Origin of the sequence: Runella limosa DSM 17973, assembly GCF_000482465.1 — a bacterium.
GTDB classification, from domain to species: domain Bacteria; phylum Bacteroidota; class Bacteroidia; order Cytophagales; family Spirosomataceae; genus Runella; species Runella limosa.
This window is the reverse complement of sequence record NZ_KI519421.1, coordinates 1-115,343: the sequence shown is the minus strand read 5'-3', so window position 1 is coordinate 115,343 and position 115,343 is coordinate 1. Positions and strand designations below refer to the sequence as shown.

The window sequence follows — 115,343 nt, the reverse complement described above, 5'->3', positions numbered from 1 at the left end:
TGGCGAAGGTATAGTTTTTTGAGTCGTTTCAATTTGGGCATTTGCGACGGTAGCTCACTTAAATTATTATAGCTTACGTCGATTTCTTCTACCACGCGCAACGTGCCAATAAAGTTGGGCAAGGTACTAAACTGATTATGATTGATGTCAAGAATGGTCAACCGCCGCAATCTTTTGAGATTAGGAAGACTCGACAATTTATTGTGATGCGCATAGATGGCTTGTAAGCGTCTCAGCTTCCGAAGGTTTGTGGGAAGTTGATTCAGTTGGTTATTAGAAAGGGCTAGCTGCTGTAATCGACGCATTTGCCCGATTGACGAAGGTAGTTCGGAAAGATTGTTATGATAGAGGTCAATCACTTCTAATTTTCTTAATTTTTTGACTCCTTGGGGTAAGGTGCTGAGGTCACACGAATATAAATTGATGTCGCGTAGTCGTCTTAAACCCTGAAAACTATCATCGTTTAGTTGGGTAAGTTTGTTGTAACCGAGCCATAAGCTGGAGAGCCGTTTGCAGGCTTGAACCGCCGCTGGAACGTCTGTAAAACGATTGTTTTGGATATTTAAAATTCGGAGATTTTTGTTCTCAGTAAACGTTAAGCTGTTGTTGGTGAGTTGGTTATTGTTGAGCCACACGTGTTTAAGTTTAGGTAAACGTGTCAAATCTAGGTTGACATTTTTAAGTTCGTTTCCCCCTAGGTTTAGCTCTTTCATCTCCGTAAATTTATAAATGACATCAGGCACTTCCTTCAATTCCAGCTGATTGAGGGCAAGAACCTTGACCGTATCGGGTCGAGTGGTGGCGACAGCCTCTTCGAGGGTGCTAATGACGTGGCGCCCTTTGGGAAGCTGACGTATCACCCCAATGTTGATAAATTGGTGGAAGGAGTGGGCGGCCGTAATCTTAACGGGAAAGCGATAGTTGTCTAAGTAATTACGGAGAGAATCCAAGATTCTTGTTTTTGATTCTTCCGAAACTTTACCTTCAAAACTGTAAAGGAAATAGTCAAACCGCCCTTCTTTACTTACATAAAAACGGCTCCACAAAGTACCGTTATCTTTTTTGTTGCTGTGTTTCCTTGCCTGACTGTTCACATTGAGCAAAAACGCTTGCTCAGATTTAAAATAGGTGTTGGCTGAACCATCAAAAAACTTTTTAGAGCCAGGGTACAGGCTGTCTAATGTTTTAATACTCAGTCGCTTGCTTTCTGCTTCTGAGAATGTCATTATTTTCACTTGCGAATACGCCAATGAGCTAACGAAGAAGATAGATGATAAAAAAAATAGTTTCATAGTTGTAGGAGGTTTACTCTTCTAACTACGAAACTAAAGATAATATTGTTTAAAACAATATATATAGTAAAATTTTATATAAAAATTTTACTATCGAGAAAGTTTCCCTGAGCTATCACCCGAAGATAGCCGCTCAACTTCCTCGACAGACACTAAATTAAAATCGCCTTCCACGGTATGTTTGAGGGCTGCCGCCGAGGTAGCAAACTCAAGGGCGTGCTGCACACTTTGGTCAAAATAGTCATAGCCATACAAAAAGCCAGCGATAAAAGCATCACCGCTCCCTATGCGATCCACGATGTGATGAATGTCGTAGGTGGTGGTTTTGTAAAACTTCTCGCCGTTCCAAGCTTTTCCCTTCAATTGGTTGTGGGAAGCACTGATGGAGTCACGTTTGGTGTCAAGGATCAGCTTAATGTTGGGATACCTTTCCATGATTTGTTTTGAGGTAGATACCCACTTGTTTTTATCTTCGGGCAGCGGCTTGATGCCAAACAAATCGTCGGCATTGCTATTGCCGCAGACGATGAGGTCGCAGTAAGACACCAATTCGGGTATAATTTCCTGTGGTGTTTTTCCCCAATTCCATAGACCTTTACGGTAGTTTACGTCTGCCGAGATTTTAACGCCCAACTTTCGGGCGGTTTGTACAGCTTCTAAACAGGCTTGGGCGGCACTTTCCGACAGGGCAGGGGTGATGCCCGTGAAGTGAAACCAATCGGCCCCCGTCAGAATTCGTTCCCAATCAAAACTATCAGCCTCAAGGGTACAAAACGAGTCATTGAGGCGGTCATAAATTACTTGGCTTGCACGGGCGTTGGCGCCATTTTCTACGAAATAAATCCCCATGCGGTCGCCGCCTAACTGAATTTCGGAGGTGTCGAGGCCGTATTTACGCAGGTACATGATGGCAGCTTTCCCAATGTCGTTGTTGGGAAAACGGGTCACGTGGACGGCTTGAACGTCCCATTGGGCAGTCGCAATCGCTACGTTTGCTTCTCCACCAGCATAAGTAATGTCAAAACGATGGGCTTGGCTAAAACGAGCAAAAGCAGGCGGTGATAACCGCATCATGATCTGACCGAAAGTAACAATTTTTTTCATACCTTGTAAAGCTAAGTTTTGGGCTATTTACTCCGTTTTTCTTGGCGTTTTTTAATCGTTTTTTTAGCCCATTGATACGAATCTGTGAAAGCTTCACTTTCAAGCGTAAAGCCTAAACTGTAATAGGGGCCATTGTAATTGGTCGGGAGGTTTTGTTGGTAAAGGGCATAACGATAGCCGCCTTGTGTACTAAAACCAACCCATCGAGTTGCTTTCCATTTGAGGTAAAAACCCGCTTGAGCTGGCATAAAGAAATCATTTCTTCGCCAAATCATCAGGTCATTTAAGAGTTTATTGCCTGAGCTTTGAGTTGCCCCAATGCCTAATTCAACAGGAAGGCTAAATCTCCAACGCTTGTTTTCAATTATTTTCGGAACATACATCAGACTGAAAAAATATAAATCTGTTTTTGTATAATAACCCAAATTAACCAACCTAGAAGCATTTTTACGGAAATCAATGAGCCTTAGAAATGAGTTAAAAGTGAGCCAATAATACCCAAAAGTAAGTTCATGGCGCTTCCGCCCAAATTTTATGCCCGTATTTACCCCCCAAATATTGACAAATTTTTTGTCAATAAACGAACTTCTAGCGTCCCAGTTGAGGGTGTACATTAGGTTGGGGCCGCGCCTCATGCTGTCTTGGCTACTGGAAAATATTTCTTTGAGAAATTTGAGCGATTTAGGGGTACGGGTAGAGTCACTGGTTTTGACAGAGGTGGAGTCAACGTCAGCTGCCCACATTCGAGTAGGAATGGTTAATGTGGTTAAAAATAGATAGATGAGGTGTTTACGAAACATGCTGTACTTCACGCTAAAACAATTATTTTCAATAACGTTTTTCTCAGAAGGTTTAGTTTTATTTTTTGTTAATTGGAACAATTTTTAACGTACGTTTGTACTACATTTGTCAAGCCTCCCAAGAAAGAGGCTTTCAATTATCGGATAAACCATATAAAGCCGATAGTCTATAAGTAAAAATATTCTTTCCACAAAAACTCTTATTTATCATGTCACTTAGATTAGGCGATATTGCCCCAGATTTTCAAGCGGATACTACGCAAGGCCCTATCAGTTTCCACGAATGGTTAGGTGATTCTTGGGGATTGTTATTTTCTCACCCTGCCGATTTTACCCCAGTTTGTACCACGGAATTGGGCAAAACGGCGTTATTGAAGGGCGAATTTGCAAAAAGAAACGTAAAAGTAATAGCGGTGAGCGTGGATGATTTGGATTCGCACGCGCGTTGGGTGCCAGATATAAACGAAGTAAATGGGACGGAAGTTAATTTCCCAATCATTGCGGATGAAAACCGTAACGTGGCAACGTTGTACGATATGATTCACCCCAACGCCAGTGAGAAAGCAACGGTTCGTTCGGTGTTTGTGATTGGCCCCGACAAGAAAATCAAACTTACGTTGACTTACCCTGCTTCAACAGGTCGTAACTTCAACGAGCTTATTCGCGTGATTGATTCGCTTCAACTAACGGCTTATAACCAAGTCGCTACGCCAGCAGACTGGAAACCAGGCGAAGATGTGATTGTGGTACCTGCTGTTTCAACGGAAGATGCCCAGAAAAAATACAGCGATTTGAGAATCGTCAAGCCATATTTGCGTTATACAGCGCAACCAAATAAGTAAAGGGAACACTTGGTCAGACGATAGCCAGACCGAATATTCCCTTTTTTGCCTTTGTTTGGGTCTGACTATCGTCTGACCCCTCTGGTCTTTTTGCTCGGTCTGACTATCGTCTGACCGAGCAAAAAGCCAAATTTTAACCTAGTAGCGGTACAATTCTGATTTGAATGGCCCTGCTACCGTAACGCCGATGTAAGCTGCTTGCTCTTCATCAAGAGTTTCAAGCTTCACCCCAATATGTGATAAGTGCAATTTAGCTACTTTCTCGTCGAGGTGCTTAGGCAAGATATATACTTGTTTTTCGTATTTGCCTGGGTTGGTGTATAACTCAATTTGTGCCAATGTTTGGTTACAGAATGAGTTTGACATCACAAAAGATGGGTGACCCATCGCACAACCCAAGTTCACCAAACGACCTTCTGCCAAGACGATGATTTCTTTGCCATCTACTGTATAAAGATCAACTTGTGGTTTGATTTGCTCTTTCGTTGCGCCGTAGTTTTCGTTCAACCAAGCCATGTCGATTTCGTTATCGAAGTGACCAATGTTACAAACGACTGCTTTGTCTTTCATTGATTTGAAATGGCGGCCTTTGATGATGTTGATGTTACCTGTCGCCGTTACAAAGATATTGGCACGAGTCGCAGCTTCATCCATCGTAACTACTTCAAAGCCATCCATCGCTGCTTGCAATGCACAGATTGGGTCGATTTCGGTAACCAACACGCGGCAACCAGCACCACGAAGTGATTCTGCCGAGCCTTTACCTACGTCACCGTAACCTGCTACAACGGCCACTTTACCAGCCAACATCAAGTCAGTAGCACGACGGATAGCGTCCACCAATGACTCTTTGCAACCGTATTTGTTATCAAATTTCGACTTAGTAACCGAATCGTTTACGTTGATAGCTGGAAGGTGCAATGTGCCGTTTTTCATACGCTCGTACAAACGGTGTACACCTGTTGTTGTTTCTTCCGACAAACCACCGATTCCTGCAATGAGCTCGGGATAGTTGTCAAACACCATGTTTGTCAAGTCACCACCATCGTCAAGGATCATATTCAATGGCTGACGCTCTTCTCCGAAGAAAAGTGTTTGTTCGATACACCAATCAAATTCTTCAGCTGTCATACCTTTCCAAGCATAAACCGAGATACCTGCGGCAGCAATAGCAGCAGCAGCGTGATCTTGCGTTGAGAAGATGTTACATGAAGACCAAGTCACTTCAGCACCCAATTCAACCAACGTTTCAATCAAAACGGCAGTTTGGATAGTCATGTGTAAGCATCCTGCGATACGAGAGCCTTTCAATGGCTTCGTAGCGCCATATTCAGCACGAAGTGCCATCAAACCAGGCATTTCGGCTTCAGCCAAACGAATTTCCTTACGGCCCCAATCGGCCAATGTGATGTCTTTAACTTTGTACGGTACGTACGTTCCTGTTGCTACTGACATTTTATTATTAAAATTAAATGTGATTGCTTATTTGCTAAGTGTTTATCAAAACAAATGCAAAATTAGTAGGTATTAGCTGGAGAATGATTGTTTAAACAATTGAAAATATGCCTCTATCCAAAAAAAAGATATTTTATAAGGTAAGAATAGGGGAAAACGTTACATTGTTAGATATAAACAGTGTTATAAAATATTTTGGCAGATAAAATGTCTAATCAAGATTTTTAACGAAACACACGATTCTCGCCGCTTCGGTAAAACCTGCTTTTTCATGGAAGAGAATACTGAGTTGATTTTCCATTTCAACATCGGAGCAGAGTTGTTTAAATCCGTGTTGGACAGCCCATTGTTCAGCGCGTGTGACAAGCATTTGCCCCAGACCTTTCTGTCGGTAATCGCTATCGACGTAGAGCCCTTCAATGTAGGCAACGGGTAGTTCTTCGGCACCTTCTACGTAATCGTTCCGAATGCTAAGTTCAATAAAACCAATGAATTGACTGGAGGTTCGTAAAAGAAAACAAGTCCCTTGATTCTGTTTCAAAAGGTCTGAGTAGTGGGTTTGCATTTCTACCAACTCAGTATCAGGCCACAGTTGAGTAGCCAACTGGGCGAGGGCAGCGACGGTGGAGGGTTGTAGTGCTTCGATGAATGGCATTTTTGCTACTAAGATGTAGCTCCTCTGGAGCAGCTTTTTGTTTTAATGCGTTCAACTTGAAACCCAAGCTTCATTCAATGAATTGCGAAATATGCTATTGAGTAATTGGCTGGAAGGAGGGTCAATTTTTTCTATACTTTTGACTAAATTTGTATAAAACGCTATTTTGTCTTCTAAAAAAAGGTTGAGAGCTGGGATAGGGTCTGCTTCATTTAACTCTTCACCCGCTTTTTTTCGTATTAATAATTCTTGAATAATGGCTTTTATACTTGGGTTATCAACCTGACTTTCAAGGAGTACGTCAAATTCTACAGGAGCCATACTGTTAGTTTTTAGTATCCAGTCGCAGGCAAGTAGCGGGCGTAGAACGTAAAAGTATTTCTTTAAGCGGACTTGTTCTTTCAACAAATAATCTCGGTAGTTGCCTTCTGCCATGTGTAAGTAGTGGTGAAGGCAGGCCCTTGGATTAAAAACCTCCTGTGTCAGTGTTTGAAGTTGTTGGGCTGTAGAAGTTTGCTCTAAGTAAACAATAGGACTTTGTAGCCACTCTAGCAAGGGAGGGTTTGATTTTCTAAAAAGTCTCAAGGCTTTTTTAAGCTCCCATCCTGATAAATCAAGCTCATTGGGCAACATTTCCTCGATATTGTCTCGTTTCTCGTCGATTGTTAAATACCAATCTATCGTATGAATATATACAAATCGGACATCCCAATCACTATTGGTAGAAGCGAATCCCCAAGCACGACTGCCACTCTCAACTGCAAACAAAATTTTGATGTTGTGTTGTTTTTCTAAGCGTAAAAGCTCTTTTTGAATTTCCTTTTTCATCGCATTTTTAGGATTTTGACGGTAAAATACTCTTCTACATTTTCAACAAAAAATGCGCGATTAAAAAATAGGTGCCGATGCCTACCAAATCGTTGGCGGTGGTGATGAAAGGCCCCGAAGCAACGGCAGGGTTAATGCCAAAGCGGTCGAGGATGAGGGGGGTAATGGTGCCCATAAAAGACGCCAATAATACCACCGCCATTAGGGAAAGACTTACCACCCACACCAATTGGGTTTCGCTAAAAACAAGTACGTATAGCCCAGCTAAAAGCCCAATAATGAGGCCGTTGAGGGAGGCAATGACAATAATTTTGAGTAAACGTTCTTTCCAGCTTATTTCTAACCCCGACTTGTCGGCCAAGGCTTGTACAATCAACGACGCCGTTTGAATGCCGACATTTCCCCCTGTCGAACCCATGATGGGAATAAACATGGCAAGGGCGGCGATTTTGCTCAGTTCGCCCTCAAAAACCCGAATCACAGTAGCCGCCATTAAGCTTCCGATTACGCCCACAATCAGCCATGGCAGACGCCCCTTCACTTGTTGCCAAAGGTTATCGTCTTCTTCTACTTCGCCTGTGATACCCGAAATCGCTTGAATATCTTCTTCGGCTTTTTCGATAATAACGTCCAAAACATCGTCGATGGTGATGCGGCCAAGTAAGCGTTTTTGCACGTTTACGACTGGAATGGCCTCCAAATCGTACCGTTGCATGATTTCGGATACTTCCTCAACGGGGCGGTAAGTTTCGACGTAGTGAATGTCTTCGTCGTATATGTTGCCGATTTTGGTATTTTTTCGGGCCAAAACCAAGTTCTTGAGCGAAATAAGCCCTAGCAAGGTCTGATTGTCGTCAACTACATAAACGGCATAGACTTTTTCAACGTCTTCGGCCTGTTTACGAATCTCTTCAATGCACTCATTTACCGTCCAATTGACGTTGGCTTTCACCAATTCTTTTTGCATCAAACCACCCGCCACATCTTCGTCGTAGGGGAGGAGGTCGATGATAAAGCGGGCTTGCTCACGGTCTTCCAGCAATCCAATGACTTCTTCCCGTACCTGAATGGGCTGCTCTTGGAGCAAATCCACGGCATCGTCCGAATCAAAAACTTCGATGTAACGGGCAATTTCGGCGGACGAAAAATTCTCCAAAAAACGTTTGCGGTCTTCGGGTTCTATTTCTGCCAAAATTTCGGCACCTATCTCTGTATTGAGCAAACTGAAAAGATAATGGGCGGGTTCGGTCTCCAGCTCATACAACAACATGGTGATGTCGGCGGGGTACAATTCATCCATTTCTGCCCGAAGCAAGGTGTCGTCCCGCCCAGTGATGGCCGTTTCAATTTTTTCGAGAAACTCTTTGGTTAATTCAAACGTCATGCCTTTAGTGCGTCTTACTGGGCTATTCGCCGCTGGCAGGTTGATTTTCTACAAGTTGGGTTAACATCACAAAATCAGCTACGCTAAGTTGTTCGGCCCGCTTGTCCAGTATTGGGTGGTTGAAGGTGATACCGAGTGGTTTGAGCGCATTTCGAAGCGTTTTACGTCGTTGATTAAAACCCGCTTTTACTACTTGGGTAAACCGTTTTTCATCACAATCTAGTTTGTGAACGTTGTTGCGCTTGAGTCGAACCACGCCAGATTGGACTTTTGGAGGCGGTTCAAAGGCTTCGGGCGGAACACTAAAGGAATACTCGATGTCATAAAAGGCTTGAAGCAAAACGCTTAAAATACCGTAGTCTTTTTTCCCTGGAGGCGCGGCAATTCGGAGCGCTACTTCTTTTTGAAACATTCCAACGATTTCGGGAATGAGGTCGCGGTAATCGAGGGCTTTAAAAAGAATTTGGGACGAAATATTGTAAGGATAATTGCCAATCAGGGCAAACCGCCCCGTCCCAGTTGAAGTACCATTTTGAATAGACTGATACCATTCGTTGAGGTTCATTCGGAGAAAGTCGCCACCGATGATTTTACCTTCGAGTTTGGGAAAATTTACTTTTAGATAGGCGACTGATTCACGGTCTATTTCAACCACATAGGTATTGTATTGTTCCTTGGGTAAAATAAACTGCGTCAATACCCCCATTCCAGGGCCTATTTCGAGCACAGTGTCGTATCCTCCGTGTCCAGAGAGAAGGTCAGCGATGCGGTTGGAAGCATCCAAATCGCGTAAAAAGTGCTGTCCTAAGTGTTTTTTTGCTTTAACTTTCATGCCTTGGAGGCTTTTGTGGGGCTATGTTTGGGCAATTGCGGCACGAAAGTACGAAATAACCCTTTGGGGAGGGCTATCGAGGAGTAGGAAATGTTAGAGCAGTGGTCGGGCTGAAAGTAGCCCGACACACGCTCGGAAGCATTGTTTATTCAAAACCCAACTTGGTTTTGGAAGTTTGGACTTCGGGGCACGACATAAAAAGTTTCCACAATAATCCTGTACGGTGGTTTTCAATCATGCAAATAATGGGGCCTTGGTCGATGGCCAAAAATGAATTTGCCCACCAAAGGTTGGTTAAGTTAAAACCGTCCACAAAACCGTAGTCATTCCAAATCTTATCGCCCAATTTGTAATAGAAAAACCGCAATGCCCGCATCGACTCTTGTGGGGTGTAAGGCATGGCCGAAATCGCTGCGGTAGGGCTAATGACCCCCAAATCTTCGGTGGGAGAGTGGGCGGCGTAGCCTGTGTTTGTATCGCTGGCGGTAAGTCCCCAACAATCAGCACTGTAGCCCGAATAATTTTTAGGATTGGCCAAGCAGTACTTATAGTTGATTTGGGTATGTGCCAAATTTTGTTGCCAATAATCGGCGTATTGGTCTTTTAATCCTTTCGGATTGAGTCCTAAAAACGAATAATGAGAAAAGAACAATGGCCCGCCTAAGTCAAATCCAAGCGGTAGGGTTACGCCATAAAACTGCTTGCCATTTTTCATTTTGCCATTTTCTGCCCAGCCATTGGTATATACATCTTTGTTGATGCTATGGGTAGGAGAGCCAGCGGCGAGGAAGTACGTAATCAAGCACTCGTTCCAGCCGTGAATTTGATGGTTCATGCGCCATTCATAGTTGGGAGACCAATGCCAGTACAAGACTTTTTCGCCGTTTTTGGTGTGCCAATCCCATTCTACGGCATTACAAATGTCGTTGATGATTTGTCGAAGCGCGGTTTCCTCGGTTGTTTTTTTGTCAAAATACTGCCGAGCGGTCATTAATCCTTGAATCAAATAGGCAGTTTCTACCAAATCGCCGCCGTTATCGTAGGTACTGAAAGGAACGGTCGCGCCCGTGGTGCCATTCAACCAGTGTGGAAAAACGCCGTGGTGGGTTTTGGTTTTGTTTTTTAAAAAATCGGTCATTTTGGCCAAACGCTCAACCGCTTGTTGACGGGTGATAAAACCGCGCTCAACTGCCACTACCATGGCCATGATGCCAAAACCCGTTCCGCCCGAAGTACACACATCGCCTGAGGTATTTCGCTCGCGGGCAAGTCCAGAGACAGGGTGACCAAACTCCCAGAAATAACGAAATGTCTGCTTTTGTACCAAGGTCAACAGCTCATCGTCGCTAATGCGCGGAAATTTATCAGCGGTATCGAGAGCAGTTGTTAGTCCAAAATTAATGTTGGTATTCAGGAGAGTAGTTTTGCGAGATTGTAGCTCAGGTCCTACCAAAATACTGTACTGAGTAATGCTTTTCAAGGGCTGTTGCGGAACAAGTCGAACCGCGCTGTCGGCCTTAAAAAAAGTATAATTGAGGGGGATTTTTGCCGACGATTGGCGCTCCACCAACGAAATTGCGGCAGGCGCTGAGGTCGTATTGAGTGGTGCCGAAAAACTGATTTCTATTTTGGGCAAAAGGTTGGTATTGTTGGCATAAAACCCGCCAGACTGCTGGTCGTTGACGGTCACTAGCTTATAATAAAATTGCTCAGGGGTAGCAACGTTTTGGGTTTTACAGGAAAAAAAGCTCGTTGAAACAATAAGCGTAGATACGCTGGCAAAGTAAAGGAGTGGTTTTAGGGTAACCATAATGAATGTGATTTTAGGATGCGCCAATGACTTGAGTGCCTAAAGTAAGAGCACCCCTCGGAGGAGATGGTGCTCTTGTTATCATAAAAAGTAGGGTAAAAATAAAAGCTAACAACTAGCGTCCAGCAGTTTCAAGCTGGAAAAGGGAGCTAATATCGCCTTCCGAAAGGGCTTTGTTCCAAATCCGAACTTCGTCAATCATACCTGTCAAAGGTACTTGCCATGCGTCAGGCGTTCCCGAAATGTTGGTTCCCCATGCGCCAATGATTGGCTTGGTTGGGGTTGTGAAGTTGAGCGTACCTGTTGTTCCTCTCAATTCCCACTCTGGGTTCGATACTTTGACACCGTTTGCGTAAATTTTGAAGGTAGAAGTAGCACCGTCCCAAGTCATGACCAAGTGTGTCCAAGTACCACCAAATTTTGCGGCTTGTACTCCACCTTTGGCAGGTTCGTTGCGCGAGTCTTGCCAAGAATCGTTTCCGTTTACTTTCGTAACCACCAATCCTTTTACTACTAAGGTATCTGAAGTGGCTTTTCTCCAACCTGTTTCGGCCATCAAATTGATGTTCCCTGCCCATTCGTTGGGGCGAGTGAGTGTGAAAAATACCGATGGATTTGAACCATTGTTTTTCACGTTAGCCCAAAGGCTGATGGTCGCATTTGGCAAGCTGTTTAATGACGCAATGGCATCGTACGCCAAATAACCTGCGGCAAAGTTAGCCGCTTGTCCTTTGATACCTGTTGAATAAGATACGTTTTGAGACTTGGTAGGAGCGCTTCCAGATTTTGCTTCTTTAGGGTCGCCATTAAGTCCCCAATACGCTACTAAGTTTGAGCTTGCTACTTCGTCGGCGTTGTTGTAACCACCGATTGGAGGTAAAGATTCTTCTTTGCTGCAAGATGTCAACATGCTTCCTGTGATGATGGCACTTGCCAATGCGCCTAAAAGGATTTTGCTAGTTTTCATGTGATTTTTAGATGTGTTAAAAAAAAGTTGAAACAATGAATAAGAAAAATTGAAAGTAAAATGCTTGATGTGTTTTTGGGGGCTTAGTAGCCGCTGTTTTGAATTAACTTTCCGCCACTTAGCGCGATTTGAAGCGCAGGAATTGGCAATAGCTCATGCGTTCCTTTGACAAATTTTTTGCCTGTTTTTTGCAATGTTTCAGCAGCACGGCCTTGGCGAACTAGGTCAAAAAAACGGTCGTGCTCCATGGCCAATTCGACGTGGCGTTCTTGCCAAATAGCTTCGCGAAGGGCCGTTTGACCGGTAGAGGTAGCAGCTTTTAGCCCTGCCCTTTGGCGAACCCGATTCAGCGGAGTAAGTGCTTCGCCGCTTCTGCCTAGCTCGTTGGCCGCTTCGGCGTTGATAAGTAACACCTCGGCAAAACGTAGCAAGTGGACATTTTTTTGCTTGCGGTCGCGGTTGCCTAGCCAGCTTTCTACGTTTTTGTTTTCGCTGTGGTACGCTTTGTAGTTGTATCTGAGGTTTTCAACGGAGTCGGCACTTGGGACACGGAAACCATCAAATAAAACGGTGCCTTTGTACGTCCCACTGTTGTCGATAAAAATAATGGTGGCATTTTTCCTCAAATCACCTGCTTCGTACGCATTGGCCAAGGTGGTGGTGGGGTTACAAAAGCCCCAACCCAAATCAGTCCAGCCGCCTTTGCCACCCACGCGTGGTCCTTGGAACATCGAATAGTTGCTGATTCCAAAGTCTGAATTATTGAATTGACCCGTTTGAACTTCCAAAATAGCCTCTCTGCTGTTGTCGCCCACTTGTCGCCAGATGGTCGAATAATCGGCCAGCAAGTCATATTGACCTGAATTGATTACTTCTTTGGATAAATCATACGCCTTTTGCCACTCTTTGCGGTACATATATACTTTTGCCAAAAGGGCTTGCGCTGTTCCTTTTGAGATACGTCCAGCTTGGGTTTGACTGCGAAGAGGAAGGGTGTTGACGCTATTTTGCAAATCGTCGATAATCACTTGATAAATCTCTTCCGCAGACGCGCGGGTTTGGAAAACGGGGTCATTGTTGGCGTCGGCGGCGTCTTTAGGCACCCGAAGAATTTTGGGTACTCCTCCAAACCAACGTACGAGGTTGAAATAATAATAGCCTCGAATAAAACGTACTTCGGCGCTTAAACGGGCTTTGGTGGCCTCGTCGAGGGTAGAATTACTAATGGCAACGAGCGATTGGTTCACTTTGGCGATTCCGTTGTAATAACCACTCCAGAGTGCTTGGACGAACAAATTGGTAGGTGTGTGGGTAAATTCATCTAAAACGCCTACGGTTCCAGCTTGGTCGCTGGCAGTGCTGCCTTTGTCGGCGTCGTCGGAAAGGATATTGGTTGCCGAAACGAACGCGATACCGTGTACATCGCCTTCTGCGCCAAAAGCTTCTCCTAACATCAGGCTGTTGTAAACCCCAACTACGAGGTTTTGGGCAAAATTTGGATCCGTATCAGCCGTCGGTTTGCCTTGTAATGGAACATCCAAAAAACTGCTGTTGCAGGCCGTAAGGCTCAATAACAAACTCAATATGCCTACCGAAATATGATGCTTTTTCATGTCTTTTCTTGTTTGGAATATCACTGATTTAGAACCCTACATTGATACCTACTGCCAACGTTTTTGTGGTGGGGTAGGCGTTTAGCTCAATCCCCGCTCGGGTGGGATCACCTGGGAGCTCGGGCGTAAAACCAGTGTATTTTTTTAAAGTGAAGATATTTTGGGCAGTAATAAACACCCTCGCCGTGCCGATATGGGCTTTTTGGAGGGTAGCTGCTGGGAGTGAATAACTCAGGGTAACGTTGTTGAGACGAATGAAATTTCCTGATTCAATAAAGTAAGTGGATGCAGGAAGGTTGCCAGCATTGGCCGCAGGTTCGGTTTGGATGCCACTTCCGCGCGTCCAACGGCCATAAGCCATGGAGCGTTCAACATTGTCGAGCAGTGCCTGACGGAAGGCTTTTTTTCCGTTGTAAACCACATTCCCGAGGTTTCCAATGGCATCGGCGCTGAAATCAAAACTTTTGTAGGTAAAGCCAAGGTTGATTCCAAAAAATACTTTGGGTTGATACGAACCTGCAAACACGCGGTCGGCGTCGTCGATGCGTCCGTCGTCGTTGGTATCTTGGTACTTAAAGTCTCCTGCCGAGGCCCCTGGTTGAATCACTTGTCCTTTGGAGTTTTTATAGGCCGATATTTCATCATCAGTTTGGAAAACGCCCAATACTTGAAGTACATAAAAACTTCCGACGGGTTGGCCATTATCGGTTTTGGTGGTGTATTGTTGAGCTGCCCCGATGCCCCCGTCAAGAATTGGTTGTCCGCCGTTAAGGCCAATCACGCTGTTTTTGTTGAAAGTGGCATTTGCTCCAATGCGGTACGAAATGGTCGAACTGATTTTGTCTCTCCAGTTGAGCATTGCTTCTAAACCCGTGTTACGAATCGAAGCGGCATTGGTCAAAACAACCCCGTCTTTATCGCCCGTCACTGATGGCACTTTGACGTTGATGAGAAGATTACGGGATTTTTTGTCGTAAAACCCAAATTCCCCCTGCAAACGTCCGTTCATGGCGCTAAACTCTAGCCCCAAGTCCATTTCTTCGGTGGTTTCCCATTTCAAATTTGGGTCTTTGATTTGGGTAATGGCCGAGCCCAATGTGGCAGTTCCTCCGCCAAAAGCGTAAGCAAGGTTTGGCTCTACGGTCACAAGGTAGCCGTCCGAATCAATGCGGTCGTTGCCTACGCGCCCCCAACTTGCCCTAATTTTGAGGGTTTCAAACAGGTGCTGACCTTGCATAAACGATTCTTCTGAAAGCACCCAGCCAAGCCCCACCGAGGGGAAATACCCCCAACGGTTTTGGATGGGAAAACGAGAGCTGCCGTCGGCACGTAAAGTGGCTGTTAATAAGTATTTGTCTTTGAAATTGTAATTAGCACGGCTGATGTAGGAATTGCGTGCCCATTTGTCCCCGTCGCCTGAGTTGGTTGAGGTGTTGGCATTTCCCGTGTTGATATACCAAAGGTTGGAAGCCGCAGGGACGTCTCTTCGGTAGGCACTGAAGGTATTCATCGAATAAGCTTCGGCAGTGGTTCCTACCATTACGCCAAAGGTGTGGTCGTTCCATTGTTTATTAAACGACACCGTATTGTCCCAAACCCAGCGAAATAAGTTCGTTTGACGACTGGTTAGGTTGCTGTTCGGGTTTCGTTGATTTCCACCAGGTTGAATAAACGTCGTACCGTCGTTGTTGAACTGATAGTTATAAACACGCTGGTTAGAAAAAATCAAATCGCCTCCCATACTGCTGCGAAATGTCAAAAAAGTAAGCGGTTTAAACTCCACATATCCCGCTCCTTGTAAACGGTTGTTGAGGGTTAAATCATCGTTGTTTTTGATGTCCAAAACGGCATTTCCTACGTTTTGATAGAGCGATGTGTTTCCGTACAGCCCATTTTCAACGGCAGGAATAATAGGAGCAGCCCGATAGGCATTGTTGTAGGCCGCTCCTAAGTTAACGTTCTGATCTCGACTGTTGGCGTACGAGGTCATTAAGCCGATTTTTAGTTTGGGATGAAGTGTAAAGTCGTTGTTGAGGCGAGCGGTAAAGCGCTTAAAAATGTTGTTAATCACAATGCCTTCGTCGGTCAAATACCCTAGGCTCAAATAATGAGTCGCTTTTTCGGAACCACCCGAAATCGACAAGTTATGGTTCTGCATCATGGCAGTTCGCAGAATTTGCCCATACCAATCGGTCGAGGTAGTTCCTGCCTGAATTGGCCGCCCGCTGGCTGCGCTCAAGTAGTTGGCATATTCGGTGGCATTGGCCATTTTGACAAGATTTGCCGCCTGACGCGCCCCAATTTGGTTGTTGTAATTGACTGATAATTTGCCAGATACTCCTTTCTTGGTTGTGATAATGACGACCCCATTGGCTCCACGAGAGCCGTAAATGGCTGTGGAGGAGGCATCTTTCAAAATATCGACATTGGTGATGTCGGCGGTGTTTATGTTGCTAATGTCATCGGTCAAAACCCCATCAACTACAAACAACGTGGCGGTGCCTGCCAAAGCCGTGCCTGTTCCACGGATACGGATGTTGGGAGAGCTTCCTGGGCGGCCGCTGCTGATGATTTGAACCCCCGCCACTTTTCCCTGAATGGCTTGGGTAGGCGTCATCACAGGCTGCTTGGCAAGGTCTTCACCTTTGATGCTCGATGTAGCCCCCGTAATATCGACTTTGCGTTGGGTACCATAGCCTACTACCACTACTTGCGCCAGTTCGTTGGCGGCCTCCGAAAGGCTAATGTTTAGGGTTGCTTGTCCAGTGTAAGCGACTTCTTTGGTTTCGTACCCGACACTCGAAATTACCAGGGTAGCGTTTGAAGAAACAGCCAACGTAAATTGCCCATTCATGTCGGTGGTTGCCCCTTGACTTGTTCCTTTGATGGCGATTGATACCCCTGGGATTCCTTCTTTGGTTTTTTCGTCCGAAACTTTCCCCGTGAGTTTGTTTTGGGCTACTGTCACAAACCCTACCAATAGCAGCAGAAGCGTACTTGTAAGTGTTTTCATGGTTAGCTGTTGTAATGTCTTCATCATAGTTTAGTATAGGCTAAATAAAAATGATAATTGTAATAAAATAAGATATAATGGTGTAATACGAAGGCAAAGGTAAGGCTGTTTGCAAATTGAATCCTAATTATTGGATACATCAATACCACATCATATCTTAGAAATTTTCAAATAAATGCGTATTTTGCCACATCATTGTCGTTTTTTTGATGTGAATCACCCTCTTTTTTATGAGTAAAAGGTTTTTGCGTAGTGTGTACTGGCTTGGGTTTTGGGGATGCTTTTTTTTGATTAAAACAGCGCTTTCTCAAACGGTAGAATCACTCTGTTTGCCTGCGCTTTATAACCATAGCCACCTGACTTATAAGGCCGATAGACAAAACTGGAAGATTACCCAAAGCCCTACAACCCAGTTTATGTACTTTGCCAATTCAAAGGGGCTGTTGGAGTTTGATGGGGCGCGCTGGCGGGTATATGAGTTGCCCAATAAGCAAATTGTACGCTCGGTTTGGGCGGATGCAAATGGACTGATTTATACGGGAGCGCTGGGTGAGTTTGGCTATTGGAAAGAAAGCGCAAAAGGCGTTTTGCAGTATCATTCTTTGAAGAAATTGGTGAATGACCAAGCGTTTCAAAACGAAGAAATTTGGCATATTCTACCCACTCCGTCGGGCGTTCTTTTCCAATCTTTTGCTTTTATGTACTTGTACCAAGGGGGCAAAGTAAAGAAACTCAAAACTCCTGGCAACATCTTGTTTACGTTTCAGGCTGGAAAGTCTTTTTACCTTGAAGTTATCGACAAGGGTTTGTTTGAATTAAAAGGGGAGCGCTTTCAGAAAATAGCAGCTAGCGATTTTTTGGGAAAAGAAGCCATTTATACCGTTGCTACTACTGCTATTCCTAAGGAACTGCTGATTGGTACAAACAAGGGCCTGTATCGTTTTGATGGGAAACAATTTTCGGTATTTAACCAAGAATTACACGATTTTATCCGAACCAACCAGTTGAATGCAGCTACCCGACTTCGTAATGGCAATTATGTGTTTGGAACCATCCGACAAGGCTTGGTCTTGACCAACCAGCGAGGAGAGATTTTGTATAAGATTAACCAAAAAAATGGCCTTCAAAACAACACGGTTCTTTCGCTTTTTGAGGATGAAAAAGGCAATGTGTGGGTTGGTTTAGATAATGGTATTTCGATGCTTGCGTTGAGTTCGCCCTTCAAATATTTTGAAGACCTTGAGGGAAAAATTGGCACAGTGTATGACATCATAACGTTTCAGAACACGCTTTATTTGGCCACGAATCACGGGGTTTTTGCCAAGGCACTGACGTCAAAAGCCGAATTTCAACTCATTCGGGGGCTACAGGGGCAAGCGTGGGATTTGGAGGTGTTTGACAATCAGCTATTGTGTGGACACAACAACGGAACGTATCGGATTGAGGGAGATAAGGCCATTCAGTTGTCTGATATAACGGGTGGGTGGCAGCTAAAACGCGCGCTCAATAAACCGTCGATGCTGATTCAAAGTACTTACACCAAGCTCTGTTTGTATGAAAAAGATGCGCAGGGAAAGTGGGTGTTCAAACATACGATGGAGGGTTTTTCAAATCCAACGGCGCAATGGGAGGAGCTGCCCGACGGTCGATTGATTCTTAATACTAAAAATGCGGGTTTGGTGTTGCTGCAACCTGCAAGTGATTATAAAACGACCAAAAAGGTAACAAACCTGGGGCTAAGGGCCATTAACTTACTGAAACAGGACAAAATCTACATTACTTCGGAGAAAGGTGTGCAAGAGTTTGACCAAAAGCAGTCGAAATTTATCCCATCTGCTCGTTTTGAGGAAAGTAAAGCACAAAAGCTTTTTGCCTTTTCGGATAAAAGTTGGTGGGAATTGACGGTTTCAGGAGGGTTGCGTTTATTGAAAGAGCCCAACCAATGGCAAGTGGTGCCGCTGCAAAACAATTTTTTGGTGGATGATTATGAGACCATTGTCTCACATGATTCGGTGGCGAGAATTTTTGGGCGAGAAAACGGATTCGCTTTTTTGGCTTCCACCGACTTGTTGACCCAAAATAACGTTAGCCCATTGATTCGAGGTTTGGAAGTAGAACAGTTTCCAGAACTAACGCAGTATTACTCTAAAAATGGCCGCTCGGGCGAAATAGCGCTGAAATACAACCAAAACAATCTTAGGTTTAAGTTTAGCTCTACTGATTTTGCCTCTAGTGTCAAATACAGTTATTGGTTAGAAAATGCGTCGAAAGACTGGTCAGATTTTTCTGACAATTCGGTGAAAGAGTTCAATAATTTGATGCCAGGGAATTATACTTTGCACCTCAAAACGAACACAGGCTTGCAAGAAGCAACCCTGAATTTTAGTATTTTGCCACCTTGGTACTGGAATTTATGGAGCAAATTGGTTTATTGTCTATTTTTCTGCTTGATTTGTTTTTTCTTGTACCAATGGCATAAAAGACGTTTGGCGGCAGAAAACGAACGTTTGCAGCAGCAAAAAGCCCTTGAATTGAAAGAACAAAAGGAAAAAAATCGACAAGAAATTATTAGAATTAGGAATGAACAGTTGGAGCAAGATTTGGTGAGGAAGTCGGAGGAGTTGGCCAATTCTACCATGGAATTGATTAAGAAAAACGAGCTTTTTCAAGAAATTCAGACCAAGGTAAGTGAGATGCAGGTTCATTCTAAACCCAATGATTTTCAGCAACTTTCCAAATGGATTGAAACCCATATTTCAACTGGAAAAGATTGGCAGGTTTTTGAACAAAATTTCAACCAAGTACACGAACAGTTTTTTAAAAAATTGATGGAAAACTATCCAGATTTGTCCAAAGGTGATTTGAAACTTGCGGCTTATTTGCGTATGAATCTTTCATCAAAAGAAATTTCCCAGTTGTTGAATATCACCTATCGAAGTGTTGAGCTTAAACGCTATCGACTGCGGAAAAAAATGAACCTTGGGCAAGACGAGAACCTTGCCGAATTTATGATGAGTTTTTAGAGCCTTTAATTACTTTTTTTGTGGAAATCACCTTGAAAATCGAACCTAGCTCCTTTATTGACCAACTTAATTTGTTTGGACTGACGGTACTGCCAACGGGTAGAATTCGTTTCGCCAATGCCTACACCACCCGTATGCTGGGCTGGAGTGTGGAGGAGTTGCAACGCTTCAATTTTTTTGAAGATTTGCTGACCGCCGAACACCGTAGCGCAATCCAAACCTTTATCAACGAATCCATTGAGCGGGGGAGGGTGGCCGAATTTCGAGAAATACCGCTGGTTTCTAAAAATAAACACCTGCGAACAATTCAGCTTAACTCGCTGATTTTGAATAAAAATGAGGGAGAGCTTATCGATTTTACCCTGATTGGGGACGACGTGACGAATAAACTACGCGTCGCCAATGCCCTTGATAAATCGAACGCTCAGTTGCAGGATTTGGTGGATAATACCAGTGACTTGATTCAGTTGGTGTCGTTGGAGGGAAAGTTTTTGTTTGTCAATCGAGTCTGGCGCGAACGCCTTGGCTACGATTTGGAGGATTTGGCAACGCTCCAACTGAAAGATATTCTGTGGCCTGAAGCCGCCGATGCAACCCTCCAACTCCTCAAACGCATCCAAGAAGGAGAGCAAGTGCCTGATTTTGAGACCGTTTTTTGGGATAAGCAACACAAAAAAATATACCTAACGGGCAGTGTTACTTGTCGGTATGAAAACGGAAAACCAACCGCCTTTCGTTGTATTCTTCACGATGCTACCAGCCGCGTTCGAGCCGAGCGCTCACAGAGTTTGTATTACAGCATCGCCAATTGGATGATTAAAACGCAAGACTTGGATGAGTTTTATGAACGCGTACACGAGGAATTGGGGAAGGTGATTGATGCCAAAAACTTTTTTATTGCGCTCTACGACCCTACAAAGAGCTATATGTACTTTCCGTACTACGTCGATGAATACTTCAAAGGCAATGTGCGGTTTACAAAACGAAAAATCGGGAATGGCCTGACGGAATATGCCATTCGCGCTAACAAATCGTTGTTTTTATACGAAAAAGACATTGAAGAGCTGGCTGAAAAGCAGGGGCTTTATATGTACGGAAAAATACCAAAAGTGCTGTTGTGTGTTCCACTCCGTATTGGCGATCGGGTGACGGGTATCATTGGGGTAAAATCATATACAAACGCCAATCAATACCGCCATCGTAACCTCGAAATGCTGGAATTTATTTCGGGACAAGTTGCTTTAGCCATCGCTCGTAAGCAAAACGAAGCTGAACTCAATCGCCAAACGGCACGCTTGAACGCCATCTTTGACAGTAGTTCGTACCTGATTTGGTCGGTCAACAAAGCGTTGCAGTTGACTTCATTCAACAAAAACTACGTGGCGTTTTTGCAACAGCACCTACGGACAACCCCCGCAATTAATACCACAACCGAGCGATTGGGATGGCAGCTAATGACGATTGACAACCGCCGTTTGATAGAAGAACGTTATCGTCAGGCATTTAGAGGGACACCGCAAGGATTTGAAATGAAAATGGAGTCCCGAAATGGAGACATGGACATGTGGCTTGAGTTTAGTTTGAGCCCCATTCGTACCAATGGAAGCGCTATCGAAGAAGTATCGGGGATTGCCCGCGACATTACGCCAAGAAAACTGGCCGAGCTTTCGATGCAGCAAAGCGAGGAGAAATTTCGGGGTATTTTTGTCAACCTGCAAGATATTTACGTGAGAGCCGACCGTTCGGGGCGAATTACCATGATTAGTCCGTCGGTGCTTAAACGTACTGGATATACCATTGAAGAAGCCCTAAATACCAAAGTCGCCGATTATTTTGTAAACAAAAAGGATGTTCACAAAGCCTTGGTTCGCTTGTCTCGGGATAAAAGTTTACGAAATTTTGAGGCCGAGCTGCGAATAAAAGATGGCACCGCGCGCCAGTTTATGTTTAATATGCTTTTGTTAAATGACGAGGACGGCGCACCGATTTTTGCTGCTTTGGCACGAGATATTACTGAACTTAAACGCAATCAAGCCGAATTGGTCAAAGCCAAAGAGGAGGCAGAACGGTCGCTGAAAGTGAAAGAAAGGTTCTTGGCCAACATGAGTCACGAGATTCGTACGCCCATGAACGGCGTAATTGGAATGCTAGATCTTTTGAACGGAACGCAACTGGATGTGGAACAAAAAGACTACGTCCAAACGATGCGGCGTTCGTCGGAAACGTTATTGAATATTTTGAATGATATTCTGGACCTTTCTAAAATTGAAGCAGGAAAAATGGCGCTCAATGAAGCCCCTGTTTCGTTGGAAGAAATTTTTGAAAAATTAACGGCACTTTTCTCGCAAGTTGCTAAAAATAAGAACAATACGCTTGTTTGTAAGTTTGACGAAGGGCTGCCCCAATACATCATTGCGGATCAAACGCGCCTGCTTCAAATTTTGTCAAACCTGACTTCCAATGCCCTCAAGTTTACCGAAAATGGTGAGGTAAAAGTGGACGTGTCGCTGGTGTGGTCAAAAGGTAAGTTTCACAAAATTAAAGTTGAAGTGCGAGATTCTGGAATCGGAATCACGCCCGAAAACCTTAAACTGTTGTTCAATGCCTTTACGCAAGTTGATAATTCGTCCCGAAAAACATTTGGTGGAACGGGGCTGGGTTTGGTGATTTCCAAGGAGTTAACTCGTTTGATGAAGGGAGAAATTGGGGTGGAGTCTGAGCTTGGCCATGGAAGCATGTTTTGGTTTACGTTTGAGACCAAAGAGACAGTTATTAGTCCGATTCAGCAGCAAAAATCGTTGTCGGAAGAAATTAAGCTTGAGAACTATTTCCACGAGTACCGCCCGACTATTTTGTTGGTCGATGACAATTTTGTAAACCGCAAAGTGGCCAGTGAAATCTTGAAAAAAGCGGGTTGCATTGTCGATACGGCTGATAGTGGTAAGAAAGCAATTGAACTCGTTGCGGCTACATTTTCACCCGAAAAACAGCATTATGATGTCATTTTTATGGACATCCAAATGCCTGATATGGACGGCATCGAAACCACCCAAAATTTGCGGAATCAGTTTGGGAAAACCTTACCAACCGTAGTGGCCATGACGGCCTACTCAATGAAAGAAGATAGGGAGCGTTTTTTGAGCCAAGGAATGGACGATTATGTGCCAAAACCTATTCGTGCTCAGGTGCTTATCCAAAAGGTGAAGGAGATTGTGGACGCAGGAAAATCGCTGAAAGATACAATCGCCCTTAGCCAAAAACAAAAGGAAATTGCCCAAGAAATCAAGCTACCTATCATTGATTTAGACATTGTGGCGCAATTGCGTGATTTGGGGGGAATGGAGCTAATTAGTTCCATTTTTGAAGATTTCGTCATTGAGTCCACCGAGTTGGTAAACGAAGCCGTAGCGGCTTTTGCTGAAAACGATATACCAGTTGTCAAAAGCAATATGCACACGCTTAAAGGAAGTGCGGGTACAATTGGGGTATCGCGGGTGGCCGAAATTGCCAGAATAGGAGAGAGCAAACTCAAAACAAACGATACCAGTACATTGGCAGTAGATTTGGCCAACCTCGAACGAGAGTTTAACGTGTTTTTAAAAGAATATCAACAGATTTTAGAAGAATTTGCTCAAAGTTAGCATTTAGATACCATGTCGCACCGCACTTTTTCTTACAGCCTTTTGAGGGCTTACGTTCGTTTTTGGCACAATACTATTTTTTACCGTCAAGTAGAAATTAAGAATTTTCCTTCGCATTTACCACCAGATGCGCCGTTGTTGATTATTTCTAACCACCAAAATACCTTAATGGATGCTTTGGCGATTGTGCTCAACGTCGGCAAACGCCAACCTTACTTTTTGACCCGAGCCGATTTGTTCAAAAAAGATACCGTTCGAAAATTATTGATGTCTCTAAAAATGCTGCCTGTGTATCGTTTGCGAGATGGGGTAGATGAAATGCAGCAAAACGATGAAATTTTTCAAACTTGCGTCAATATTTTGAGTACGGGAGGGACGTTGGCGGCATTTCCTGAAGGAAATCATGGGGTGCAGTACCACCTCCGTCCGTTTAAGAAAGGACTGGCACGTATTGCTTTTCGGGCAGAAACAGAGCACGATTGGCAGGTGAATTTGCAAATTCTTCCCTGCGGATTGTACTATTCGCATTGCCAAAAAATGGGGGAAAGATTGGTGTTAAACTTTGGAGAACCGTTTAAAGTAAGCGATTATCGGGCTGATTATGAGCAAAATCAGCCACGTACGTTAACCCAAATCACCCGCCGAATGTCGGACGAAATTAAGTCGTTGATGTTACATATTGATGATTTGCCCCACCACGATACAATAAAATGGCTAACCGACAAAGAAAGCCGTAAAGCGGGGGACATGCTGACGCATATTCTACAAAAATCGGAAGAACTTTCGAGTCTAAAAGCCAATGAACCAGAGGTATATGCCAAAAAAATAGAAGAAGCTTCGGCAGAGCGGAAGCGGCTTTCGAGCCAAGGAATTGAGGCTGAGATTGCGGGGCAACCCCAGCCTTCCTTGATTGCTTTGCTGTTGAAAACCTTGGGAATGATTGGCACGTTGCCTATTTGGCTTTACGGCACTATCAACAGTGGTATTGCTTACGGGATTCCTTTTTTGATGACAAAAAAATTAAAAGACCCGCAGTTTTCGAGCGCATTTAGGATTGTACTTTTTGCCCTTGTTACGTTTCCTTTGATATGGTTACTCCAAACAGGAATTGTATGGGCAATCACTGATTTGAAAACTGCCGCAATTTATGCCCTTTTGTTGGCACCCACGGGATCCTTTGCCCACCGTTGGGCGCGTTGGTGGAGCGAGACGATGCAGCAGTGGAAACTTCGCTAAAAGTCGGTAGATGACTTGTTGATGTCCATTTTTTGAATCCAAATATTACGATAAAGCACATCGTGGCCTTCGGCTTGTAGCTTGAGGCCACCAGGCGTATCGGTAATGCCTTTTCCGCCGTCGTTACCTCCGTCAATTCCTGAGTTAGGTCCACCCCATACTTGGTTAATGTGCTGATTTTTATGGACTTTCTTGCCGTTGAAATACATCGTTACGAGGGCTTTTTCGATCAGTTTACCATCTTTAAAACGAGCGGCTCTAAACACAATGTCGTACGCATTCCATTTTCCAACGCCATTGTAGGCATAATAAGGTGAAGGCGTTTCGTTGATGACCGCTGCCATTCCGTGCGAAGTAGTGTCACCGTCAAGCACCTGAATTTCGTAGCGATTTTGAAGGTAAACCCCGCTGTTTCCCCCAGGTTTTTGAATCAAAAACTCGATGTGCAGTCGAAAATCACGAAATTTCTCCTTCGTGACAATGTCTGCCGAGCCATACTTTCCACCAGCCGCTGCGGGGTCATTGGTATTTAGGGCCGTTCCTTTATCCACGGGGTCATTGACGATAAACCATTTGATGGGCAGGGTAGCTGCTAGGCGTGGGCCGTCCCAATACGTCCATTTCTCATCCAACATTTGGCGAGAACCATCAAAATAAACTTCCGCTTTTTTGGGCGCTTTAACGCCAACCCCTACTTGGGCAGCTGATTGGTAGGAAGTAAAAGCAGCCAGTGCTGCGATGACGATAGGTTTAGAAAATTTAAAATTCATGTTGAGAGGTAGTTGAATTACTTTCAAAAGCGTCAAATCGTGCATTCTACTTCAAAACAGTCTCATAGACAAATAAGGTAGAGGTGGCATCGTCGTCGGGGACAAAATAAGCCCGCAAACCTTGGGCGGTGGATTCGATGAAAAAAGGATTGTTGGTCATGGGTGCCCCCGTAGGCGACCAAAGTAAAAGTGGAACCTGAAAAACGGGCCGATTGTCGGTCAAGTTGACAATTTCTAACCCGCCCAAACTAAGCGTTGTTCCGTCGTTTTTTTTGAATTTTTGCAAACCACCGCAGAGCATAAGGTTTGGGCTTATCGAGTGACAATCTTGGTAATCGATGTAAAATGAAGGGTTGGTGATGCGTAGTTTTTCAGGGGTATTTATTGTTTTGGTTACTGCGCCAGTTTTATCTAAATTCCAGTGGTAGAAATTCCGCGAGCCCCAGCTTGCTCCCGACAGTGTTTGGGAAGAAGTAGGATGTACAATAGCGCCAATGTGGTCATCAAACCGCATTACTTCTTGGGCGGCTAGTGACTCGGGTTCTACTTTATAAATGATGGAGCGGCTGTTGGGTCGGTATTCGGCCACGGGTACCCAAATGTACTTTCCGTCAAAATCAATACCACCAGGATGATACATTGAACCTTCACCGAGGGTGATTTTGGCCAATAATTTGCCCGTTATGTCAAACTTAAAAAGGTGTCCAACTCCTTCGCCACCATCACTTGAATCGCGGCGTTTTCGGGTTACTTCGACCGAGCTCATGTAAAAAAAATCCCCAATTTTGACCATTCCTTGGGGGTGAAAACTAGGAAATTGGAGCCGAATAGCGGCGGTTTGCGACCATTCGGTGGCTGGGCGCAATTGCTTGATTTTTTCGACAAGGGAATGTTGGGCAAAAAGCGGGCTCGTTATAAGTAAAAAGGGAAGTAGATATTTCATTTCCGTTTAGCGATGTGTGATTTTATGAGAAGAGGCTAGCTAGATAAAGTAAGAAGCAGCACGAATCTTCCTTATATGTTGAAAAAAGTATCATTCAATTAATCGAAATATAAAGAAAAAATGATTCCAGAAACGACCCTAGCACTTGCCCAGCAACTTTGGGACTATCACCATGTTAATCAGAATCTACAAAAATCAGACTGTATTTTGGTATTAGGAAGTCACGATTTGCGCGTGGCCGAGCGGGGAGCGGAGTTGTATCTGCAAGGTTGGGCACCTTTGCTTATCATGTCAGGTGGTCTTGGGAGACTTACCCAAGAAATGTGGTCGGAGCCTGAAGCCGATAAATTTGCAAAAATTGCCCTCGAAATGGGTGTTCCTGAGGAAGCGATTTTGATTGAAAACAAGTCAACCAACACGGGAGAGAATATTTTATTTACCCAGCAATTACTACAAAAAGAGAACCTTGCCCCAGAGCGGTTTATTGTCGTCCAAAAACCCTACATGGAGCGGCGAAGTTTTGCTACTTTTAAGAAACACTGGCCAGAAAAAGAGTTGATTGTTACCTCACCCCAACTTTCGATGCAAGCATATCCCACTGCCGAAATTACGCTGGAAGAAATGATTCATATCATGGTAGGAGATCTTCAACGCATCAAAGTTTACCCAGAAAAAGGGTTTCAGATTGAACAAGAAATTCCCAAAGAGGTGTGGGAGGCGTTTGAAAAACTGGTTTCGTTAGGCTTCAACAGCCACCTTATTGGCGGATGATTTACGATTTTTCCACTTCTTTTTTATCCGTTCTACCCAAATGATATAAATGTCTTTATCAAACAATCGGGAATCTTTGAGGGCGCGGTCGGCAAAGTACATACCTACAAAAAATAGAATGGTGTTTGAAAACCAAGCCCCCACAGGTACCCAAACCAGGCCATCCTTGGCCCATTTGTCGCCTTGTAGGGTAAGTACGTAGGATAAAATAAACAACAAAACCGACACTAAAACGGGAATACCAAAGCCTCCTTTTTTGATGATAGCGCCAAGTGGAGCACCGAGCAAAAACATGATGAAACACGACACCGCTTGGGTGTATTTGTGGTGCATTTCTAGGTCATAGCGGTACCATGCTTTCCCTTTTTCGGTAATGTAGGTTTTGTTACTTTCGGCGTAAGAGCGGATGTTTTGGGCTTGACTCAGGGCGGTCGCTACCACTTGTTCTTTCTCCGCAGGAAGTACAATGGCTTTTTTCTTTAACAAAGAGTCCACCCATTTGCCAAATTTAGGCGTGGTATTTTTCGCCATGGTTTCGGCACGGAAAGCGTAGCTAAAATATTGTTTTGACTGAGGCAGTAGGCCATCCCTGCTTTTGCGGTATTCTTTTTTGAGCGAATCGGCTACTTTGCGCAGTTCTTTGGCATCTTTCATGTACTCGTGGTACTGAAATTGATTCTCGTCGGTACGTTTGAGGCCAAACGATTCCAAGCTGACAACCATTTTGTAGTGCCCAAAATGCGAGCGGGTAAATTGGCCTCCACTATTGGGAGATGAAAAAGAGTTGGCAGTTTGGGCTGCCTCCGAGTATTGGGTGCCGTTGAAAAGCTCAAAAACCAAATAACTTTTATCGTTGATGGTGTACATCAAGCCCGAATCGGCTAAAATCACTTCACGGTTGCCTGCGTTGTAATCATTGACGTTGTGACGATACACGACCAGTCCTTTGAGGCTTCGCTCGTTGGGCGCGGGGAATTTTTTGTCCACCTTAATATTATGTCCTGGAAGGTCATTGTAGAAAATACCTTCTTTAATATTAAGTGTAGCTTTGGCTGTTTTGATATCATAGAGCAGACTGTACCCTTTCAAATTGGCCCAAGGTGCTACCTTATTGTTGTACCAAAATGAAAAAAGAGTGATGGCAATCACCATGACCATGACCGAGCGCATGGCACGCCAAGTAGAGATACCCGCACTTTTGATGGCTGTTAGCTCAAAAAATTCACCCAAGTTTCCGAAAGTCATGAGTGAAGAAAGGAGCACTGCCAAAGGAAGGGCGATAGGGATGGTTATGAGGCTAAAAAAGACGATGAGTTTAACATAGTTTAACAAATCAATGTCTTTGCCGACGAGTTCATTGAGGTATTGGGAAATGAGGCGCATCAAAAAAATGAAGACCACAATGCACAACGTCAACGCAAACGGCCCTAGAAATGACCGTAAAACTAGCTTATCAATCTTTTTCATGCACTTTTAACTGAACCTCGGCTACAGATACCTAGCTTCCTACAATTTCTTTGAGACTATCGATTAAACCATCCCAAAGGTCTTTTAGTTCTTCGCTGTCGGTGTTTGTAGAGTAGTCGGTAATGCGCAAATAGGTCGAGCCTGTCAGGTCGCTTACCTCTACTTTAAATTCGATATAATTGTTATCGCGGTTATTATCGCTTGTGTTCAAGAACTCAAATTTGGCACTTTTATTGAGCCGAAGCGAGGTTTGTTCGGCAATGTGGCTTTCTTTATCCCAGATAAAATCGAAGCTATGGTTAGGTTTCACATTTACTTTTTCACAAAACCATTCAGAAAGTCCCGATGCTGTACTCAAGTACGGGAACAACATTTTAGGCGAGGCGCGGAGCTCGTATTCGTTTGAGTATTTGAATTTTTGCATAGCATTTTCTTTTGTTCGGTCTTAAAGGTAAGAAAAGTCTTTTACTTAGGTAATTACCTTCCCCAACAAAGGGGCAAAATAGAAACTTCTTACAATTATTCAAAATGTGTTTGCGTATTTAAAATATTTATTCTACTTTTGCACCACCAAAACGATGGCGGGGTAGCTCAGATGGTTAGAGCGTAGGATTCATAACCCTAAGGTCGGCAGTTCGATCCTGCTCCCCGCTACACTGATTATGAGGCCGTTACGATGAAAATTCGTGACGGCTTTTTTCTTTGGTACAACATAGGTACAACATTCTGTAATTCCACTAGCTTCCTCAATATTTGTAGAAAAAGATTAGAACATATGAGTGCTATGTCTAAAAGTTTGTAAATTTAAGACTAGTACTTAATTATAATCAGAATGTCAAAGACTTCAGCATCTGGAGATCGTATAGATTTTGGAGGGAAAGTTCCTCAATTTGAACTGTTTGCGCATAAAATCTATGTAGAGCTAACACACCGAAATTTAGTATGGATAAAAATAGGAGATCCTGATGCCGGGAATGCTGATGATATTCAGTATGCAACAAACACTGAAATCCGTGCTTATCAAGTCAAATGGTCACAACAATCACAAAAGCCACCTTTTAGATATTTAGAGTTTTTAGAACTATTTCCAAGATTAAGAGAAAGTTGGCTGAATCTGAAAAAGGCTAATAAAGACATGGAGGTGCCGATTTACGTACATTTACTGACCAATCGCATACCTTCCACTCATGATCAGTTGTCAATAGATCGCCCTACGAATACGAAAAGATTAATCGGAAGTTTTTCTGATTTTTTAAAACATGCCTGGTTAATTATTCATTCAGGTAATAAGCCCGATGGTGATTGGGGTATCTTTTTAGATCAGGTATGTAAAACATTAAATCTATCACAAACTGATTTTTTAACGTTCGCACAGCATCTGAGACTTGAGTTTGACGTAAAACTTCCTCAGGCAATAGATCATAAATACCATGAAATCTATAAGAATGATACCACTAAATTATATAAATTTTTTCATGATACTCTTGCTCATCCGAGTGGACCTGTAAAATTCACTGCCGATGATCTTATTAAACAAATGCAATGGGAGGGTCGCATTAAAACTATTTTTTCGCACGACTTTTTTATCGACCCTACTATCTATCAACCAAATACTTCAACAATTAATCAACTTTCCGAAGCAATCGAGTTATTGCCTGGTAAGTATATATTCCTTGAAGGAAGCCCGGGGTCGGGCAAATCCTCGCTTTTAACTCAGTGGGCTATAGGTCGTACAGAAAAAGTGATTAAATATTTTGCATTCCTCAATCAAAGTCATGGTAACCAGCCTATTAGAGGCGAAGCTGTCAACTTGTATCATGATTTATCTATTCAACTTACGGAAAGCGGGTTTTTCGGCAGTACAATTTTTGGGATACAAGGCAATTTAACAGAAACTCAGCAGGTTTTTCAGAACCAACTGCAACAAGTTGGTGATTTATATAAAGCACAAAACCTAAAGACAATTATTATTATAGATGGCTTAGACCATATTCCCAGAGAATACTCCAAACAAGGTACATTGCTTGAACAACTTCCAAATCCCAATGATATACCAGATGGTGTGTATATAATTTTAGGCAGTCAGTCTTTTGATTTGGCCGGCTTACCAATTTCAGTAAAACAAACGATTAATCAGTCTGGTAGAAAAATCAAAGTGCTACCACTCTTTTCATCAGCCGTGAGCCTTATTGCAGATAGCGTATTAGATAATCCTCTTACCCAAGCCCAACATGAATTATTATTTTTAGCGTCAGAAGGCCATCCTTTATTTTTACAATATATGTTGCGGGCATTGAAAAATGAAGATACTTCTACTTCTATTGAGGAAATATTGGCGCACCTTCCTCCATTCCGTGGAGATATTGAAGATTATTACGAACGAATATGGCAGGAATTTGAGGCTGATGACGATATTGCTGATTTCTTAGGGTTAGTTAGTCGACTTCGTTTCGGTTTCCACTTAAATATGGAACCCGAATGGTCTATCTCACGCGCAGCCGCCTTAAAATTACGTCGATGGTTCAATCAGTTTTTTGATGACTCATATGGATATAAAACATTTTTTCACAACAGTTTTAGACAATTCTTGCTTAGAAAGACGGCTGAAAGTCCCCTAAGCGGGACATACAGTTATCAAACGCATCTTAATTACCATGCTCGCTTAGCTAATTTATCGGTTACCTCATCAAGTAGACTATTCCGCCATGAGCATTTATATCATGTATATCATGCAGAACAGTTTGACCGATTTCACGAAACTCTAACTCCTGAATATGTCGATCGGCAACGTCATGCCTGTCGACCATTTGATTTAATTCGTGAAGATTTGATTCTTGGACTACAGTTAGCAGCAGAGAGCCAAGACTTACAATATATGTTGCGCTATGGCTTCCTGATGGGTGAGTTACATCGGCGAGAGTGGAATATCAATCAGGTTCATTTTCTAAATTATTTCCCTAACCTGTTCAACTTCGAATCGGTGGTTGAATATGCGTTATTACCTATTAATTCATCGGAACGACGCAGTCGAGCACTGGAAATTGCCAGACTTCTTTATCAAAACAATTATGAAGCAGAAGCACGCCGGCTATTCATTCTGGCGGAGCCAAATGCTTATATTGGAACTAACCTGATTATTGATACTTATAAATCACATTGGCAAGAGCAGGCAAAACCACTGGAAGCCTGGGTAAGGATAAAATGCTTTTGGGTTGACCCTATTGAACTACTTAAGAAAATTGTGCACGTCAAGATAAAAGAGGATAGTAATGAACATGATAATCAGGAATTGCAGGTACGATTACTTGATGCCTTGATCCAATCACTTTCTGATTCTCCCTTTCATCGACCGAAGTTATTGAACATTTTCAGCTCTTTCGACTATAGTCATGAAAATAATATAAATTTTTTCTTACCCCGACTCCATAAAGTCATAACTGTTTGTCTTCAAGATGGTGATACTGATTTATGCGAGTCTTTGATGAGTATCTTCTTGAGAGACATGAAGCCGACTGATTTTCCAATTGATAAGAGAATTGAGATTGCACAACTGTTATACAATATAGGTAAGTATTCAAAAGAGTATCAAAACTGGGTTCATAATATTGATTTAAAGCCACTAATTGAAATACCTGTCGATAGTATCTCGGAAGGTAGACTCGACTACTACCTACCCTACTTCTGGTATATTACGCTACAAACTATAAACTATAAATCAATAAACTTATTAAAACTGTTTCCAGATGTCTTAGGTGCAAAGCACTATGACCCTGTAGTTACCGAGTGGTTTAGAATGCTGGCTCGAATTGCTATTCTGAGAGGAGAAGGACTCAGAGGTGAACGGTTTAACGGACACAATTTTTTACCCATTATTCGATTTTATTATCGTCCTGAACCACATATATCCAAATCTACACAATACCGCATGCATATGATGCGGGATACATACTATAAGCATATGGTTGAAGCAATCGCTACGTATGGGTCTGATTCTCTTATAAAAGCCTCTGTCTTGTTCGAAAATGAGATAACCCAATACCCAACTTACTGGTCGGCAGAATCTCAAATCAATATATGGTATGCCTTCCATTCGTGTAGCCTGAATAAAGATCGAGTAAAACCATTTATCGACAGTATAGCCGAGGCAGTAATTGCTGAACAGGGAGATCTGGATGGCCGTATAAATGTATCCTTAGAACTAAGTGAAAAGTACTTAGAAATAGGCGAGACCGAAACGGCTCAATTTTGGCTGTTACGCACAATGGATGAATCATTAGGTATAGGCTATCGTAAAGACTATCAATTCAATGATTGGATTTCGTGGATGCGAAAAGCCAATTCCATTGAGCCTGAGAAAGCTCAAAACCGAATTTGTCAGCTTGTATCTTATTTAGATCATGTTGATCGGACAACAGATGGTGGGGGAGCTTCAGGTCGAGCAGCCTATGCTTTGCTGAAAGCATGCATGGATTGGAACAAAGTTGCAGCTATTGAGCTGTTTGAGTGGATGTTGAAAAAAAAGTATATTACTATTGATGATGGTACTGAGCTTCTGATTGATAAAATGTTGGAAGGAGAAATAACTACTTCTCTCTTGGCTGGTATTACTGATTTATTTGGGAAAGTGCTTTTGTTTTCATCAGAGTCACTTTCAAAGAAAACATTTTCCAATCTTGTCAGATGTCTGCAGAAACATAATCAAAATGAACTTTTAACAGAACTAATTGAAGACATTGAGAGGTATGCATTACCGGAACTGCGGACTGACTACCATCAACTACTTAGAAACGAGAGTGTCTCGTTTTCTCCGGTAAAAGGTTTGCCGATAAATAAACGTGAACAAGAGCATGAGGGTCTCCCAACTGTATATTTAGATAATTCGCGAATTACACAATCGGAATTTATTGATCAATATGAAACAGCCTCTGAATTGCAAAAATTACTACTGAAAGTTCATGAATCATCCGGTTATTTCAATTGGCCCGGTTGTTTAGGAAAGGTTCAGCATGAAATTGATGAGTCTTGGATCGTTGATACAGTTCAAGCCATTACAAATAAACGTGACGATTTATTCCGATTGATTTTAGCATTAGGTGAACTGGCTTATAAAAAGAAATATACTAAAACAGCAAAGGCTATTGCATCAAACCTGTTATCTGAAAAAGGAGACTCGTGGTCGCCCTTTTATGACGGAGGACGCAGGCTACGTGCATTTGAATTTGCTATTAAATCAGAAGGAGAACCGGCACTTAAGGCCGCTTGGTTCGATTTTGTTAATCAACTTGAACGGGGATCTCCGATTGAATTATTTCGTGAGCTTGATGAAATTATTCCCGTTTTGGCCCCTGAGGCTGATATACGATTGATTTGGGAAGAGATTGAAACTTATTTAAATCGAATGTTTTCTCAAATTAAACCGACTAGTGATGCGCCCATATCTGATCTTTTGCCTATTGACCCCGAATTTTTAATAGCCAGATTAGCACTTAAATTTTGTCTCGTGGGTGAGCGCGGACTACGAGAGTCTGCGTTGGGGCACGTAGCCAGAATGGCAGCCGTAAGTGAAAATTATATCGTTGAAATCCGCCGTTTTGTTAATGAAATAAATACAGATATTGATCTGGAACTTTTTGCAAAGATAGCTTTGTATTTGAGTAGAACGAACCCTCTCATTTTAAGCGAATTGCCTAGGGAATTAAGTAAACTATCGGAATCCTCCCTGTTTAGTAGCCAGGTAACTGCTTATGAATTAGTACAAAAACACAATTTGCCTAACGTTTCTATAAATCGAATACGTCGCCAATTGGTTTGGCTAAAACCATCCGTTGGAAAAAAGGGTGATGAATCGGAGCTTCATAGACTTGAAAAGTTACTCAGTAATATATGGAAAAATACGCAACTGACGCTAAAGAATTTACTTGATTCACTTAAATGGAATTTAAGTGAACTGGCGAATAGTAGCAGACTTGATATAGTAATTTTACTTCAACAAGCGATTACTTTGTTGGAAGATGAATGGCATCAGAAAAGTGGTAGATTTCGAGTATTGGTACAAGGTGGCGAGCTGGGCTTAGAAAGTACTTTTTATCCATATGCAATTATCATCCCTTTTCTGAAAGATCGTTTATTAAACGAACTATGGGAGGGGGGAAAAATACCACATTGGAAGCAAGCCTCCTGGTTAAATCCGATTTATGACTCTGTTACCCTTCAATTTAGGCAACATCGCCGTCCAGAAAAGGTGCCTGGTCTTATAGGATTTGAAGCGTATGATTGGTTACCTTCTAATTGGGTAGAAAAAATTGATTCAGGAACAAGGCATTTTATTGAACAAATTGGAGATTTCACCGTGGTAGCTGAGAAGAACATTTTTAGGGGGCTAGGCTGGGAGCTTGCTACTGAAGTGCGTGAGTCATGCTGGGCAATACGTGAGGAAAAGTCCTCAACTAATTTTTCAACAGGTGCATTTAATCGAATAGTAAACCTTTCAGTCGACGATTATATAGATATAAGTAATGGAAAGAATTTAATAAACACCTCTTCGCTATTCATTGCAACTTATGCAGAACATTGGCTTAATACCCCTTCTTATTTGGGCGAATGGATTGCCTTAAATCCGATTTTTGCTCGGCAATTGGGGTGGCGATTGGTTGATCCACTTCGTTTTCGCTGGGTTGATAAAAATAATAATATGATGATAGAGTCATTCTTTTGGGTGGATGGTAATATCCGCATGAGTCCACCTCATTTGAGAAGCCAATCGGGGTCCGGATGGATTGTAATAGCTTCTCAAGAAGCGATAAAAGCTTTAAAAAATCAGTTTAATTTACTTCACAAATATTATCTTAATCGTTATAGAGAAAATCCGCATAAAAATCAAAAATTACATTACACCAAATTAGTGGAATAAATAATTTTATAAACCCAGGTCCATTTGAAAAAGTTGAAAATATTTCTAATTTGGCGATAATTATCATTGACTGGTTTGCAAATTATTGTTTTCGCCTCTTATGCAAGTCATCTGCTTAGAAGAAGCCGCCTTTTATGCACTCGTTGAACAGGTCGTTGCCCGTTTGAAAGAAACCCATGGCGAAGAAAAAGAAAAGTGGATTTCTGACCAGCAGGCCATGCAGTTACTTAATATCAAGTCAAAGACCACACTGCAAAAACTGCGGGACGAAGGAAAAATCCGTTTCTCGCAACCCCAAAAGAAAATTATCCTCTACGACCGCGATTCCATTGACACCTATTTACAGCAAAACGCCCGTAACACTTTTTAATCATGGAAGATAACACCACTGTTTCGCCCGAGTACCAAAAACGTTTTAATGAAGGCTATACCATCGCTAAATACATGCCCGAACTGGCACAGCAACTCACGGAGGCGCTGAAAGACCGTGAAAGTAACGGTTTTCAGGACGGCCGTCAGCAGTTTTTGAGCGAACAAGTCAACGACAAACGCCCTGCTTGGCTCAGCGGTAATCGTTTGGCCAAAGCACCCCAATCACCCGCCAAAAACAAAGACCGTGACATTGAACCCGAACGCGATTAATCTTTGTCGGGTGACTTATCCTCTTTCCCTTTTGTCGGCGTGGGTTTCTCCGCTGATTTTTCCAATGCTTTGGTGTAGCTGAGCGATTGCGAAAACTTTGCCGACATCGACAGCCTTGGTTGCTCTTTCGCTTCCTCTTTGGGAGGCTCCTGCGAGGGCTTATCTGCATTACGCTCTTTGAAAGCTTGGATTTGTCGCTGCATAAACTCCTGCGAATTGCCTAGCTCCTTTTCGGTCTGGTCTGACTCTTTTTGAATATCTTCGGGGGACTTGGGGTCTTTGGGCGTCCCTTCCCTGAAATTCTTTAATTGAACGCGCATGTAATCCTGCGAGCTGTTGATGTCTTTTTCGACCTTCCCCACCCGCTGTAATTCCTTTTCCCCCTTTCCTTCAAAAGGGTTAGGGTACATTTTATCCATCAGCGTCTGACGAATTTGGGCGGCCGTCTCGGGGTCGGTCTCCAAAACGCTCATTTGTAGTTCAACACTTTCGTTAATATCCGCCTCAATCTGCGTTTTTTCGGCTTTCCATTGTTCCATCTGCCGTTCTTTGTTGCCCGAAGGCCCCGTGGTAAAACCAGGTGGGGAATACTTGAGGGTGTGGTGGTTGGGCTTTGATGCATCTTTCGAAGCTGCTTGCAACTGCTTATCAATTTCCGCCCGACGGTTCAGCTTTCCTTTGATTAAATCATCCAAGTACTCATACCCTTCGGGAAAGGTGGGCTCCTTCTTTTTGCCTTGGTCGTCATTATCCCCTTTGTCGCTCATGTTATTGGTGATTTAAGACTTGATTTATGGATGGATTATGCTAAAATGATGAATCTCTTTTTGTTAGCGGAGGCTTCTCATGGAGTGGCGAGAAAAAACCATTCAAAACGTTTTTGGGGGAGATGAAAAACGCTTTGAACAGGCCTATCAAGAAGCCGTCAAAGAAGCCATTAGTGAAGCCATCTCGTGGAAAGACTTAGCCCTGAATGCCACCGTACTCCCTGATTGGGAAAGCGCGACCAAAGACCTCATCGAACGACGATTAGGGTACTTACCTCATCCCGCTGTTAGTCTGCCCTTTGAGCCTTACCTGCGGGCTTTATTGCAACAATACCGCCAAGGAATATTATCGTCGGAAGCATTCACCCACGAAGCCGAAGCACACATTCAGCTCATTCGCAATGCCGACATGGCGCATTACGCTTTCACCGAAGCGGCACCTCACTTTGTACAAAGTTATCAAAAAATGGTCGAAATTTTTGGGCTAAAAGCCAAAGAACGATTAACGCGTTTCTTGGGCTATGAACCGCGTTTGGAACACTCACTGATGGCTGAACTTTGGCTGTACGACCTGATGATAAGAGATACTATTCGTTTGCCAGCGCATCTGACCGCGGTTGACTTCAAAGCCCTGACCATTGTTCGTTACCGTGAACATTTACTTACTCAAGGTCAGGCCGCCGCTGAAGCCTCTCCCTTGTTAGGTACCTTTTCCGCCGTTTGATAAATAAAATCTACGTTTTTGGGTAAATTGTTTGGTAGTCAGGCAAAAATAAATAAATTTGAGTACCATTTCTATGCCTTTTATTACCTATGGAGTTGTTCAATTTAGACCGCCCCATTATTGAACTAGCTTCCTCGCAAGAGCGCGGAAGTTGGAACGTGCGTCATGCCTTGGAAGGCGTACAAATCTTCGGTGGCATCGGTTCGGGAAAAACCTCAGGTTCGGGCCGAATGCTGGCGCTAAAATACCTCGCTCAAGGTTTCGGGGGCTTGGTACTGACGGTCAAACCCGACGAAAAACAGGCTTGGCAGGAATACTGCCGCCTAACGGGGCGCGAGCGGGATTTATTGGTGCTTGAACCCAACGGAGCCCATCGCTTTAACTTCCTGCAATACGAATCCCAGCAATCCCAGCATTCCATCACGGAAAATATCGTGGAGGTGTTGAAAACGGTCATACGCGCGGGAGAAGCCAAAGACAGTGGTAAAAGCGATGATGCCTTTTGGGAGACGGCCCTGGACATGCTCATCTTTAACGTCATTGACCTGTGCCAACTGGCCTACGGCAAACTCTCGCTGCAACAGATGTACGACATAGTGCAAACCATTCCCAAAAGTCACGAACAGCTGCAAACCTCAGCGAAAGAAGGAGAAGCGAAAGCATTTCAACAGGCTTTTGAAGCGGCGCGTAAGCGCGTTACCGAAAACATGGACGAGTGGTTTAACCGCCTGCCTGCCCACAAGCAGGCAGCCTTACAAAATGAACCCGACTTTGAGGCCGAACTGCTCCAAGCATTACCCGAAGCGCGACTGCTGAAATTCCTCGACCAATTCTTCTTTGACAGCTTCATCAGTCTTTCCGAGAAAACCCGTTCTATCATCGATTTTACCTTCTCGGGCTTTTTATTTCGGTTGCTGCGCGAACCCGTCTATTCCCTGTTCTGCCGCCAAGACTCAACCCTGACTCCCGAAGACTGCTGGCATGGCAAAATCATCCTGCTTAACCTACCCGTCAAGCTTTATCATAAAGTCGGGCGAGATTGCCAAATTTTATTCAAATACATTTGGCAACGAGCAATGGAAAAACGCCCCATCACGGCCAGTTCCCGCCCCGTGTTTTTGTGGGCGGACGAAGCGCAAAACTTCCTGCACGAACACGATGCCGACTACCAAGCCACCGCCCGTAGTAGCCGCATTGCCACGGTGTATATTTCCCAGAACCTACCCAACTACTACGCCTGCATGGGCGGACAAAAGGCGGAGTACCGCGTTAAAAGCTTTTTAGGTACGTTAGGTACCAAAATCTTTCACGCCAACGCCGATATTGAAACCAATAAATACGCCTCCGAGCTATTCGGAGACGCCTATTTTGAAGAAGAGTCCCACAGCGTGACGGTTTCCCAAAACTTTGGGCAAACCAAGTCCAAATCACTGAAACTGGAACGGATGGTGCGGGCCGAAGAATTTGTTCGCCTGCGAACGGGAGGCCCCCTGAATAATTTTCGCGTGGAAGGTTACGTACACCGCCAAGGCGACCCGCTATTGAAGGGACTGAACCACACCAAAATGGTCTTTAACCAGCAGTATTGCACTTAAACGGGAATTACTCACTTATAAATTTAATGCTTTACGTCTATGAAAAAGAATATTTACTACCGCACAGTCTTTATGCGTACCAATGCCATGAAAGAACTAATTTTAGTGTTTTTTCTAGCTATTTGTTCTTGGCCTCGCTTGTTGCTTGAAGTATTTCTTCGAAAGAACATGGGAGAGCGCTACTTTTCATTTTCTACAGCGATTATTATGAGTGGTTTACTGGCCATTTTTCCATTGATTTATGCTGGAATAATGGAACGTCTTACGGGTCAATCTTATTCCGTTCACCTTATTGGCTACTATACGACCTGGTATGTTTTTCTGGCGCTATTTCTGTACACCTGCTGGGAGCGCTGGCAAGAGATTCAACGACTGCCGTCGGTGTTTGATTTTGGTCGTTTCAGTTTATCGTCTGGCGTTATTTCTTCTCGTTTTACTAGTCTTAAATTCAAAGGTAAACCTGTTGATGTACGAACAATTGAAACAGTTTTAGAACCAGGATTTTTTTTCATAGTGGGTTTTGTTTTATGGATGGCAGCTCAGCCTATTGGCCTTCTATTGGCAGTATCGGCTTTATGTTATTCCTTTAGCTATGTCGGGGCTTACCACCAAGGTGACCACTTTATCATGGATAAAATCGACGAAATGATTTGTAATGAAGAGATGGTTAATTCTTTTGTCGAGGGACGGGATGCGTCCCAAACCAGAGGGGTTAGCTTCTACGGAAGGCGTCCCGCCGACCCCGAAATCCGCCGTAAATTGGTGGACAATTTTATCGATGACGATACGGTCGAAGCCCTGTAAAAATGCCACTTCAAAACCACCTAAGCTGTGCTTAGGGAAGATGTCTGATGGAAAAAGTTTAACCGTCCCCCCTTGCTCGCTCTGCACAGCTTGGGCACTGCCGAGCTTACCCGTGATGTACCCGCAGTAACCAAACGCAAAAGTGCCCCCAAGGCGCTCCAAACCCCCGTACACTTGGTGTCATGATCCGCATGATTCAAAGCAGCAGCGCTGCCCACGCCAAAGCCTATTTTTCCGAAGCCCTCGCCAAGGCTGATTACTACATCAACGACCAAGAACTTAGCGGTCGTATTGAGGGAAAATTAGCCGAGCGGTTAGGGGTGACAGGAAAGGCCACCAAGGAGGCCTTCTTTGCCCTGTGCGAGAATATCCACCCCCTGACGGGTGAGCCGTTGACGGCTCGTACCAAAGACGAACGCACGACGGGATACGACATCAACTTTCACTGCCCTAAATCGGTGTCGATTCTTCACGCCCTGTCGCAGGATGACCACCTGTTGGAAGCCTTTCGGCAGAGCGTGCAGGCGACCATGCTCGACATCGAAGCCGACGCTAAAACCAGGGTGCGTAAAAATAATACCTACGATGACCGCGCCACGGGGGAGCTGGTGTGGGCTGATTTTATCCACCAAACCGCCCGCCCCGTAGAAGGTCATGCCCCCGACCCCCACCTGCACGCGCATTGTTTTGTGTTTAATGCCACTTGGGACGAAACCGAACGGCAAATCAAAGCCGCCCAATTCCGCGACATCAAACGCGACATGCCCTACTACCAAGCCCGCTTTCACAAACGGCTCTCCGACCAACTGATGGCATTGGGCTACGAAATTCGACGGACAGAAAAGTCCTTTGAAGTGGAAGGCGTACCGCAGCGCGTCATTGACCTGTTCTCCAAACGCACCGATGAGATTGGGCGGGTCGCTCAGGAAAAGGGCATTACGGATGCCAAAGAACTGAGCGAGCTGGGCGCAAGGACCCGCGCCAAAAAACAGGTGGGACTCAGCATGGCCGAATTAAAGTCGGATTGGAAACGTCAAATTCACTCCTCAGATACCCGTGAGCAAAACGAAGGCCAACGGGTGGTTCGCTACCCATCAGGGGACAAACGGCCTATCAAAGAAAAAGTACTTAACCCGCAGCAGTGCCTTGACCACGCCCTGCAACATGGTTTTGAACGGGCCTCAGTACTGCAAGACCGTCGTTTGTTGGAAACCGCCTACCGCCAAGGCATTGGTCATCCATCGGTTTCCTTGGCGCAGATTACCGATTGTTTCCAAACGGATGAGCGGCTGATTCACGTCAAAGAAGCGGGGCAAACCCTGTGCACGACCCGAGAGGTACTTTCCCAAGAACAGCGTATGGTACAATTGGCGCGGGCGGGTCAGGGCAAATTAGTTCCCCTGTACGCCCAATCGCCCGAGCTTGCCCTGAGTGGTCAACAGGCCGAAGCCGTCCGTCACGTACTGACAACGACCAACCGCGTGTGCATCATTCGCGGAGCGGCAGGGTCAGGTAAAACCACCTTGATGCAAGAGGCCGTCAAACACATGGAAGCAGCGGGCAAAAAAGTAACGGTGGTGGCTCCCACGGCCCAAGCCTCACGGGGGGTATTAAAAGACGAAGGCTTTGAGCAAGCCGACACGGTGGCCAAACTGTTGGTGGACAAAGAAATGCAACACCAGCTCACGGGGCAAGTGCTGTGGGTGGACGAAGCGGGACTACTCGGTACCCAAGACATGAGTGCCCTGCTTGAGTTGGCAAGCCAAAAGAACGCTCGCCTGATTTTGGGCGGGGACACTCGCCAACACGCCGCCGTCGTGCGCGGGGATGCTTTGCGTATTTTGAACACGGTAGGCGGCATCAAATCGGCAGAAGTGAGTAAAATTTACCGCCAGCGGAATGAGCACTACCGTTCGGCGGTGGAGGATTTGGCACAGGGAGAAGTCAAGAATGCGTTTTCAACCTTGAATGCGATGGGCGCTATTCACCAAGTTGATGTCCTCAACCCCCACGAGCAATTGGTTAACGCTTATACGGCAGCCCTCAAAGCGGGAAAGTCCGCGCTGGTGGTTTCTCCCACTCACCAGCAGGGCGAGGAAGTCACCCAAGCCATTCGGGAGAAACTGCGGGCATCCAAGCAGTTGGGCAAGAAAGAAATCACCCTTCCCCGCCTGATGAACCTCAATTTGACGGAAGCCGAAAAAAGTGATTGGCAGAATTTTAAGCCAGGGATGCGGGTTCAGTTGAACCAAAACCGCCCAGGGTTCAAACGGGGTAGCGTGTGGCAGGTGGAAAGCAGCAGCGAGAGCGGGGTTCGACTCAAAGACGAAAACGGAGAGACAGCGCTACTGCCCCTGCACCGCAGCGGAGATTTTGAACTCTACAAACAAAGCGAGATTGCGCTCTCCAAAGGAGATTGGGTACGACTGACCCGTAACGGTTTTGACCAGCAGAAAAAGCGGCTCAACAACGGCGAGTTACTCACGGTAAGTTCGGTGAACAAAAAGGGCGAGTTGGTGCTACAAAATCCCGTGAGCCGGGCCAAGTTTCATCTGGACAAGGACTACGGGCATTTGGCCCACGCCTATTGCATCACCTCGCACGCTTCGCAGGGAAAAACGGTGGATGAGGTGTTTATTGCCCAACCTGCTGCGACGTTTCCCGCCACGGACGCCAAGCAGTTTTACGTTTCGGTGTCACGGGGGCGGAGTGGAGTGCATATTTATACCGACAACAAAGAAGAATTAATGCAGCACGCCCAGCGGCTTGGTGACCGACAATCGGCCATGGAGCTGGTGGGCAAAAAGAACCGCACGCACGAACTGGCAGAGCAACAGCTGCGAAACCAGCGCAGCAAGTCACCTGCAATTGTTAAAAATAAAGCCCCCATGAAGGACAAGCCCTCGCCGCACAAATCCAAAGACCGACACTATGAACCCGAACTTTAAGCTGCGTTTTGACCAGATGAAAGAAAGCAGCCCCGCAGATACTGCTTCCGAAAAGGAGATGGGGGTTGCTTCCAACGAGTACACCTTGGCTCGCCCGCTGAATTTGTGTTTGGTATGGCCCGACGGCAAACGCTTTTTTCTGAATTATTCTTATCTGATTGCGGGTGAGTTTAATCCTGAGGGCGAAACCAACCGCATCCAATTGTACTTTACAACCTACCAGGTTTCGTTGAAAGGCTACGGACTGGAAGCTCTGTTCATGGCGCTGCTCGAACAGTTACCGCACCAACTTATAGCCATTGAACCCAGATACGTCGTCAGCGAAGAAGCCCCGGATGGAACTGTCATTGAAATTACTGTCGAAAAAACGGGAGAATAACCAAAGGCTATTTTCTATTCCGAGATAGTATACCAAGCTCCTTTTTGAATAAAGGCTTCGTCACTATAACGGATTTTTTCAAAAAGGGATTATTCGTGAACTAACTTTTCTCGGTAGCTGTTCACCTTGTATCTTTATTGGCATGATATTTTATCGCGCGCGCGATTTTCAATATATTTTTTACATTAATAAGGCATCCGTTTAGCCCGACTAAAGCTCATTCCAAAAAGACTTTTTTCCCTTATTTTTTTAATATGAAACGAATATTTATACTATGGATTTGAGACAGACCCAATTTCTACTAAAGAGTACGCGAAGAGTACTTCTGCAATTTTCTATCTCCCGTTTTTTAAAGGTTTGATTTCTAAATTCAATTCTTAAACTATGGGAAGGAATGTTATTGCTCGTCAAGATGGTGATGATTACCAAGCTAAGTTTTTTTGGCTAAAGGCTTCTTACCTAAATCAATCTCATACACAGGTTAAAAAAGTAGCTTGGGAATTGGACAGTAATTTTGGCTTTGATGATGTTGTGGTTTACTATGAACCGGCTATTAAGGATTTGAGCTCAGGCACAAGTATTGATGAAGAATACTTTCAGGTGAAGTTCCATGTAGATCATGACAGGGGTTTTACATGGGAAGCATTTATGGAGCCGGACTTCATCGGTGCAAAGCAAGAGTCTCTATTGCAAAGGCTTTACAAGATTTACCTTAAAGATCCGATTAAATTTGCCAACTGCCGATATTATATTATCAACACTTGGGGCGTAGATCACAGCAATGATTTCAAAAATCTGCTGAGCAATAATGGAGGCATTCGCCCGCTGGTCTTATTTAGTGGAGGAGATAGATCAAAATTTGGTAAAATCCGCAAAGCTTGGAAGGAACATCTTAATATACAAGATGATGATGAGTTAAAAGATGTTCTGGCTTCACTACGTATTAAACACAGCTTTGATGATGAACAACGCTTAAGAGAAAATCTAAATACCAATCTTTTGTTGGCTGGGTTAAAGCCTATTCCTGCTGATCAGCTCTCTGGTAAATACGGAGATTTAATTCAAAAGCTTCACAAAACTGGTAGGAATATTTTTACAAAAGATGAAATTTTAGAAATCTGCAGGCAGGAAGAGCTTCTGGCCGAAGTGCAGGAAGCACGACAGGAAGACGCTTTTGTTATCGGTGTACGAAGTTTTCAAAAAGGGGCCGAGACGCTGGAATTGGAAGTCCATACAATAGCTTGCTTCCTTCACTGCTTTTCGGGCCGGTTCTTATTGGAAGAGTACGCTGAAATGGAATACATTAAATTGGAATTGGAACGTATTGCTCAGGAAGCTATTTCATCTAAAAAGCGGATATTCGTACATTTGGATACACATCTGTCTATTGCTTTACTACTTGGTTATCATATGGACAGTAAATACGGCGGACTGGACATAACGGTAGTACAAAAGACGTTTTCGGGTAAGCTTCAATGGCGTGCAGAGGCAGAAAAGATTCGCGAGTATCAGGAACCGTTGTGGATTGTTGAAGAACAGGCATTTTCAAATGAGGTTTCAGATATTGCCCTTACGATTAGTGCTACACACGATATACGAACGCAGGTAAATGCTTATTTACAAGAAATGCTGCCGAATGTAAGCCGCAGCATTGACTTCACGATTAGCCCAAAGCCAGGATCGGTCTCAATTAAAGATGCCAATCACATTATGGCAGCCATCGGAGAATTGATTGGTACTGTACGATCCAGAAGGTACGAGTTAGCTGCGAAAGGGCAGCTTCACCTGTTTATCGCTGCACCTAATGCGTTAGCCTTTTATTTGGGGCAACGTATTAAGCCTTTAGGTAAGGTAACATTATATGAATTTGATTTGGAGAACGAAAGAAAGGGGGGTTATCATCCCATCATTACTATACCTTAAATTTATTTCTAATGAAAATTGATTCTTACTTTAGTGACTTTTTATCCGATATCAGGCTTACTTCCTCACAGAAGGAAGATTTGAAGAGAGGCCATGAAACGCTTCGTAGACGACTGAATGAGTATGATGATTTAAAATCAATCATCGTATCTACCTTCCTTCAAGGAAGTTACCGCAGAGCGACCGCCGTTCGGCCTCTGAATGGCAAAAGGGCTGATGTTGACATTATTGTTGTGACAAATCTGGACCGCTATAACCTGACACCGCAGGAAGCTATTAATAAATTTATTCCGTTTTGTGAGAAATATTATAAGGGGAAATATGAACTACAAGGTCGCTCTATCGGTATAGAACTTTCTTATGTAGATTTGGATATTGTGGTAACTGCAGCTCCATCGGAGGTGGATTTAGCAGCCCTGAAATCACGAAGCGTTACCACCGACCTGATGTTGGAGGATTTCGGCGGTAATTATGAATGGAGACTATCAAAAGGTTGGTCTGAACCAGACTTTCAAAAAGGGTATGTTTATCTTTCAGAATCAGTCCGTTCGGAGCCTGAATGGAAGATCAACCCACTTTGGATACCCGATCGCGATGCTGAAGAATGGGTCGAAACCCATCCGCTGGAGCAAATCCGTTGGACCAGAGACAAAAATAAAAACACAAACGGACACTACGTGAATGTGGTAAAAGCAATTAAATGGTGGCGTACATTGAGGCTAACGAATTTAAAATATCCAAAGGGATACCCAATTGAACATATGATCGGTGATTGCTGCCCAGACAATATTACGTCGGTAGCCGAGGGCGTTTGTAAAACTATGGAAGTAATCATTGCCAAATATCAAATTCAGCAATTGCTTGGGACCACTCCTGTATTGCCTGACCGGGGAGTACCGACACATAACGTTTGGAAACGGGTATCACCTCATGATTTTGCCGAATTTTATGAATCCGTACAAGAATATTCAAAAATAGCCCGTGAAGCCTTTGATGCCGAGAAACTCAAAACCCAAGTAACTAAGTGGCGAGAGCTGTTTGGTGAAAAATTCCCTCCTTATAAGGGGAATGAAGAGGAAGAGAGTAAGAGCCGGAATCTTACTGCGCCGCTTGGCGGATTTACTCCAAGAAAAGAAAGTTCAGACGTTACCCCGAAACGATTTGCTTGACAGAGAGCCTACGAAAGAATTGAGAGCTGCTCGGCGTCTTTTGGAAGATATGCCGGGTTATGAGCGATTGGGTGATTTTTATTGGGAGGAGCGTTTAGAAAAGTGGGTATTGCACATACGAATGACTATTGATGTTCTGGAATCGGAATATATGCCAACCGTTACTGAGTGGCGAGTCATCCTTGATCCGCAATACCCGCTTGGTCAAATCTGTTTTATGCCTGATGAGAATAAAGGCATAAAACATACTTTTCAGCATCAAAATAATAATCGGCTGCTCAATTATTCTAAGTGGCGTTCGGGAAAGATATGCTTAGACACCGGACAGGGCACCTGGGGAAGAAAGAAATATTCACTGGAACCTGTTGATGCTATTAATCGTCTGAAATGGCATGTTGAACGCTGTCTTATTTGGCTTGAAGCTGCTGCAACAGATACCCTTATAGAGAACGGTGATCCTTTTGAGTTACCCGACTTTCCAACATCTACCGATTACCGGATTGTCTTCAATGAAGATAATGACTCTTTTGTTCGGTGGCAAAGCGAACAACGCAGTAGCGGTTTTTTTAATTATAACCCGCTGGACCAACAGCCGGAAACATATCCTATTAGTCGCTTTGACATTTTTTCAGAAGAAGTCGCTGCAAAAGTATGGGGATCATACATTAATGATCGAAAAAAGTACGCCAAGAATCGAAATAAAGAAAAAGCAGGACTATGGTTAATGCTGAAACGCATTCCTGTAATGAAGCCCTGGCAAATTCCTGCTACTTTTAAAGAGCTTGACGCTGTATGCCAAGCTCAAGGAATCAATCTGTTACAAATCCTGCTCAAAACCTATTCGAGAAGTAAACGTGAAAAAATAAAGTTGGACCTGATTGCGCTGGGATTTCCTGTCCCCGTTCGAATTGGTTCTCCTGAGGAGTTGATTCATTGGTTTGCTTTCAAATTGATCTTACCTAAATTAAATGGATTTCGGGATAATGAGGTACTGTGGAAGCAACAATTTACTGAACTTATTTCCGGCACTGCCAAAATTCAATGGATTAAAACGGAAAACTGGAATTCTATGCAATTAACCAACAGAGGGAGAATTTCTGAGGATCTTACCAATAGTCGAATTCTATTTATTGGAGCCGGTGCGCTTGGAGCCACTTTTGCGGAGCTATTCGGCCGTCTTGGGTGCAGTAATCTTACTTTTGTGGATTATGATAAAGTCCATGCAGGAAATCTTTCTCGTCATACATTGACATTAAATGATGTAGGGAAAAATAAAGCGGAGGCATTAAGCGCCCATATAAATTCAGTGTTTCCTTTTCATCGATGTACATTCAGAAAAAACGGTTTGGAGGACACTCTTAGCAAAGAAGCAGCATTTCTTGATGGTTTTGACGTTGTTATTGATGCCACCGGTGAAGATGATGTAATTCAACTTCTCAGCAATCATTTATCAAGTAAGTCTACACATTTTATTTCTGTTTCTACAGGTTACAATGCTGATCGCCTCTATTGTTATCTGGCTACTAATTCTAAATTTGCCAATCTTAAAAATAGCTTTAAAGAAAGAATAGAACCGTTTTTACAGCAGGATATCACTATAATGCAAAAAACTTCAGAAATTATAGAAGGTATAGGCTGTTGGCATCCGTTATTTCCGGCTCGAATTGACGATATCCAAATGTTGGCAGGTGCAGCCTTCAAGATAATTGAACAACAACTTTCTCGACCAAAAGAGGAACGCCTTGTTGTCATTGAAAAGCAATATGCTGACGGAGAATTTACCGGTGTGATGATTAAAAATATATAATGATGATTTTTAAATCTAAAGATGGAAGATTTGCTGTCGAGGTTTCTCAAAGTATACAGAAGAACATTGAAAGTTATTCTGCCATTTCCGGCAAAAACGAAACAGGCGGAATTTTGATTGGCAATTACAAATGGAATCAAACTCTTGCTGTCATTAGTGAAATCACAGGTCCGCCATCCGATTCTAAAATGGGTCTCACTTGGTTTAAACGCGGTATAAGAGGATTAAAACAACTTATTGAAAGAAGCTGGATAAAGGGACATTATTATATTGGGGAATGGCATTTCCATCCTTATGCTTCCCCAAACCCCAGTAGACAGGATATACAGGAAATGAAGAATATTGCAACATCGAAAATATATAACTGTCCTGAGCCAATACTCTTAATTATTGGCGGATGTGTTGATAATTTTAAATTGAGAGTTTTTGTATCCTTAGGCAAAAATCAATTAATTGAGCTATATTCATGATGAGAAATGTAAAAATTTTTAAGCATTTTTATTTCTTTCTAAAGGTCGTATTTATACTCAGTCGGACAGAGCTGAACTCGGTCCGACTGAGAGAAAAATTTAATTATTTTTTATTTTTACGACGAATCACGATAGCAATTGATTGACCAAGAATTGTCAGAGACAGGTTAAATCCGTCTTTATCGCCGTGTTCCCAAGCTACCCCAGTAATAATCCAATCTTGTTTTTCACTCCCTTCTTTGGCTTTCAGGTAGTAAGCCGTATGCGTAGGTGATTTTTTCGTAGTTTGGTTTTCAGTAGTCATCATCCATTCTCCTTTGTTGTGTGGTAGATAATGGAAGCAAAACGGGCTCAAAAAGAACCAGATAGCTCCCCGAAGTAACACGAAGTCAGCGATGTTTTTTACAAAGTAAAAAGCAGGGATAAGCGCCAGCTGGGTCTTTGAGCTAGGCTGACTATTCATCAACACCTCAACAAAGTGGGTATGGTATGAATACTATGCGACATGAAAATGCGTATCTCATCTGGCTACCCCCTACGGAGCTGGGAGGGTGTGAATGTACTCCACGGCTTTTTGGGCATGGGAAGCGGCGGAGAAAATAAAACGCTTGTCGTTTTGCAGTACTTGCAACCACGATTGAATGTAAGCAGAATGCTCTTGCTCGGGAATAGGTTCAAAACCTAAATCGGCCGCTAAGAAACACGCCCCTAATTCGGCCACCAATTCTTCTTTGGCGTAGCCTTCATCGCCGTACTGTTTGCGGCCTAAATCACGGTTTAGGCGAGATAGATGCTTGGTCCAGTGGGTCAATTCGTGCGCCAATGTTCCGTAGTAGGCCACGGCACTTTCAAAACTCTCCAGCGGCGGCATCTGAATGCGGTCGGTCAATGGATGGTAAGCGGCCTTCGTACCCGTGTAGATGTCCGCTTTGGTTTGGGCAAAAAAATCTTCCAACATTTGTATGCGCTGCGGCGCGTTGTCAGGCATGATGGTTTCAGGAACTGCATAGTAAGAAGCGGGTAGCCCTTCAATTTGGGCGGCGTTGAACACCGTATAAGTTTTGAGGAAAGGAATTTGACGGAAATTGGTTTCGCCATCGGGTGTTTCTTCATCCCGAACTATTTTATCGGCATACACTACTTGCTCGCCCTTCTCACCCTTGCGGACGTTGGCTTTGAGTTCAATGGCCTGATTAAACGTCATCCAATGAGGTAATTGATAGCCTTTTTCGGCGGCGGTTCCCCACAGCACCAAGGTGTTGATACCCGTGTAAGGAATGTTGTTCCAACGCAGCGGGCGAATGACCTGCCCCGCCATTTGCTGAGAATTCCACGGCTTGCGCCAGGTCAGGTGTCCCTTTTCCAAATCGGCGAGGATTTTATTGGTGACGCGGGCGTAAATATCAGGTTGTGATGTCGTTGCTGGTTTCAAGGAAGCCTCCGTAAAAGTTGGGTAAAAAGAGCGGGTTGGTTGTTAGTTTTCAGGAGTTGATTTCCTTTCTTTTTCTGAGAATGACGGGGATTGCCTTCCCGACGTAAAAGCGAAGAAGCCCACTTGAATTTTGGTTGGGCGGGGAATGCGTCAGCAGGCGAAAATTATGGTTGGCGGACTGAGTGGCGTCGGGTACATCCCCTTGTTGCATTCAGAGGAATAGAAAGGCGATAAAACGAAAAAACAAATGGAGCGTTTCCAACGTCAACTGGGCATCAAACCATCATCTGCCAACGAACAATAACGGTGTGGCGTAACAATCAGGTGGTCGATGACGGAGATTTCCAGCAGCTTGCCCCCTTGCATTAATTTGCGCGTCAGGTCTAAGTCGGCTTCGCTCGGCTTGAGGGTTCCTGAAGGATGATTGTGGGCCAAAATGAGGCTACTCGCTCGGGTCTTTAGGGCGGTGGCAAAGATAATTCTGGGGTCAACCAGACAGCCCGTAATGCCCCCCGTGGCAATATCAGACACCCCTAAACAAGTATGTCGGCGGTCGAGCAACAAAATTTTAAACTGTTCGACGAGTTCAATGCGATTGTCGTCCCAACTTTGGCGCAAAATGTCATAGGCCGTCGAGGAACTGGTAATTTGAATACGCTCTTCGAAAGGAATCTTGTTTTTATAAACAATCTCGACTTCGTTGACACGGTAAAGCGCTCGAATATCTTCTTGCGGCATGACAAACCCTCCTTACATGGACAAATTAAGTTGGTGCATGTGCCAAGCATTGACGTCTTTGTGTGGCGCATAAACGGCATTCATGGGTTGGTGGGTGAGTCCCTGCTGCGTTTTACAAAAGTCGGCCAAGGTGGCCGTTGCTTTTTCACCCGCAGGGTCGTTGTCCATCCAGCTGTAGGCCAGTTGATACCCGTAGTTGTGGAGGTAAGGCAGGGCTTGCTTGAGGCAGGCTAACGAATTGAGGACAATGGCATCGCCATTCAGTCGGTGGTGATTGGTCTGGGCAAGGGCCGACAAATAATCCATAAACCCCTCAAAGAGGTGGATACTGTTGGGTTTGGGAGTTGTCCCCCGAATAAAACTAATCGCCTTGGGGCGCAGGCAGCCTTTGAAAAAAGGGTTTCTGAGCTCAAAACCACCCTCTTCGTTTTCAAAACCTAAGGCAAAAAAACTTTTTTGGGTCTGTGGATTACGAAGGTGAAGCTCTTTGAGGTGTTGGCGGGCGAGTGCCAGCGCTATCCCGCGTTTTTTGAGGTAATTAATGAGCCCCAAATGTTGAATGGGTTTCTTGGTTTTTAGCAGCAGGGCAGGATCGGGTGGGTTTTCTTCTGGAAAGACAATGGGAGTGATTTGGTAGGCGGCTCCCACCATGTTTTTAATCCAGCGCAGGGCATCGGAAACGGTATGGTCTTGGCGGTGGGATTTGAGGTAGAGGCACACAAAATGCACCAAGTCGCCGCCCATTCCCTCGCCGAAGTCGTACCAAAGGTTAGATTTTAAATCGACCTGAAAACTGGCCGTTTTTTCTTGGCGCAAAGGCGAAAGATACCACGCTTTGAGTTGCGTGACGCGTTGGGGAGGTGTTCCAAGCCTGTCCAGAATTTCAGTCATAGGAATGGTTTTGGCATCGGCTATGTTCATAGCGGTGCTCCGTTCAATTGGGGATGGTGGGGAGAAGAAGAAAAGTAAGCGCGGTCAGCTACTGAGGCGTTGCTCAATGAATTTGTCCAAGTCGGAGCGGCGGTAACGTACGGCGCGTCCGATTTTGATGGGCTTGAGGTCGTAACGTTTGGTACAATCCCAAACGGCCAATGTACCAGGGGATACCCGAAGGTACCGAGCTGCACTTTTTCGATCCAGTAACGGTTCGTTCGTATTCTGCATACACCCTCCTCGTGGTTCAAAACCAATTACCTGCCTGACGCGATTTCCGTCACAGGAATATAGTCATCTTACGATAGGAAGATATTCACAGTCAATGGATAAAGGATTCCATTAATGATAAATAAGAAGGGAAGCGTGGCGATGATAATAAGATTGCTAATTCGGGCAATGCTGTCCTATCGTACTTTATCAATGTAATCCGCGTATTCTTGCATCATTTGGATACGTTGGGGCAAAAACTGGGCTCGGTCGTAGGCTCGGTCAACACTGCTTTTGGGGACGTGTGCCAGTTGCCTGTCCGCAATTGCGTGCGAATAGCCCAGTTTTTCTTTTAATATCCCCAACGCCAAGGCGCGGAATCCATGCCCCGTCATTTTGCCATTGTACCCCATTCGTTTGATGGCAACGAGCATGGTGTTTTTGGACATGGGTTTTCTCGGGTTGTAATACCCAGTAAATATAAATTCTCGACCAGCATTGATTTCTTTTAGCTCCTGAAAGAGGGCCAGTGCCTGCCGTGATAACGGCACAACGTGGGGGAGGTTCATCTTCATGCGTTGGGCAGGAATAACCCACATGGCTTTTTCAAAATTTATTTCTTCCCATCGTGCTTCCACCAGTTCGCAGGTGCGAACAAACGTTAAAAGCAGTAAGTGGAGGGCTAAAAAGGTTTGCCGATGAATATGGCGTTGATAATCGTTGAGGCACGTCAGAAATTCGGGAAACTCATCGACCGAAATAGAAGCATAGTGCCCTCGTTTAAATTTTTTAAGGGCGGCTTCTAACCCATACGTAGGGTCATTCTCGGCCCTGCCCGTCGCAATGGCATATTTAAAGACGTGGCTACAGGCGGCCTTCATCCTGCGGGTTAAGTCAGGCGCTGTTTTCTCCATCTTTTGTAGGCAGTTCAGCATCTGCAAAGGTTTTATCTCTGTCAGCGGAAAGTGCCCTAAAAACGGAAATACGTATTTTTCAAAGCGGTGTTTGATGATTGTTGCGTGTTTTGGTTTCCACAAGGGAATTTGTTTCCAGTACCATTCCATCGCCATCGACTTAAAGTCGAGCTGTTGGTTCAACGCATTTATTTGAGCCGCTTGCTGGCGTTTTAAGACGGGATCAATACCCGCCTTGATTTCTTTTTTTATTTCTTCTTTGGCCTGACGAGCCCCCACAATGGAGACATCGGGGTAGGCACCAATCGAAATTCGTTTTTCTTTGCCATAAAGTCGGTATTTGAGCCGCCAGAGTTTGGTGCCCGCTGGGGTGACTTCAAGGTACAAGCCTTCCCCGTCTGCCATTTTATAGGATTTGATTTTGGGTTTGGCGGCCTGACAGGCCCTGTTCGATAAAGCCACTTTAAACCTCCTGATTCTTGATACTGAGGCTGCAAACAGCCGCCACGACCAGCCATTGCATGCCCCCAATCATGCCCCCACTTTTGGTTACTGTGGGTGCATGACAGGTAGTAAGGGTTAAACCAAGGATAGCTTTAACGTACTGCGAACATTGAGAAATTTTCGCAGCAGTAATGAGAAATAATGTCAGTAAAAAAAAGAATGGTGCCGGATGTCGCATCGCCATTTTCCTCCGAAGTGCTTGAATTGAGTGTAATTATGATGGGCATTTCGGTGGGATGCCCCCAATCATGCCCCCAACGGCTATTAATGCCCGTCTAACATAGATTATCATTGCCCCACTGCTTGTGCAACTAAAGCTTGCGATTTGGATGCTGTTGTTGATTCGTTTGAAAATCTGTCGCCTTACAGAGGTAATCTTTAAACATTTATTTGTCCAGTTTTTTTACTAATAAACTGGACAAATCTAGTATGTTTGTGATAATATATTCTTATGAAAACATCTGATTACATAGTGTCTGCAATAGACAGATTGCCCAAGGGCTATGTTTTTACCTATGCTGATTTTATGACTGAGGTAAGTCAAAAGGAAGCGGTGATAAAAGCCCTCAACCGTATGGTGCAGGCAGGCAAAATCGCTAAACTCTCAAAAGGCAAATACTATAAGCCCGAAAATACTGTTTTTGGCCCGCTGCTTCCCAACCAAAGTCAGATAGTCAAAGACCTGCTCGAAGAGGATGGAAAGATTACGGGATACCTGACGGGTTACAGCATTTATAACCAATTGGGTTTAACTACCCAAATCAGTAATACCATCCAAATCGGCAAAAGAGATGTTCGTCCCGCCTTTCAAAGGGAACGTTATACGATTTCGTTTATGAAGCAAAAGAATACCATTACCAAAGAAAATATTCCTCTACTGCAAATTTTGGATGCCATTCGCACGATCAAAAAAATTCCTGATGCCAGTTTGCAATCCTCGGCAAAGCGCCTACTCGCTATCTTGAAAGGACTGTCAGACAATCAATTAAACACCCTAGTTCGTCTGGCGTTGAAATACCCGCCTGCGACCAGGGCCTTATTGGGAGCACTTTTGGATGAATTAAAGAAGGAATCACTGACCCTTTCTCTGTACAAAACATTGAATCCCATTACTAAATATAAATTACCTGGCTTGAATAAGTTCCTAAGTACCACCGAAAAATGGAATATCGTATGAGATTGCACGAAAATAAAATTCTTTTCAGACAGGCGGTGCAGTTCACGGCTGACCAAATGCAAATAGCAGCGATTTATGTCGAAAAAGACTATTGGGTGACCTATGCGTTATATGTTATTTTTCAACACCCCATTGGCGAAGATACCATTTTTAAAGGTGGCACCGCCTTGTCCAAATGCTTTAGCATGATAGACCGCTTTTCTGAAGATATTGATTTAGTCGTGTTGAGAAGAGAGGGAGAAACGGATAACAGACTTACTACCAAGCTTAAAAAAATTGGATCGGTCGTCAACGAAATCCTACCTGAAACAGAAATTGAGGGACTCACTCACAAAAGAGGGATGAACAGAAAAACAGCCCATGCTTTTCAGAAAGAATTTAAAGGGATTTATGGACAAATAAGAGACGTCATTGTTTTAGAAGCTACTTGGCTAGGCTATTTTGAGCCCTATACATCCAAAAAGCTGAATTCATTTATCGGTAAAATGATGCTTGACAACCGCCAAGAGAATATTGCCGAAGAATACGGGTTGCTTCCCTTTGAAGTGAAGGTGATGGAACCTATCCGGACGCTCTGTGAAAAAATAATGAGCCTTGTCCGTTTCTCCTACGCAGAGAACCCCATCAGCGACTTGAAAAAGAAAATTAGACACACCTACGATTTACATCAGCTACTGCAACAGGAAGAGTACGCTGCGTTCTTCTACTCACCTTCATTTGATGGAATGCTTTTAAAAGTAGGGCAAGATGATGTCACCAGCTTCAAAAATAATAATCAATGGCTGGCCTTTCACCCGAAAGATGCCTTGATTTTTTCAGACACGGAAAATGTCTGGAATGAGCTGAAAGGAGTCTATAATGGCGAATTTAAAAATTTGGTGTACGGAGCTTTGCCAAAAGACACGCTGGTAGCAGAAACCTTAAAAAAGATTGCTAAAAGACTTTCGGAAGTTGATTGGAGTATTGAGTTGCCCCCAGTTGTCCACTGAAGTCTGTATTATTAATGATAATTCATTCTTGTGACAAAGCGACAGCATGGGTATGCCTCACAAACCACCGAAAGTCCCTGGCAACTTTGATGTTATGTTGATAAATATCCTTGGCTTTTACTTGTAATCGCAACGTAGCTAGTTCTGCCCTCACTTGGACTTGAGCGGTTTCCTCGTGTGGCTCAAACATCATCACCTGATTTTTTATCAACTATTATGGTTAATTACCAATGTCGCTTCCAAAGTGATGAGGCTAAGAAAGAAATGGACTACCTTTTCAGTCCTGCATATACATGTCTAACAGCGTTAGATAACACATTGGTTGGACATTTTCTTCATATTATTACCACAATAGTGCAAAAGCTTCCATTGCTAAAAGTCATATTAAATATCTGAGTTAAGACATTTTTTGCCGCTTAATAACTTTTTTGCAAGGTTCCCTTTAAATACTTGGCAGCTACATTATTTGTTTCTAAGATTGTAAATCAAATACTTCATTATAAATTTTTATTGCAAAACAGCATAACACACCATGATCCTCAGTGATAACGAAACAAAAGTCGATCTACTTAACAGTGAGGCAATTGCCCAAACCATTGTCAAATTAATCAGAGAACGTCCAGAGCGTCCGGTAACCATTGGAGTTCACGGGGATTGGGGAGCAGGAAAATCAAGCGTTCTTGAAATGATTGAAGCAGGTTTGGAAAATGATAAGAAGGTTCTGTGCATTAAGTTTAACGGCTGGCGTTTCCAAGGTTTTGAAGATGCTAAAATTGCATTAATTGAAGGAATTGTTACTGAACTTGTCGATAAAAAATCATTATACAGCAAGGCAAAGGATGAAGTTAAAGACATTTTTAAACGGATTGATTGGTTAAAGGCTGCAAAAAAAACAAGCGGTTTGCTACTTACCGCATTTACGGGAATTCCTTCCCCTGAACTTGTTGAGACGTTAGTGACAGGAGTACAAAGTATCGCATCGGACCCAATGCAATACGCTACAAAAGAAAACCTGGATGCTTTGACTGAACAGGCGGGCGCACTGCTTAAAGAGAAAGAAGATGGGAAAAATATCCCAAAAGAAATTAATAAATTTCGAAAATCGTTCGATAAGCTTCTGGAAGCCGCAGGTATTGAGCAGTTGGTAGTACTTGTTGATGATCTTGACCGATGTTTACCGGATACTGCCATTGAAACATTGGAAGCCATTCGATTATTCATTTTTACGGATAAAACAGCCTTTGTAGTAGCAGCAGATGAAGGAATGATTGAATATGCTGTCCGCAAACATTTCCCTGATTTTCCTGATACATCCCTGCATCAGGCATATACAAGAAATTACTTGGAAAAATTGATTCAAATTCCTTTCAAAATACCTATTTTGGGAGAGATTGAGACAAAAATTTATGTGACATTACTTTTAGTCGGCTCAGAAATCGGTGAATGCTCTGAGTTTGATAACTTGATTAAAATAGCACGTGAACGCCTTAAAAAACCATGGGAAAGCCTGCCGCTGAATTCTGAAATTATAAGAAGCACTCTCGGAGATAAAGCATCAAAGGTTCAAAATGCTTTATTGCTTAGTGATCAGGTAGGACCAATTTTAGCCAGCGGAACCAAAGGTAATCCCCGACAAATCAAGCGGTTTTTGAATACTTTACTATTGAGATACCTTACGGCAGAAGCCCGAGGATTTGGCCAATCCATAAGCTTACCAATTTTGGCAAAATTGATGATTGCTGAGCGTTTCATACCACGCTTGTTTGAACAAATTGCATCAATCGCAGCGGTTGCTCCAGAAGGAATTTGTAAAGAGCTTAAATTTTTAGAAAACATTACCCAGGAAGTAACGCCAAAGTCTAACTCTAAACCTGCTTCTGAACCAGATAAAACTTCTGAGCCAGATAAAACGCAACCTGTCCAAAAGAAAAAAGACAAATCAACGGAAGTCGTCGAAAAACTGCATTCCGCTAACCCTTTTATTGCAGAATGGTCAACTTCTGATAATATTAAAGAATGGTCTAAAATTCCACCATCTCTGGTAGAAGTGGACTTACGCCCTTATTTGTTTGTATCTAAAGATCGAAAAGACTTTTTCGGAACGTCAACCCCTTTAGGACATCTTACTCTATTAGTTGATAAATTGTTTGGGAGCAAGTTTTCCGTACAAACGTTAGAAGCAGAAATTAAAGCTCTTCCTAAAACTGATGCCCAACGCATCTTTGATGAAATACGCTCCCGAATTATCAGCAATTCGAATTTCGACACAGAACCAGATGGAATCGCTGGCCTTACCTTAGTCGTGAAATCACATCAGGAACTTCAGGATAAATTGGTTGATTTCTTAGAAGGGTTACCAAAACAAAATTTAGGGCCTTGGGTTGTTAAAGGCTGGGATGGGGTCATTGATGGAGAGGCTAAGCAACGATTTGATTTATTAGTTCAGACATGGGCAAAGAGTGGCAGCGATATTCTAAAAGCCGTGGCCATTAATGTTCAAAAAATAAATAAAGCAAAATAATGGGCACATCAAATTCATATGGCGGCCCCGGAAGAAATACCCCTCTCGTTCCATCATGGCTCGGGGGAGCTCCAGAAACTATTCCGTCAGATGAGAATTCTGATAAAGAGAATCAACCTAATAAACCAGACAAGACTCCGATTTCTCCTGTTGATACGGTTCACTCTCCGAATTCACTACCTCCTCTTCCCTCACCTGACCGTTACAGGCAGCCCCGAATAAATTTTAACCGATTTGCAAAATCAGGTAGCAAATCTGGCGGTTTCTTGGGAAGGGCTATTTCCAGCTACGTATCCAAATCCTCTGGTGGCCCGCGAACGGCAGCAAAAAAAATGGGGTCTTCCCAGCATACAACCGCTGGATTGGTTGATTTCCTCAATACAGTTAGAACTCAGGGCGCAGAAGTAGCCCTAACCAGTTACAATTTAGGAAATCTGGTTGGGCAATCGATAGAAGATATTTTTCTGGGTCTAATGGACTATATATGTCCTGCGGGAGGAAACGTTGACGAAGGTATTGCACGAAACGCTTTTATTGAAACCATAGCTGACCTTGCTGTAGAAGGCGTTATGGATTTAAATGGACTCACCGAAGAACAACTACGGTTAATTGTTGAAATATATGCAACGCATGCCATTGAAGCTCGGCTTTGCAACGATATCGGAACTAAAATTTGTATCGCACCTGATAATATAGCCTTGGTAGAACGCGCTCAAGAACAATTACATGATTTTATTCGTCGCGGAGTAGCTGATGCTTTAAATACTATGCAGAGTAATTTCACTAATTTGACCGCAACTGACACGGCAAAATTTGTGGATGAGATTTATATTGAGTCATTTACAATGTTACAAACGTTAGGGGAAATTGAAAGCGACGCAGAATGAAAAAACACATCGTCATTGGTATCTTCGGGCAAAAAGATAATTTTATAATTTCTCCGACCTTCGGAGAGTCCATTACCCTATTTCCGCTGATTGTAGGGGAAAATACACTAAACTTCGGTATTTCAGAGGCACTAAAAGACTTAATAGACTTAGGAGTTTTCCCTGAAGAAATTGGCCTTGATCTGCTTATTGTGGCCGCCCATGTTTATGCGGCTGATACCCGTATTTCAAGGAAAACAGAATCGCAGGACACTTGGACGCGGGAAATACGCCTGATCATTCCGGTTAGCGATATTTCGATTTGGAATAAAGTTTTTACATTGCTCGTCGAGTTGTTAAACTTTTTAACCGGAGATATCTGGGAAATTGAATTCAGGCAAAGACCCGAAACGTTTGTCTCAATCATTCCTCAAAGACAGGAAGATCAACCCAAACCGCCTTTCACTAAACTACAACTTTTTTCAGGAGGTCTGGATAGTTTAATCGGAGCCATCAATAATCTTGAAGAAAAAAACACAGTTCCTTTACTAATCAGTCATGCCGGTGAAGGGGCAACAAGTTCCGCACAGAAATTCTGTTATGAAGCACTGAAAACACATTATTCTTCGAAGCCTTTTCAGCGACTGAGACTATGGATGAATATTGCCAAGGAGTCGTTTAAAGGCATTGAATCAGAAGATACCACTCGTGGGCGGTCGTTTTTATTTTTCGCATTGGGTATATTTGCAGGAACCGGATTAAAGCGCCCATTTGTGTTAGAGACACCCGAGAACGGACTCATTGCGCTGAATGTGCCGCTTGATATGCTGAGATTAGGCTCACTAAGTACCCATACTACTCATCCTTATTATATGGGTTTGTGGAATAGTATTCTTAGAGAATTAGGTATAGACGGCCAGATTTTAAACCCTTATGAACAAGAGACAAAAGGAGAAATGATTGCTCATTGTACTAATCCTAAGTTACTTGAAAATATTTTGCCGCATTCATTATCCTGTTCTTCCCCTTCAAAAGGCAGATGGAAAGGACTTAGTATAGGTCACTGCGGCTATTGTCTGCCGTGCCTGATCAGAAGAGCCTCTGTCAAAGGTGCTGCTTTATTTGAGGATAATACCGTATACGCGTTAGCGGACCTTACGGCACAGAATTTAGATCCTTCTCAATCGGAGGGACGTCAAATAAGATCATTTCAATTAGCCATTCGAAGAATTAAAAGAAACCCGGGAATTGTAAAATTACTGATTCACAAGTCAGGGCCATTACCTCAGGATGCCTCCACCCTTATAAAACTTAGTGAAGTTTATCGAAAAGGGATGATGGAAGTTGATGCATTGCTGACTGGGGTAGTAACTCAGCCGAAAGAATAACCAATGAATATACCTTTAGTCGATTATCACTGTCATTTAGATCTGTATCCTGATTTTGAACAGATAATAACAGAGTGTGAAAATAAGCAAATTCATACTTTAACCGTTACAACTGTTCCTGCAGCCTGGCCAAGGAATTTCGCACTTACAAAAAGCTTGAGTTTTGTTCGCGCAGCTCTTGGTTTACATCCTCAGTTAGTAGAACAGTATGGACAACAATTATCCTTATGGGAGCAATACTTGCCTCAGGCAAAATTTATTGGAGAAATCGGTTTGGATGCTGGGCCAGGATATTATAAATCTTTGGAAAGACAAATTGCAATCTTTGAGCAAATAATTAGACAATGTGCTAAGCAAGGCGGAAAGGTTTTAACGATACATAGTATAAGATCCGCGTCTCAAGTCCTGAATATAATTGAGAAGAACAAATTGCTTGAAAATAATAATGCAGTTCTTCACTGGTTTAGCGGAAGCATAAGAGAGGCAAAACGGGCGATTGATATGGGATGTTACTTCTCCATCAACTTAGAGATGCTTTCTAACCCTAGAAATGTAGAGTTATTGAAAATGATACCTCGTCACCGTATCCTGACCGAAACAGATGGCCCTTTTACAACCATAAATGGGCACGTTCAAAGACCAGAAAATGTTTCATTATGTATCGAAAAGATTGCTTCATTTTGGAATTGTTCAACCAATGAAGCTAAAGTTTTTATTGTTAATAATTTAATTGTTGTAGAAAGTATTTAGGCGGAGACATTTAGTGAATGTCACTACCCTTAGAAATTGAATTGCTCTAAATTTTCCCATCCGTCATATACCTAGAAAACCAATCCAAGCTTCTCTCCAAAGTGAATTGGTTATCGTAGATATCACGATAGTACACCCGCAATGTGACAGGCGCCAATTCTCTACGAACTGTCTCCAGTTGGGACTCTTCCTCAAGCGGAGCTAACTCGGCAGCAAATACGTCAAGTGATGCGTTGGGGAGAATTACCTTTTGTAGCGTTTCGTTGACGGGAATCCGTTGGTAGGAACGCGAATCCAACGTCAGGCAATCTTCAATGTTTGTATAGGAATTCCCTTCCTTAAAAAAGGTCAAGCGATTGATAATCATCGGCCCACACCATTATTGACTACTCGGACCGAAACCTGATTGTTGATATCGATTAAGTCAATCTGCCCTAACGGTCGGAGTGATTTTTCGTTGTGAACACGTTGAAGATATAATTGATAAAATGTTGCCAAGAGCGCCAGCACTGAAATTGTAATTGCCAAGGGTCACCTGCCATTATCAAAGTATTCAAAGGCAGAATGCCTTCACCTGATTACATCATTCCGTAATCCCGTAGCAATTTCAACCGTTCCCTCGCCTGAAGCTCATAAATTCGAGGAATAAAAGTATGATACAGGCTGCATTGCGGGTCTTTGCCATTCACTCGGTAAATCGGGCAACCGCTTGTACACACGGATTTATATTTGCATAATGAGCAATCTTTAGACTTTATATCCTCATAGTGACTGCCCTGCTGAATCATATCGACCAAATCCAAGTCATCTTCAAATATAGAGTGAGCGGGTTGAGAGGCGTCTCCTGCATGGACGTGACAGTAATTTAGCGTGCCATCGATATAGATAGCCCCGCCCGAGAATCCCGACGCACAGGTCTGAAACCCCAATTCATTCAGTTTAAGGTCACAAAATTGATGGCGACTTGAAAACGACCAGCCTGTTTGAATAGCCTTTTCCATGATTGTGTAAGACTCCGATAAGTATTTTTCCAGTTTCTCTGCGTCAATGGCTTCCCCTTTGACAATGGAATAACGAAACGGTACATCCAACGCAACCAAGTAACGGGTCAAATCAGGTAAGCCTTCCAGATTTAGGTTATTCACCACAGTATTAACCGACAAAGGAAGTCCATGGCTTACTAATGCCCGAATATTTTGATGAACTTTTTCAAAGGAACCGCCACCATTTCGAAGTTTTCGGGAGGCGTCATTCGTTTGCCCTAACCCGTCCAACGAAACCCCGTAGCTGATGTTATGCTCCTTGGAGAAAGCAATGATTTCATCCGTCAGGATGGTCAGATTGGTGATAAAGGCAATGTCTAACTTACACCCCAATGCCTTTAGTGCTTCCTTCGCCTGAGGAATAAAACTCTTCCAGGATTTGAATTGGGTTAAGGGTTCGCCACCTGCCAACCGAAACTTGATGTAACGAATGCCTCTCTTTGTGACCGTTTCTATCAGTTTTCTCAGCAATTGCTGCTTTGTTTCTTTTGACATGCCGCCAGGCGTATGCAATGTCGATATGTAGCAATAACTGCACGAGAGATTACACCGATTGGTGGTATGAATCCAAAAATTCAGTGACTTAGGAACCTCTGGTTTTTGGGGAAGACTAAAATCGGTATCAAACCGAACGATTTCTGTAGCACTCAACATTTTCAAATACGCATCTAACCTATCAGGCCGAACGGAAAGCCTGTTAGAAATCTCAGTGGTATCGGTTTGTCCGTCTATTGCGCTGAGAATATTATATTGGGGTTTTGTCAAAATTCTCAGCGAATTCGGATAAGCGCAATTAACAACATAAAAGTGCTCTTCATCAAGAGGTCGTAAGAGCAAGTGGGGTGATTGGATTGGGGTCATAGTCTTCATCGTTGGATGGTGAAACGTAAGAAGTACAATCGCAATTAGTATTAACAGAAGAGATGTTGAGTGCACCTGCTCCGAGCCTATTTTCTAACAGGGCAATGTCATCAAAAAGAAGGTCATTTTCAGTTGCGTAAATCATGATAATGAAGGTTAAGTCATTGTATATTTTAATCGATTCATTAGAATCCCCACTGTGCTCGGATGCCAACGACCATCTCCGCGAAAAGTAGGGATATGCCTTTTATTAAGTTCTCGGCAAACGGCTCTTACAGAAGTGATTCCCTTATTTTTTAATCTTGTAATCATCGGGGATAATTTTAGGGCAAACTCTTCGGCTGCTTTTTTATTGGCAACGGCAAGCACAGTGCCATTTTTACCCAAGATTACCCCTCGCCTTTTGGCTGCACTCAAAGCCTCTTTCGTATTTTCACTGATGCGTTGTCGTTGATCTTCTGCTACGGCTGCTAAAATGTGAATGGTAAATCGGTTAGCGTGCGGATTATCGGTTACAACAATTTCTACGTTCGATTTAACGATTCCAGCAATTTGCTCTACGTCCCGCCCCAATCGATCAAGCCTTGCTACTACCAGCATCGCATTCGTCTCTCGGCACATGTCAAGTGCCTGCAATAAACCGATTCTGCCTTTACGGGTTGATTTTACCTCTATAATTTCATGAATAACCTCATACCCGCTAAGCTTACAGTAATTCAGCACAGCCATTTGTTGCGCTTCCAGCCCAAGACCACTTTTGCCCTGTCTGTGAGTAGAAACTCGATAGTATGCAATGACCTGTTTCATAGACTTTTCCCCCTCATCTCGTCCAGCGGTTAACCATCGTATATATTTGAACAGATTCAGCTTAAAATCCCGTTACGCGGTCAAAACAAAAGACTGTAATACAAGGACTTCTAAGGGCTATAATTTTTGAAAAGAATAGTTTTTGTCCATGGGCAGACGATGGTTTACTCCTAAACAAATTTTACAGCAAGAATATTTTTGACGTACTTTATCGACCCAGATTTTATTCAAAAAGCTTTCCTTGAGGAATCGGTTTACCATGAATCCAAAAATCAACTAGGTCTTTTTCTCGGTCGTATAGCTTGCTTAATCGGCGAGGCATACCGTAATAGGTATCATTGATATTGTAAGTTGACCATTTGGAGCTTGGCTGCCATTGGCCTTTCTCATTCCATTGGTATTCAGTACAAAGACGTTTTTGACCTTCCACAAATTCGCCATGTATCACATACTCTTTTATCACCAATCGCCACAGCGTTTTTCCGATTTTCATTGGGGAGCTTATGTAGTGGATTTTAGGATAGGCTGTATTCATTACGTTTTCCTTTTGGCTGTGGGTTGCACCTATGCAACTCTGGCTCCCGCCGAGGGTGGGGGTAGCAAACGCAAGGGCGGCCAAGACTGAGGGGAATCACCCAACCTGCACAAAACACGGTGAAGGAAGGTAGGGGACACGGTCAGTGCCGTTCATCGAAGACCCTTGTGGCGAGAGGGGAAAGCCCCCTTAGACGAGTTTATTTCTCATTAATCAAACACCTCTGGCCCCCTTCTGTTTTGCAGAGCTGGTTTATGCTGAAAGTCGGTTCTTTTTTTGATAAAGGTAATTACCTCATGTCCCGACTTATTCCCCAAGAACTCCGTAAAAAGATGATTGAAAATGCACGGGACGTGCTCAAAGGACGAGCAGAAGACCATCCACCCGTTGTTAAATTATTTTCTGTAGCTGGCAGTGCTACTTGGCTTTTAAGCGAATTAAATCCTTTTGAACCTACTATTGCCTTTGGTTTGTGTGATTTGGGAATGGGCTTTCCTGAATTAGGTTATGTGTCGTTGGAAGAGCTTGAAGGTATTCAGCACCCTTCTCTTCCTATCCCACTGATTGTACGAGACGAGCATTTTGACGCAGAGTACCTGATGAGTGTGTATGCAGAAGCGGCGCGTCAGCATCAGGGTATCACTGAGAATCCAGTGCATTTGCAACAGACGCATCAAAAGTTGGTCAGTCAGCAAGCAAAATCTAAATATTTACCTTCCTGATGGATAAGGTCCTTTGGTTGCAGCGTTTAATGGGCTAATCAGTTTGTGCCAATTCCCGCTTTATACGGTGAGACCGACCAGCGATTTGAATATCGGCTGGTATCTGGGTGGTCAACCCCAGTTCATTATAGAGCCTTATGCCCGTGATGTAGGCCATGCATTGTCCATTTTGGTACAGATAAGTTTAAGTAACTCCGCCTAATTAAGTCGTTTTTGACCAAAAACGGTCATTTTATGCTTATAAAAGCGCCCTTTAGAGGCCCTGCTAACTAAGCCCCACTTCTGCAACCGTTCCAGTATCTTGGCTACCGATTCTAAACTCTTCCTGGCCAATGGATAACCAAAAATTACCCTTTCGGGCATGTTCTTTATCGTTTTGGCTATTTTTTGAGCGACACTTATCATTCTGCAAATGTAGCAATTTGTCAATTTTTGTGTTTTGTTTACTTGACAACATAGAATATGTTAACACTTATCCCTTTCGACCACTTACCGCTCGATAAATATAGGACGATTTATTTGCTGGCTTACTGAAACTCCATTACTTTCAAACTAAAATAATTTTGATTGGTTTTACACCAGAGTTTTATCCATTCTCACAAAAGAGTTGATCGAGCTACTCAGTGGCTGTTTGTAAATCATCAAATAAATAAGTTGTCTAGCGGTAGAATTTGGCAACGATATAAAGTTGAAAGTATTTAATCAAACAATATAATGAAATTAATGCTGTTTTGATGATTGTTCATTGGCTCATATTATGGTATATTTTTCAGATTATTTCAATATTGATCCCGAAGTTTTAGAAACTTACGGTGCTTTTGATATATCGCTAATTAATGACCTTCCACTTTTTATTGACCCTTTTTTGTTATATGGAAGTGACAAACCTGAGTATAAAATTTTACATGATGGAATACTTAGATACCTTTCATTTCTTCAATCTAAATCCCAAAGAGGCTCTATTACAGACATAGAGATAGAGTCTTGGTATAAATTTTCTGAAGTCAAGCAAAATTGGTTAGGTTTTAGCCTTCTTGGCAATAGCGGAAGTGGCTTGGGGAAAAAATTTGGTCGTGCCATGTCTTCATATATGCACGTTATATTTGATGATATTTATAAAGAACCAATTTCCCAAACTTCCCATTTAGAAAAAGCTGCTCTATTTCAAATAGGTGTTGGCAAAGATAATATCAGCGATTTCACTTGCAATCTAATAAAATCATTTTTACTTGAATACACGGAATCATTTGCAAAACAATTCCTGCAAGCTAATCAAGTCAAACTATGTACAGTTGAAAAAGCCTACTTCAATTACGAGATTGAAAAGTGGATGGCTAAAACGTATCTTTTACCTGTATTTGATAGAGACTATGTTATTCTTACGCCAAAAGATTTATTAACCAAGGATGAAAACTGGATAAATAGCAATGATCTTCAGGGGGATTTTACAGGGATTTGCAATTCTATTCCTAATAGCCAGCTCAGAGAGGAAATTTTCAATTTTTACAGAACGAAGTTACCTCCGCCAGTATATGTTGGAAAAGGAAGAAGACGCAGAGAAAAACCTATTCCTCAAAAAGATTTGGCGACAGCAATTAATGAAACTATTTTAAAGTTTCCTGAAATTATTGATTATTATATAAAAATAAAAGAAGAAAACTCTGAAAATGCTATCAGCATTTCAGATCAGAAAGTCCAGGAAGTCGAAACCATTTTTAGTGAGAATGTAAAAATTCTAATTAAAATCCTGAGTAAAGAAACAACATTTTACGAATACAAACAAAAGAATTCTTATGATGAAGCATTAGACAGAATTAAATTTTTAAAGGATGTAATCGAGAATAAAGATGGCTATAAACTATTTTATTATAAGGGCAATCCAATTAAACGTGAGGCAGATTTACAGGTAATTTATCGCCTTACCTGGTATTCATCGCCTTATGACGTTAATCGTGAAGTAAATAATGGGCGCGGTCCTGTAGACTATGCCATTTCCTATGGAGCAAATAATAAAGTCCTCGTGGAATTCAAATTAGCTTCTAACTCGAAGTTAAAAATGAATTTACAAAATCAAACTAAAATTTATGAAAGTGCTTCTAACACTAAAAAAAGCATAAAAGTTATTCTATACTTTGATGAAACTGAATATATAAAAATAAAGAACGTTTTAAAAGAATTAGAATTAGAAAATGAAAAAAGCATAGTTTTGATTGATGCTGGAGGGAATAAACTATCGGCTTCCAATGTTCGATGAACTTAAAAGACAAATACTTTCAACATATGCAATATCTATCCATTTTCTACAAGTAAACCAAGGGCCTTTTTCATGGATTGCAATTCCAGATTCAACTCAACTTTCCTATTAAACTGCTTAGACTTAGAAATTGTAGTTTCAAGCTTATGAATTGCAGAGGTCAGCTGCTTTATTTTTTGCTCATGCTCGCATAGTTCTGCTAAACTCTTTATTTTTTCTGACTTACGTGCTAACTGCCTGCATAAATCGAAATACACAAAATCCAAATTTTTCTTTAAACGCAACTCAAATGGGCTATTATTGAACGCTATCCAATCGCTTTTAAAAACCCAGTCAATAATCGTGTTATCTTCATTTAATGGATGAGGATGTTTTCGACAGGCAGAGATTAAAAACTGCTCTTTGTATTCGACAAAGAATATGATTGGGTATGGAATTGCCTTATTAATGATGTCTAAAATCTCGTCAAAACCATCCCTTGCACGCAATTCAAGAGTAAAAACCTGAATTTCCTGAATTTCCTCTCCACTCAGATTTATTGTTTCAAAGCTAAGTTTATTCGCCCAGCGGATACGCTCTATCAAATCGACAAATTTTTTCTTTTGTTTTGCATTTATATATGCATCGAAAGAATTTTTGGGAATGATCCTTTCAACTTTAGTAGTTTCGGGCAACTTGAAATAGCTCATTACTTCACAACGATAAAAGTGACGAGGTTGAAATCTTCCGCTCCTTTGATTGAGGCTCCTAAAGCAGTTGTTCCCCCTGCCTTAAACAAACTTAAAACATCCTTTTCTTCTTCTGTTTTCAGTATTGAGCCAATACTTTTCTGCAATAAATGGGTGTACGCCTGCATATTTCTATAGTCTCGGGTTTCCTGACTGAGCTGTACACAAAGCATTTCAAGGGGTTCTGTTTTACCTTTGCAAAGCACACGAATCATATCCAATGTTTTTTTTGCATCTAAATGGCCGTGCAGAATCTGACCATTATCTAGTACATACACCAAGTAATAGGGAGCTAATCGGTTAAGCTTATCTATATTAATCGAATTATTTGTATTTCTCAGAACATAAATAACACCTTTTTTTTCGTCATCTAACGATTGAGTTACGGCGTGCAGGCCATTAGGGAGCGACTTTAAATCGCCATAAATTTTAATAAAGTGAGATAAGTCAACTCTGAAATCATTAAGCCCTAAATCAGTAATACTGACCCCTTCGCGCAAATCTTCAAGATCTACCACCTCTTCCTGAAGTTTACGTAGCTGTATTTTGCGATACTCTAGGTCTTTCTCATCGGTATTTAAAATATTGTCATCACCCGTACTGGCCAGGTTACTGATCAACATTTTGTTTTCTACGCGCTGTTTGAGATTAATATAGGCGTCTAAAGTGACATCCGGCCAGAAATTAACCATGGTGATATTACTGTTAATGGAGCCGATACGGTCTACACGGCCAAAACGCTGGATGATACGAACTGGATTCCAGTGAATATCATAATTTACAAGGTAGTCGCAGTCCTGCAAGTTTTGCCCTTCTGAAATACAATCGGTGGCAATAAGTACATCAATTTCTTCTTTAATAGAAGGGAATATAATGCCTTTTCCTTTTGATACCGGTGAAAAACAAGTCAACAAGGCATTCAAATCAGACGGTATTTCTTTTGATGAAGATAGGCGTTTGGAACCAGTAATGAGTGCTGTATTTACGCCATGATTTGTTTTCAAATACTCTTTTAAATGCGTGTAAAGGTAATTGGCAGTATCTGCAAAGGCGGTAAAAACGATGACTTTTTTATTTCCAGGGTTAATCGGATTTTGAATTTTATCCGAAATCAGCTCTTTGAGTTTTTTTAATTTCAGATCTTCCTGCCCTCTTAACGTGGTAATTTCGGCGAGCAAATCATCAATAACCTGTAAGTCTGCTGATAAATCCTCACTCCATCTAATAACATCCATATCAGCGATATGCACTTTAACTTTATTACCAAATATGTTTTCTTCTTCTCCCCATTCGGTTTCCCAATCAAAGTCCTCGGATGATAAATCTGCATGAATGCCAGAAACGGTTTCCGCGTTTTCTTTAGAAACAGCCGTAATTGCCTCTACTATAAGTTTTTTAATATTTTGTAGCGTTAGAATAAAAGAATCTACCGAGCTTTCTATACGTTTGAGCAGGTTGATCCTCATCAAAAGCTGTAAGCTTTTCTCGCGATCCTGTTGGGTAAAAGTTCCTGACTTTACCTTCTTATCATAGCGTTCGGCATAAGCAGGTATTTTGCTTTGCATTATATAATTTAACGGAGAGTAAACTGATAGGTTTAAGAACTCCAACGCATCAGCAATCTTTTTATAATTAATACCTTCTCCTTCTTTCAAGCCGCTATGAATAGAGATAGGCTTATTGCGTACCGGAAATTTACCGATAGCCGTGGTATCGTAATAGGTAGTAATATGTTTGCGGGAACGGGCAATGGTTAAACTGTCCAGTATCTCAAAAAAATCAAAGTCAAGCATTTCCAATAGACGCTCAGAAGTTCTTTTTTCCGTAGGATACTTCGACCAGGTATTAAAGGCCTGCTGTGCTCTTCGGAATACCAACTCTATTCCCTGCTCGGTATCCAGCTTTTCATCTATGGTATCTGATACTCCTTCGTAGGCCAACGCCAACTGATTTCTTAAATCATTGAAACGGTTATTCACCGGAGTTGCTGATAGCATCAGCACCTTTGTTTCAATGCCTTCCTGAATAACCTTCCTGAGCAGTTTCTGATAACGATTTTCTTTACCTACAATAGTGTTATTGTTTCTGAAATTATGAGATTCATCAATAACGACCAAACCATAATTTCCCCAATTGACACTTTCAAGGTTACGACCGTTGCTTATACCTTTATCGCGCGATAAATCGGTATGGAAGAGAACGTCGTAGCTAAATTTATCCTTAGCAAGGACATTATTCTTATCATTGTGACGATACGTATTCCAGTTGGCTTCCAGTTTCTTCGGACAAAGCACCAAAACATCTTTGTTTCGCTTCTCATAGTATTTAATAACGCCCAAAGCTGTAAAAGTCTTTCCTAAACCCACGCTGTCCGCGATAATGCACCCGTTATATTTTTCAAGCTTATTGATCGCGCCAATCACCGCGTCCTGTTGAAAATTATAAAGCTTATTCCAAATAACAGTATCTTTAAAACCAATACTTTCATTAGGTAAATTTCCTAAAGAAAGGTCATTGAGAAAATCCTGAAACAGATTGTATAAGGTAACAAAATAGATAAACTCAGGACTGTTTTCTTTGTAAGCACTTTCAAAATACCGCTGAACAGACTGTGTGACATCTTTTAGGTTCTCTTGATTTTCCCAAACTTCATTAAACCATTCAAGATACGCGTTGCTTTGAGGATATTCCGTTTTTTGAATAAGCGTTGGAAAGCCCTTTTTAGGCGTAAATCCTAGATCTGCCGTGGTAAAACCTGTCAAATTCACATAGGCTGCCCCATCATTATTTTGATTTTGGACATGAATAAGCCCGTTTAATGGTATGCTTACCTGCTTATTTGATTTGAAAATAACCTTTTCCTTTACCCATTGTGCACATTCTCTTGCGATGGCTCTTTGGTTCATCTCGTTCTTGAGACGTACTTCAAATTCGCCTCCGCAAAGATTCGCTTCGTTTAGAATATGGGGAATGTAAAACTCTCTGGATTCCTTCTGTAATTTTTCCTGAATAAAAGTTGGCGAAGTAAATATGAACTCCAAAGATTCAATACTTTTTAGTTCTTTTTTAAGCGCCTCAAACGCGTAAATGGAGAAACTGGAGGCTGCAATGGATAATTTGCTCCCTTTTCTTATTTCGCTTCTAAGGTCATCGCCTAAACGATTATTAATGTTATCAAAGAGTTTCATTTATTATTACCGCTTATCAAGAGATAGAGTTTTTTCTCACTTCACCTGTACAATTTCCAACATCTGCTCATAACTGTTCACTTTTGAGAACTGCACCTCTTGGCCGCTGATAGCTTTGAAGTGCTCGCCAGCGCAATGAATTTTGAGGGTTTCGATTTCCCTTAACTCTAAATTTGAATCAGAACCTTTGGTTTCAGCCACAAAATAAATATGCCGAACAGAGTCCTTATCAAACACAATGGCCCAATCTGGACTATAATTAGCGACTGGCGTCGTGATGTAAAAGCTCTTCGGCAATTTGGCATACACAAACACATGATTGCTGTTTTCAAGCGCTTCTGCAAACCGAGCCTCCGTTTTGGAGTCGGTTGTTAAATAATCATAAATATGCTTTTTCAGAAATTCCGATTGGCGAATGGCTGATTTATCATTAGTGAAGACCGTTTTGGCGTCATGTCGCTCTTCAGTCCTATGATAGACAATGTTATTGATAATCAGGCTTGCTTTCACTTCATTGATTAACTTCGCCGACTTAGCAATAAACTCTTCGGGGTTTTTGCGTACCAAAAGAAACTTACCTGGGTTAATTGCTTTAAGAATCTCTACGACGGTACGGCGGGTCAAATTCGTGATCTTCACAATTTCACCCACGATGTCATAAACTGTGTTGGTGTAAATGTCGGATTTTAACTTTTTATTTTCACGGGCTGTTTCTTTAAAACCTTCTCTTTGTACTAACTCTTCCTTGTTGGTTTCTTTGAGCTCGCCGCTTCTGACTTCATAGGTTCGTTCTGCAATGTGCAAATCTGCATTGATACGGTTTTTAGCATCCTTTATCAATTTCTCAGAATCAAACTGAACTTCATAAATCGACTTCAAATTAATTTTATTCCAAAGTTCTTGAAATTCCTTTTTATAAAAATTAGAGTTAATGCTGAGCGTAATGTTATCTCGGTCATTTTCAGGAATCAGTACCTCACCGGTATATACCGACTTCAATAAGCGGGTTAAGCTATCACGGAACGGCTCAAGATTAGCAGGAACCGGGACTGTATTCTGTTCAATAAGCAGACGGCCTTCTGTGGTAATTTTATCATCATCATCAAGCACGTCATGCTTGTATAAAAACTTGTTCAGCTTTTTAGCTTCGTCTGCCGTGATACGAAGCTGATTCCCGTTCCCATCCGTCAATAGGCGGCCAGAAAGAAACTCTGCGGTGGCTTTTTGTGGGCGATCTTTCAACGTTTCCGCAATTTCACTTTGCAGCCCCTTCGCAAATACCTCATAACTTTCGGAGGCTACAATCGTCAACTTATTAATATCGTGGACCTGCTCACCTACGGTTTCATAATCCTGACGGATACCATGACTGTTTACGCACAGACGCATTCCCCGTCCTACTTCCTGACGACGGCGAATAGTGGCATCAGAATGTTTCAGCGTACAAATCTGGAACACGTTGGGGTTATCCCAGCCTTCCTTTAAAGCAGAGTGTGAAAATAGAAACCGTGTGGGTTCATCGAAACTCAACAGCCGCTCTTTGTCCTTCATAATCAGGTCATAAGCATTAATATCGTCAGTTTCTTCTTTTCCCCGCTTTAAAGTCGGGTCAATAAGTTTCTTATTTTTATCAATCGAAAAATAGCCGTTGTGAATACGCTCAACGTCATCGCGTTGCAAATACTGTACATAGCCCTCGGGCATGTAACCCTTGTGAATATGACCGGGATCTGTTTCGTATATATATTGATTATAGTCCTGATGAAACAGATCTATATAATCATTACGTAAGAGGTTATATTCTTCTTCAAAAATCTGAGCGTACTCTCCCAGCTTTTGTTCGCCGTTCTCATCATAGATCCGATATTTTTCAACGGAGTCAATAAAGAAGAGTGATAAGACTTTAATACCCTTTTCAAAAAGATCGCGCTCTTTGCTGAAATGTGAAATAATGGTTTCACGTATTTGAATGCGCCGAAAAGCTTTCTCATCCAGGTCGCCAATGGCCTCACCAGCTATAATTTCCTGCCCATTGACAATAATTTTGTTAAAATACCCATCTATTTCCTGAATAGTCCAGTTCTTATATTGAGGCATTTCGCCAGAAAGCTCAAAGAGATTGGCCCCTTTTTCCAGCTTTTGGCGGATACGCTTTACCGTCGTTCCGCTTCGCTTTTCGTATTCAATAACGGCAACGGGCGGTTTACCGGTGGATAAATAAATCTGTTCCAGATACAGATACCCAGCGGTACCTGTACCGCCTTTTAAGTTGATTCCTTTAACCTGAATTTTTTTGACTAGCTTTTTATTATAAGCATCAAGGGCGTCCAGCCTATATACTTTGTTATACTCATTTTTATGGGTAGCCGAATAGCGTAAGGTAAACAGCGGACGAAAATCCTGCATACTTTCCAATGTCCGATCACCATCTACTGACTGTGGCTCATCAATAATCAGGATTGGGTTGGTCTGAGCAATGATTTCAATTGGACGCCTGGATGCAAACTGATCCAGTTCCATATAAATTCGCCGGGCATCTTTGCCTTTTGCATTAAATGCCTGCGTATTGATAATCATTACGCTGATACGGCTGTCAGATGCAAAGTTTTCAATATCCTGCGGGCGGCCTGAATTATAAATAAACGGACTGATACGGTGCCCATATAATTCCTGAAAATGGTCCTGTGTAACTTCAAAGGATTTATACACCCCTTCACGGATGGCTATGCTGGGCACAATAATGATAAACTTGCTCCAACCATATTGCCGGTGCAGTTCGTACATGGTGCGGATATAGGTATAGGTTTTACCCGTACCCGTTTCCATTTCAATGGTTAGGTTATAGCCAAGCTTTAGCCCTTTGGGTCGCTCCAGCTTATCGCTTTCCTGTATATCGTTTTTGCCCTGTACCAGTTTTATATTTTCCAGCAGTTGCTCTTCTGTAATCTGAATGGGACGGTTACGGTACCCAATCGTCTCCATTACTGCCATATCCAGATCTATTTGACCGATGCTGGCGGCTTTAGCTTTACGGATAAGCTCTCGGCTCTTTTCAAGGGTAAAGCGATTGGTTTCTCTGGGCTGTCCCGCGAAGCAATCCGTCACCGCCCTGACGGCCTGAATCTGAAAATCCTGTTCTTTAAATTGTAATTTCATAGCTTAAATCACGCGCATTTCAGTGTCAGGACTCAGTTGTTTTAATAACTGCCGTACATTTTCTTTGGCAGTGTCATCTTTAAATCCTTTATCCCGGAATACGATACGCATGGGTGTGTATGCTGCAATTTCTTTTGCGAATGCTTCGTCGATATTATTATCAAAACAAGCGATTAAGGAGTTTTGCGCCACCTGAAATACCTGTTTCCCAGCAACGGTGAGCGGTTCAATTTTATAAGAAAGGGGCAAACCCCAGTCCAGCATTACCTGAGCTAATAAATCATCAGCGGTACGATCTGACTTAATGTTATCCGCAAAGATATCCAGCTGTGCCTGATTATAGTCTTGGGGACGATAATATACATCCTGCATATTGCTTTCATCCAGACGATATACACGGAAACCTGTATCCAAATTTCTTGGCTCTTCTGCCTCAAAATTTAGTTGTCCTGATTTCTTATTAAGAATTTCTTCTTTGATTTTCTTGCCTGCTCTGCGAATTCGCTCTTTTCCTATTTCACAAATGTTTTCAAATCCAGATTTGTATGAATCACTTTTTTCATCTATACTTTCTGGTAGCTGAACCATTATAAATTTACGGCTGCCTCCATCTTCTGCATTAATCTGCATTGCAGCATGTGCAGTGGTAGCGGAGCCAGAGAAAAAGTCTAAGATAATGTCATTACTATCATTACGGGTTGATAGCTTAACAATCCTATTAATTAAACGGGTTGGTTTTGGTGTGTCAAATGGAACAGCTTCCGGAAATAAAGTTTTTATTTCTTTTTTTCCTTCTTGATTGTGTCCTACATCTTCATACTTCCAAATTGTTTGACAAGCTACCCCTTGTTTTACCTCAGTTAAAAATCGCTTTATAGCGGGAGCGCTTTTCCCCTCGCTGCCAAACCAAACACGATTATCTGCAATCATTTCTTGCATCCTATCATTAGTATAAACCCAACAACGTCCTGTGGGTGGCTGAAATGTTTGCCCATTGGGTGCGATTAATTCATAAAACTGCGAGGCTGTCCCATGGCCTGCCTGTGCTGTTGCATCTGTGGGTTTCCAATCTCCTCGCGGATCATTATCGAGATTTCTATATCGTGCATTCATTTCATCAGAACGCTCTAAGAGATTTGGGTGCCATATTTCTTTCATTTTAGCATATACTAAAATAAAATCATGGGCTTCTGAAAACCATTGAACGGCGTTTTGAGGGCTGTACCTTTTTTCCCAAGTAATTGTGCTGATAAAATTCCCTTCCCCAAAAATTTCATCACAAAATTTACGCAGATTGTGTACTTCGTTATCATCAATTGAAATAAAAATTACTCCATCATCAGTCAATAGATTTCTGGCTAATTTCAAGCGTGGATACATCATGGTCAACCAATCAGAATGATAGCGCCCAGAAGTTTCAGGATTCACTACCAAACGTTGGTTAAGCTCATTCACTAAACCGCTTTCCTCTTTAAATTCATCGCTATCCTGTGTAAAATTATCCTTATATACAAAGTCATTGCCTGTATTATAGGGAGGGTCAATATAGATCATCTTGATCTTTCCAAAGTAACTTTCCTGCAGCAACTTTAGTACTTCTAAGTTATCACCTTCAATATAGAGGTTCTCGGTATTGTCAAAATCAACTGAATCTTCCCGTACTGGGCGTAGGGTTTTAGTCGTAGGAAGGTTAGCTGTTACAATTGCTTCGCGCTTACCTGGCCACTCCAAGCGGTAACGCTCTTTATTCCCTTCAATAATTTGATGATTGAGCTCCTGCTTAAGCAAGTCAAAATCAACGGCTTTGCCTTCGGCGGTTTCGGTAACGCAATTAGGAAACAGTGCTGCCAGAGCGTCTATATTATGCTTCACCATGTCGGTGCTTGCCATATCGAGGCGATCAGGGTGGGTATTTTCGGGCATAAGAGGCAATTCCAGTAATTAATGTATTGTTTTTGATTATTACCTAAGTAATCAGGCTTGCAAAGTCTGCATTTGCATCAAATCACAATAGGTTAAACCCCAAAGTAAGCAAATTTGGTTAAGTAAAACCTCTAAAATTTAAAACTTTATGATTGATAATCCTTCCTGCTATTACGGAGCCCGCAATCCATTTATACCATAATGCAGCGAACAGCTAATGCATTTGATACAAATACAGTGTATTAAGGTCATATTTAAAGGAGGCGCGCCCAAGCTATAAGCGGGCGTTGCAAAAGAAGTAAATTTGAAGGTTAAGCCTACATATTCAATACTTTATCCAAAGGACCACCCGTCTAATTAGATTAATACTGCGTCGTCGTCAGGGTGCTGCTTTGGTAGTTTCAGTCAAGTGATCCATTCAACACTTTATCCAAAGCCTCATCCGTCTGTTGCGTTGTAAAATTAGATTGGTACTGCATTGTCGTTATAATGCTGCTGTGACGGTATTGAAACTTGGGTGTTCAATCGTATCTATGGGTGTTGGAATAGATAATTTGGAGGCTCAAATAACACCCTTTAACGGGTAAGGGTAATTTCTTAAATTCTTCTTTAACTTCCAATTACAGCTTCCAAGGCATCGTCAGCGGTTTTATTGATAAAGTTGGCTTGGTATCCAATGGTGGTTATTACACTGGAATGACGATACAGTTTTTGCAGCATCTGCACTGGAATTTTTTCGCCTGATATATTCCCAAAGGTGTGACGGGAAATATGCATGGTGAGCGGTTTGGTGATATTTGCTTGCTTTGCCACATGCAGCAAAGCTTTATTTAAGCGTTTAACGGCGTATGATATTTTACGTTGCACATTGTAAGTATCATTCAAGTCATTCAAGACTTTGAGTTCAGGAAAAATTAAATCGTTTTTCTTTTCATCCATTCGATACTGGTTAATAATCCGCAGCGCCTTCTCGGGTACTTTAAGTGACCCAGCTTTGAGGTTTTTACCCATCGCGTAGTAAAGTCGATCATTCTGCAAATCAGACCATTTCATACGTAATACATCGGATATACGAACGCCAGCAAAATAAAATGAGAATAGCCAAATATTACGCGCGTGATGAAAGTAGTCGTTTTCGGATAGGTCTAGTTCTTCAATTATCTTTACCTCTTCGGGCGAAAGACCAATTTTTACTGACTCAGGAAATTTGATGGCTATTTTTCCTTTGCCAAAAGGGTAAGCTTTGTTATCGACTAAACCGCCTTTAATGGCCTGATTGTAAATTGTACGAATGATTAGAAGGTGGTTGACAATAGTTCGCTCAGAAATGCCTCTGCTCCCTTTAAGAAATGCTTGATAGCGGTTAAGTAGTGGAACTGTAATCTCTGAAAAGGGAATATCTTTGCCTTTGAGAAAGTCCCGAAAATGATTTATGCGTGTTTGGTCTGTTTTTACTCGATTGTACTTACCTGCTTTGTGCATATTATCTATGAAAAGAGTAGCTTGTTCAAAAAAGCTGGCTTCCGTGGTAGGTGCCATCGTTTTACGCACTGTACTTAAAACGACTTCCTTTGTCTGACTTTTTACCGTTAGTAAATTGTCACTAATTTCAGTTTTCTTTTGTAGAATGAAATGATTTAAACGAACTGCATTAGGGTAAGATTTTTTCACTTTTTGATTTACTGCATCCCAATCAGATTCTTTCAAGTTATGCCCTAAATAAATATAGGTGGTTTTGCGATTAACCGTAACGCGTAGAGCCAACGGATAGGTGCCGTCATTGTTCTTCTTTTTGCGAAGCACAATTTTTAATGAAGATGCCATAAAAAAATAGAAATTTTGTTCGCAGGTTCTAAACTCAGTAAACAAAGATACAAAAAATTTGGTACAACATAGGTACAACAAATGGCATTTTTTTATGGATTCATCTAATATGATAGTTTTGTAAATTACTGATAATCAGCACATATTGAAGTGTATGAATCCATATTAAACCATAATTTGTAGGATTCATAACCCTAAGGTCGGCAGTTCGATCCTGCTCCCCGCTACACTGATTATCAAGCCGTTACGATGAAAATTCGTAGCGGCTTTTTTGTTATTGTGACATAATTACAACATCGTACGATTCCAATTTGTACAAATTTTACTCAGAATAAATTTATCTAAATGCTGCAAGTGAGTGCAACGGGGTCAAATTTTTTCAATTATTTTAACATTTCTAGCGTTAAATCATCAAAATAAGCGGTTCCTTCACAATCACCTGAAGTAAAACCCAAACGACAAGTGATTTTTATGTATCCATCACCCGAGTTGAAAGGAAGCTGTATCAATGTCCAGTCGTTGGTGCCTTTTAAGTCTTTACTGCGAGGGGGGAAACTAGGATTACTCGTGCTTGTAACTACACTCAAATTAGCTCCCACTCCATTCGAATTCGTTTGAATAGTGATGTCCTGGGTTTTGATCCAACCTTTTAAAATATAATTAGTATAGGGTATTACTCTAATGGTCTGATACACTTGTAGGTCATTGCTTTGTACTGAGCCATAGGCGGGGCCTGTATATATTTTGATGCAATTTGAGCCATTTCTCCCTTGCCCTCTGAGCCATGAAAATACGCCTTGGCTAAGTTTCCAACCTGTTTTTAACCAAGGCAGGGTTAAAGTACTACTCACAAAGCTTACGGAGTCTTCAAAGCTGCTATTGGAAAGTGGAGAAAAGTAGGGTTGTAAATTGACTGTTACTTGCGCTTCTGAGCAGGAAGAGAGATTGCTTCGATTGCAAATGGAATAAACAAAGCTATCGGTTCCACTTTTTTCGTTGGAAAAGTAATTGAGGCTGCCATTCGGATTGACCGTTACTGTACCTTTGGTAGGCGTAGTGACAAGGGTAGGTAACGAAATTTGAGTTAGATTCGTTACTGCTGTACCATCGGGGTTTTGATCATTATTCAAAACTGAAATAGTTTGAGTTGCCCCGCCCCCCGCATAAATATTGTCAATGTGGGCTATTGGCTCACTGCATCCTTTTAGGAGGGCTCTAAATGTACTTCCTCTTTGTGCCTGAAAGCCTGGCAACAACGTAACGCTATTATTGGCTATATATAATCCATTTGTTTTATTAGGTATATTTTGCGTGGAAATAAGCGTACCAGCTGTCCGTTCAATTCCTGATGTGTTCGTACCTGTAAGTGAAACAGTATTGGTAATGATTGACACTGTAAAAGGCGCACTTGTCAGACTGTTACAGCCATACGTGCATGCGACGGAGTAGTTTGTGTTAGCATGAGGTGCGACTATAATGGAAGAGCTAGTCTCACCCGTAGTCCATAAATAGGTACCATAACAACCATACGCAGTTAATGTGACCGACGAACCTGGACAAACCTCAGGGATGCCGCTGATTGTAGGTGCATCTACGCCGCAGGTATTTCCATAATTTCCGCTAATCGGACTTGAAATGGCCGAAGCACCGTGCGCATCAGTTACCCGAATACGAGAAAGATAAGGGCCTTGCTGAGGGATTATATAATCGAAATAGTGAGCGTTCAGAGGAGGTGTATCAAAAATGCCATCATTGTTGACGTCAAATTCAACCGTGAAGGAGTCGCTGTTGGGGTCTGTAGTTGTTGTTGCGTCAAATCGAGTAAATTGTTCTGTGTTTGCAGTTGTAGGGTACAGAAGTTTTAAAAAGGGCTTGGGAGCCTGATTTCCCTCAGTTACATTGAGGGTAAAGGCAGAAGAGACCTTCCGATTTCCTTGCCGATCACACACTGAAATATAAAAAGAATTGTTCTGCCCTGCCGTATAATAAGGGGTTTTAAACGTGGCCATTACCGAGGTAGGATTCGAGGTCGATTTTTTAAATACCAACTCATCAATAGTATTGCCTTGGTAGTCAAATAATTGAGCGTACGAAACGCTGTCAGTATCTTCTGCGTTGAAACTTATATTGAGTAATCCATCAACAGGCGACAGGATGTTGGAAGTTAGTATAGTGAGACTTGGGGCAGAATTTACGGTTTTGATTCGGTTGAAGTAATGGCTTTCGTTCAGCTGAACCGATGAACCATATTCCAATCTGGTGTAATCTTTAGGGTAAAGTGTTGGAAAAAAACTCCCACGTATTCCCCTTAATCCGTTATACATTAATCCCCCAAAGGCATTATTGTCGTGGCGCGCATCGTGATTGAGCCCGAAAGCATGTCCCATCTCGTGGCACAAGGCCCCTAAATAGGACGATGCGACCGAACTGAAGGTTTCCCCTTCAAACCACATAAAAGAGGTACTTTGCACCAAGGGATAAGGCCCCCATTCGGGTACCGTTTGGCCAGCATAAGGGGTGTTATCCAGTAGTCGTTGAGGGTTAAATAATTGTATAACGGTACTTCCTAGCTGCATTAATCCCGAATTTTTCCCACTTCCTCCTCCACCTCCCAAAGCCAAACCGCCGTAAAAACTGCCATCGGGGTTTTGTACGTGCGTTTCGGGAATTAATATCCATAACTCTCCCTCAAAATCTACGGTTAATCCTACATTTTTGGCAGCGACCTTTGTTCGTTCAAAAAGCACATTCCCATTTCCTCCCCATAAGTAATCATCGGTTTCTGGGACATTGACTAAGTGAATTTTGGGCCTTGGAGACTCTTCTTCGGTTTCATAAATAAACGTTTTTGACCCGAAGCCGTTTTGGAGCATGTTGTTACGGTACCACATTTGCGCCATTTCAATCGCGAATTGAAGATTTTCCTTATAGTGGGGTTGAGGTGTGCGGTTGGAGGGAACGACATACCCTATTCTTACTTTTGCAGGTGGTAGGGCTGGCACCCCAGTTCCGAAGGTTTTATAAACTGAATCACTCAGCAGGGGGTGTTGAGCCATGATTACAGTTGTATTGTAAAGAGTAAGTAGAACTACGAGCCAAACGGCTATTTTAAGAGCCCAATACTTTTTCATAAGCACAGAATGTTTTTGAAACGGCGTGATACACCCTACGTTTTGTAAGATATTCTAATCTAAGAGAAAGTAACCCATCATGGTATGATGCAGGTCATATAGGGGTAAATACTTTTTGGATTGTCTTTGCATTAAAATTCGTTGGAAAACGTTAATTTAGTGGAAACAAATTAATCTAATAAGCTATGAAAACCCGATTCACACTTTTAGCCACCTTTTTGGTGCTTACTACCGTTTTAAGTAGCTGTTTTTATTCAGGAGGATACCGTTCGCGGTATTATGATCCTTATTATGCACCCCGCCCTTACGTTCGGGTAGTGCCGCCGCCGCCTGCGTATCGCCCTCGGGTTTACGTAGCCCCACCACGATACCGCCCGCCGCATCGTTACGAAAGTCGTGGACGTTATCAATACCATAGAGGCAGTCGCAGACGTTGGTAAATAGAAGACTGATTATAAATTTTTGACATGAAAAAGATATTTTTATTGATGCTTTTTGGGTTAATTCTTGAATTGCCAACCGCCCAAGCAAAAACAGCTTCGATGGCCAAAATGACGACCATTGAAGCTGCTTCTGATGCGAAAACGCTGCGTAAGAAGAAACGAAACCGCCAACGTAAAGGCTTTATGTGGGGGCTATTTCGTAAACGCAATGCCTGCGATTGCCCTAAACATTGATTGCTAACTCACTTTTTTTAGCCAAAATGTCGTGGTAGGCTCCTTCCCAAAGCGCGAGTCTTTGTTCTAAAGAGGCTACCACGGCTTCTTCGGCCTCTTGCCAAAAGGCAGCATTGGTGCTACACAAGTTTTCGGTCATTTGAATCGCTAAATGACTATGATGGTCGCCATCTACTTCAATGTGACGTTCGAGGTAATATTTAAAAATCGAGATATTATCGGGAGATGTTTGGTTTAAATGATTGACTATCGAAACAAATTCGATTGCCTTCAAGGTCTATATCAGATGCTATTGCTGATTTCTTGAAATGGACGGAAATGTCTAAAATTTTCAGAAAAAAGTTATATATTTGAAAAGACTAAAACCAACCTTTTTTGATTTATGAGAACCATTGATTCTTGGCTAAATGAGTACGGAGAAAGCCACCAAAACCCTACCAACAAGCTTGTACATTGGATATGTGTTCCTGCCATCTTTTTTAGTATCGTAGGTTTATTGTACAGCGTAAAGCTACCTTTTGCCATTACCGAAACGCTCCAGCTAAACCTTGCGATTTTGATTTTAGCTTTTGTAAGTATTTACTATTTCCGCCTGTCGGTAACCCTCGCCATTGGGCTTTTGTTCTTTTCTGGGTTTTGTTTGTACTTGGCACAACAAATAGAAAATCAAGGCTTTACACTTTGGAAGGTATCGGTTGCGATTTTTGTTATAGCGTGGATAGGGCAATTTTGGGGGCATAAAGTGGAGGGAAAAAAGCCCTCGTTTTTCAAAGATTTACAATTTTTAATGATTGGTCCCGCGTGGCTTATGCACTTCATTTATAAGAAAATAGGCATTCCCTACTGAGCAAATGAATGGATTTGAGCGTCAAAAAAAGATATACCTCGACGGTGCATCGGGTTTGGTTTCGGCGATTCCTGTTGATAATGCCCTTCTAGAAAAAAAAGCCCTTGGTGCTATGTCGCCCAAAGCGGCTGCGTATATTGGGGGAGGAGCAGGCCACGGTAGTACCATAGCCCAAAACCGTGCGGCTTTTGAACGATGGCGGGTACTGCCTCGAATGCTCCGCGATGTGTCGGTACGAGATACCAGTATTAACTTGTTTGGTCGAAAACTCCCTTACCCACTTTTGCTCTCGCCCATTGGTGTACTGGAAATGGTTCATCCTGAGGCCGATTTGGGGGTCGCTAAGGCAGCAGCAGCGCTAGGAATTCCCTATATTTTTTCCAATCAAGCGTCGGTGCCGATGGAGCAATGCGCGGAGGCGATGGGTTCGCAACCACACTGGTTTCAGTTGTATTGGAGTAAGTCGGATGAGCTTGTGGCGAGTTTTGTAGAGCGGGCTGAAAAATCAGGCTGCGAAGCAATTGTTGTTACCCTCGACACGACCCTTTTGGGATGGAGAACCCAAGATTTAGAATTGGCTTATTTGCCTTTTATACACGGGCTTGGTATTGCGCAATATACTTCTGACCCCGTGTTTAGAAAGTTGTTAGACGAGCCAGACGCCGCACCTACGCCTAAACCAACCATCACTTTTGACGCCATTCGTACCCTTTTTAGCGCGATTAGCCATTATCCAGGTAATTTTTGGCAAAACGCTACATCGGGTTATCCCCGCAAAGCCGTCAAAAAGTTTATAGATATTTATACACGGCCATCGTTGACGTGGGAAAACTTGGGTTATTTACGGAAACGCACAAAACTGCCCATTTTATTGAAAGGAATTCTTCATCCCGATGATGCACTGAAAGCCCTAGATTATGGCTTAGATGGGATTGTGGTATCCAACCATGGTGGTCGGCAAGTAGATGGTGCCGTTGCGACGATGGACGTGCTGCCGCTGATTGCTGAGGCACTGCAAGGGCGTATGCCTATTCTTATCGACAGCGGTGTACGTGGCGGCGCTGATATATTCAAAGCGCTGGCATTGGGAGCAACGGCGGTGTGCTTGGGGCGTCCGTATGTATATGGGCTTACATTGGGCGGAAGTGCAGGGGTAAAAGAAGTTGTGTCGAATTATCTAGCAGATTTTGATCTTACTATGGCTTTGGCAGGTTGTCGCTCGGTGAAAGAAATTGGGCGAGAGTCTATTTTGAAGGTATAATCTTTTAGGAACCAGGGTTAAAAACTTTCCCCCTGATTCCTAAACGTGTCTAAAGTTGAAGGTAAACTAGAGGCTACCCAAAAGCGACTGTTTTCCCAGACTGGCTACTTTCGAGGGCTAGTTCCATCACTCGGGTGGTATTTCGAGCTTGTTGAGGCGTCACCTCTAATGGCACTTTATTGACAATGGCTTGATATACATTTTCGTAAAAAGGGGCATAATGCCCAGCTTGGCTTGGGATTATTTCAGCACCTGCCTCGGTATAAAGTGTTCCCCAAAGCTTTTCTGGTTCGCTTCCCCAATCTTCAGTAGTAGGTAGCGCATTTTTGCGAAGCGTTTCTTCCTGTACATCCAACCCTGACTTAAAAAAGCTGCCTTTGCTGCCATGAATAATGTAGCGAAGGTCGTTTTGGAATACCATCAGACTGGCTTTCAAAATGACGCGTTTATCTGCATAATTCATTTGAATGTCAAAATAATCGTCGGTCTCTCCGTCGGGACGAATGATTTTGATTGTGGCCGTCACGCTTTTGGGGGCGCCAAAAAGTACCAGTGCTTGGTCAATCAAATGAGGCCCTAAATTATAGAGATTGCCTGCGCCCGCCGAAGCCACTTCTTTCCAGGTGCCTTTGGCTACTTCGGGGCGAAAACGGTCAAAATGAGCTTCGTACTCTACGATATCACCCAATTTATTTTCCCGTAATAACGTCTGTATTGTCAGGAAGTCGGAGTCCCAACGGCGGTTTTGATAAGCCGTAATCGTAAGTCCTTTTTCTGCCGCCAATGCAATTAAAATATCAGCTTCGGCAGTTGTGTTGGTAAAGGGTTTTTCGATAACAACGTGTTTGCCAGCTTCCAAAGCTGCTTTTGCGTAAGGGAAGTGGAGGTCGTTGGGGGTACAAATAAACACTAAGTCGATTTCTGAATCGGCCAAAAGCGCTTCTGCGCTGCCAACAACGGCAATATTTGGGTCAAAATCGTGGACCGAAGTGGTGTTGCGGGTAACAACTTTTGAAAGTTTAAAATGCGGATTTGTGGCTAAAAAAGGAGCGTGGAAGTACCGTCCCGAAAGGCCAAATCCAATTAATCCAACATTTACAACGGGGTCAAGTGGTGAGTTCATGCGACTAAAAATGCGTTTTCTTTCTTACCGAAGCGTTTTTTACGACAAAGTTACTGTAAAGTTGGGGATAAAATACGTGTGAGTAGGACTGCGGGCGTAGGATTAATTTGTACCTTTGTGGGCTCATTTTGAACAGCTTTTTACGAATGCAATTTTTTGAAAAGAATAAGACATTACTTGCCCGCTTGGGGGTTTTTATATCGCTAGTGACGCTGTTGTTAGTGGTGCTTATTGGGGTTGAGTTTTTTGTGGGAAACGGCGACGGCGTTTGGTTTGACTACGATTTGCGTCTGATTGGCTTTCGCGTAGCTGCTTGGGCGGTATCGTTGGTGGCGTTGTCGCTACTCATCAGAAATTCATCACCTCTTTTGCAAAATATCCTTCTTTCGGTGGTATCAGTCGTACTGGTGATTTTGGGTGTGGAAACGACTGTTGGATGGATTCATGATGCGGGTCAAAATCAACCTACCACACAAACGGGGCCTCAGTATGCTGGGCCTGCGTATGATTCGAGCTATGCGTTTGACGAATTTTTAGGACGCAAGCCCATTCCAAACCATACTTTTGTTTGGGCCAAAACGCTGGATGGAAAGCCTTTTATTCAGATTCCGATGAAGGTTGATTCGTTCTCGCGGCGTATTACGCCTTTTGCCGATTCTGCACAGATTGTGCGAAATAAATATGCGTTATTTTTTGGGTGCTCATTTACCTACGGAGATGCCGTGCGGGACAATGAAACCATTCCCTTTTATTTCCAAAAAGACAACGCTGACGTTCAGGCGTATAATTATGGCTTCTTTGGTTATTCTCCGCGACATGCACTGGCGCGTTTGCAGCACCAAAATGTTGCACAACAAGTGGCTCAAAAAGACGGTATTGGTATTTATACCTACATCGAAGACCACGTCAACCGAGCTATTCCGTCAGTAGGTTGGATCGGTATGTACGATGGCTATTTCCCCGATATTGATGAAAAAACCATGCAAACGCAAGGAGTTTATCGGTTTGCCCACCCTTTGAAATACCGTTTTGGAATGATGTTGTTTAAAAGTAAAGTTCGTCAGCATTTTGCGATGGATTTTCCTTTTGTATATCGCCCGAAAGATTACGAATTGACGGCTAATTTGATCAAAGCAACGGAAGACGAGTATAAAAAGCAGTTTAAAAACGATAAGTTTTACGTGATTTTGTACCCCGATGCCTTGAAAAAGGATTCACCTATGCCTGCATTGTTGAAAGAGCGGGGTATAAAGGTGCTAGATTATCGTAAGTTATTTCCTTATCCAGCAAAACAATACCAGCTTACGTACGATGGACACCCCAATCCTGAGGCACATCGGTTGTTGATGGAGCAATTGACCAAAGATCTTAAAAAACAAGGCGTACTTTAAAATGAGATTGTTGAGTATCGAACGTTTTGGGTTAGAAGACACCGAACAGGTGGCTGCCAAAGTCCTGCAAGCTTGTGGAAACGAAACCATTTGGCTATTGGACGGGGCCATGGGAGCAGGAAAAACAACGTTTGTGAAGGCGCTAGGAAAGGTCATGGGGGTACTGAATAACGTTCAAAGTCCGACGTTTTCGATTGTGAATGAATATATCACCGCCGATGGGGAAACGATTTACCATTTTGATTGTTATAGACTAAAAAATACGGCTGAGGCGTACGATATTGGGGTTGAAGAATACCTCGATTCTGGCTATATTTGTTTGATTGAATGGCCCGACCGAATCGAAGAACTTTTACCAGAAAGTTACGTAGAAGTCCATATTTCGAGCCTGCCAGACGGGTTTCGGAAGCTGGAAGTTCTCAAAAAAGCATAAATCAACAAACGTAAATCGACTAATTTGGACATGATGGGTTTTGGCGAATTGGCGCAACAAACAGCTTTGTATCCGCAAGAAGCGCTTGCCCCGCTCAAAACAAGCCAACAAAGCTTGTTGATTGGGCTTCCAAAAGAAATATCTCTGCAAGAAAATCGCATTGCACTGACGCCCGAAGCAGTGGCGATTTTGGTACGGAATGGTCACCGAGTCGTTGTGGAAAAGGGAGCGGGAGAAGGAGCACAGTTTCCCGATAATGAATACAGCGAAGCAGGAGCTCAGATTGTGTTTTCGCCCCAAGAGGTTTTTACGAGCGATTTAATCCTAAAAATTGAACCCCTCGTAGAGCAGGAGTTTGGAATCCTGAAAAATGGCCAAACCATTATTTCGGCGCTTAATCTTCCCACCCGCGACCGTTCGTATTTTGAACACCTCAATCAGAAAAATATTACGGCGCTTGGCTACGAATACATCGAAGATCCTGCTGGTGGTCAGCCTGTTATACGTTCTTTGAGCGAAATAGCAGGAAGTACCGTCATGCTCATTGCCGCCGAGTATTTGAGTAGTGCCAACAAGGGTAGAGGAATAATTTTGGGCGGAATTACGGGAGTTCCACCCACCAAAGTGGTAATCATCGGTGCGGGAACTGTGGCCGAATACGCCGCCCGTACAGCGCTGGGACTTGGGGCAGAAATCAAAATTTTTGACCAACACATTTACCGCCTTCAACGGCTGAAATACGCCATCGGCCAGCACATTTATACGTCGATTATTGAGTCAGATACGCTTTCGGAAGCTGTGCAGCGGGCCGATGTTGTTATTGGCGCCCTGCGCCCCGAAGACGGTCAAAATATTTACGTTGTTACCGAAGAAATGGTTTCAAAAATGAAACCCAACTCGGTGATTATCGACGTGTCTATCGACCAAGGAGGCTGCATCGAAACCTCGCGTATTACCACCCACAAAGACCCGATTTACCGACATTACGACGTCATTCATTATTGTGTGCCCAACATTGCATCGCGGGTGGCACACACGGCAAGTGTTACGTTGAGCAATGTTTTTTTGCCTATGTTGTTGAAAATGGGCTCGTTAGGGGGCGTTGAGGAAATGATGTACGCACGTCGTTGGTTTAGTAAAGGAGTTTATACGCACCGTGGCACATTGACAAATCCTTTTATCGCAAAGAAGTTTTCGATGCGTCATAAAGACCTTAGCTTGTTATTGGCAGCACGGCTCTAGTCAGATTTTGTTCAATAATCTGAAATTTTACTTTCGACATTCAAAAAATCATGATTAATCACAGCAACGAAAATACCTTAATGGATGATGCTAATTCACCCGAAGTGAACAAACAGCTTTTGGGGATAGTATCACAAGATTTTGTCAAGGTTTCTGACCAGCTAAAAGAAGCTTCCTATCAAATTCGGAAGCGAGGCTTTTCCACACACCCTATTTTTGTGGCGGTACAAAAAGAGATAGAACTTGGCGTATTGCTGATTGGAAAAACCGAACTAGAAAACGAATGGTCGTACCGAGCTTCTATGTTAGACGAATTTATTCAACGTAATCTCGTAGGTCTTGAATCCATCGAATTGTTCAAAGAAAACTATAAAAACCCTGACGAATACTGCTGTCTATTCGTCATTCAAGGCGATTTTGCAGGCTTTATTTTTATCCCTTATCCTGAAGATTAACAATGAAAGCGAACCCAACCATTCTTACTTTATCGGTAGTTGTCAGTTTATTTTTCGTGAGTTTTATAGCTAAAAACGACGAAGGAGCCTACCAAAATGAAATAAATCAGTGGCATCAAAAGCGGATTGAAAGTCTCAAAAGTGCAGAAGGTTGGTTGAACTTAGCGGGCTTGTTTTGGCTAAAAGAGGGAGAAAATAGCTTTGGTAGCGATGAAAAAAATGACATTGTTTTTCCCAAAAAAGCATCAAAACAAGTGGGAGTTTTGACCTTAAAAGACGGAAAAGTAGCGTTTAAAGCTGACCCAAGTGCGCAAGTAAAATTGTTAGAAGTAGGCACCTCGCCCGAATTTGTGTTTGAAGACGGGAAAACTACCACGATGGAACAAGGCGCTTTACGCTGGTTTATCATAAAAAGAGGTCCTAAATATGGTATTCGTTTACGTGACTTAGAACATCCAGTTTTGGGTCATTTTCAAGGAGTTGACCGTTTTGCAATTAACGATTCCTGGAAAATCGCGGCTAAATTGGAAAAACCTACTACACCGCGCACCATTGCCATAACAGACGTATTGGGTTTAGTAAGCCAGCAGCCCTTGGTAGGCCATGCTGTGTTTGAGTGGAAAGGCAAAACGTACCGCCTAGCTGCGACAGATGCTGGAGGTGGGCGTTTGTTTATCATTTTCAAAGACAAAACTACTTCCCACGAAACCTACGGTGCAGGGCGCTTTTTGTACACCGACAAGCCAGACGAAGCTGGCAATGTTGTACTTGATTTCAACAAGTCTATTAATCCGCCTTGCGCGTTTAGTCCTTACGCGACTTGTCCATTGCCTCCTGCCGAAAACACGCTTGCGATGCGCGTAGAAGCGGGAGAAAAAGATGCAAAAATGCACTAATTGTGTTGAGCCGTTGCCAAGGTTTCAAAGAAATCTAGGACACGTTTTTTATGAGCAAAATAACCATTAGAAACGGCCGAATTGAAGTTGCGGATGGCATCAAAAAGCACATTGAGAGCTTCGTCGTCGTAGCTAGGTTGAGTAAAATACACCCACGTCTTTGAGAGGTACTTTTTGAAGCTTTCCTTCATTTGTGGCGACAGCTCTGTTTCAAGAAGAGAAAATGTCAAAAGCTTCTCGATGTGTTGCTTAAAATCGGTTTCGATTTTTCCTGCCGCTATTAGGTTCTCTCTAATCGTCTCAAAGGGCGTGGTTTCCTGAATAAAGTCAAGTGAGCCAGATAGTTTACCCAAAACTTCCATTGAGTCATTGCTCCATTGATCAAATTCCAGAAATGCCTGATAGATGGCGTTAAATTGCTCGATTTCTCCTTGTTGGGTAGCTAAGTGATGAAAAGAATGGTAGATCGCTTGGTCGTTTTCTGCTACTTTTACTTTCAACTCACCTAACTCCTTTTCCAAGGAGGGTAGGAGTTGAGCCAAGTCATTGACGGTATATTTCACCCCGTCATAGTCAAAAGTTTTGATACCAGTATTTCCTTCTGCTATTTGTGTAAGGGTTGCTAAATCATACTGTAGTGCCATTGTGTTGTGAAGGGTTTCAATCATTTTTGCCCCAAATAATTCATTAACAGTGGCGCTTGACGGTGGATTTAAAGCGACATCTGGTAGCTGCGTAAGTAAATTTTGGACATCAAAATAACCGTTAAAAAACGCGCTAAACCGACGCTTACGGTAGTTTTCTGCGTAATCTGTTGCAAATTTTTGGGTTGGAAGTTCAGTGGTTGGCTTTGAATAAGCGACGTTCGTGAAAATTTTTTGGGTGAGAAGTTGCTGGTGGGTTTCGATGTGGCTGAATACGGCAGAGGCGGGTCGCAAATCTTCTAATATCGGCTCAATGTCAAGTTGTTCTAATCGTTTTATTCTATCTTCGGTACTTGGGTGTGAAGCCCATTGGTCCGTAATGACTAATTTCGATTTATTGTAACGATTGAGCTGTTCAAGACTTACCATGGGTAAGTGATTGACCAGTGGTAACCCATTTTCTTTGCCCAAAAAACCAAGCACAAAATGGTGTTGTGGATAAATATTGTTCGTCGTAACAGCCTCCGTAAATTTTTCGTCGTAGTAGTTGAGTACATTAGTATAGGCTTCGTCGGCAAGGCCAAAACGCAGGAGAGACGTAATCAAAGGTTTAGAACCAGTGATGTTGGCAGCCACCTCGTCGGCGTGAAATTCCATTTCGCGAGAAAGACTCATGTAACTGAGGTTGACCACCTCATACACTTTACGCAGGATAAACTGAATGCCTTGAATGATTTTGGCAGCAACCATGACAAAAAAGCCAATAATCGCGTGTACATCCGCAATTTTCTGAGCTAACGTGCCGTACCAGTTGTTGTCATAGAGCATGTTGTAAATGATTTGGTTAACGTTGTACACGTAACTTCCAATTTTCATGCTCCGCTGAGAAAAGTGTCCAAATTCGTGTGCAAGTATGGCTTTAAACTCATAAACCGAAACAGAATTGACCAGTGCTAAGCCTATTTGAAGGTTTTTACGTATGGGCAAAAACATACTCCAAAAACTAGAATCGTAGAAAACACAGGCGTTGACGTCGGCAGAAAGGTAAATTTTCTTTGGAAACTGGGTGCCTACTTCTTTAACAAGTGAATCTATGAACGCAAACAAGTGAGGGTCGCTCTCTGCCGTAAGTTCCACCAAGTGAGAGCGGTCCACTACGTGCTTTTTGAACATGAACTTGAGTAAAAACAAAAGAACAAGTAATCCCATAACGATGAGCCCAGCCCCAACCGCAATGGTTATCCATTGGACTTTTAGGGTGATGAACATGATACCCAAATAGCTACTCAAAAGTGTGAGGCCAATGGCTAGAACAATTAAAATGAGGTACACCACTACAAAGAAGAAAATCGCTAAAATAGCTTTGGTTGTCATCTTTTTGAAGTCACTTGTCAGTTGAATAGGGGTAGGCATAGCAAAATGGTGTTGTATATATGAACATCTCAAGTAGAAAAAATACGGAGTTTCGAGTATCAAAACTATGGTTCTTTTTTTATTTTCCAACTAAATAGGTCGTAATTTTTGAAATTTCAAAAAAATAATAATACCTTTGCGGGCTCATTTTCAATGAGTTTATTTTTATACACATTTAACAATTCTCAGTATGTTCACAAAACAGTATGAGATGGTGTTCATTATGACTCCCGTTTTATCTGATCAACAGATGAAGGACACCGTTGATAAGTTCCGCAAACTCCTTACCGATAACGGCGCGGAACTCGTACACGAAGAGAGTTGGGGGCTCAAGAAATTGGCCTACCCAATCCAAAACAAAAACACTGGTTTTTATCACTTGATTGAGTTCAAGTCGGAGCCTAGCCTTATCCAAACGGTTGAGACTGAATTCCGTCGTGATGAGCGCGTTATGCGTTATTTGACAGTTGCTATGGAAAAGCACCACGTAACTTATGCTGAGCGTAAGCGCAGTGGATTAGTTGGAAAAAAACAAACTGAAAACAACTAAGGAGGGCCAAGACATGACACTTGTAAACGAACCAATCGAGCGTAACCAAAATCGCAAAAAGTACTGCCGTTTTAAGAAAGCGGGTATCAAATTTATTGATTACAAAGACCCAAATTTCTTATTGAAATTGGTAAATGAGCAAGGTAGAATTTTACCTCGCCGCCTTACTGGTACTTCTTTGAAGTATCAGCGCAAAGTGTCGCAAGCTATCAAGCGTGCGCGTCACTTGGCTTTATTACCGTATGTAGCTGACCAATTAAAGTAAAAAACGGAAGGAGAAACTGACGATGCAAGTTATTTTAAGAACTGATATTGCTGGGCTTGGTTATAAGAACGACGTCGTTGACGTTAAACCTGGCTATGGTCGTAACTATCTCATTCCGCAAGGATTTGCGGTAATGGCGACCGATTCAAATAGAAAACAATTGGCTGAAAACTTGAAGCAAGCTGCTCACAAAGCAGAAAAACTCAAGAAAGATGCTGAAGACCTAGCTGCGGCTATTGGAGATATTACGCTTAACATCGCTGCGAAAGTAGGTGAAAGCGGAAAAATCTTCGGTCGCGTTACTAGCATCCAAATCTCTGATGCTCTTAAGGCAAAAGGTTTTGATGTTGATCGTAAGAAAATCACTATCGAAGACGTGAAAGTTGTAGGTACTTACAAAGCACAACTTGACCTTCACAAAGAAGTGAAACACACAGTAAGCATCAGCGTAGCAGGCGAAGAATAAGCCGTCTCAGCAGATGTGGATATACAAAAGGCGCGTTTCAAACGCGCCTTTTGCTTTTTTACCTATCCTTGTGAAGGTGGGTCGTTGGGAACGGCTTCGGCCGTGGGCGTTTTGCCTTTGATGCTGTCTAGCAGCTCTTGTAAAAGTCGTTCTGCCTCGGGCGTATATTTCTTCAAAGCCTCAGAACCTTCCGTTTTGAGTTGTTCAAAATACTCAGGCATTTTGTCGAGTGCCTGCTCGGCTTCTCCTTTGAGGTCGTTGGCCTTCGCTTTCAAATCCTCAAATGTCTTTTCCCCCTCTTCGGTTTGTAGGTACTTGTGTAAAGCTACGCCAGCGGCGGCGCCTAAAATGAACGTTGCTAAGTGTTTTGCATTGACCATGACGATAGGTAGTTTTAAAGTTGATGACAGAAAGGTAAAGAATCCCCAAACTTAATACAATGACTTTCTACAGGAATGGATAAACTTGCCTTTCAGTGGATAACTTGAGTTTATTTAGATAAAGTCCAAACTCAATTCTGTTTTATTTTGTTGTCTTAACCAAAAGTAAAAAATTGTTGACAGTACGTCAATTTGTGTTTATGTTAGATATTCAAAAAATACGCCAAGACTTTCCCATTCTCAATGAGGTAGTTCATGGTAAGTCATTAGTTTACTTTGACAACGCCGCCACTACCCAAAAACCCCTTCCTGTACTTGAGGCATTGGCCAACTATTACGGGCATTACAACGCCAATATTCACCGTGGTATTCACTTTTTAGCCGAAAAAGCAACTTCTGCTTTCGAGGCTTCGCGCCATAAAATCCAAACTTTTCTTAACGCACCCCGCGTTGAAGAAATCATTTTTACCTACGGAACGACCGACGGAATCAATCTCGTTGCTCAATCGTACGGCCGTACGTTTCTAAATGAAGGGGATGAAATCATCATAAGCACCCTTGAACACCACTCCAACATTGTGCCTTGGCAGATGCTTTGTGCAGAAAAAGGCTGTGTACTTAGGGTCATTCCCATCAATGATGCAGGCGAATTGCTCATGGATGAGTTTGAAAAGATGCTTTCAGAGCGCACTAAATTGGTGTCGGTTGTTCACGTTTCAAACGCGTTGGGAACCATCAATCCCGTGGCTGAAATCATTAAAAAAGCGCACGAAGTAGGAGCGAAAGTCCTGATTGATGGTGCACAAGCGACGTCACACATTGACATTGACGTTCAGGCGTTGGATTGCGATTTCTACGTGTTTTCTTTGCATAAATTGTACGGCCCCACGGGAATGGGTGTGTTGTACGGCAAAACAGACATATTGAATGCCATGCCGCCTTACCGTGGTGGCGGGGAAATGATAAAAGAAGTAACGTTTGAAAAAACGACGTACAACGATTTGCCTTACAAATTTGAAGCAGGAACGCCTAATATTGCCGATGTAGTGGCAACAAAAATGGCCGTTGAGTACGTAGAAGCACTTGGGAAACAGGCTATTGCTGATTATGAACATGAACTTTTGGTATATGGAACAGACGCTTTGCAAAGCATTGAAGGTTTGCGAATTGTGGGTACGGCCAAGGAGAAAGTAAGTGTATTGTCGTTTGTGATGGAAGGGATTCATCCGCAAGATATTGGCGTCATTTTGGATCAACAAGGCATTGCCGTTCGGACGGGACACCACTGCACGCAGCCGTTGATGAAACGTCTTGGAATTGTCGGAACTTCCCGCGCTTCTTTTGCCGTTTATAATACAAAAGAAGAAATTGATAAATTAGTGGTGGGGTTAGAGAGAGTTAAAAAAATGTTGAGTTAAACAGAATATGATTACTAAGACACAAATATTGGAATCAATTCAAGCGCTGCCAGAAGATGTAACAGCAGACGATATCATTGAGAATATCATTTTTCTAAAAAAAATAGAACGTTCTCTTGAACAAGCGAAGAAAGGAGAAACCTATTCTTTGGACGAAATGAAGCAAATGGTTGATTCATGGCAAAAGCGCGCTTAACTCAAGAAGCAAGGGAGGATTTAGAGTCAATTTTTTTTGAGCTTTCTGATTATTCTGAAGCTTATGCAAAAGATTGGGTGGATGCCTTTTTTCATCAACTAGAGTTATTAGAAAAGTTTCCCTACCTGGGAAAAATGAGTCCAATAATGCAAATAAAACCACTAAGAGAGATTTTGGTTGGTAAGTACACGGTAATTTATGTAACCTCAGATGATGAGGTTTTAGTTTTAGCTATCAGGCATTCAGGACGTAAATAAAAAAGCTTAGGTTTTGATTTGCATTTGACAACGCTGTTACAAAAAAAATAAATGACAATTAACGAAAAACAGGACGCTCTTATCGAAGATTTTGACCTCTTCGATGACCAATTGGAAAAAACCCAGTATATCATTGACTTGGGAAAAAAGCTGTCTCCGATTGCGGAGGAATATAAAACCGATGATAACCTCATCAAAGGTTGTCAGTCGCGGGTGTGGTTACATACCGAAATGCGCGGCGACCGCGTTTATTTTGAGGCCGATAGTGAACCTACTGCCCAAATTAGTAAAGGATTGGTGAGTTTGCTGATTAAAATCCTTTCGGGCGAAAAACCAGAGGATGTAGCCAACGCTGATTTGTACTTCATTGAAAAAATTGGCATGAGCACCATCATCACTTCGCGCCGAGCAGGTGGTTTGGCTTCAATGATTGTACGTATGAAAGACTTTGCCCAAAAACAACTTATTGCTTAACACTTACGTATTATGTCTGAAGCAGAACTGAAAGAAGAAGTAGTCAAAGCCATCAAGCAAGTATATGACCCCGAAATCCCCGTGGACGTGTGGGAACTTGGCTTGATTTATGACCTAAAAATATTCCCTGTCAACAATGTTTATGTCGAAATGACCCTCACGTCGCCATCGTGTCCTTCAGCAGGTACGATTCCTGTTGAGGTAGAACAAAAAATTCGCGAAATTGAAGGAATCAACGATGTGAGCGTTGAGCTGACTTGGGATCCGCCGTACTCTCAAGATATGATGAGCGACGAAGCCAAACTCGAACTTGGGTTTATGTAATCCAAAGGCGAATACTATATTTAAAACTGTCAACTTTAAAACTGTAAACAGATTATGTATCCTCCACATTTAGTAGCTCCTATGCGGGCTCAATTGACCGATAACGGTTTTACTAGCCTCGAAACGGCTGATGCAGTGGATCAATTCATGGCCAATGCCAAAGGAACGACATTGGTCGTTGTAAACTCTGTGTGTGGTTGTGCAGCAGGTGCCGCCCGTCCAGGTGTGTTGGGAGCGTTGCACTACAGCGACGTGAAACCTGATAACTTGGTAACCGTGTTTGCGGGTGCTGACCAAGAAGCAACGGCCAAAATGCGTGAGTATTGCTTGCCATACCCTCCATCATCTCCTGCCATTGCGATTTTCAAAGATGATGAATTGGTTCACTTTATTGAGCGCCACCACATCGAAGGACGCAATGCCCAAATGATTGGCGAACACCTCATTACGGCATTTGACGAGTTCTGCGGCGAAAAAGCATAATTTATAAAATCTCCTAAAAAATCCTCTCCTTTTTGTAGCGAGAGGATTTTTTTATGGAGTTTGTAGTGGTCAGTTCTAAACTTCTATCTTCAATTATTTGTTAGCCACTTATTAACCTTTTTAAACATGATAGGTCATCGCTTTTCTGAATTTAAACCGTCTGAGCAATCAGGTAAAAACAAATTTGACGAGTTGTTGAACATCTTTCAACAATTGCTTTTGATGACTTCGGGCGATGTGTCGCAGGCGATGTCGTGGATGAATCAATTGGATCGTCAATACAAACTGACAGATGACCAATATGGAATTGGTGATTTTTTCGACGATTTGAAGCGCAAAGGCTACATTACCGAAGAAAACGAAGAAGGCCAAGTCATAATGACGCCCAAAAGCGAGCGTAGTATTCGTAAAAGTGCCCTTGAAGAGATTTTTGGAAAGCTCAAACGTTCTAAGTCGGGAGGAAATCACCGTACACCTTACACGGGTGTGGGAGATGAACTGAGTAGCGATGTTCGTAATTTTCAATTTGGGGATTCGTTGGAACAAATTTCGATGACGGAGTCTATCAAAAATGCCCAAATCAACCACGGTGCCGAAGATTTCTATTTGTTAGAAAATGACTTAGAGGTTGTTGATAAAGAGCAAAAAACCAGTACGGCTACGGTGCTGATGATTGACATTAGTCACTCCATGATTTTGTACGGGGAAGACCGTATTACACCCGCCAAGAAAGTGGCGTTGGCCATGGCCGAACTCATAAAAACCAAGTATCCCAAAGACATGCTCGATATTATTGTTTTTGGAAACGACGCTTGGCAAATTCAAATCAAAGATTTGCCGTATTTGGAAGTAGGACCTTATCATACCAATACCGTGGCGGGGCTTGAATTGGCGATGGATTTGTTGCGTCGCCGCAAGACCAAAAACAGGCAGATATTTATGATTACCGACGGAAAACCGACTTGTTTGAAGGAAGGAATAAAGTATTATAAAAACAGCTTTGGCCTCGATCGCAAGATTGTCAGCAAAACGCTTACTTTGGCCGCGCAATGCCGTCGTTTGGACATTCCGATTACTACGTTCATGATTGCTTCGGATCCTTATTTGAAGCAATTTGTGCAGGAATTTACGCGGGTCAACAACGGGCGAGCGTATTACAGCAACCTCAAAGGCTTGGGCGGATTTGTGCTTGAAGATTTCCAACGTAACCGTCGTAAAAATTTGAAATAGTGTCCTCAAAAAAACTCCTATACCTTTCTCTTGCCGTTTTTGTGGGAATGGTGGCGTATCAAGTCTATCTGAAAGCCACTGAAAAAGAAGTAAAACCGCTGACCAAAACGTGGGAAAAGGCGGTGCCACATCAGCAAGTTCCCAAAGGGTTGGCTTCTTTGAGCGCCAAACAGTGCGGAGCTTGCCATCAGGCACATTACGAAGAATGGCAATATTCGACTCACTCTCACGCGTGGACGGACAAACAGTTTCAGGCGGAGTTGAGGAAAGAGTCTAGCCCATATTTGTGCATCAATTGCCATATTCCGCTTCAAAATCAACAAGAATACGTAGTTTCGGGGCTGCTTGATGGGGATATTTATCAGCCTGTAAAACAGAAAAATCCCCACTTTGACCCTGAGCTTCAGAAAGAGGGAATCAATTGTGCCAGTTGCCACGTGCGCGATAATGTTGTTATTGGTACAACAGGTACGGCCAAAGCCCCGCACGCCACCAAAAAAGACCCCGAATTTTTATCAGAAAAACTCTGTATTTCTTGTCATAATGCCAGTGCTGTCGTAACGCCAACGCTCGTTTGTACCTTTGAAACGGGCGATGAATGGAAAAAAGGGCCTTATTACGGCAAAAAAACGTGCATTAGCTGTCACATGGAGCCCGTAGAAAGAGAAATTGTAACAGGCTATGGTAAACGCCTAAGCCATTTACACTACTTTGCAGGGTCGGGCATACCCAAAGAGAAAGGTGCTAAAACCAAGGGACTGAATGGGCTATCGTTCACGACTTCAAAGCTGGCTACTACTTACAAGGTCGGTGAGGAACTTGACTACCGATTGACGTTGAAAAATGAATTTGCAGGGCACCGCCTTCCAACGGGTGATCCCGAACGCTACTACTCGATTTTGTTGGAACTCGTAAATGCTGAAAACAAAGTTATTGCTTCAAAATCCGACCGAATTGGAGAGAAATGGGAATGGTGGCCTGCTGCTAAAAAACTTTCAGACAACAACCTAAATCCTGGCGAAGAACGCTCTTTTGTGTTGAAACAGACGTTGAAAAGTTCTCAATCGTTGACGCTCCGCACCAAAGTAACCAAACACCGCCTCAATCAAGAATCGGCTACGTACAACAAACTGGATAGCAGCTATCCGTTGTCGATAACGGTGTTTGAAAAGGAAGAAAAGTTGGTGGTGAAGTAGTGACTTATAACATTTTAAGTGTGAGAGCCATTACATAATCATTCTGCACTTCGGTGCCAAGTACAAAAACGTGCTCGCCTATTTTCTCAAACCCCATTTTGGTGTAAAACCGTAGCGCGCGGGCATTTTCTTCCCAAACGCCCAACCAAACAGTGGCGAACCCCATATTTCGGCACCAGTCGAGGGTATAATTCATTAAAAACTTGCCGAGCTGTAAGCCGTGAAAGGCTTTATCGACGTAAAATCGCTCAATTTCTACGACTCCTTCGGAAGTAAGTTCTTTGGGCGCGTGGTTTTTGATTAATTTAATAAAACCAATAAGCTGTTTGCCTTTTTTTAAAAGTAAGTATTTAACCGTAGCATCAGTAAGTTCCTTCTGAATTTGCACAAGGGTAAACTTTGTGGAAATGTGCATTTCCATGTTTTCAGACGTATTATACTCGGTGTACGTATCAACAAAGGTCTGCTGACTTAACGCCCGTAATTCCTCAGCATCACTAATTTGGGCGGGAAGTACGTGAGGGAGTTGTACTTCGTATTTTTGCTCGATAACAGACGTTCCAAATGCTGTACTTTCGCTTTCTTCCGTCAAGATAAAGCCGTATTTTAGGTAAAGAGTGGCGGCTTCATTTAGACCTTTTACCGTCCACAAATAGCAAGATGCATAGTTTGCTTTCTGTAAAAATTCAAAAAATAGTCCCATTAAACGTTTGCCCAGCCCCAGTCCTCTCACTTCTTGTCGTAGCAAAAAATACCTTAATTGAGCTTTATCACCTCGGTTCATTAGAAAAAGACTCCCTACTAGTTTTCCTTCAACTTCACACAACCAAACCGCATCTCGGTCGGGAGAAAAGTGATTGGTAAATTCTTCTAAGCCCTCTTTTACGTACGTAGAAAAAATAGCCCCCCCAAACGAATACCCATCGCTATAGATAGCATCGTGAAGTTGGGCAACAGCTTCAACGTCGTGTTCGGGACGAAAGTCAGTTCTAATTGAGATGTTGTGTGAGAGCATTAGTTATGGTCTTTTGGTAGAAGATACTGTCCACGGCCATGCGCGGAAAGGCAGTAGGAAGTGACTCAACGGGCAGTTGTTCAAAACCATTTTTTTCGTAAAAGCGCATTGCTGCTTGGAGGCGGGGGTTAGTGCCCAAATAGATGTGTTCAATGTTGTGTAATTCGCAGTGTTTCAACAGCGTCGAAAGTAAGAGCGAAGCCACTCCGAATGCTTTTCCGCGATAGTCTTGGTGGACAAACATTTTGCGTATGGCTCCCATGTTGTTGCCAATGTCGATAAGGGCAATTGTGCCTACCAAAGTGCCATCAACGGTGGTAGCTACCCAAAAATTACCCGCATTTTTGCAATAAAACTCAGGGATAATCAACAAATCGGGTTGGTCTTCGAGGGTGATGGGGACTTTAAACTCAATCTGTTGAATGTCCAAAATTAAGTCAATAATGGGCTCTTCATAGATGGATTGGTACTCCGAAATTTGTATCATGGCAATATAGGTGGTGGTGAGTTTTAAAGTAATGCTGCAAATTAAATAAGTGGTTTTAATAATTAGAAATGTTATTTTTTGATAGATTTATGCTGAAAACGTATAAGTGTTTTCTTTTTATAAAATGGATTTTCGTCAACTGAATTATTTTTTGGGTGTTGCAGAGGAGTTGCATTTTTCTCGGGCTGCCGAAAAACTATTTATCGTTCAGCCTGCACTCAGCCGCCATATTCAGCAATTGGAAGAGGAGTTGGGGGTTGTTTTGTTTGAGCGTGACAAGCGTAACGTAAAATTGACGCCTGCAGGAAGCTATTTTCGGGATGAAATCAGTCGAATGCAGCTTCAGTTGAGGAATATCATTGAACAAACCCAACGAATCCACGGCGGTTCGATTGGCACGATACGGATGGGCCACCCTGGTTCGGCACTTTATTCCATTCTTCCCGAAGTCTTGTCGATGATGTACCAACGATTCCCCGATGTGAAAGTACAACTTACGGAAATCGCTGAGGTCGAGCTTATTGCAGCTTTATCGAGTCACGAAATTGACGTGGGCTTTACCCGTGAGATTTCTACGGATGCGCATTTTACGACTCAATTGTTGTTTGAAGAACATTTTGCCTTGGTCGTTCCTACCAATCATTGGCTCAATGAACATACTTTTACGGGCATTGAGCAGTGCTTGGAATCAGGCTTCATTCTGCCCAAGATCGAAATGGATGTCAACTATGGAAAGTTGCTGAACAATGTGTTTGAACAAGGTGGTTTTCGGCCAAAAGTAGTCTATCACTCCAATTATGGAGCTACAATTTTGCGGTTGGTAGAAAAAAAACTCGGTTTATCAGTGCTTCCTATTTCGTATCGTCAGGGTTCGTCGGCGTTGGGAGTACGCTTTATCAAATTGCCAAACCTTACCCAATTGTATTTAATTTGGCGTTCCGAAGATACCAACCCCGTACTGCCACACATTCGCGAAATTGCGCACGAAGCCGTGGGACATTTATCGTTTGACCAGTTTTAACCAAGTTATTTATCATAATGGAGATTAGAAAATCAACGCTGGAGGATTTGAGTCAAATCCAGCAATTGTACAAAACCGTTGCGCGGCGCTCGGGAGGGATTGCCCGCAAAGAACACGAGATTTTAGAAAGCTATATTTATAATTTTCTGAGTAAAAGCCTAACCAATGGTTGTTCGATGGTGGCCGAAGAAGCGGGTGAGATTGTGGCCGAAGTCCACACCTATTCATTGGGAATTGAGTGTTTTACGCACTTGTTTGGAGATACAACCATTTGTGTACACCCTGATTGTCAGGGGAAAGGCGTCGGGAGGAGATTGTTTACGGCTTTGTTGGAATACGTTCAAACGGAAAGAAAAGACATACTACGAGTAGAACTTCATGCCCGTGAAAGTAACCCAACGGCCATTGAGCTTTATAAAAAAATAGGATTTAAAGTTGAAGGTCGGGCAGAGGGGAGAGTACTTGATCCCGATGGAAGCATTGTGGCGGATGTGCCGATGGGTTGGTTAAATCCTAATTTTCAACGTCCTTAAATAAGCTCGCCCCGACGTCTCGTCGGGGCGAAAATGGCCCAGCGTCTCTGACGCGAAAAATGGTAGGACGTCGGGGCGAAAATGGCCTAGCATCTCAGACGCGAAAAATGGTAGGACGTCGGGGCGAAAATGGCCTAGCGTCTCAGACGCAATTTAGGAAACACCTGTGGCGTAAAACGCTTAGAACAACTTACGATTCAAGTCAAATTCAGAAAGGTAGTCGCTTACTCGTTTGACAAACATTCCTCCCAAAGCACCATCAACCACACGGTGGTCGTACGAGTGTGAAATGTACATCATGCTACGAATACCGATGACATCGCCTTGGGGAGTTTCGATAACCACAGGGCGTTTCTGAATGGCGCCAAAAGCCATGATGGCTACTTGGGGTTGGAGAATGATGGGCGTTCCCATGATGTTTCCAAAAGTACCAATGTTTGAAACAGTATAAGTGCCTCCCGCAAGGTCGTCGGCAGTCAGTTTGTTTTGACGAGCACGGTTGGCCAAGTCGTTGACTTTTTTTGCAAGTCCAATCAAACTGTATTGATCGGCGTTGTGAATAACGGGAACAATGAGGTTGCCGCTTGGAAGCGCCACGGCCATCCCAACGTTGATGTCTCTCTTTTTGAGGATAGTATCTCCTTCTACCGAAATATTAATTAACGGAAAATCTTTGATGGCTTTTACAACCGCTTCAATCAAAAGTGGGGTAAAAGTCAATCCTTCGCCCGTTTGGCGTTTAAATTCGTCCTTGATTTGATTGCGCCACAAAACCACGTTGGTCATGTCGGTTTCCACAAAAGATGAAACGTGCGGCGAAATTCGCTTCGATTCCACCATTCGTTCCGCAATCATCTTCCGCATTCGGTCCATCGGAATCACTTCGACTGCTTGTGGGGGTTTGTTTCCTGTTTCCTGTTTTGGGTTTCCTGTTTCCTGTTCTTTGTCATTCCGACGAAGGAGGAATCCAGCTTCAGTTTCCTGTTTTACCACGGACTGTGGACTATCGACCATGGACTGTGGACTAGAACCACGATTAGCCAAATAGTCTAAAATGTCCTTTTTAGTAACGCGATTTTCAGCTCCTGTTCCTGCTATTTGTTCGAGTTCTTGGAGAGATACGCCTTCCATTTTAGCGATGGTTTGTACCAAAGGAGAATAAAACCGAGTACCAACAACCTCGCTGCTTGTATGCGTTGAAGAGGAAGGCTGGACATTGGCTACCAACGATTGCGTAACCGTTTCGATTTCTTTTTCAAGGGTTTGTACTTCCTTTGACTCCTCGGCTACGGGAACAACCACCGAACCATCGGTTTCAATACGGATAATGGCATTTCCGACGGGAACGACATCGCCCTCATTTACTAAAATTTCTGCAATGACGCCACCGTAAGGAGTAGGAACTTCCGTATCGACTTTATCAGTAGCCACTTCCATCACCGAATCGTCGGCTTCGACGCGGTCGCCTACTTTTTTTAAGATGCTAATGACGGTACATTCCATGACACTCTCACCCATGCGAGGCATCACCATTTCTACTATTGCCATTTTGTTGATGTTTATCGATTCGCCAAAATCTGTTTTCTAAGTAAATTCAAGAGGTAAATCCCCGTGTATTGGATGTTCTGTTCACGGAATTTGCCAAGTTGTAGTTTTTGGGTTACGGTGCCTGAAGGCCCAGCGCACGCAATCCAGATGGTGCCCACGGGTTTTTCCTCTGAGCCACCGTCGGGGCCCGCAATGCCACTTGCGGCTACACCGTAGGTTGTTCCCAAGCGCTGACGAACTCCTTCTGACATTTCAATGACGGTAGCCTCACTTACCGCACCAAATTCTGCTAGCGTTTCTGGTTTTACACCCAATTGATTTATTTTAACTTGATTACTGTAACTCACCACACCACCAATAAAATACTGCGATGAACCAGGTACTTTCGTAATCAAATGAGATACGTAGCCCCCAGTACAGCTTTCGGCCGTGGCTAAAGTCTCACCCCGTTCTTTCAACAAACGACCCACTACCGTTTCCATTTCATCGTCATCAAATCCAAAAACGAATTCTTGAATCAACGGAAGCACCTTGTCCACTTGCGCTTGATTTTCGGCTTTGAGCTGTTCGGCATCAGTACCTGTAGCCGTGAGGCGCAACTTCACTTGCCCAAAACTTGGCAAATAGGCCAAACGGATGTGTGGAGGCAAAGCGTCTTCCCATGCTTCGATGCGTTCGGCCAAAAAAGATTCTCCAATTCCCACCGTTCGCATCATTTTATGCTGAATGACGGGCGTTTCAAAAAACGCCTTGAGCTTGGGTAAAATGGCGTTGGTCATGAGGTTTTTCATCTCAAACGGAACCCCTGGCATGGAAATAAAAACCTTGCCGTTGCGCTCAAACCACATGCCTGGCGCCGTTCCCCAATAATTGGCAATGTAGGTACAAGCTTTGGGTAACGCCGCTTGTTGTCGATTGAGCTCCGTCATGGGGCGACCCCGTTTGACAAAAAACGACGTGATGATTTCCAAAGCATGTTCATTGATAACCAGTTCGGTATCAAAGTATTTGCACATCGTTGTTTTGGTAATATCGTCTTTGGTAGGCCCCAAACCTCCCGTAATTAGAATGACATCTGCCCTGGATTCGGCTTCGGCCAACACCTCCAAAATAGCGGCCTCAGTATCACCCACCGATGACTTTCGGATGGGGCGTATGCCAATATTGGTAAGTTCGGTGCCTATCCATTGGGTGTTGGTGTCCGTGATTTGTCCAAACAATATTTCGTCGCCAATCGTGATTACTTCTGCTCTGACCATGTATTCTAATTTTTTTTCAAAGTTAGACAAAATTCTCTTTTGGTATGAACGTTGTACCAATGCTTTAGGTTTGAAAATATAAACGGAGCAATGATGTTACTACCTATAAACATTGTTGTCCAAAGGTTAGACCAATTAAAACCCACATTTTTTGTCCATGAAATCTATTATTAGCGTTTGTGCGGCTTTTGTACTCGGTACGAGTGTGTATGCCCAAGATCAGCCCAAGAAAAAAAGTACCTTTGGGGATTTGTTAAAAAAAGCCGAAACGGCCATCACCGACGTAACCAAGGGAGGTACCAGCCTGACCAACGACGAAATTGTCCAAGGACTCAAAGAGGCCCTTACAGTAGGGATTTCAAACGGTTCGGCACAAGCCTCGGCGGTGGATGGTTATTACAAAAACACCCTCATCAGGATTCCATTTCCTTCTGATATTCAGAAAGTTGAAACTACGCTGCGCAAGGCAGGTTTAGGAAATGAAGTAGATCGTTTTTTGTTGTCTTTGAACCGTGCGGCCGAGGATGCCGCCAAAAAATCAAAACCTATTTTTGTGAAGGCCATCACGTCGATGAGTATTCAGGATGCCTTGGGGATTTTGAAGGGAGATTCAACTGCGGCAACGAGTTATTTGAAACGTACCACAAGCACCGATTTGTACAAACAGTTTTATCCCGTGGTTGACAGTACCTTGAAACTCAACAATACCACCAAGTACTACGCCGATTTGATAACGGCTTACAACAAAATTCCTTTGGTAAAGAAAATCAATCCAGATTTGAAACAGTACGCCACCCAAAAAGCCGTTGATGGTTTGTACGTCTTGGTTGCCCAAGAAGAACGAAAAATCCGTAAAGACCCCGTTGCCCGCGCTACTGAATTGTTGAAAAAAGTCTTTGGACAACAGTAAATCTTAATGCGCTAATACAAGCTCTAAGCTCTTCATCACGACCTCGCCCATGCTTCGACACTGCAAAAAGCTGTTGTTTCGATAGTGTTGGGCGAGTTCGCTTTTTAGTTGAACCAAGTTGTCGGGCAGACAAATTTGGTCTTCCATCATCACACTCATCAAATCCTGAATCCGTGAACGCTCTACGCGAATCCTTCCCGCAATCAGCGAACGCTCTTCTCGCTGGTATTGGAGCACACTTTCATTGGTCAAGCACTTGATTCCTAGCTCGATGATGGCGTTGTTTTGCTTAAAATATTGGGGCAGATACACCGCTTTTTTACCCTCGTACGACTGTTGGTCAAAATCAATGGAGCGGATACGGTAGTAAATTTCTTCAAAGTCAGGGGTAATGTCCACCACAAAATTGCTGGAGTGCATATCGCCCAATAGCCTTACGAAGCAGCGTTCGTTGAATTTGACAAACTCTTTACAAAAACGAATGGCGTTGAGATTTGGCTCATTGAGGTAGTTTTTGATAAACATATCCCCAGGGATTCCCGCAATGTGTTCTTCTACCAGTGTATCGCCGCTGGTCATGTAACTGATTCGGTTAGGCGAAAGAATGTGTTCTAATTCAAGGCCATAAATCCGCGACGAATCGGCATTTTTGATGTAAAAATAATCGAAGTTATCGTTCACTTTATTGACAATTCGTACCCGAAAAGGACGAGAATTGCCGTACGAACAAACGTCCACGCGATCCACGTACAAGTGCTTCATTACCGACAAATCCCCGTCGGCACGGAGATCGGCGTAAATGGTTTTGAGAGCGTCGTAAATCTCATCTATTTCGCTGTAAGAATAAAAAACCGTCTCCCAAAGCGTATCAGTTCCTTTTTTGTCGTAAAGCGGAATGGCGTTTTCGTATCGTAATAAGTAGCTGTAATCAATAGGCAGTGCTACCTCTCGGTTGTAGCTTTCGAGGTAATTGCGAAGCTCTTTATTGATTTTAAACGGTTTTTTTTTGTTGGCAATAAAGGCCATATCTATAGAGGAAATTAGGTTCGCGACAGCGTATAAGGCCGCTGCGCGTCTAATTTAAGAAAAATAAACAACAGAATCGTAAAGGACCACATCGAAGAACCCCCGTAGCTAAAAAACGGCAGCGGGATTCCGATGACGACCATGAGTCCGATTGTCATGCCAATATTGACCAAAAAGTGGAAAAACAAAATGCCTGCCACGCAATAGCCATAAGCCCTTGCGAAGCGCGTTCGTTGTCGTTCGGCCAAAAATACCACCCGACACATGAGCCCGAGTAGTAATAAAACGACGGCAGCACTTCCGATAAAACCGTGTTCTTCGCCGATGGTACAAAAGATAAAATCGGAGTGTTGTTCGGGGACAAAGTTAAATTTGGTTTGTGTTCCATCTAAGAACCCTTTTCCCCAAAGCCGTCCTGAACCAATCGCAATTTTGGATTGGGTTACGTTCCAGCCGATGCCTGTGGGGTCTAGTTTTGGGTCAACCAACACTTTGATACGGTTGCGGTGGTGGGTTTGGAGGACGTTATTGACCAAAAACTCCACACTGGTCGTAAAAAACATCATTAATCCAAAAATGACGACGAGGTTGATGGCCGTTTTTTTAGTGCGGTCGTACCGAGGAATGATGAAGTAATAGACCAAAAGTCCAAACAATGACAACCCGAGAGAAATGTATAAAGGGGAGAAAAACAGTGACAAAATGAACAACACAATGGCTACCAAGACAATGGAAGGGTAAATGCCAGGCAGTCCTTCACGGTAAAGTACAATCAGGAACGAGACAAATACGAGGGCACAGCCCACTTCTTTGGAGGCCACAATGAGAACCATTGGTAATAAAATAATGCCTGCCGTCCAAGCAATGTCTTTCCAACGCGATAGGTTAATGTGGGGTTGGGTTATGAATTGGGACAGGAGTAGTGCCGTTCCAGTTTTGGCAAATTCGGCGGGTTGGAGCGAAAACGAGCCGAATTTAATCCATGATTTGGAGCCTTTGATGTCGGTTGCTACCACCAATACGACCAAAAGAAGCAAAATACAGGCGCCATAAATAAAAGGCGCGAAGACTTCCCAAAATTTGTGGTCGATGACCAAAATGGCAATGACAATGAGCGCCGACGTACCAATAAACATAAATTGGCGCCCTGCGTTGTTGGAAAGGTCAAAAAGCTTGGTTTGTTCTTCGGGGTCATACACCGAGGCATAGACGTTGAACAAACCCATTGAAACACAAGCTGTGTAAATCAAGACCGACAGCCAATCCAAATTCTGAATAATATTTTGTTCGTTACGAGCCATAATGTCGTTTCAAAAAATCAAAAATAAATAACCAAGTGAGTGAACCCCGAGCAACCTAAGGCGCAGGTACCGCTGTGCTTTTGGGAGCTGTTTGGTGGACAATCGTTGCCTCTGGTTTGAGAGGAGTAGGAGCAACATTTTTGGGTTTTGGTTGCTGCGAACGAGGAAGAATTACGTTTTGAAGGAAGTTTTTGTTTTTCCATTCTGCCTCGTAGGCTTTCCGTTGTACGTGCCCATTGAGGTAGCGTTCGATGGCCAAAGACGCCACGGGAGCGGCTGCAAACCCACCAAATCCTGCGTTTTCAACAAAAACGGCAATCGCAATTTTTGGATTGTCTTTGGGGGCAAATGCAATAAAGATAGAGTGGTCTTTCCCTTTTTTATTCTGTGAAGTTCCTGTCTTACCGCACATCTGAATGCCTGGAATCATTGCCCCTCGCGCCACTGTACCACGAACGACGGCCATTTCCATGCCATTCACGACGGGTTCATAATAATAACGGGCAACGCCTGTTTCGTGTTTTTCGTTGTATTCGGGAAGTGGGTTGTTGTTTTTTCCAACTCCTTTCACCAAGTGCGGAACTTTAAACCAACCACGGTTGGCAATGGTAGCGGCTAAGTTGGCCAATTTCAGGGGAGTAATGAGCAATTCACCTTCTCCGATGCTGAGAGAGTAAATTTGCCCAAAACGCCATTGGTTTTTGCCAATGCGTTTGTCATAGTACTCAACGCTAGGCAGCACCCCTTTGGCTTCGCTGGGCAAGTCCACGCCAAGTTTTTGTCCAAACCCAAATTTCTCGGTGTATTCGTGCCATTTTTTGAGGCCAATAGAAGAAGCCTTAAACGCATTTTTCTCAGCATTGGCATAAATCATCCGACGGAACACGTGGTAAAAGTAAGGGTTACACGACCACTGAATGGCGCTATTTACCCCCGCAAGTCCACCATGTGGGTGGCATTTCATAGGTGCTCCTGCGTGGCTAAACACACTGCCAGGGCCAATCACCCCTTCTTGCATCGCGACCAACGCCTGTACTGTTTTGAAAGTAGAACCTGGGCGATAACTTCCCATCACAGCGCGGTTATAGAGCGGGCGGTAGGGGTTTTTTTGAAGAGCAGTATAATTCTTTGAAAAATCGCGGGTAGCAAACAGCGCAGGGTCGTAACTGGGCGCAGAAGTAATTGCAATCACTTCGCCCGAAGAAGGCTCAATGGCCACCACTGCACCTGCTTTGTGTTGCATCAAACTATCGACGTACTGCTGTAAATCTAAATCAATACTTGTATAGAGATTTTGTCCTGCCATGGCCACGGTATCCATTTCACCGTCTTTCCAGGCACCCTTGGCTACGCCATTCACATCTTGCATGACGTAGCGCACACCTCGGCGACCGCGAAGTTGCTCTTCATAAAATTTTTCTAATCCACTTTGTCCCACCAAGTCTCCTTGACGATAGTAAGGGTAGTCTTGTTCATCAAGTTGTTTTTTTGAAATCTCACTCACGTAGCCCAATGCGTGCGCAAGGGTAGGAGCTGAGTACGTCCGAATGGAGCTTTTTTGGTAGTCGAACCCAGGGTAGTCCACCAAGGCATCCTGAATGCGGGCAAACTCTTGCTTTGAAAGCTGACGAAGAAAAAGGGAAGGCTTGCGGTAAGAAAATGTTCTGGCCGCTTGCATTAGGCTATCAAACTTGGGACGTGTTATTTTAAATAAATTGCAAAGCGCCAATGTGTCGGCCACTTTCACTTTGCTTGGCGTCACGTATAAGTCATATACGAGGGTGTTGAAAACAATCAATTTCCCGTTGCGGTCATAGACTTGTCCGCGCATTGGCACATCGGGAATGGCGCGGATGGAGTTGCTCGCGGTTTCGTACGTATTGTCAAGAACTTGGAGGTATAATAGTCGAAATAGAAAAATCATTCCTACCACCACAAACAACCCATAAACATAAAATTTTCTACTCTCAGACATCTAACTAATGGTTTTAACGTATTATTTCCTCGCTTACTTCTTGTTATATAGACAAGTAATTACTTTACAAAGTTCGTAGGTTTTAAGCGATTTACAAGAAATTTTGAGAAGATATTCAATAAAAAAAGAAGGCTTTTGGCCTTCTTTTTTTATTATGATTTTTAAAGTTTTGTGGCTTACCAACCCGCCCCTTTTACCTTGGTTTTGATGCGGCAAAGGTACATATCGGCGGTGATGTACAAGGTGGTGCCATCGTCACCCCAGCCACAGTTGGCGGTGGCTTCGCCCGTGTCTATTCGACCCAATAACTGCCCCGTTGGCGTGATGATTAAAACGCCTCCTGGCCCCGTACACCAGAGGTTGCCTTGTTGGTCGGTTTTGAGCCCATCTGGGAGGCCAGCCAATCCTTGCTTGACCATCGGTGTGGCGTCAAAAAGAACTTTTCCTGCTCCTACCGAGCCATCAGCAAGTACAGGAAAGGCCATAACGATGGCTTTGTCGGGGTCCGACTGAGCAACGTAGAGCGTTTTTTCATCGGGCGAGAACGCCAAGCCGTTGGGACGGGTCATTTCTTTGGTGATTAAACTCGCCTTGCCGTCGTTGCCCACGCGATAGACCCCAAACCAGTCGATTTCGCGGGTGGGGTCGTTGTGTTTGAGGGGCATTCCGTAAGGCGGATCAGTAAAATAATAGGCTCCGCTCGAATGTTGCACCACGTCGTTAGGACTGTTGAAACGTTTTCCTTGAAAATTATCGGCAATGGTTCGTTTGCCTGCATTGGACAACGGCATGGCCGAAATCCGACGGTCGCCGTGCTCGGCCACGATGAGGCGGCCTTGTTGGTCTAGGGTGAGGCCGTTGCTGCCAGGTTCGTCGCCGTAGGTGCCTGCTCCCGTAAAGCCCGAAGGTTTCAAGAAGGTGGTAAGCCCTGCTTTGGCGCTCCATTTAAAAATGGTGTTGGCAGGCACGTCCGAAAACAATAAACAGTTTTGGGACTTGACCCACACGGGTCCTTCTGCCCAGATGAAGCCAGAGGCAAGTACTTCGATTTTGGCATCAGGGGCGACCAACGCATCCAATTTTGAATCATTACGAACCACTTTGCCAATGGTAGGATAACTTGACTGGGCCATTAGTTGGGGGCTGGCCAGAAGCAAGGCCGCCACCGTCCATCGTTGAAAGAAAGTCATGGTTGATAGGTTTAGAGTCTCAATGTCCAGAAAAGCAAAAAACCACTGGGATTTAATGTTGAAGGCGTGATAGCGCGAGCAGTTCACCAATTACCGTTTAATAAAATCTTGCTAAAATAACCTAAGTGATTGTTGGTTAGGTAGTTGTTTATTTCGTCATTTGTGAGATAACCTTCTTACTTTGGCTAAACCATGAAAAAGCTGTTCCCCTTCATCGTCCTTATCTTGTTTGTTTCTAGTCAGGCGCTGGCGGTGATTCGCTACGTAAAACCTATTGCCTCTGGTACTGGCGACGGCAGCTCATGGGCCAATGCTTCTGGCAACTTGCAGGCTATGATTAACATTGCTTCCCCCACCATAGATGAACTTTGGGTAGCGGCGGGTACATATTTCCCCACAGCCTACCCGAGTGGCTGCACTACCTGCGGTACGGCCAGCGCAACCAACCGCAACAATACATTTCTGTTGAAATCTGGGCTTAGAATTTATGGCGGCTTTGCTGGAAATGAAACCAACCGCGCCACCCGAAATTCCCACCTCAACGAAACTATCTTGAGCGGCGACCTTGGTACCAAATACGAAACCAACGACAACGCCTACCATGTAGTAACGGCCATCGACTGTGCTAATAATACCATTTTAGAACGCTTTACCATCAAAAATGGAAACGCCAATGGCACAACGAGTGTCACAGTCGCAGGGCGTACTTACTATCGAAGCTGGGGGGGAGGGGTGCTTTGTGTATTTTCGCAGATGAGAATAGCGCTGTGTGCTATCGTCGAAAACCAAGCCACCGATGGCGGGGGCATTCTCAACAACAGTTCCAATACTTACATCACCAACTCGGTCATTGCCGAAAATACCGCAACAGCAGGTGGTGGTGGCATCTATAACCACGAAGGCTCGGCAGCCGATATGAGAAATTGTACCATTGTCCAGAATACCGCCAATGTAGCAGGAGGGGCGATGTACAACTATAACTCAGGGCCGTTCATTATCAATAACATCATTTGGAACAATAATAGCCCGAGTTTGGCGGGTATTGCCAACAATGGTAGTACCGTTACTGGCTATGCTTCCAATGTTCAAGGTGGGTTTTCTATTTCTTGGTGTAGCGAGTGTATGAGCTCCGAGCCGCAATTTATGAATCCAGATTTTCCTGCAGGTGTTGATGGAAAATGGGGCAGTCGCGATGATGGTTTGCGGATTACGTCTTGCACACCTGGCAAAGACCAAGGCACGCATGGTTCTACCGAAGGGGTGGACATGGCCAACCAGACCAGAGAGATTGATGTCCCTTCCATTCCCAATAATATTGCAAGTATTTCATTGGACATGGGGGCGTATGAATATCAAAATACCGCGCCATCCAATCAAACATTTTACGTCAATGCCAACCTTTCAACGGGTTTAAACGATGGTAGCAGTTGGGCCAATGCGTTCAGAGGGGCTACTGCTTTTGGAATGGCATTGATGTATGTCAACAACTGCGATAACAATACCATTTTAGTAGCCAAAGGTACTTATAAACCGCATCGACGGGCGTTTGGAGTCACGAGCGGATCAAATCGTACCTATACGTTTGCCCTCAAAGGCGGGTTGAAAATTTATGGTGGATTTGTGGGTACGGAGTCAGTTGCGGAATATTCGACTCAAAAAGCCCGTCAAAATGAAACCATTCTTTCGGGCGACTTTTCTGACAACGACATCGTGACGGGTGCGGGTGGTACATTGGCGATTTCAAACAACGCCGAAAATGCCAACCATGTGCTAACAACCTATGACGGGGCACGACAGCTGCTACTTAAAGGTTTTACCATCAAAGGAGGCAATGCGCTGGGTACCTCCAACCAATATGGCGGAGGGATTTATGCCTATAGCAGTTTTTCTTTTGAAATAACCGATTGTATCATAAAGCACAACAATGCCGCTACTGGCGCAGGTTTTTATTTTCGTTTGAGTTCTCCTTTGGTGTTGAATAACAATTATTTTGATAGAAATTTAGCGTCAATTGATGGTGGTGGCCTTTACATTTCAGAAACTACGTTGAAAGCCAATAACAACGTTTTTGCAGGGAATAGGGCGGCTGCGGGGGTAGGTGGTGCGGTGCGCAATGACCTTTATACGGGTGAGTTTTTTAACAATACTTTTTATAACAATTCGGCACAAACTGCGGGAGGAGCGTTTTACACCTACGACCCAGGCATTGCTGGTGTTCCTATTGACATCAATAAAACATACAACAATATTTTTTACAAAAACGCCATTGGGACAAACACGACGACGATCTATGCCGATTTCTTTATTGAACGAAATGGCCGAGATTTTAAAAACAATATTTTGCAGTTTGCCGCTTCACAATACCCCTTAGACAAAACGCCCAATGGCATAGGGGCTACGGCTGCCAACAATCTTTTTGCGGTCAATCCACTTTTTGTGAGTGAAACCAATTTGCTCGGCCCCGATTTGATTGGCGGCACTACCGACGACGGCCTGCGACTGCAACGAACCAGCCCTGCCGTCGATGCGGGAACTTATGCTTTGGCTCCCTCTTTTGACATCCTCAACAATCTCCGTTACTTGGCTTTTGACATTGGTGCGTATGAATTTCAGCCCAAAGAAGCCTGTCCCGACAATCGTTATATTACAGAAGCGCCGATTGAGGCAGGAACTCACTACGCAGGCAGGCAGGATAGGTTTGGGTTTTTGATTGGAGATGGGAACATTACAGCATTAGGAACGGTCGCAACTGGGACGAATGTGGTTTTTGATGCCAGCAAGAGTGTGACGCTATTGCCAGGTTTTGAGACGCAATCGGGCGCTGTTTTCCGAACAAATTTGCAGGGTTGTATTACTTTTGAAGCTACCCCTGTGCCTACTTCATCGCAAAAGTAACAAGGCTGGAAGCCTTGTAATAGTTGTCACGAGCGGGGACGCTCGCGCCATTGGCGTTAATAATACTTAAATATTGTGTTTAAGTAGTTTGTTAGGTACAAACATAAGCCAATTATTGATAAGTTGATAAAAGCCCTAAAAATCCATTTTTTGTTTGAAAAATCGTAGTGTATAAATTTTGAAATTGTGACAGCTGTTCCCATTAAAAGAAACCAAACAGAAAAAAACAATGAAAGTCTTCCTCTTATCAAAGTCGTAACTAAATCGTGAATAAAACCGCAGAAGACAAATGTTAAAACTAATGACAACCCAGCTGGAAGTATTTTTTTTAGTGGTTTGAAGATTTTTAAACCCAAATAATAGCCAAAAATAGGATTCCAAAAATTCCAAAAAGTAGAAAAGTTTTTGGCTCCAAGCGACCTTTGTAAATTATTTTTCAGTGAACTAGGGTTCCCAATTGGAACTCCATTTCTCTTTTTTACGTATTCGGGCAATTCCATTCAGTAACTTTCACTTAGTGATTTTTATGTATATTGGCTAGAAGCACAAAGCTACAACGGGGCAATCTCGACGATAACTTTCAATGATTATAAAGTGCTTGTAATGATAGCGCGAGCGGGGATGCTCGCGCTGATTATTTTTAGACTTTTAGCCTAATTTGCGGCAAAAGGCTGGAAGCCTTGTAATATTTGTCACGAGCGGGGACGCTCGCGCCATCGGGGAGCGTAATACAATTATTCTATCAAGAGTGATATATCGTCAAAATATACATCTCCTGTAGTTGACCCTGATATAATTAATCCAACTTGTAAAACTTCTGTTGGACTGTATCTGTCAACGTAATTGTCTAATCTTAATGAATATTCTTTAAAATTAGATGTCCCTTCAATTTTTTGACTTCCTTCAGTAGATACAAAGAAGTTTTCTTTCTTCTTATTATCAAAAAGCCCATAAATATACATGGCAACGGTTCCACCTTCAATTTTTTCTGTTCTAATTTTTGCTCTTAATACTAGACTTGAACCCTTGGGTATAGAAGGATTGATGATATCTTGATACCAAGAATCTAGCCCGCTAAAAAGTTGGACACAAATTAGGGTATAACTTTTAAATTTGTGATTCAATGGGAAAGCATCAAAAATCATGGAGCCAGGAGGAAAAACTGACCATAGTGAATTACTACAAAGAACACGGAGCTGCTAAGACATCTAAGGAGTTTAACGTCTCGAGTGCAAACATTTATAACTGGGTTTCCCAGTACGAAAAAGGAGGTTTTTCAAGCCCATCCAGCGTTAGTAACTCTGATAAAGACAAAGAGATTCTTCGCCTTCAGCGAGAGATTCAAGCTTATAAAGAGATAATCGCTGAAAAAGAATTGTCACTT

The 115,343-nt window shown here is 43.0% G+C and carries 97 protein-coding genes and 1 tRNA gene (1 of these 98 running past the window's edge); 51 read left to right on the top strand and 47 right to left on the bottom strand.

Annotated features, from left to right (window positions below):
* The 3 genes from K339_RS33885 to K339_RS33880 form a co-directional block, all read right to left on the bottom strand.
* Positions 1–1,292, bottom strand: the 5' portion of a protein-coding gene (locus K339_RS33885; RefSeq protein WP_084332233.1) for a leucine-rich repeat domain-containing protein. The gene continues 91 nt to the left of window position 1, outside the view; the window shows 1,292 of its 1,383 coding nt (coding positions 1–1,292); the start codon lies at positions 1,290–1,292; its stop codon lies beyond the left edge, outside the window.
* A 90-nt stretch (positions 1,293–1,382) separates the two neighbouring features.
* Positions 1,383–2,396 carry a sugar kinase gene (locus K339_RS0116275; protein WP_028524545.1) on the bottom strand — a complete coding sequence of 338 codons (1,014 nt, stop codon included), beginning with the start codon at positions 2,394–2,396 and terminating at the stop codon, positions 1,383–1,385.
* 23 nt (positions 2,397–2,419) lie between these two features.
* Positions 2,420–3,196: a hypothetical protein gene (locus tag K339_RS33880; RefSeq protein WP_211243813.1), complete on the bottom strand. Its 777-nt coding sequence runs from the start codon at positions 3,194–3,196 to the stop codon at positions 2,420–2,422.
* A 209-nt stretch (positions 3,197–3,405) separates the two neighbouring features.
* On the opposite strand from K339_RS33880, the gene K339_RS0116265 reads away from it, so the two are divergent.
* Positions 3,406–4,038, top strand: a complete 633-nt coding sequence (locus K339_RS0116265) for a peroxiredoxin (protein WP_028524544.1) — start codon at positions 3,406–3,408, stop codon at positions 4,036–4,038.
* Between the two features lie 138 nt (positions 4,039–4,176).
* Here K339_RS0116265 and ahcY read toward each other — a convergent pair whose 3' ends face one another.
* The 9 genes from ahcY to K339_RS0116220 all read right to left on the bottom strand — a co-directional run bounded on the left by ahcY (position 4,177) and on the right by K339_RS0116220 (position 16,622).
* On the bottom strand, positions 4,177–5,493 hold the full coding sequence (gene ahcY, locus K339_RS0116260) for an adenosylhomocysteinase (protein ID WP_028524543.1): 1,317 nt from the start codon (positions 5,491–5,493) through the stop codon (positions 4,177–4,179).
* A gap of 211 nt (positions 5,494–5,704) precedes the next feature.
* Positions 5,705–6,148 (bottom strand): aminoglycoside 6'-N-acetyltransferase, encoded by a 444-nt coding sequence (gene aac(6'), locus K339_RS0116255; RefSeq protein ID WP_037300805.1) that lies wholly within the window; start codon positions 6,146–6,148, stop codon positions 5,705–5,707.
* A 51-nt stretch (positions 6,149–6,199) separates the two neighbouring features.
* Complete coding sequence (locus tag K339_RS0116250; RefSeq protein WP_028524541.1) at positions 6,200–6,976, bottom strand: nucleotidyltransferase domain-containing protein; 777 nt, start codon at positions 6,974–6,976, stop codon at positions 6,200–6,202.
* A gap of 34 nt (positions 6,977–7,010) precedes the next feature.
* Positions 7,011–8,360: a magnesium transporter gene (gene mgtE, locus K339_RS0116245; protein WP_028524540.1), complete on the bottom strand. Its 1,350-nt coding sequence runs from the start codon at positions 8,358–8,360 to the stop codon at positions 7,011–7,013.
* Between the two features lie 22 nt (positions 8,361–8,382).
* Positions 8,383–9,192, bottom strand: coding sequence for a 16S rRNA (adenine(1518)-N(6)/adenine(1519)-N(6))-dimethyltransferase RsmA (gene rsmA, locus K339_RS0116240; protein WP_028524539.1), 810 nt, complete (start codon positions 9,190–9,192; stop codon positions 8,383–8,385).
* Positions 9,193–9,337: 145 nt separating this feature from the next.
* Positions 9,338–11,002 carry a glucoamylase family protein gene (locus K339_RS0116235; RefSeq protein ID WP_028524538.1) on the bottom strand — a complete coding sequence of 555 codons (1,665 nt, stop codon included), beginning with the start codon at positions 11,000–11,002 and terminating at the stop codon, positions 9,338–9,340.
* A gap of 115 nt (positions 11,003–11,117) precedes the next feature.
* Positions 11,118–11,969 carry a LamG domain-containing protein gene (locus tag K339_RS0116230; RefSeq protein ID WP_028524537.1) on the bottom strand — a complete coding sequence of 284 codons (852 nt, stop codon included), beginning with the start codon at positions 11,967–11,969 and terminating at the stop codon, positions 11,118–11,120.
* A gap of 83 nt (positions 11,970–12,052) precedes the next feature.
* On the bottom strand, positions 12,053–13,582 hold the full coding sequence (locus K339_RS0116225) for a RagB/SusD family nutrient uptake outer membrane protein (RefSeq protein WP_028524536.1): 1,530 nt from the start codon (positions 13,580–13,582) through the stop codon (positions 12,053–12,055).
* 28 nt (positions 13,583–13,610) lie between these two features.
* Entirely contained in the window at positions 13,611–16,622 is a 3,012-nt protein-coding gene (locus tag K339_RS0116220; RefSeq protein ID WP_211243812.1) for a SusC/RagA family TonB-linked outer membrane protein, read from the bottom strand.
* A 203-nt stretch (positions 16,623–16,825) separates the two neighbouring features.
* On the opposite strand from K339_RS0116220, the gene K339_RS0116215 reads away from it, so the two are divergent.
* Genes K339_RS0116215 through K339_RS36015 form a run of 3 tightly spaced genes read left to right on the top strand, consistent with a single transcriptional unit; the run spans position 16,826 to position 24,495 of the window.
* Entirely contained in the window at positions 16,826–19,618 is a 2,793-nt protein-coding gene (locus K339_RS0116215; RefSeq protein WP_028524534.1) for a triple tyrosine motif-containing protein, read from the top strand.
* A 26-nt stretch (positions 19,619–19,644) separates the two neighbouring features.
* The gene (locus K339_RS0116210; protein ID WP_374754654.1) at positions 19,645–23,259 is read left to right on the top strand and encodes a PAS domain S-box protein; all 3,615 of its coding nucleotides are present in this window, start codon (positions 19,645–19,647) and stop codon (positions 23,257–23,259) included.
* 12 nt (positions 23,260–23,271) lie between these two features.
* Positions 23,272–24,495, top strand: coding sequence for a 1-acyl-sn-glycerol-3-phosphate acyltransferase (locus tag K339_RS36015; RefSeq protein ID WP_028524532.1), 1,224 nt, complete (start codon positions 23,272–23,274; stop codon positions 24,493–24,495).
* Here the strand turns inward: K339_RS36015 and K339_RS0116200 are convergent.
* Complete coding sequence (locus tag K339_RS0116200) at positions 24,492–25,265, bottom strand: 3-keto-disaccharide hydrolase (protein ID WP_028524531.1); 774 nt, start codon at positions 25,263–25,265, stop codon at positions 24,492–24,494. The genes K339_RS36015 and K339_RS0116200 overlap by 4 nt on opposite strands.
* 46 nt (positions 25,266–25,311) lie before the next feature.
* A complete protein-coding gene (locus K339_RS0116195) occupies positions 25,312–26,208 on the bottom strand; it encodes a DUF6454 family protein (RefSeq protein ID WP_028524530.1) in 897 nt (298 codons plus the stop codon).
* A 120-nt stretch (positions 26,209–26,328) separates the two neighbouring features.
* On the opposite strand from K339_RS0116195, the gene K339_RS0116190 reads away from it, so the two are divergent.
* A complete protein-coding gene (locus K339_RS0116190; RefSeq protein ID WP_028524529.1) occupies positions 26,329–26,979 on the top strand; it encodes a YdcF family protein in 651 nt (216 codons plus the stop codon).
* Here K339_RS0116190 and K339_RS0116185 read toward each other — a convergent pair.
* Together K339_RS0116185 and K339_RS0116180 are read right to left on the bottom strand one after the other, a co-directional pair.
* Complete coding sequence (locus K339_RS0116185) at positions 26,947–28,446, bottom strand: LptF/LptG family permease (RefSeq protein ID WP_028524528.1); 1,500 nt, start codon at positions 28,444–28,446, stop codon at positions 26,947–26,949. The genes K339_RS0116190 and K339_RS0116185 overlap by 33 nt on opposite strands.
* Before the next feature lie 31 nt (positions 28,447–28,477).
* Positions 28,478–28,870, bottom strand: a complete 393-nt coding sequence (locus tag K339_RS0116180; RefSeq protein ID WP_028524527.1) for an START-like domain-containing protein — start codon at positions 28,868–28,870, stop codon at positions 28,478–28,480.
* Positions 28,871–29,026: 156 nt separating this feature from the next.
* On the opposite strand from K339_RS0116180, the gene K339_RS0116175 reads away from it, so the two are divergent.
* From K339_RS0116175 to K339_RS0116160, 4 genes are all read left to right on the top strand, one after another.
* Positions 29,027–29,100 (top strand) — tRNA-Met (locus tag K339_RS0116175).
* 178 nt (positions 29,101–29,278) lie between these two features.
* Entirely contained in the window at positions 29,279–35,356 is a 6,078-nt protein-coding gene (locus K339_RS0116170; RefSeq protein WP_028524526.1) for a hypothetical protein, read from the top strand.
* Positions 35,357–35,456: 100 nt separating this feature from the next.
* Complete coding sequence (locus K339_RS0116165; RefSeq protein ID WP_028524525.1) at positions 35,457–35,726, top strand: helix-turn-helix domain-containing protein; 270 nt, start codon at positions 35,457–35,459, stop codon at positions 35,724–35,726.
* Between the two features lie 2 nt (positions 35,727–35,728).
* Complete coding sequence (locus K339_RS0116160) at positions 35,729–35,998, top strand: hypothetical protein (protein WP_028524524.1); 270 nt, start codon at positions 35,729–35,731, stop codon at positions 35,996–35,998.
* On the opposite strand, the gene K339_RS0116155 is transcribed toward K339_RS0116160, so the two are convergent.
* Positions 35,995–36,765, bottom strand: a complete 771-nt coding sequence (locus K339_RS0116155; protein WP_028524523.1) for a hypothetical protein — start codon at positions 36,763–36,765, stop codon at positions 35,995–35,997. The genes K339_RS0116160 and K339_RS0116155 overlap by 4 nt on opposite strands.
* A 79-nt stretch (positions 36,766–36,844) precedes the next feature.
* On the opposite strand from K339_RS0116155, the gene K339_RS0116150 reads away from it, so the two are divergent.
* The 9 genes from K339_RS0116150 to K339_RS33870 all read left to right on the top strand — a co-directional run bounded on the left by K339_RS0116150 (position 36,845) and on the right by K339_RS33870 (position 48,584).
* Positions 36,845–37,489 (top strand): hypothetical protein, encoded by a 645-nt coding sequence (locus K339_RS0116150; protein WP_028524522.1) that lies wholly within the window; start codon positions 36,845–36,847, stop codon positions 37,487–37,489.
* A gap of 89 nt (positions 37,490–37,578) precedes the next feature.
* Positions 37,579–39,084: a type IV secretory system conjugative DNA transfer family protein gene (locus tag K339_RS0116145; RefSeq protein ID WP_028524521.1), complete on the top strand. Its 1,506-nt coding sequence runs from the start codon at positions 37,579–37,581 to the stop codon at positions 39,082–39,084.
* A 39-nt stretch (positions 39,085–39,123) separates the two neighbouring features.
* Positions 39,124–39,888: a hypothetical protein gene (locus tag K339_RS0116140; RefSeq protein ID WP_028524520.1), complete on the top strand. Its 765-nt coding sequence runs from the start codon at positions 39,124–39,126 to the stop codon at positions 39,886–39,888.
* A 182-nt stretch (positions 39,889–40,070) separates the two neighbouring features.
* The gene (mobF, locus tag K339_RS0116130) at positions 40,071–42,836 is read left to right on the top strand and encodes a MobF family relaxase (RefSeq protein ID WP_169731863.1); all 2,766 of its coding nucleotides are present in this window, start codon (positions 40,071–40,073) and stop codon (positions 42,834–42,836) included.
* Positions 42,820–43,215: a hypothetical protein gene (locus K339_RS0116125; protein ID WP_157607619.1), complete on the top strand. Its 396-nt coding sequence runs from the start codon at positions 42,820–42,822 to the stop codon at positions 43,213–43,215. Before mobF ends, K339_RS0116125 begins: the two co-directional genes overlap by 17 nt.
* Before the next feature lie 384 nt (positions 43,216–43,599).
* On the top strand, positions 43,600–45,138 hold the full coding sequence (locus tag K339_RS0116120; RefSeq protein WP_028524517.1) for an SAVED domain-containing protein: 1,539 nt from the start codon (positions 43,600–43,602) through the stop codon (positions 45,136–45,138).
* Between the two features lie 11 nt (positions 45,139–45,149).
* A complete protein-coding gene (locus K339_RS0116115) occupies positions 45,150–46,307 on the top strand; it encodes an SMODS domain-containing nucleotidyltransferase (RefSeq protein WP_028524516.1) in 1,158 nt (385 codons plus the stop codon).
* Positions 46,207–48,114, top strand: a complete 1,908-nt coding sequence (locus tag K339_RS0116110; protein ID WP_084332232.1) for a ThiF family adenylyltransferase — start codon at positions 46,207–46,209, stop codon at positions 48,112–48,114. The genes K339_RS0116115 and K339_RS0116110 overlap by 101 nt, the downstream gene beginning before the upstream one ends.
* Positions 48,114–48,584 carry a Mov34/MPN/PAD-1 family protein gene (locus tag K339_RS33870; RefSeq protein WP_051398046.1) on the top strand — a complete coding sequence of 157 codons (471 nt, stop codon included), beginning with the start codon at positions 48,114–48,116 and terminating at the stop codon, positions 48,582–48,584. The genes K339_RS0116110 and K339_RS33870 overlap by 1 nt, the downstream gene beginning before the upstream one ends.
* Positions 48,585–48,687: 103 nt before the next feature.
* On the opposite strand, the gene K339_RS0116100 is transcribed toward K339_RS33870, so the two are convergent.
* From K339_RS0116100 to K339_RS0116075, 6 genes are all read right to left on the bottom strand, one after another.
* A complete protein-coding gene (locus K339_RS0116100) occupies positions 48,688–49,047 on the bottom strand; it encodes a hypothetical protein (RefSeq protein ID WP_028524514.1) in 360 nt (119 codons plus the stop codon).
* Between the two features lie 72 nt (positions 49,048–49,119).
* On the bottom strand, positions 49,120–50,016 hold the full coding sequence (locus tag K339_RS0116095) for an ArdC family protein (RefSeq protein WP_028524513.1): 897 nt from the start codon (positions 50,014–50,016) through the stop codon (positions 49,120–49,122).
* A gap of 264 nt (positions 50,017–50,280) precedes the next feature.
* The gene (locus K339_RS0116090; protein ID WP_028524512.1) at positions 50,281–50,754 is read right to left on the bottom strand and encodes a JAB domain-containing protein; all 474 of its coding nucleotides are present in this window, start codon (positions 50,752–50,754) and stop codon (positions 50,281–50,283) included.
* A gap of 12 nt (positions 50,755–50,766) precedes the next feature.
* Entirely contained in the window at positions 50,767–51,675 is a 909-nt protein-coding gene (locus K339_RS0116085; RefSeq protein WP_028524511.1) for a DUF8464 domain-containing protein, read from the bottom strand.
* A 54-nt stretch (positions 51,676–51,729) separates the two neighbouring features.
* The gene (locus K339_RS0116080; RefSeq protein WP_028524510.1) at positions 51,730–51,918 is read right to left on the bottom strand and encodes a helix-turn-helix domain-containing protein; all 189 of its coding nucleotides are present in this window, start codon (positions 51,916–51,918) and stop codon (positions 51,730–51,732) included.
* A 176-nt stretch (positions 51,919–52,094) separates the two neighbouring features.
* Complete coding sequence (locus tag K339_RS0116075) at positions 52,095–53,273, bottom strand: tyrosine-type recombinase/integrase (RefSeq protein ID WP_028524509.1); 1,179 nt, start codon at positions 53,271–53,273, stop codon at positions 52,095–52,097.
* A gap of 514 nt (positions 53,274–53,787) precedes the next feature.
* On the opposite strand from K339_RS0116075, the gene K339_RS0116070 reads away from it, so the two are divergent.
* The 6 genes from K339_RS0116070 to qatD all read left to right on the top strand — a co-directional run bounded on the left by K339_RS0116070 (position 53,788) and on the right by qatD (position 61,006).
* Positions 53,788–54,492, top strand: coding sequence for a DUF6088 family protein (locus K339_RS0116070; RefSeq protein WP_229598751.1), 705 nt, complete (start codon positions 53,788–53,790; stop codon positions 54,490–54,492).
* Positions 54,489–55,481 (top strand): nucleotidyl transferase AbiEii/AbiGii toxin family protein, encoded by a 993-nt coding sequence (locus K339_RS0116065; RefSeq protein ID WP_028524507.1) that lies wholly within the window; start codon positions 54,489–54,491, stop codon positions 55,479–55,481. The genes K339_RS0116070 and K339_RS0116065 overlap by 4 nt, the downstream gene beginning before the upstream one ends.
* 532 nt (positions 55,482–56,013) lie before the next feature.
* Entirely contained in the window at positions 56,014–58,002 is a 1,989-nt protein-coding gene (gene qatA / locus K339_RS0116050) for a Qat anti-phage system ATPase QatA (RefSeq protein ID WP_028524504.1), read from the top strand.
* Entirely contained in the window at positions 58,002–58,889 is an 888-nt protein-coding gene (gene qatB / locus K339_RS0116045) for a Qat anti-phage system associated protein QatB (protein ID WP_028524503.1), read from the top strand. The genes qatA and qatB overlap by 1 nt, the downstream gene beginning before the upstream one ends.
* A complete protein-coding gene (qatC, locus tag K339_RS0116040) occupies positions 58,886–60,256 on the top strand; it encodes a Qat anti-phage system QueC-like protein QatC (RefSeq protein WP_028524502.1) in 1,371 nt (456 codons plus the stop codon). Before qatB ends, qatC begins: the two co-directional genes overlap by 4 nt.
* A gap of 3 nt (positions 60,257–60,259) precedes the next feature.
* The gene (qatD, locus tag K339_RS0116035) at positions 60,260–61,006 is read left to right on the top strand and encodes a Qat anti-phage system TatD family nuclease QatD (protein ID WP_028524501.1); all 747 of its coding nucleotides are present in this window, start codon (positions 60,260–60,262) and stop codon (positions 61,004–61,006) included.
* Positions 61,007–61,052: 46 nt separating this feature from the next.
* Here the strand turns inward: qatD and K339_RS33860 are convergent, their stop codons facing one another.
* From K339_RS33860 to K339_RS0116015, 5 genes are all read right to left on the bottom strand, one after another.
* Positions 61,053–61,373 carry a hypothetical protein gene (locus K339_RS33860; RefSeq protein ID WP_229598750.1) on the bottom strand — a complete coding sequence of 107 codons (321 nt, stop codon included), beginning with the start codon at positions 61,371–61,373 and terminating at the stop codon, positions 61,053–61,055.
* A gap of 211 nt (positions 61,374–61,584) precedes the next feature.
* Entirely contained in the window at positions 61,585–62,814 is a 1,230-nt protein-coding gene (locus K339_RS0116025) for a radical SAM/SPASM domain-containing protein (RefSeq protein ID WP_229598749.1), read from the bottom strand.
* A gap of 52 nt (positions 62,815–62,866) precedes the next feature.
* Positions 62,867–63,055, bottom strand: coding sequence for a hypothetical protein (locus K339_RS37170; RefSeq protein WP_157607618.1), 189 nt, complete (start codon positions 63,053–63,055; stop codon positions 62,867–62,869).
* 11 nt (positions 63,056–63,066) lie between these two features.
* A complete protein-coding gene (locus tag K339_RS0116020) occupies positions 63,067–63,717 on the bottom strand; it encodes a recombinase family protein (protein ID WP_028524499.1) in 651 nt (216 codons plus the stop codon).
* 223 nt (positions 63,718–63,940) lie between these two features.
* Positions 63,941–64,252, bottom strand: a complete 312-nt coding sequence (locus K339_RS0116015) for a hypothetical protein (protein WP_157607617.1) — start codon at positions 64,250–64,252, stop codon at positions 63,941–63,943.
* Positions 64,253–64,548: 296 nt separating this feature from the next.
* Between K339_RS0116015 and K339_RS33855 the strand changes: the two genes are divergently transcribed.
* Positions 64,549–64,974, top strand: a complete 426-nt coding sequence (locus K339_RS33855) for a DUF2958 domain-containing protein (RefSeq protein WP_157607616.1) — start codon at positions 64,549–64,551, stop codon at positions 64,972–64,974.
* Between the two features lie 757 nt (positions 64,975–65,731).
* Positions 65,732–67,228, top strand: a complete 1,497-nt coding sequence (locus tag K339_RS0116000; RefSeq protein ID WP_028524496.1) for a DUF8370 family protein — start codon at positions 65,732–65,734, stop codon at positions 67,226–67,228.
* A 35-nt stretch (positions 67,229–67,263) separates the two neighbouring features.
* On the opposite strand, the gene K339_RS0115995 is transcribed toward K339_RS0116000, so the two are convergent.
* The 6 genes from K339_RS0115995 to K339_RS0115970 all read right to left on the bottom strand — a co-directional run bounded on the left by K339_RS0115995 (position 67,264) and on the right by K339_RS0115970 (position 81,178).
* Positions 67,264–67,917, bottom strand: coding sequence for a DUF4391 domain-containing protein (locus tag K339_RS0115995; protein WP_028524495.1), 654 nt, complete (start codon positions 67,915–67,917; stop codon positions 67,264–67,266).
* Positions 67,917–71,144, bottom strand: a complete 3,228-nt coding sequence (locus tag K339_RS0115990) for a helicase-related protein (RefSeq protein ID WP_028524494.1) — start codon at positions 71,142–71,144, stop codon at positions 67,917–67,919. Before K339_RS0115990 ends, K339_RS0115995 begins: the two co-directional genes overlap by 1 nt.
* A gap of 36 nt (positions 71,145–71,180) precedes the next feature.
* On the bottom strand, positions 71,181–74,300 hold the full coding sequence (locus K339_RS0115985; RefSeq protein ID WP_028524493.1) for a type III restriction-modification system endonuclease: 3,120 nt from the start codon (positions 74,298–74,300) through the stop codon (positions 71,181–71,183).
* 3 nt (positions 74,301–74,303) lie between these two features.
* Positions 74,304–76,223: a site-specific DNA-methyltransferase gene (locus tag K339_RS0115980; RefSeq protein WP_084332231.1), complete on the bottom strand. Its 1,920-nt coding sequence runs from the start codon at positions 76,221–76,223 to the stop codon at positions 74,304–74,306.
* Positions 76,224–76,832: 609 nt separating this feature from the next.
* A complete protein-coding gene (locus tag K339_RS0115975; protein ID WP_028524491.1) occupies positions 76,833–78,047 on the bottom strand; it encodes a site-specific integrase in 1,215 nt (404 codons plus the stop codon).
* A 383-nt stretch (positions 78,048–78,430) separates the two neighbouring features.
* Positions 78,431–81,178, bottom strand: coding sequence for a 3-coathanger stack domain-containing protein (locus K339_RS0115970; protein WP_037300790.1), 2,748 nt, complete (start codon positions 81,176–81,178; stop codon positions 78,431–78,433).
* Positions 81,179–81,363: 185 nt separating this feature from the next.
* Here K339_RS0115970 and K339_RS37165 point away from each other — a divergent pair, with 185 nt between their 5' ends.
* On the top strand, positions 81,364–81,618 hold the full coding sequence (locus K339_RS37165; protein WP_157607615.1) for a hypothetical protein: 255 nt from the start codon (positions 81,364–81,366) through the stop codon (positions 81,616–81,618).
* 27 nt (positions 81,619–81,645) lie between these two features.
* The gene (locus tag K339_RS0115965) at positions 81,646–81,855 is read left to right on the top strand and encodes a hypothetical protein (protein WP_028524489.1); all 210 of its coding nucleotides are present in this window, start codon (positions 81,646–81,648) and stop codon (positions 81,853–81,855) included.
* On the opposite strand, the gene K339_RS0115960 is transcribed toward K339_RS0115965, so the two are convergent.
* Positions 81,845–82,129 carry a DUF3050 domain-containing protein gene (locus K339_RS0115960; protein WP_028524488.1) on the bottom strand — a complete coding sequence of 95 codons (285 nt, stop codon included), beginning with the start codon at positions 82,127–82,129 and terminating at the stop codon, positions 81,845–81,847. The genes K339_RS0115965 and K339_RS0115960 overlap by 11 nt on opposite strands.
* 108 nt (positions 82,130–82,237) lie before the next feature.
* Here K339_RS0115960 and K339_RS0115955 point away from each other — a divergent pair, with 108 nt between their 5' ends.
* Both K339_RS0115955 and K339_RS0115950 read left to right on the top strand, forming a co-directional pair.
* Entirely contained in the window at positions 82,238–82,702 is a 465-nt protein-coding gene (locus tag K339_RS0115955) for an Mpo1 family 2-hydroxy fatty acid dioxygenase (RefSeq protein ID WP_028524487.1), read from the top strand.
* A 4-nt stretch (positions 82,703–82,706) separates the two neighbouring features.
* On the top strand, positions 82,707–83,963 hold the full coding sequence (locus tag K339_RS0115950) for a lactate 2-monooxygenase (RefSeq protein ID WP_028524486.1): 1,257 nt from the start codon (positions 82,707–82,709) through the stop codon (positions 83,961–83,963).
* 73 nt (positions 83,964–84,036) lie between these two features.
* Here the strand turns inward: K339_RS0115950 and K339_RS0115945 are convergent, their stop codons facing one another.
* The gene (locus K339_RS0115945; RefSeq protein ID WP_028524485.1) at positions 84,037–85,086 is read right to left on the bottom strand and encodes an oxidoreductase; all 1,050 of its coding nucleotides are present in this window, start codon (positions 85,084–85,086) and stop codon (positions 84,037–84,039) included.
* A gap of 146 nt (positions 85,087–85,232) precedes the next feature.
* On the opposite strand from K339_RS0115945, the gene K339_RS0115940 reads away from it, so the two are divergent.
* From K339_RS0115940 to K339_RS0115920, 5 genes are read left to right on the top strand one after another with little or no spacing between them, the layout of a single operon-like run.
* Positions 85,233–86,477, top strand: a complete 1,245-nt coding sequence (locus tag K339_RS0115940; RefSeq protein WP_028524484.1) for an SGNH/GDSL hydrolase family protein — start codon at positions 85,233–85,235, stop codon at positions 86,475–86,477.
* 1 nt (position 86,478) lies between these two features.
* The gene (tsaE, locus tag K339_RS0115935) at positions 86,479–86,910 is read left to right on the top strand and encodes a tRNA (adenosine(37)-N6)-threonylcarbamoyltransferase complex ATPase subunit type 1 TsaE (RefSeq protein ID WP_051398045.1); all 432 of its coding nucleotides are present in this window, start codon (positions 86,479–86,481) and stop codon (positions 86,908–86,910) included.
* A gap of 30 nt (positions 86,911–86,940) precedes the next feature.
* Positions 86,941–88,152 carry an alanine dehydrogenase gene (locus K339_RS0115930; protein WP_028524482.1) on the top strand — a complete coding sequence of 404 codons (1,212 nt, stop codon included), beginning with the start codon at positions 86,941–86,943 and terminating at the stop codon, positions 88,150–88,152.
* A 50-nt stretch (positions 88,153–88,202) separates the two neighbouring features.
* Positions 88,203–88,607: a hypothetical protein gene (locus K339_RS0115925; RefSeq protein ID WP_028524481.1), complete on the top strand. Its 405-nt coding sequence runs from the start codon at positions 88,203–88,205 to the stop codon at positions 88,605–88,607.
* Between the two features lie 2 nt (positions 88,608–88,609).
* Entirely contained in the window at positions 88,610–89,503 is an 894-nt protein-coding gene (locus K339_RS0115920; protein WP_037300787.1) for a DUF1684 domain-containing protein, read from the top strand.
* Here the strand turns inward: K339_RS0115920 and K339_RS0115915 are convergent.
* Entirely contained in the window at positions 89,500–91,560 is a 2,061-nt protein-coding gene (locus tag K339_RS0115915) for a M48 family metallopeptidase (RefSeq protein ID WP_037300785.1), read from the bottom strand. The genes K339_RS0115920 and K339_RS0115915 overlap by 4 nt on opposite strands.
* Before the next feature lie 190 nt (positions 91,561–91,750).
* On the opposite strand from K339_RS0115915, the gene rpsF reads away from it, so the two are divergent.
* From rpsF to rplI, 3 genes are read left to right on the top strand one after another with little or no spacing between them, the layout of a single operon-like run.
* Positions 91,751–92,110, top strand: coding sequence for a 30S ribosomal protein S6 (gene rpsF / locus K339_RS0115910; RefSeq protein WP_028524478.1), 360 nt, complete (start codon positions 91,751–91,753; stop codon positions 92,108–92,110).
* Between the two features lie 13 nt (positions 92,111–92,123).
* The gene (gene rpsR, locus K339_RS0115905) at positions 92,124–92,375 is read left to right on the top strand and encodes a 30S ribosomal protein S18 (RefSeq protein WP_028524477.1); all 252 of its coding nucleotides are present in this window, start codon (positions 92,124–92,126) and stop codon (positions 92,373–92,375) included.
* Between the two features lie 22 nt (positions 92,376–92,397).
* Positions 92,398–92,841, top strand: coding sequence for a 50S ribosomal protein L9 (gene rplI / locus K339_RS0115900; protein WP_028524476.1), 444 nt, complete (start codon positions 92,398–92,400; stop codon positions 92,839–92,841).
* 62 nt (positions 92,842–92,903) lie between these two features.
* Here the strand turns inward: rplI and K339_RS0115895 are convergent, their stop codons facing one another.
* Positions 92,904–93,221 carry a YtxH domain-containing protein gene (locus K339_RS0115895; RefSeq protein ID WP_028524475.1) on the bottom strand — a complete coding sequence of 106 codons (318 nt, stop codon included), beginning with the start codon at positions 93,219–93,221 and terminating at the stop codon, positions 92,904–92,906.
* Between the two features lie 200 nt (positions 93,222–93,421).
* Here K339_RS0115895 and K339_RS0115890 point away from each other — a divergent pair, with 200 nt between their 5' ends.
* The 8 genes from K339_RS0115890 to K339_RS0115855 all read left to right on the top strand — a co-directional run bounded on the left by K339_RS0115890 (position 93,422) and on the right by K339_RS0115855 (position 98,799).
* Positions 93,422–94,639, top strand: a complete 1,218-nt coding sequence (locus tag K339_RS0115890) for a cysteine desulfurase (protein ID WP_028524474.1) — start codon at positions 93,422–93,424, stop codon at positions 94,637–94,639.
* A gap of 7 nt (positions 94,640–94,646) precedes the next feature.
* Positions 94,647–94,835, top strand: a complete 189-nt coding sequence (locus tag K339_RS0115885; RefSeq protein ID WP_028524473.1) for a hypothetical protein — start codon at positions 94,647–94,649, stop codon at positions 94,833–94,835.
* Positions 94,817–95,092 (top strand): type II toxin-antitoxin system RelE/ParE family toxin, encoded by a 276-nt coding sequence (locus tag K339_RS33850; protein WP_037300781.1) that lies wholly within the window; start codon positions 94,817–94,819, stop codon positions 95,090–95,092. The genes K339_RS0115885 and K339_RS33850 overlap by 19 nt, the downstream gene beginning before the upstream one ends.
* A gap of 51 nt (positions 95,093–95,143) precedes the next feature.
* Positions 95,144–95,566, top strand: coding sequence for a SufE family protein (locus K339_RS0115875; RefSeq protein WP_028524472.1), 423 nt, complete (start codon positions 95,144–95,146; stop codon positions 95,564–95,566).
* Between the two features lie 12 nt (positions 95,567–95,578).
* A complete protein-coding gene (locus tag K339_RS0115870; protein ID WP_028524471.1) occupies positions 95,579–95,890 on the top strand; it encodes an SUF system Fe-S cluster assembly protein in 312 nt (103 codons plus the stop codon).
* 54 nt (positions 95,891–95,944) lie between these two features.
* A complete protein-coding gene (locus K339_RS0115865; protein WP_028524470.1) occupies positions 95,945–96,373 on the top strand; it encodes a BrxA/BrxB family bacilliredoxin in 429 nt (142 codons plus the stop codon).
* 126 nt (positions 96,374–96,499) lie between these two features.
* Entirely contained in the window at positions 96,500–97,603 is a 1,104-nt protein-coding gene (locus K339_RS0115860; protein ID WP_028524469.1) for a vWA domain-containing protein, read from the top strand.
* Positions 97,603–98,799, top strand: coding sequence for a multiheme c-type cytochrome (locus K339_RS0115855; protein ID WP_157607613.1), 1,197 nt, complete (start codon positions 97,603–97,605; stop codon positions 98,797–98,799). The genes K339_RS0115860 and K339_RS0115855 overlap by 1 nt, the downstream gene beginning before the upstream one ends.
* A 4-nt stretch (positions 98,800–98,803) precedes the next feature.
* Here the strand turns inward: K339_RS0115855 and K339_RS36690 are convergent, their stop codons facing one another.
* Together K339_RS36690 and K339_RS0115840 are read right to left on the bottom strand one after the other, a co-directional pair.
* Positions 98,804–99,814 (bottom strand): GNAT family N-acetyltransferase, encoded by a 1,011-nt coding sequence (locus K339_RS36690; RefSeq protein ID WP_051398044.1) that lies wholly within the window; start codon positions 99,812–99,814, stop codon positions 98,804–98,806.
* Positions 99,789–100,301, bottom strand: a complete 513-nt coding sequence (locus K339_RS0115840; protein WP_028524467.1) for a GNAT family N-acetyltransferase — start codon at positions 100,299–100,301, stop codon at positions 99,789–99,791. The genes K339_RS36690 and K339_RS0115840 overlap by 26 nt, the downstream gene beginning before the upstream one ends.
* A gap of 124 nt (positions 100,302–100,425) precedes the next feature.
* Here K339_RS0115840 and K339_RS0115835 point away from each other — a divergent pair, with 124 nt between their 5' ends.
* Entirely contained in the window at positions 100,426–101,322 is an 897-nt protein-coding gene (locus tag K339_RS0115835; RefSeq protein ID WP_028524466.1) for a LysR family transcriptional regulator, read from the top strand.
* A gap of 17 nt (positions 101,323–101,339) precedes the next feature.
* On the top strand, positions 101,340–101,855 hold the full coding sequence (locus tag K339_RS0115830; protein ID WP_028524465.1) for a GNAT family N-acetyltransferase: 516 nt from the start codon (positions 101,340–101,342) through the stop codon (positions 101,853–101,855).
* A gap of 180 nt (positions 101,856–102,035) precedes the next feature.
* Here K339_RS0115830 and K339_RS0115825 read toward each other — a convergent pair whose 3' ends face one another.
* Entirely contained in the window at positions 102,036–103,403 is a 1,368-nt protein-coding gene (locus K339_RS0115825) for a dihydrolipoamide acetyltransferase family protein (protein ID WP_028524464.1), read from the bottom strand.
* A gap of 11 nt (positions 103,404–103,414) precedes the next feature.
* Positions 103,415–104,662: a competence/damage-inducible protein A gene (locus K339_RS0115820; protein WP_028524463.1), complete on the bottom strand. Its 1,248-nt coding sequence runs from the start codon at positions 104,660–104,662 to the stop codon at positions 103,415–103,417.
* Between the two features lie 157 nt (positions 104,663–104,819).
* Here K339_RS0115820 and K339_RS0115815 point away from each other — a divergent pair, with 157 nt between their 5' ends.
* Positions 104,820–105,572, top strand: coding sequence for a DUF4197 domain-containing protein (locus tag K339_RS0115815; protein ID WP_157607612.1), 753 nt, complete (start codon positions 104,820–104,822; stop codon positions 105,570–105,572).
* A gap of 3 nt (positions 105,573–105,575) precedes the next feature.
* On the opposite strand, the gene K339_RS0115810 is transcribed toward K339_RS0115815, so the two are convergent.
* The 4 genes from K339_RS0115810 to K339_RS0115795 all read right to left on the bottom strand — a co-directional run bounded on the left by K339_RS0115810 (position 105,576) and on the right by K339_RS0115795 (position 111,064).
* Entirely contained in the window at positions 105,576–106,598 is a 1,023-nt protein-coding gene (locus tag K339_RS0115810; protein ID WP_028524461.1) for a hypothetical protein, read from the bottom strand.
* Between the two features lie 14 nt (positions 106,599–106,612).
* Complete coding sequence (gene rodA, locus K339_RS0115805) at positions 106,613–107,899, bottom strand: rod shape-determining protein RodA (RefSeq protein WP_028524460.1); 1,287 nt, start codon at positions 107,897–107,899, stop codon at positions 106,613–106,615.
* Positions 107,900–107,954: 55 nt separating this feature from the next.
* Positions 107,955–109,874: a penicillin-binding protein 2 gene (gene mrdA / locus K339_RS0115800; RefSeq protein ID WP_028524459.1), complete on the bottom strand. Its 1,920-nt coding sequence runs from the start codon at positions 109,872–109,874 to the stop codon at positions 107,955–107,957.
* Positions 109,875–110,050: 176 nt separating this feature from the next.
* Positions 110,051–111,064: an SMP-30/gluconolactonase/LRE family protein gene (locus K339_RS0115795; protein ID WP_374754643.1), complete on the bottom strand. Its 1,014-nt coding sequence runs from the start codon at positions 111,062–111,064 to the stop codon at positions 110,051–110,053.
* Between the two features lie 192 nt (positions 111,065–111,256).
* On the opposite strand from K339_RS0115795, the gene K339_RS0115790 reads away from it, so the two are divergent.
* A complete protein-coding gene (locus K339_RS0115790) occupies positions 111,257–113,959 on the top strand; it encodes a 3-coathanger stack domain-containing protein (RefSeq protein WP_028524457.1) in 2,703 nt (900 codons plus the stop codon).
* A 734-nt stretch (positions 113,960–114,693) separates the two neighbouring features.
* Here K339_RS0115790 and K339_RS0115780 read toward each other — a convergent pair.
* Positions 114,694–115,104, bottom strand: coding sequence for a hypothetical protein (locus K339_RS0115780; RefSeq protein ID WP_028524455.1), 411 nt, complete (start codon positions 115,102–115,104; stop codon positions 114,694–114,696).
* On the opposite strand from K339_RS0115780, the gene K339_RS0115775 reads away from it, so the two are divergent.
* A partial coding sequence (locus K339_RS0115775; protein ID WP_028522454.1) for a transposase occupies positions 115,083–115,343 on the top strand: 261 nt, incomplete at its 3' end. The genes K339_RS0115780 and K339_RS0115775 overlap by 22 nt on opposite strands.

What these genes read in the sequence shown, in the direction of transcription:
- K339_RS0116275 (WP_028524545.1), bottom strand. Translation starts at nt 2,396, where the DNA reads ATGAAAAAAATTGTTACTTTCGGTCAGATCATGATGCGGTTATCACCG.
- K339_RS33880 (WP_211243813.1), bottom strand. Translation starts at nt 3,196, where the DNA reads ATGTTTCGTAAACACCTCATCTATCTATTTTTAACCACATTAACCATT.
- K339_RS0116265 (WP_028524544.1), top strand. Translation starts at nt 3,406, where the DNA reads ATGTCACTTAGATTAGGCGATATTGCCCCAGATTTTCAAGCGGATACT.
- ahcY (WP_028524543.1), bottom strand. Translation starts at nt 5,493, where the DNA reads ATGTCAGTAGCAACAGGAACGTACGTACCGTACAAAGTTAAAGACATC.
- K339_RS0116250 (WP_028524541.1), bottom strand. Translation starts at nt 6,976, where the DNA reads ATGAAAAAGGAAATTCAAAAAGAGCTTTTACGCTTAGAAAAACAACAC.
- mgtE (WP_028524540.1), bottom strand. Translation starts at nt 8,360, where the DNA reads ATGACGTTTGAATTAACCAAAGAGTTTCTCGAAAAAATTGAAACGGCC.
- rsmA (WP_028524539.1), bottom strand. Translation starts at nt 9,192, where the DNA reads ATGAAAGTTAAAGCAAAAAAACACTTAGGACAGCACTTTTTACGCGAT.
- K339_RS0116235 (WP_028524538.1), bottom strand. Translation starts at nt 11,002, where the DNA reads ATGGTTACCCTAAAACCACTCCTTTACTTTGCCAGCGTATCTACGCTT.
- K339_RS0116230 (WP_028524537.1), bottom strand. Translation starts at nt 11,969, where the DNA reads ATGAAAACTAGCAAAATCCTTTTAGGCGCATTGGCAAGTGCCATCATC.
- K339_RS0116225 (WP_028524536.1), bottom strand. Translation starts at nt 13,582, where the DNA reads ATGAAAAAGCATCATATTTCGGTAGGCATATTGAGTTTGTTATTGAGC.
- K339_RS0116220 (WP_211243812.1), bottom strand. Translation starts at nt 16,622, where the DNA reads ATGATGAAGACATTACAACAGCTAACCATGAAAACACTTACAAGTACG.
- K339_RS0116215 (WP_028524534.1), top strand. Translation starts at nt 16,826, where the DNA reads ATGAGTAAAAGGTTTTTGCGTAGTGTGTACTGGCTTGGGTTTTGGGGA.
- K339_RS36015 (WP_028524532.1), top strand. Translation starts at nt 23,272, where the DNA reads ATGTCGCACCGCACTTTTTCTTACAGCCTTTTGAGGGCTTACGTTCGT.
- K339_RS0116200 (WP_028524531.1), bottom strand. Translation starts at nt 25,265, where the DNA reads ATGAATTTTAAATTTTCTAAACCTATCGTCATCGCAGCACTGGCTGCT.
- K339_RS0116195 (WP_028524530.1), bottom strand. Translation starts at nt 26,208, where the DNA reads ATGAAATATCTACTTCCCTTTTTACTTATAACGAGCCCGCTTTTTGCC.
- K339_RS0116190 (WP_028524529.1), top strand. Translation starts at nt 26,329, where the DNA reads ATGATTCCAGAAACGACCCTAGCACTTGCCCAGCAACTTTGGGACTAT.
- K339_RS0116185 (WP_028524528.1), bottom strand. Translation starts at nt 28,446, where the DNA reads ATGAAAAAGATTGATAAGCTAGTTTTACGGTCATTTCTAGGGCCGTTT.
- K339_RS0116180 (WP_028524527.1), bottom strand. Translation starts at nt 28,870, where the DNA reads ATGCAAAAATTCAAATACTCAAACGAATACGAGCTCCGCGCCTCGCCT.
- K339_RS0116170 (WP_028524526.1), top strand. Translation starts at nt 29,279, where the DNA reads ATGTCAAAGACTTCAGCATCTGGAGATCGTATAGATTTTGGAGGGAAA.
- K339_RS0116165 (WP_028524525.1), top strand. Translation starts at nt 35,457, where the DNA reads ATGCAAGTCATCTGCTTAGAAGAAGCCGCCTTTTATGCACTCGTTGAA.
- K339_RS0116160 (WP_028524524.1), top strand. Translation starts at nt 35,729, where the DNA reads ATGGAAGATAACACCACTGTTTCGCCCGAGTACCAAAAACGTTTTAAT.
- K339_RS0116155 (WP_028524523.1), bottom strand. Translation starts at nt 36,765, where the DNA reads ATGAGCGACAAAGGGGATAATGACGACCAAGGCAAAAAGAAGGAGCCC.
- K339_RS0116150 (WP_028524522.1), top strand. Translation starts at nt 36,845, where the DNA reads ATGGAGTGGCGAGAAAAAACCATTCAAAACGTTTTTGGGGGAGATGAA.
- K339_RS0116145 (WP_028524521.1), top strand. Translation starts at nt 37,579, where the DNA reads ATGGAGTTGTTCAATTTAGACCGCCCCATTATTGAACTAGCTTCCTCG.
- K339_RS0116140 (WP_028524520.1), top strand. Translation starts at nt 39,124, where the DNA reads ATGAAAAAGAATATTTACTACCGCACAGTCTTTATGCGTACCAATGCC.
- mobF (WP_169731863.1), top strand. Translation starts at nt 40,071, where the DNA reads ATGATCCGCATGATTCAAAGCAGCAGCGCTGCCCACGCCAAAGCCTAT.
- K339_RS0116125 (WP_157607619.1), top strand. Translation starts at nt 42,820, where the DNA reads ATGAACCCGAACTTTAAGCTGCGTTTTGACCAGATGAAAGAAAGCAGC.
- K339_RS0116120 (WP_028524517.1), top strand. Translation starts at nt 43,600, where the DNA reads ATGGGAAGGAATGTTATTGCTCGTCAAGATGGTGATGATTACCAAGCT.
- K339_RS0116115 (WP_028524516.1), top strand. Translation starts at nt 45,150, where the DNA reads ATGAAAATTGATTCTTACTTTAGTGACTTTTTATCCGATATCAGGCTT.
- K339_RS0116110 (WP_084332232.1), top strand. Translation starts at nt 46,207, where the DNA reads ATGAAGAGGAAGAGAGTAAGAGCCGGAATCTTACTGCGCCGCTTGGCG.
- K339_RS33870 (WP_051398046.1), top strand. Translation starts at nt 48,114, where the DNA reads ATGATGATTTTTAAATCTAAAGATGGAAGATTTGCTGTCGAGGTTTCT.
- K339_RS0116100 (WP_028524514.1), bottom strand. Translation starts at nt 49,047, where the DNA reads ATGAATAGTCAGCCTAGCTCAAAGACCCAGCTGGCGCTTATCCCTGCT.
- K339_RS0116090 (WP_028524512.1), bottom strand. Translation starts at nt 50,754, where the DNA reads ATGCCGCAAGAAGATATTCGAGCGCTTTACCGTGTCAACGAAGTCGAG.
- K339_RS0116085 (WP_028524511.1), bottom strand. Translation starts at nt 51,675, where the DNA reads ATGAACATAGCCGATGCCAAAACCATTCCTATGACTGAAATTCTGGAC.
- K339_RS0116080 (WP_028524510.1), bottom strand. Translation starts at nt 51,918, where the DNA reads ATGCAGAATACGAACGAACCGTTACTGGATCGAAAAAGTGCAGCTCGG.
- K339_RS0116065 (WP_028524507.1), top strand. Translation starts at nt 54,489, where the DNA reads ATGAGATTGCACGAAAATAAAATTCTTTTCAGACAGGCGGTGCAGTTC.
- qatA (WP_028524504.1), top strand. Translation starts at nt 56,014, where the DNA reads ATGATCCTCAGTGATAACGAAACAAAAGTCGATCTACTTAACAGTGAG.
- qatB (WP_028524503.1), top strand. Translation starts at nt 58,002, where the DNA reads ATGGGCACATCAAATTCATATGGCGGCCCCGGAAGAAATACCCCTCTC.
- qatC (WP_028524502.1), top strand. Translation starts at nt 58,886, where the DNA reads ATGAAAAAACACATCGTCATTGGTATCTTCGGGCAAAAAGATAATTTT.
- qatD (WP_028524501.1), top strand. Translation starts at nt 60,260, where the DNA reads ATGAATATACCTTTAGTCGATTATCACTGTCATTTAGATCTGTATCCT.
- K339_RS33860 (WP_229598750.1), bottom strand. Translation starts at nt 61,373, where the DNA reads ATGATTATCAATCGCTTGACCTTTTTTAAGGAAGGGAATTCCTATACA.
- K339_RS37170 (WP_157607618.1), bottom strand. Translation starts at nt 63,055, where the DNA reads ATGATTTACGCAACTGAAAATGACCTTCTTTTTGATGACATTGCCCTG.
- K339_RS0116020 (WP_028524499.1), bottom strand. Translation starts at nt 63,717, where the DNA reads ATGAAACAGGTCATTGCATACTATCGAGTTTCTACTCACAGACAGGGC.
- K339_RS0116015 (WP_157607617.1), bottom strand. Translation starts at nt 64,252, where the DNA reads ATGAATACAGCCTATCCTAAAATCCACTACATAAGCTCCCCAATGAAA.
- K339_RS33855 (WP_157607616.1), top strand. Translation starts at nt 64,549, where the DNA reads ATGTCCCGACTTATTCCCCAAGAACTCCGTAAAAAGATGATTGAAAAT.
- K339_RS0116000 (WP_028524496.1), top strand. Translation starts at nt 65,732, where the DNA reads ATGGTATATTTTTCAGATTATTTCAATATTGATCCCGAAGTTTTAGAA.
- K339_RS0115995 (WP_028524495.1), bottom strand. Translation starts at nt 67,917, where the DNA reads ATGAGCTATTTCAAGTTGCCCGAAACTACTAAAGTTGAAAGGATCATT.
- K339_RS0115990 (WP_028524494.1), bottom strand. Translation starts at nt 71,144, where the DNA reads ATGAAACTCTTTGATAACATTAATAATCGTTTAGGCGATGACCTTAGA.
- K339_RS0115985 (WP_028524493.1), bottom strand. Translation starts at nt 74,300, where the DNA reads ATGAAATTACAATTTAAAGAACAGGATTTTCAGATTCAGGCCGTCAGG.
- K339_RS0115980 (WP_084332231.1), bottom strand. Translation starts at nt 76,223, where the DNA reads ATGCCCGAAAATACCCACCCTGATCGCCTCGATATGGCAAGCACCGAC.
- K339_RS0115975 (WP_028524491.1), bottom strand. Translation starts at nt 78,047, where the DNA reads ATGGCATCTTCATTAAAAATTGTGCTTCGCAAAAAGAAGAACAATGAC.
- K339_RS0115970 (WP_037300790.1), bottom strand. Translation starts at nt 81,178, where the DNA reads ATGAAAAAGTATTGGGCTCTTAAAATAGCCGTTTGGCTCGTAGTTCTA.
- K339_RS37165 (WP_157607615.1), top strand. Translation starts at nt 81,364, where the DNA reads ATGAAAACCCGATTCACACTTTTAGCCACCTTTTTGGTGCTTACTACC.
- K339_RS0115965 (WP_028524489.1), top strand. Translation starts at nt 81,646, where the DNA reads ATGAAAAAGATATTTTTATTGATGCTTTTTGGGTTAATTCTTGAATTG.
- K339_RS0115955 (WP_028524487.1), top strand. Translation starts at nt 82,238, where the DNA reads ATGAGAACCATTGATTCTTGGCTAAATGAGTACGGAGAAAGCCACCAA.
- K339_RS0115950 (WP_028524486.1), top strand. Translation starts at nt 82,707, where the DNA reads ATGAATGGATTTGAGCGTCAAAAAAAGATATACCTCGACGGTGCATCG.
- K339_RS0115945 (WP_028524485.1), bottom strand. Translation starts at nt 85,086, where the DNA reads ATGAACTCACCACTTGACCCCGTTGTAAATGTTGGATTAATTGGATTT.
- K339_RS0115940 (WP_028524484.1), top strand. Translation starts at nt 85,233, where the DNA reads ATGCAATTTTTTGAAAAGAATAAGACATTACTTGCCCGCTTGGGGGTT.
- tsaE (WP_051398045.1), top strand. Translation starts at nt 86,479, where the DNA reads ATGAGATTGTTGAGTATCGAACGTTTTGGGTTAGAAGACACCGAACAG.
- K339_RS0115930 (WP_028524482.1), top strand. Translation starts at nt 86,941, where the DNA reads ATGATGGGTTTTGGCGAATTGGCGCAACAAACAGCTTTGTATCCGCAA.
- K339_RS0115925 (WP_028524481.1), top strand. Translation starts at nt 88,203, where the DNA reads ATGATTAATCACAGCAACGAAAATACCTTAATGGATGATGCTAATTCA.
- K339_RS0115920 (WP_037300787.1), top strand. Translation starts at nt 88,610, where the DNA reads ATGAAAGCGAACCCAACCATTCTTACTTTATCGGTAGTTGTCAGTTTA.
- K339_RS0115915 (WP_037300785.1), bottom strand. Translation starts at nt 91,560, where the DNA reads ATGCCTACCCCTATTCAACTGACAAGTGACTTCAAAAAGATGACAACC.
- rpsF (WP_028524478.1), top strand. Translation starts at nt 91,751, where the DNA reads ATGTTCACAAAACAGTATGAGATGGTGTTCATTATGACTCCCGTTTTA.
- rpsR (WP_028524477.1), top strand. Translation starts at nt 92,124, where the DNA reads ATGACACTTGTAAACGAACCAATCGAGCGTAACCAAAATCGCAAAAAG.
- rplI (WP_028524476.1), top strand. Translation starts at nt 92,398, where the DNA reads ATGCAAGTTATTTTAAGAACTGATATTGCTGGGCTTGGTTATAAGAAC.
- K339_RS0115895 (WP_028524475.1), bottom strand. Translation starts at nt 93,221, where the DNA reads ATGGTCAATGCAAAACACTTAGCAACGTTCATTTTAGGCGCCGCCGCT.
- K339_RS0115890 (WP_028524474.1), top strand. Translation starts at nt 93,422, where the DNA reads ATGTTAGATATTCAAAAAATACGCCAAGACTTTCCCATTCTCAATGAG.
- K339_RS0115885 (WP_028524473.1), top strand. Translation starts at nt 94,647, where the DNA reads ATGATTACTAAGACACAAATATTGGAATCAATTCAAGCGCTGCCAGAA.
- K339_RS33850 (WP_037300781.1), top strand. Translation starts at nt 94,817, where the DNA reads ATGGCAAAAGCGCGCTTAACTCAAGAAGCAAGGGAGGATTTAGAGTCA.
- K339_RS0115875 (WP_028524472.1), top strand. Translation starts at nt 95,144, where the DNA reads ATGACAATTAACGAAAAACAGGACGCTCTTATCGAAGATTTTGACCTC.
- K339_RS0115870 (WP_028524471.1), top strand. Translation starts at nt 95,579, where the DNA reads ATGTCTGAAGCAGAACTGAAAGAAGAAGTAGTCAAAGCCATCAAGCAA.
- K339_RS0115865 (WP_028524470.1), top strand. Translation starts at nt 95,945, where the DNA reads ATGTATCCTCCACATTTAGTAGCTCCTATGCGGGCTCAATTGACCGAT.
- K339_RS0115860 (WP_028524469.1), top strand. Translation starts at nt 96,500, where the DNA reads ATGATAGGTCATCGCTTTTCTGAATTTAAACCGTCTGAGCAATCAGGT.
- K339_RS36690 (WP_051398044.1), bottom strand. Translation starts at nt 99,814, where the DNA reads ATGCTCTCACACAACATCTCAATTAGAACTGACTTTCGTCCCGAACAC.
- K339_RS0115840 (WP_028524467.1), bottom strand. Translation starts at nt 100,301, where the DNA reads ATGATACAAATTTCGGAGTACCAATCCATCTATGAAGAGCCCATTATT.
- K339_RS0115835 (WP_028524466.1), top strand. Translation starts at nt 100,426, where the DNA reads ATGGATTTTCGTCAACTGAATTATTTTTTGGGTGTTGCAGAGGAGTTG.
- K339_RS0115830 (WP_028524465.1), top strand. Translation starts at nt 101,340, where the DNA reads ATGGAGATTAGAAAATCAACGCTGGAGGATTTGAGTCAAATCCAGCAA.
- K339_RS0115825 (WP_028524464.1), bottom strand. Translation starts at nt 103,403, where the DNA reads ATGGCAATAGTAGAAATGGTGATGCCTCGCATGGGTGAGAGTGTCATG.
- K339_RS0115820 (WP_028524463.1), bottom strand. Translation starts at nt 104,662, where the DNA reads ATGGTCAGAGCAGAAGTAATCACGATTGGCGACGAAATATTGTTTGGA.
- K339_RS0115815 (WP_157607612.1), top strand. Translation starts at nt 104,820, where the DNA reads ATGAAATCTATTATTAGCGTTTGTGCGGCTTTTGTACTCGGTACGAGT.
- K339_RS0115810 (WP_028524461.1), bottom strand. Translation starts at nt 106,598, where the DNA reads ATGGCCTTTATTGCCAACAAAAAAAAACCGTTTAAAATCAATAAAGAG.
- rodA (WP_028524460.1), bottom strand. Translation starts at nt 107,899, where the DNA reads ATGGCTCGTAACGAACAAAATATTATTCAGAATTTGGATTGGCTGTCG.
- mrdA (WP_028524459.1), bottom strand. Translation starts at nt 109,874, where the DNA reads ATGTCTGAGAGTAGAAAATTTTATGTTTATGGGTTGTTTGTGGTGGTA.
- K339_RS0115795 (WP_374754643.1), bottom strand. Translation starts at nt 111,064, where the DNA reads ATGACTTTCTTTCAACGATGGACGGTGGCGGCCTTGCTTCTGGCCAGC.
- K339_RS0115790 (WP_028524457.1), top strand. Translation starts at nt 111,257, where the DNA reads ATGAAAAAGCTGTTCCCCTTCATCGTCCTTATCTTGTTTGTTTCTAGT.
- K339_RS0115780 (WP_028524455.1), bottom strand. Translation starts at nt 115,104, where the DNA reads ATGATTTTTGATGCTTTCCCATTGAATCACAAATTTAAAAGTTATACC.